The organism is Arthrobacter sp. QXT-31 (assembly GCF_001969265.1).
In the GTDB taxonomy this organism is placed as follows: Bacteria; Actinomycetota; Actinomycetes; order Actinomycetales; family Micrococcaceae; genus Arthrobacter.
The window spans coordinates 1,933,868-2,046,824 of sequence record NZ_CP019304.1; the positions used below are offsets into that span (position 1 = coordinate 1,933,868).

Below are 112,957 nucleotides of genomic sequence, written 5' to 3' on the forward strand. Positions count from 1 at the left end.
AGGTCCACGATCTCGATGATCTCGTCCTGCGTCAGCTGCGGGAACACCACTACGTCGTCAACACGGTTGAGGAACTCGGGGCGGAAGTGCTGCTTGAGCTCCTCCGTGACCCGGGCGCGCATCCGGTTGTAGCCGGTCTGGGTGTCCGTGCCCGACTGGAAACCGGTGGCAACACTCTTGGAGATGTCCCGGGTTCCGAGGTTCGTGGTCATGATGATCACGGTGTTCTTGAAGTCCACCACGCGGCCCTGGGAGTCGGTCAGGCGGCCGTCTTCCAGGATCTGCAGCAGCGAGTTGAAGAGGTCCGCGTGGGCCTTCTCCACTTCATCGAACAGGACCACGGAGAACGGACGGCGGCGGACCTTCTCGGTCAGCTGCCCGCCCTCTTCGTAGCCGACGTAGCCCGGAGGGGCACCGAAGAGACGCGACACCGTGTGCTTCTCCGAGTACTCGGACATGTCCAGGGTGATCAGGGCGTCCTCTTCACCGAACAGGAACTCGGCGAGGGCCTTGGCCAGCTCGGTCTTGCCGACGCCGGTGGGGCCGGCGAAGATGAACGAACCGCCCGGACGCTTGGGGTCCTTCAGGCCGGCACGCGTGCGGCGGATGGCCTGGGACAGCGCCTTGATGGCCTCGTCCTGGCCGACGACGCGCTTGTGCAGCTCGTCTTCCATCTTCAGCAGGCGCGAGGATTCCTCCTCGGTCAGCTTGAAGACCGGAATGCCCGTGGAGTTCGCGAGGACTTCTGCGATCAGGTCCTCGTCCACCTCGGAGATGTCGTCCATGCCGCCGGTCTTCCAGTGGCGTTCCTTCTCGGAGCGCTCGGTGATGAGCTTCTGCTCCTTGTCGCGCAGCGCGGCAGCACCCTCGAAGTCCTGCGCGTCAATCGCGGACTCCTTCTCCATCTTCAGCTCGGAGATGCGCTCGTCCATCTCCTTGAGCTCCGGCGGGGCGGTCATGCGGCGGATGCGCAGCCGGGCACCGGCTTCATCGATGAGGTCGATCGCCTTGTCCGGCAGGAACCGGTCCGAGATGTAGCGTTCGGACAGGTTCGCGGCCGAGGCGAGGGCGCCGTCGGTGATGGTGACGCGGTGGTGGGCCTCGTAACGGTCCCGCAGGCCTTTGAGGATCTCGATTGCGTGCGCAACCGACGGCTCCTTGACCTGGATCGGCTGGAAGCGGCGCTCGAGGGCGGCGTCCTTCTCGATGTGCTTGCGGTACTCGTCCAGGGTGGTGGCACCGATGGTCTGCAGCTCGCCGCGGGCCAGCATCGGCTTCAGGATCGAGGCCGCGTCGATGGCTCCTTCAGCGGCACCGGCACCCACCAGGGTGTGGATCTCGTCAATGAAGAGGATGATGTCGCCGCGGGTGCGGATTTCCTTGAGGACCTTCTTCAGGCGCTCTTCGAAGTCACCGCGGTACCGGGAGCCGGCCACGAGGGAACCAAGGTCCAGCGTGTACAGCTGCTTGTCCTTGATGGTCTCGGGGACGTCGCCGCGCACGAACGCCTGGGCAAGGCCTTCAACGACGGCGGTCTTGCCGACGCCGGGCTCGCCGATCAGCACGGGGTTGTTCTTGGTGCGGCGGGAAAGGACCTGCATGACGCGTTCCATTTCCTGCTCGCGTCCGATGACAGGGTCCAGCTTGTTCTCGCGGGCAGCCTGCGTCAGGTTCCGGCCGAACTGGTCCAGCACGACGGAGCCGGCGGGGGTACCTTCTGCCTGGCTCTGGCCGACGCCGGCACCGGTGGTCTCTTTGCCCTGGTAGCCGGAGAGCAGCTGAATGACCTGCTGGCGGACCCGGTTGAGGTCGGCACCGAGCTTCACCAGCACCTGCGCGGCCACACCCTCACCCTCGCGGATGAGTCCCAGCAGGATGTGCTCCGTGCCGATGTAGTTGTGGCCAAGCTGCAGGGCTTCGCGCAGCGAAAGCTCCAGCACCTTCTTTGCACGCGGCGTGAAGGGGATGTGGCCGGAGGGAGCCTGCTGGCCCTGGCCGATAATCTCCTGCACCTGCTCGCGGACGCCGTCGAGCGAAATGCTCAAGGACTCAAGAGCTTTGGCGGCAACGCCCTCACCTTCGTGGATCAGACCCAAGAGGATGTGTTCGGTACCAATGTAATTGTGGTTCAGCATGCGTGCCTCTTCTTGGGCAAGCACAACTACGCGACGGGCACGGTCCGTAAATCGCTCAAACATTTCGCCACACTCCCTAGCTACGACGTACTTTGATGCTACGTGGGGGAAGCACGACTTGGGGAGCTTGTTCGCCACAGGGGAAACCGGGGCCCTTGCACAGTTCCACGGAGCTGCCGTATCGGCCTCGCCACTGCGACACCCGGACGGGCCCAGCAAGCTCCGCCCGTCTTTATATTGCTTCCGGGCAGATTGCTCCCGGGCTCCCGTGTCCGAAATCACCCTGCAGCGATTGTCCAGGTTTCATGGTGCCGCCTGTTTTGGAAATCAGCCGGATTCCCGGGGTCCGATTCCCTGCGGGACAGGATGCCCCATTCACCAGTCCGACAGAGGCGCTTGGCCACAAATCGGCGAGGCTCCCGACAAAATGCGCCGGGCGCTGTCCGGCGAAAGAGACTGGCTAAAGAGACCGGCTAAAGATCCGGTTAAAGCGCAGCGCCCCCGCAAATCCGGGGGCGCAACACATATGCTCAGAACTTTTTGTGCCCTAACTGGTTGTCAGGGCGCCGGGCTAGGAATTGGCCTTTTGGTAGGCTTCCTGGATTTCCGCCTGAATGCGGCCGCGCGCGTTTACGGTGTAACCGTGGTCCCGCGCCCACTGGCGTATCTGGGCAGAGTCCTGGCTGCGTCCACCCTGTGCTTTGACACGGGCAGGACGGCCGCCTGATGTTTTGCGGCCGGCTGAAACAAAGCGTTCCAGTGATGACCGCAGTTCTGAAGCATTGGCAGCGGACAGGTCAATTTCATAACCGACGCCATCCAGGCCGAAGCGAACGGTTTCGTCCGCGGATCCCCCATCCAGATCGTCCACGAGGACGATATTAACTTTCTGTGCCATCAAAAATCTCTCTTTTGGAAAGGACGTGTAATCAGAAAAGCAGGATGTTTCCACCTAAAGTATCTCCCCCAATAAGGCAACGCGTCAAAACGCGCAATGGTTCCTTGGGGATAACCGGGGGCTTTAAAAAGTCACCTGCTATTTGTCTGATTCGGCCGGAGGCTCGGGGGAATCGTCTCCGGCTGCCCTCTGCGCATCAGCCTCAGCCTGGGCATCGGCTTCCGCCTGCGCGCGGGCTTCGGCCTGGCGTTCTGCCTTGTCCGCGTTAAAGATCGACTTCATGGCAAACCAAAAGAGCAGGCCAACCACCACCGAGGGAAGCAGTACGGCGATGTAGTCCATGATCAGTGGCCTTCGGGCTTGAGCAGCGGGAAGAGAATGGTTTCGCGGATGCCTGCGCCGGTAAAGAGCATGACCAGGCGGTCGATGCCCAGGCCGATGCCGCCCATGGGAGGTGCACCGTATTCCAGGGCGCGGAGGAAGTCCTCATCCAGCTGCATGGCCTCGGCATCGCCGGCGGCGGCGTGCATGGACTGCTCGGTGAGGCGTTCGCGCTGGATGACCGGGTCAATGAGCTCGGAGAAGGCCGTGCCGCGCTCCATGCCGCCGATGATCAGGTCCCAGGCCTCGATCAGGCGGCCGTCCTCGCGGTGCGGGCGGGCCAGCGGCTGGGCAGACGGCGGGTAGTCGTAGACAAAAGTGGGGTTCAGCAGGGTGGGCTCGACGATTTCGCCGAACAGCTCCACGGCCAGCTTCTCTGCATCCCATTTCGGATCGACCTTGACCTCGTGCTTCTCGGCCACGGCGCGCAGTTCCTCGAGCGGGGTGTCGGGGGTGATCTCCTGGCCCACCGCTTCGGAAAGTCCCGGGTAAACAGCCACCCAGGCCCAGTCGCCGTCGAGGTTGATCTCTCCGGCTTCAGTCTGCAGTACCCGTCCCGCGCCCACAGCATCCGCGGCGTCCAGGATGATCTCCTTGATGCGCTCGGCCATGACGAACTGGTCCGCCCAGGCCTCGTAGCACTCAAGCGTGGTGAATTCGGGGCTGTGGGTGGAGTCCACGCCCTCGTTGCGGAACACCCTGCCCATGTCGTAGACGCGGTCGATGCCGCCGACCACTGCGCGCTTGAGGTACAGCTCGGTGGCGATGCGCAGGGTCATCTTCTGGTCGAACGCGTTCATGTGTGTTTCGAACGGACGCGCCAGCGCGCCGCCGTGGACCAGCTGCAGGATGGGCGTTTCCACCTCAACGTAGCTGTGGCGGAAGAGGGTCTCGCGGATGGAGCGGGTGATGGCGGCGCGGGTGTACACCATCTCGCGGGCCTCATCGCGGACCATCAGGTCCACGTAACGCTGGCGCACGCGGGTTTCCTCGTTGAGCTCGGCGTGCAGCACCGGCAGCGGGCGCAGTGCCTTGGACGCCATGGACCAGGAGTCGGCCATGACGGAGAGTTCACCGCGGCGGGACGAGATGACTTCGCCCTGGATGAAGACGTGGTCGCCCAGGTCAACCAGGGCCTTCCAGTCGGCGAGGGCCTCCTCGCCCACGTTCGCCAGGCTGAGCATGGCCTGCAGCCGTGTGCCCTTGCCGTCCGTGCCGCCTTCCTGCAGCGTGGCGAAGCACAGCTTGCCGGTGTTGCGGACAAACACGACACGCCCGGTGACGCCCACGACGTCGCCGGTGGTCTCGTCGGCCTGCAGGTGCGCGTACTTTTCACGGATCTCGCTGAGTGAGTGCGTGCGCTCAACACCCACCGGGTACGCTTCCTGCCCGCGTTCGATCAGCTTGGCGCGCTTGTCCATGCGGATGCGCATCTGTTCGCTGGCGTCGAGCGGTTCCGGGGCGTTCTTCGGGGCGGGGGTGTTTTGGGAAGTCACAGTCACCAAGTTTACCGGGACTTCCCGCCTCGGCGTTCGGCACCCCGGCGCCCTGGAGTTTTCGTCCGGTTCTCCGCCAGGGGCGGGGCATAGACTCAGGTGGTGGAGACTTGGACAGTTGAGACGGACGACGACGGCGGCCGGCTTGAGGTGCACTCCTTCCGGCCCGCCACACTCACCACAGTCAACGGCGGTACCGCCGACGGCACCACAGCCCAGGGCGACCCGCCCCCGGCGGCGGCTCCCGGCGTCGTACTTATCCACGGAACGCTGGTGACCGACCAGCTGTACCGCCCGTTCGCCCGCAACCTGAGCTTCCTCCTGAGCCGGCCCGTCCACTGCTACAACCGGCGCGGCCGCGGCCGTTCCGCGGAGCAGCCGGACGACTATTCCGTGCAGACCGAGATCCGGGACCTGGCCGCCGTGATGAAGGAGACGGGGTCCGAGGACGTGGTGGCGCACAGCTACGGCGGCTTCGTGGCGCTCCAGGCGGCACGCGAGATGCCGCTGCGCCGGCTGGTCACGTACGACGCCGCGGTGTCCCTCTCCGGCAACCTGCACCACCGCTGGCGGCCGGAACTGGAGCAGGCCGTGACGGACGGGCAGCTCAACCATGCCTGGGCACACCTGGTCCAGGGCCTGGCGACGGCCGGCCCGCTCTCCTACCTGCCCCTCGGCGCCCTGCGGATGCTGAGCATCATGTCCGCCCGGACCAACGTCGGCTCCGAAATGCGGGAACTGCTGCCAACGGCCGTGAAGGAGATGCGGGCGGTGCTCGATGCCGATGCCGAGCTCGCGGATTTCGTGGAACTGGCCACCCCCACGCTGATGCTCAGTGGCGGCTGGAGCCCGGGATATTTTTCCGATACCGGCAGGCAGCTGGCCTCGGCGGTGCCGGCGATCGATTTCGCCGTGGTTCCGGGACAGCTGCACGAAGGGCCGATCCGGCCGGGGAAGCGCCTGGCCATCCGGATCGCCCGCTTTCTGAACGGGACGGACGGGACCATCACTCCGTGGAGCCGGAAGCGCCGGCGCCGCTAGGTCAACACGTCTGGTGGCAGGTGCAGTCCGGCTGTCAGCACACGCCGGCCTCCGATAGGCTCGGAACATGACTCGCGAGATCATCAGCACCCCCGACGGCGGCAAGCTTGAGCTGTTCAGCACGGGCGAAGCGCTGGCCTCGGCCGGATCCGGCGTCGTGGTCGTCATCTCTTCCATGGTCACGGCTTCCGATTACACGAGGTTCGCGCAGCGGCTCAGTGCCGAACTCGGCCGGCCGGTCCACACCTTCAACCGCCGAGGACGGGGCGCCTCCTCGGAACAGCAGGGCGACTACACCCTGGACGTCGACATCCGCGACCTCGACACCGTCATGAAGCACACGGACAGCACGGATGTGTTCGGGCACAGCTTCGGCGGGGCCGTGGCCCTTCACGCTGCGCGGACGCTGCCTGTGGAACGGCTTGCGGTCTACGATCCTGCAGTGTCCGTGAACCACAGCGTCACAGCCGACTGGACCGTCGAGTACGAGCGTGCCACGGCTGCCGGAGACGATGACCGCGCCCTCGCCGTCCTGCAGCGCGGGCTCGAGGCCGCGGGCCCGTTCTCGTCCCGCATGCCCCTGTCCATGCTGACCCTGGCCAACCGGCTCACGGCAGGTACGTCCATGGGCAAGCAGCAGCGGGAAATGATGCGCACCGGCGTCCGTGAAATCAAGGCCATCGTCGCGGCGGACATGCCGGCCGAGCCGTTCCTCCAGCTGCCGCTGGAAACCCTGATCATCGTCGGCGAGAAGAGCCCGGCCTACTTCGGCGTGGCCTGCGGGCAGATCCACGACGTCCTCTCCGGCTCCAGCTACACCATCCTGCCGGGCTTCGGGCACGACGGCGTCATCCGCGCCCCGGACAAGCTCATCACCGAACTCAGCGAGTTCTTCGCCGGCTGACCCAGCAGCGCGAACGTACAGTTAAGGCCCCTTTTCCGCCGGGAATTGGGGCCTTAACTGTACGTTCGCGCCAGTGGTTGGAGCGGCTCAGGGGTTGGGATCGCCTAGTGGGCCGCGGGCGCTCCTTCGGCGCCAGCCGTCTTGCGCATCATCGTGGAAAGAACGACGGCGGCAACGGCGATGACGGTTGCCGTCAGGAACGCTGCGCTCATGCCCGCGACGAGGCCGGAGCCCGCGGAAACAAAGGCGAAGATGGACACCAGCAGCGCCGTGCCCGCCGCGCCGGCCACCTGCTGCAGCGTGCTCATGATGGCTGAGCCGTGGGAGTACAGGTGCGGCGGCAGCGGGTTCAGCCCGGTGGTGAACGCGGGCGTGAAGAGCAGTGCCAGCCCGAAACTGAGCCCCACGTGCAGGGTGACGATCCACCAGACCGGAGTGCCGGCGACGAGCATCGCGAACTGCCACAGCGTCAGGACCATGAGCGATGAACCGGTGACAGTGAGCGGCAGCGGCCCCACCTTGTCGAACAGGCGGCCGATCACCGGGCCGAGCAGGCCCATGGCAAGGCCGCCAGGCAGCAGGGCCAGACCGGTCTCGAGGGACTGCAGGCCGCGGATTTCCTGCAGGTACAGCGGCAGCAGGATGACGGCGCCGAACAAAGCCACCATGGACACGACCATCAGCAGCACGGAAACCGTGAACATCCGGAGGTTGAACGCCCGCAGGTCCAGCAGCGGGGCCCCGGACTTCTGCAGCCGGAGCTGGCGGAACGTGAAGGCGGCCAGGCCGGCGACGCCGACAACCAGCGCAACCACGGCAAGGGTGCTCGGGCCGCTGCCGCCGCCATGGCCGCCGCCGATCTGGCTCAGGCCATAGACGAAGCCGCCGAAGGCCGGAACCGTCAGCACCACGGAGAGGAAGTCGAGCCGGGTCTTCTCCGTCTCACCGACATTGGTGAGGAACCTGGCACCAATCGCCAGGGCCGCCAGCGCGATGGGCAGGACGAAGATGAACATGAAGCGCCAGGAGAAGTGCTGCAGGATGAACCCGGAGACGGTGGGGCCCATGGCCGGTGCCACCGAGATGGCGATGCTGACGTTGCCCATCACGGCGCCGCGGCGGGCCAGCGGGACCAACGTGAGGATGGTGGTCATCAGCAGCGGAAGCATGATGGCGGTGCCGCCGGCCTGGATGATCCGTGCCAGCAGGAGAATCTCGAAGCCGGGCGCCGCCGCGGCGAGCGCCGTACCGCCGGCAAACAGGCCCATCGCCAGGAGGAACACCGACCGCGTGGACAGCCGCTGGAGGATGAATCCGGTGGTCGGAATCACCACGGCCATGGTCAGCATGAACCCGGTCGCGAGCCACTGGACCGTGGGCGCATCCACACGCAGGTCCACCATCAGGCGCTGCAGGGCGACGTTCATGATGGTTTCGTTCAGGATCACCACGAACGTGGCCACCAGCAGTGTGACAATGACCGTCACGGACTCGCGGGACATTTTGTCCGACGGCGGTGCTGCCGCCGGGGACGGTGCTGCATTCGACGGCGGCCCTGCGGCCGCGGATGCAACGGGAGCTGCGGGCTCCGGGACGGGTTCGCCAGACGACGTGGATGTGACTTTGGTAGACATGGCGAGGCCCTCAGGGAGTTGGAAGTGGGTGGCTGCGGTCAGCGCCGCTGCAGACTCCAACAGTGTAGTGGCCCGGCACATTCCCGGCACGCTGCCCATTCCCCGTAAAGGGGATGAAGGTCACCCGGACTGTATGCCCCCTAAGAGCTCGCCCCTAGGAATTGAGCGGCACGTTGTCGATCAGCCGTACGGAGCCCACCTTCGCCGCGACCAGCGCCAGCCCTTCACCGCGGAAGGGTGTCTCGTGGCAGTTCTCGGCGAGCGGTTCCAGCGTGACCGGATCCACGACGTCGAGATAGTCCAGCCGGACCAGGGGCTGGGACTCGATCAGTGCCCTCGCCGAGCCCACGTCGAGAGGTTCGTTGGCGTTGGCCCGCTCCTCGATGATGCGCAGGGCGCGGGACAGGACAAGCGCAGCCTCCCGCTCCTCGGCCGAGAGGAAGCGGTTGCGGCTGGACAGTGCCAGCCCGTCGGCGTCCCGGGCGGTTGGCACGGCCACGATTTCGACCGGGAAGTTCAGGTCCGCCACCATCCGGCGCACCAGGGTCAGCTGCTGGGCGTCCTTCTGCCCAAAATAGGCACGGTACGCCGGCAGCCCGCCGCCGGAGCCGGGAATGAACGCGCTGCCGCCGGGAAGGCCGGTGCCGGGGATGCCCAGGTGCAGCAGCTTGGCCACCACGGTGAGCGCACCGTCGAAGTGCCCGGGACGGGATGCACCCTCCCATTTCTCCCCCAGCGGACCGGAGGTGATCCTGACCAGCGGCTGTCCGTCCGGGTACATCTCCTCGACCGACGGCGCAAAGACCAGGTCCACACCCTGCTCCTCGAGCAGCGCCGTGTCCGCCTCGAGGGTCCGCGGATACCGGTCCAGGTCCTGTGCCTCGCCGAACTGCAGCGGGTTCACAAAGATGGAGGCCACCACAACGTCATTCTGTTCGACGGCGGCCCGCGCCAGCCGCCCGTGGCCCGCGTGCAGTGCGCCCATGGTGGGCACAAGGCCCAGCGAGGAGCCGTTCTTCTGCGTCAGCAGCAGCCGGCTTTGTGCCCGAAGGGAATCCGCCGTGGTTACGAGTCGGATTGCCATGTCAGTGTCCTCCCTTGGCCCTGGGGCCGTTTCATGCGCGGCCGTTGTCCAGGCCGCCGTCCGTGCCATCAAGCGCGATACGAATATTCTCCGCCTGGTCCGGTTTCAGCAGACCGCGCTTCCCGGCGCGTGTTGCGGTCGCCCTGGCCATGGCGAGGTACGCCGCGAGGACGTCGCCGCCGGTTCCGCCGTCGTGTTCCCGCAGCGCGCTGGCGTGCGCTTCCACCGTACCGGCATCCCCGCGGGCGACCGGGCCGGTCAGGGCCGACTCGCCGGAGGCAAGCGCGTTCTCCAGGGTTGCCCGCAGCAGCGGGCCGAGCATGCGCTCCGGGGCCTCCACGCCCACCTCGGCCAGCAGCTGCGACGCCTGCGCCACGAGCGTGACCAGGTGGTTCGAACCGTGCGCCAGGGCGGCGTGGTAGATGGTGCGGTCGCCCTCGGCGATCACCACCGGCTCGGCCCCCATCTCGACGACGAGCGCCTGGGCGATGGGAAGCATGGCGGCGTCTGCGGTGACGCCGAACGTGCAGTCCAGCAGCCGGGTCAGGTCCAGGCTCATGCCGGTGAAGGTCATGGCCGGGTGCAGCGCGAGCGGCACGGCACCGGCCGCCCGGACCGAGTGCAGCACACCGACGCCGAACCGGCCCGATGTGTGCGCCACGAGCTGGCCGGGCTGCCAGGCGCCAAGCTTGGCGAGCCCCTCCACGAGTCCGGCGAGGGCATCATCAGGGACGGCCAGGAGGACCAGTTCCGAGCGTTCCACGATGTCCTGGATTTCCAGGACGGGAACGCCGGGGAGCAGGGTTTCGGCCCGTTCCCGGCTCGCGTCGGAGACGGCGGAAACCCCGACGACGGCGTGCTCGGCCGCGCGGAGCGCCGCACCGAGGACGGCGCCCACCTTCCCGGCGCCGATGATTCCGACGCCGAGGCGTCCTGGCTTAGCCACGTTGCTGGCCTTCCTGTTGGGGTGCTTGAGCAGGCTGTTCTTGGGTTTCGGTGGGCTGGCGGGGAGGTTCCCCCAGCCCCGGAGCCACCTGTGCCAGCCACTGCTCGCTGGTCTGCCGCCGGCGGGCCGCCCTGGCCCGGGCCGCCTGCGCGTCGAAGAGCGCCTGCGCCTCCCGGACGTCGGCCTGGATCACGCGTGGTGCCACCGGCCCTGCGGTGGTGTGCAGGACGAGGTCTGCCACCCCGAACCTGCGCGCGAGGGGTCCCTGCTGGAGCGCGATCGACTGCGTCCGCTGGTGGGGCACCACCACAAGCTGACGCCACCAGCGGCCCGACCTCATTAGCAGCGCGGTGTCCGTGGCGGTGAAGGCGTTCCGCCGCCAGCCCAGCGGCGCGAGCAGCCGCGCCCGGCGCGGCGTGGTGACGAACCCGGCGTCGGAATCCAGGCCGTTCACGCCCTGCCGGAAAACGCGCAGCGGATCGGCGGTGCCCGGGTCCGGCAGCACGAGCGCCAGCATGTTCAGGACGTCATCCCATGTGCCCACCGGAAGCAGCGTGGTGCGGGCACCGGCTTCGCCGTTGTTGGCCCCGGTTCCGTAGCCTGCGGCGTTGACCTGCATCCGGTACCAGCCGAAGAGGCGCCAGAGGGGCGGCTGCGCCACCTTCAGCGCCTGGATCCGGCCGGGCGGCAGGGTCTGGGCCTGGGTATCGAGCAGCCCGTACCGGAGCCGGATGCCGTCCGGGGAGATGGCCGCGGTGAAGTTGTAGCCCTTGTTGAACGAACTCCAGTACGCCGCGACGAGGCCTAGTACAGCCGGAATCAGGTACAGGAAGAAGGCCCGGTTCTCGGTGAGTGCGGACAGCAGCACCGATGCCGCGGCGCCCAGGACCACGAAGACACTCTGCTCGCTGAGCAGGAGCGAGCCGATCAGGCGCGGCGGCGGGACCTGCAGGACCTGCTGCTCGGGCGCCTCGGGGGCGGCTGCTTCCGGCTGGGCGGGATCGAGCCGGACGCCCGAGGCCCGGGCGAGGATGGTGGCACGCAGCTGCCGGGCATCATCGATGCGGAGGTAGGCCAGGCGGACGGCCGATTCACCGGCGTCGGCAACTTCGAACTTGAGTTCGGCGAGGCCGAAGATCCGGGCCAGCAGCGGCTGGACGATGTCGATGGCCTGGACCCGGTCCAGCCGTGCCTGCCGCTGCTGCTTGAACAGGAAGCCGGTGTTGACGCGGACGTAGCCTCCGGCCACCTGGTACCGGGTGTAGTACCAGGAGAGGATGAAACTCACTACCGCCAGCACCAGCATCAAGGCACCGCCGCCCAGGAGCAGCGGGGCGCGTCCGGCGATGCGGTCATCGATCAGCGGCTGGCCCTGGAGCATCCGTTCAAAGCTGTCACGCCCGAAGAAGTAGGCGATGGCTGCCAGCGCGACCCAGCCCCGCACGAACGGTGTGGCCGGGTGCACACGCAGCCACTCGCCGTCGGACTTTCCGGAAGCGAGGCCGCCGGCGCTCACAGCCCGGCCAGCCTGGCTTCGCCGCGCGCCGAGAGCTGTTCCCTGAGCCGGGCGCCTTCCTCCGCGGGAAGGCCGGGGATTTCGGCGTTGGTGCCGGCGGAGGCTGTGTACAGCTTCAGGGTGCACAGCCCCAGCCCGCGTTCCACCGGGCCGGCGCTGATGTCCACGTACTGCATGCGGCCGTAAGGCACCACCATGACGCGCTGGAAAAAGATGCCGCCGCGGATCAGCAGGTCGTCGTCGCGCTCGGCGTACCCGATGGCGCGCACCTGGCGGGGAATGAGAATCAGGCGCCACAGCGCGAGCAGCAGCATGAAGGCCGGCACGCCGATGGCCAGCCACAGCGGCGGCCACCGCCACCAGCCGAGCCGGACAAACACCAGCGGCAGGCTCAGCACGGCCACCATGACCAGGTTGCCCAGGGCCCACTCCACAAGCCGGACAGTGACGTACTTCGGGGACACACGCAGCCAGGTAATCCCGGGGGGATCAATCGCCGCGGTAGGCATACTCGCCTTCCCCTTTGGCCTTGCCCCGACCGTGGCCGGGCAGGCCTTCGCTGGCGTCCGTCTCGCCGTCCTCCGGCGGGATCTTGCAGAAACGCTCGACGACGAGCCCCACCACGATCATGACCAGGCCGCCGCCCGCCATTCCGAGGGCGAGCCAAGTGACATCGAGCCCGCTGCGGATGCTCCAGAACCGCAGCTGGTCCAGGAAGATCCCCGCGTGCCAGCCCAGCAGCATCGCGCCGGTGTAGGCACAGGCCTGGGCGAGGACCAGCGTCCACGCCGCCAGGATGGGGTTCAGCATTTTCTTCTTCTTGCCGTTCCGCCAGCGGAGCACGCGAATGCCCAGGACCAGGGTCAGGGCCACGATCACGCCCATGGTCACCAGCGCAGTCGCCGGCAGGACCGGTGTGGCCATGCCGTACCGGACCGTCAGTACGGCAGCGGACCAGCCTGCGACAGCCAGGGCAAGGCCCACGACTGCAAGCAGCAGCGGGCTCACGGGCTTCACGGCTGCTCCACCGCCCCGCCGTCCGGCACGCCGTCGAAGTCGCCGAAGCCGTCGAACGGCTTCAGGTCCGGATAATCGGCGGCCTTGGCGGCCAGTTCCCCCACGGGCTGCCCGTTCAGCGTGGCCGACGGGTCCATCTGGGCCCAGGGGTAGAGCACGAACGCGCGCTGCGCGGCGAACGGGTGGGGCAGGGTCAGCACCGGATCATCGCTCGTGAGGTCGCCGTAAACGACGACGTCGACGTCGAGCGTGCGAGGCCCCCAGTGGACCTCACGCACGCGGTGGTGCTTGTTTTCCACTGACTGGCAGTGCCTGAGAAGGTCCAGCGGAGCCAGGGATGTTTCGACGGAAATCACCATGTTGAGGAAGTCCGGCTGCCCGGCGGGTCCCCCGACGGCCTTGGTCTGGAATATCGGTGAGACGGCCAGGAGCCGCACCTCCGGGCGGTCGACAAGGTCCGCAACGGCCTCGGACAGTGTCTCGTTCCGGGCACCCAGGTTGCTGCCCAGCGCCAGTACGGCCCGCGTGTAGCCGGTCTGGGCCGGCGCCGGCTTACCCTGCACCGGCTTTTCATGCAGTGCGGGTGCCGGACTCATGTCCGCTCCCGGTAAACGGTGACGGCGACGTCGCCGAAGGGGACCTCGATGGGCGCCTTCGGCTTGTGCACGGTGATCTCCACGGCCTGGATCCTGAATTCCTTGAGCAGGCCATCGGCCATCCGCACCGCCAGGGCCTCGATCAGGTTCAGCGGCTCGCCGGTGATCCAGTCGGTGATCCGTCCGGCCACCTCACCGTAATGTGCGGTGTCGCGGACGTCGTCCGATTCTGCGACTTGGCTGAAATCCAAGTGCAGCACGGCGTCCACCACAAACGGCTGGCCCTCGCGGCGCTCAAAATCGAACACCCCGTGGTAGCCGGTGGCGGTGACACCGGTCAGCGAGATCCTGTCCATGGCTGTTCTGTTTGGCCTTTCCTGGTCAGCGGCCGGGGTCCGGGGCGGCCATGCGGGCGGCCACCTTGACGGCGTCAAGGCTGGGTCCGACGTCGTGCACCCGCACGGCCCAGGCGCCGCGGGCGGCGCTGATGGCGGTGATGGCGGCGGTGGCGGCGTCGCGCTCCTCCGGGAGCGCCGCCTTGCCGGCGACGGTCAGGAGGGTCCCCAGGAAGCGCTTGCGGGACGCGCCCACGAGCACCCTGTGGCCCATGGCTTCGAGCCGGTCCAGGTTGCGCAGCAGTTCCCAGTTCTGCACGTCCGTCTTCGAGAACCCGATGCCCGGATCAATGATGATCTGCCCGGGCAGGACCCCGGCCGCATACAGCTTGTCGCGGACGCCGTTCAGTTCGGAGACGACGTCGTCCGCGACGTCGTCGTACTCCGTCAGGGAGGTCATGGTCTTGGCGTCGCCGCGGCGGTGGGTCAGGACATACGGCACCTTCGCCTTCGCCACGAGCTCGGCCATGCCGGGTTCGATGCTGAGGCCGGAGATGTCGTTGATGATTGCCGCGCCGGCGTTCAGCGCGGCCTCGGCGGTGGAGACGTGGGTGGTGTCGATGCTGACCAGCGCGCCGGCCTTCACGAGGGCTTCGATGACGGGCACCACCCGCCGCCGCTCTTCCTCGGGGCTGACTTCCTCGGCGCCGGGGCGGGTGGATTCACCGCCGACGTCGATGATGTCAGCCCCTGCGTAGAACATGCGGAGCCCGGCGGCAATGGCGGTGTCCGCCGTCGCATGCTTGCCGCCGTCGCTGAACGAATCCGGGGTGACGTTGAGGATGCCCATGACAAGCGTGCGGTCCGTGGGCAGGTCTTCGAACTTGGCTGCCGGCCGCGGCTTGCGCAGGATGGGCAGCGGTGAGGTTGCGGGGCCGGTTCCAGGTGCTGCAGCTAGGGAATCCATAGTCTGTTTTTTACCTTCCGAGTATGAGGCTCATGGCTTCGGCACGGGTGGCCGGGTCATGAAGTTGCCCGCGGACCGCGCTTGTGACGGTCTTGGCTCCGGGCTTGCGGATGCCGCGCATGGACATGCACATGTGTTCGCATTCCACCACCGCAATGGCTCCGCGCGGCTTGAGGTGTGTGACCAGCGCTTCGACGATCTGCGTGGTGAGCCGCTCCTGCACCTGCGGGCGGCGTGCGTAGATGTCCACCAGGCGCGCCAGCTTGCTCAGCCCCGTCACCCTGCCGTCGTGCGAGGGGATGTACCCCACATGCGCGACGCCGTGGAACGGCACCAGGTGGTGCTCGCAGGTGGAGTAGAACGGGATGTCCTTCACCAGCACGAGTTCCTCGTGGTCGAGGTCGAAGGTGGTGCCGAGCACGCTGCCCGGATCCTGGTGCAGGCCGGCAAACACCTCGGCATAAGCCTTGGCCACGCGCTTGGGCGTGTCCTGCAGTCCGCCGCGGTCCGGATCTTCCCCGATGGCCAGCAGGATTTCCCGCACGGCCGCTTCAATCCGGGGCTTGTCCACCTTGTGGTGGCGGTCTGATCCGCCCACCGCCGAATGGCCGGCGGTGGCGGTGAAGTCGTCGTCGTCGAAGTGAGTCACACCAATGAGCTTAGCCGTGGTGGCCGTCTGGGCCGGATTCCGTTACTCCGCCCTGGAAGGTGGCATCCTCCGGAACACCCTGCGGGTGCGGCGGGATCGCATCCAGCGGTTCCTCGAGGCGGGCTTCCTTGGCTTCTTCCTGGGCCTCGCGTTCGGCGCGCTCCTGCGGGGTTTCCACCGGACCGGCCATGGACACCGGGCGGGTCTCCTTGGACAGCCAGACTTCGCGGAAGTCGCGCTTGCGGATGTCACGGAAGACGTCGGCGATTTCAGCCTGGTTCAGGGTTTCGCGCTCCAGCAGTTCCAGGGCCAGCCGGTCCAGGACGTCCCGGTTTTCCGTGAGGATGGCGTAGGCCTCGTCGTGGGCCTGGTCGATCAGGCGGCGGACCTCCTCATCAACGATGTAGGCGATCTGGTCGGAGTAGTTCCGTTCGTGGCTGGCGTCGCGGCCCAGGAACGGCTCGCCGCCGCCCTGGCCGAGGCGCACAGCGCCGACGCGCTCGCTCATGCCGTACTGGGTGACCATCTGCCGGGCCGTGGACGTGGCCTTCTCGATGTCGTTCGAGGCGCCGGTGGACGGATCGTGGAAGACGATTTCCTCGGCCACGCGGCCGCCCATGGCGTAGGCCATCTGGTCGAGCAGCTCGTTGCGGGTGACGGAGTACTTGTCGTTCTCCGGGACCACCATGGTGTAGCCCAGGGCGCGCCCACGGGGCAGGATGGTGATCTTGGTGACCGGCGCGGAGTTCCGCAGCGCCGCGGCAACGAGGGCGTGGCCGCCTTCGTGGTACGCGGTGATCTTGCGCTCGTGCTCCTTCATGACGCGGCTGCGCTTCTGCGGGCCCGCCATGACGCGGTCGATGGCCTCGTCCAGTGCGCGGTCGTCGATCAGGTTGGCGTTGGAGCGGGCGGTGAGCAGTGCGGCCTCGTTGAGGACGTTGGCCAGGTCGGCGCCGGTGTAGCCGGGGGTCTTCTTGGCCACGGCCTTGAGGTCCACGTTCGATGCCATCGGCTTGCCCTTCGCGTGGACCTGGAGGATCTGGTCACGCCCGATCAGGTCCGGGGCCTCCACGGAAACCTGGCGGTCGAAGCGGCCGGGACGCAGCAGGGCCGGGTCCAGCACATCGGGCCGGTTGGTGGCCGCGATCAGGATGACGTTGGTCTTGACGTCGAAGCCGTCCATTTCAACCAGGAGCTGGTTGAGGGTCTGCTCGCGTTCGTCGTTGCCGCCGCCCACGCCGGCACCGCGGTGGCGGCCGACGGCGTCGATCTCGTCGACGAAGATGATGGCGGGCGAGTTGGACTTGGCCTGCTCGAAGAGATCACGGACGCGGGAAGCACCCACACCGACGAACATCTCAACGAAGTCCGAGCCGGAGATGGAGAAGAACGGCACGCCGGCCTCGCCTGCGACGGCGCGGGCCAGGAGGGTCTTGCCGGTGCCCGGAGGGCCGTAGAGCAGCACGCCCTTGGGGATCTTGGCGCCCACGGCCTGGAACTTGGCGGGCTCCTGCAGGAACTCCTTGATTTCCTGCAGTTCCTCGACGGCTTCGTCCGCGCCGGCCACGTCCGCAAACGTCACCTGCGGCATGTCCTTGCTGACCATCTTGGCCTTGGACTTGCCGAACTGCATGACCTTGGAGCCGCCGCCCTGCATGCGGGAGAGCAGGAACCAGAACAGGACGCCGAGCAGCAGCACGGGCACCAGCAGCGAGAAGAGCCCCGAGAGCCAGTTGCTCTCCACCGGCTGGTCCGTGTAGCCCTTGGAGGGGTTGGCAGCCGTCACTGCTTTAACGACGTCAGGGCCGCGGTCATTGACGAAGAAGAACTGGACGTTCTTGCCCTTGTCCTGGCCGTCGATGACGAGGTTGTCCTTGAGTACCAGGTCGACGCGGTTTTCGCCGTCGAAGATCTTGGCCTGTTCCACCTTGCCTGACTGGGCGAGGAGCTCGAGGCCCGGCTGCGTGTCGATGCGCGTCGAGCCGCCCGGAGCCAACGTTGCAAAGGCCAGCAGGAGCATGCCGACCACAACAATGATCCAAATGCCCGGGCCCTTGAAGAAACTCTTAGCTTTCATCTGTTCGGGGGCTGGCCCCGTCCCTCCTGGTAGTGCTGCACGGCGCGAGGACTGCGCGCGTGTGGTGCTGCGTCGCTTCTAGCTATACACCGTCCGGAGTAATTCACGCACGGTGTAATACAAAAGTTCCCTCAGGGCGTAGTGGCTGGTGGGGCCGGGTTCGAAGCAGCGCGCGCCGCCGTCGAACCCTGATTATCAGGGCCCGACGGCGGCGCGGTCAGCGAAAGTGGAGCAAAAGTGCCCGGCGGTGTCTAAATCCGCAGGCGTTTACTCGTAGACGTGCGGGGCCAGGGTGCCCACGAAGTCCAGGTTGCGGTACTTTTCGGCGTAGTCCAGGCCGTAGCCCACCACGAACTCGTTGGGGATGTCGAAGCCGACGTACTTGACGTCGATCTCCACCTTGGCCGCCGTCGGCTTGCGGAAAGCGGTGCAGACCTCCACCGAAGCCGTGCCGCGGGATTCCAGGTTGGTCTTCAGCCAGGAGAGGGTGAGGCCGGAGTCGATGATGTCCTCGACGATGAGCACGTCCTTGCCCATCAGGTCCGTGTCGAGGTCCTTGAGGATGCGGACCACGCCGGAGGACTGCGTGCCGGAGCCGTAGGAGGACACAGCCATCCAGTCCATGGAGACGTGGCTGTGCAGTGCCCGCGCGAGGTCGGCCATGACCATGACGGCGCCCTTCAGCACACCGACGATGAGCAGGTCGCGCCCTTCGTAGTCCTTGTCGATCTGGGCCGCGAGCTCGGTGATGCGCTGCTGGATCTGTTCCTTGGTGTAGAGAACGTGCTTGAGGTCTGCCTGGACGTCGGATGAATCCACCAATTGCTCCTGTGTAGATGCGGGTGCGACTATTTGCGGGACGGTTTGTTAAGCCGGAATACAAGCTTCCCACAGCGGGCGGCATCGCGGGGAACGCCTGCCGCCCCGTCCTGCCCCTGGGCGCGTTCCTGTTCCTGCAGCTCAGCGAGCGAGAGGCGGTAGACGCTGACCCCGCCGGGCAGTTCCACCGGACCGGCCGAGCCCTTCCGCCGCAGCAGTGCTTCCGCCGCCAACAGGCGCTGGTAGCTGGGCTGTTGGCCGCCGACGCCGGCAGCTGCCTTCGCGATCACCCGGAACCTGATGGCCGGGTCCAGGTCCGTCAGGGCCGCCTCCGGGAGGCTGGTGTCCGGTCCGTCGTGCTCAACGAGCGACTCGTAGGCACTGCTGGCCACGTCCTCCAGGTAGTCGGCGTCCAGCTGCAGGATGGCGGCCGTGCGTGCAAGGGATTCTGCCACGCCCGGGCCGAGTTTCTCCTCCAGCACCGGCATGACCTCCACCCTGGTCCGCGAACGGGCGAAGGCAGGGTCGGCGTTGGTGGGGTCATGCCAGGGAACAAGTTCTTCAGCCCGGCAAATCTCCAGGGTTTCCGCCCTGCGAAGGCCGAGGAAGGGCCGGAGCAGCAGCCCCCGTGCCGGCCGCATGCCGGCGAGGGATCGCGTGCCCGAGCCGCGGGCCAGGCCCAGCATCACCTGCTCCGCCTGGTCATCGAGTGTGTGCCCGAGGAGGATGGCGCCGGCGCCCCACTCCCGCGCCGCCGCCTCGAGTGCGGTGTGGCGGGCGTCGCGGGCTGCAGCCTCCGGCCCGAAACCGGTGGAGGCAACCTCCACCGTGCGGATCTGCACCGGATCCAGGCCCAGTTCCCGAAGCGTCCCCGCTGTCCTGGCCGCCACATCGGCCGAACCGGCCTGCAGCTGGTGGTCCACCACCACGGCGCCGACGGCCACCGGACGGCCGTCCACGTGGCCGCGCCGGGCAAAATACGCGGCAACAGCTGCCAGGGCGAGCGAATCCGCACCGCCGCTGCAGGCCACCAGGACCCGTGGGGGGTAGCCCGCATCAGCAAGGGCCTCCTGCAGCATTTTCCGCGCGGTGCCGAGCACCGGCGCCAGCCGGCCCGGCCGTCGCCGTCCGCTGCGGACAGGGCCGCCGGGCACAGGCCCGCCTGCAGTGTTGTGGTGGTGCTGCACGGAAACCTAGAAGCCCATCCTGTCGAGCCAGATCCTGGCGTTGTGGATTTCCTCTTCCGTGGGCAGGTTCGCCGGGGCTTCCCAAACGCGGTTGAAGCCTTCCATGCCGGCGACGTCCACCACTGCGCGGACGAACTTGGCGCCGTCGCTGTACTGCTTCATCTTGGCGTCGAGGCCCAGCAGGCTGCGGATGAATTTCTCGATGACGCCCCGGTCCTTGCCGCGGGCGTTGAAGCGCTGCCGGATGGTCTTCACGGAGGGGACGATGCTGGCGTCCACGGCATCCATCACCACGTTGGCGTGGCCTTCGAGCAGGCTCATGACAGCGGTGAGGTGTGACAGGGACGCCTTTTCCTCGGGGTCCTGCAGGAGGTCCAGGATGGCGCCGCGGCCCGGAGTCGAACCGGAGACGGCCCGGTCCTTCAGCGAGCGCGCGGCTGCCGAGGCGCGTTCCATCAGGGAGTCGACGTTGCCCAGCAGGTGCCCGCTGAGGTTGTCGATTTCGTTCAGCATGTGGTGCCGGAGCCAGGGTGCAGCGGCGAACTGCACCCGGTGCGTCTGCTCGTGCAGGCACACCCAGAGCCGGAAATCCGTGGGGGTCACATTGAGCTCTCGCTCGACGGAGATGATGTTGGGCGCGACGAGCAGCAGGCGGCCGCCCGACGGCGCCTGGGAACCTTCCGCCAGGGCGGCGAACGGATCGTACTGGCCCAGGACCTTGCTGGAGAGGAAAGCCAGCACGGCGCCGAGCTGGCTGCCGGTGACAGCGCCGCTCACAGCGGCGGCTCCGGGGCTGACGGTTCCGCGGCGGTTCTCCAGCATTTTTTCGATGGCGGGCTTCAGCATCACCGCGAAGCTCTGCGTGTTGGCCTTCGCCCAGGAGGCGCGGTCCACGACGAGGACGGACGAGTCACGCAGATCGCGTGCGGCTTCCAGCCCGGTGATCTGGTGGACGTGCGGAACGGAGGCATCCGCCAGCTCGCGCAGTTGGGAGACGGCGTCCCCGATCTCGGCTGCTGTCAGCGACGGACCCGGCGGAGCCAGCCGGGCAGCAGCGGACGCGGCAAGGTCCCAGTTGATGAGGGCCTGGGCAGGGGCGGATGACTGGCTTGCAGTGGACTCCATACGGTCCATCAGAACATATGCGCCCTGCAGTGCGCCTTAAGTTCGCTGACCGGCGAACTAACTGCAGCCGCAGCCGGCCAGCGCCGTGGCCGCCGTGTCGAGCGCGCGTTTGTTGCCTGCGGCTCCCGGCGTCAGGCCGTTGCCGATGAAGGAGAACACCAGGAGCCTGCCGTCGGCGTCCACCACATAACCGCTGAGGGCGATGACGGTGTTCAGGGTTCCCGTTTTGGCCCGCACCAGTCCTGCGCCCTCGGCCGTGGATTCGTCGATGTACCTGTCCCCGAGCGTGCCCGTCAGCCCGGCCACCGGGAACCCGGCCAGCGCGGCCCTGAGCCGCGGGTCCGTGCCGTTGGTGATGGCGCGCACCACCTCCGCGAACTGCCGGGCGGACACCTGGTTTCCCAGCGCCAGGCCCGAAACGTCCGCCGCGACCATCCCCTCGGTGGGGATGCCCAGGCGCGCGAGCTCGTTGAGAACGGCGGCCATCGCGGAGTCGTTGGTTGCCGGCTGGCCGGCCGCCACGGCGGTCATGCGGCCCAGGGTTTCGGCGAGGTAGTTGTCCGACGTCTGGAGCATGAGGTCCACCTGCTGGCTCACCGTCGCGGACTGCACCTCGGCCAGGACCTTGGCGTCCGCCGTCGCCTTTCCGTCAAGGCGTACGACGGCGGGTGCCACCGTGACGCCTGCGGCGGCGCCGGCCGCTTTGAGGCCGGCAGCGAACGCCTCGCCCGCGGCCATCGCAGAGTCCTGGGGCCGGGGCGCCGCGGTGTCTGCCGGATTGAACCGGGCCGAGTTCAGGGCCAGCGGAAACAGCGGTGCCATCTCTCCGGCCGCAACATCGTCCGGGCTCCAAGCCGGGTTGAGTGCGGGGCCGGTGAAAAGGGAATCATCCACCAGCACCTGGACCTGGCCCTTGAAGCCGTCCTTCCGCAGTGAATCCACGGTCTGTTTGGCCAGCGTGGCGAGCCCGGCGTGGCCCAGGACCTGGGCCTCGGCGGATTCGCCCGCGCCGAGGAGGACGTCGCCGCCGCCGACCAGCACGACCGACCTCGGTGCAGTCCCCCGAGGCGTTGCAGCGCCAGGCGTCGCTGCAGCAGCCGGCCCGGCAACAGCCATGGTGCTGAACCGTTCCTCGGGGCCGATCCCCCGCAGCGCAGCCACCGCGGTGAGGAGTTTCATGTTGGAGGCCGGGATCCTGTTGGCGGTGCCGTTCCTGTCATACAGGACCTTTCCGGTGGCGGCGTCCTGGACCACGGCAGTGAAGGTCCCGCCGCCGTCGGTCTTGAGGACGGGGTCCAGCCGGGCCACCACCTCTGCGGGAACCGGTACGGGCGCGGCGGTGCTGAGCGGGTCGATGCCCTGCGGGACGGACAGGCGGTCCGGGACAAGCTGCCAGGCGGGGGTCTGGGCCGGCTGGGCCGCGGACTGGGCCGGCCCGGTGAGCGCCGGCGCAATGAGCATCCCGGCGGGAAGGGCCAGCGCCAGGAGGAGGACCGTGAGCAGGAGGGTGAGCCAGCTCCGGATCATTGCAGAAAGACTGCCCGTGGAGATCCTGCCTTTGGAAAGCGTGCCTTTGGAAAGCCTGCCGCGGCCCCTCGCCGTGCCCCTGGTGCCGCTCATACTGCTGGTCCTCAAGTCCTGAAATTACCCCATTAGTTCCTGAAACCTGGGCCTCTCGCTATATCCTCAATAGTAGTCGGCGGCACCGACACTCCATTTTTGGCTAATCATCGCGGGTGCCGCGAACACCAAGCAATCGTCGAGGAGCATTCCATGAAGCATGACGTGACCATCGAGATCCCCAAGGGATCGCGCGTCAAGTACGAAGTCGACCACGAGACCGGCCGCGTCCGCCTGGACCGTGTCCTCTTCACCTCCATGCAGTACCCCACCCACTACGGCTTCTTCGAGAACACCCTCGGCGAAGACGGCGACCCGCTGGACGCACTGGTGCTCCTGCAGGACTTCGACCTCCTGCCGGGCGTCATCGTCGAAGCCCGCCCGATCGGCGTCTTCAACATGACCGACGACGGCGGCGGAGACGCCAAGGTCCTCTGCGTTCCGGCCGACCCGCGGTTCGACCACATCCAGGAAGTCAGCGACGTCAACGAGTTCCTGATCAAGGAGATCGAGCACTTCTTCACCCGCTACAAGGATCTGGAGCCCGGCAAGTGGGTCAAGGCCGAAGGCTGGGCCGACCGCGCCGCCGCCGAAGCCGAGCTTGAGGCTTCCATCAAGCGTTACGTGCCCGCAGCGCACTAACCCATAAGCAAGGGGCCCACGCCCTAACGACGGCGGCAGGCGCGGTTCTCTGGGAACCGCATCTGCCGCCGTCGTTCTTTAGAGTGAGATCCGTAACGTGCCGTCGTCTGCCAGCTTGCCTCGCTGCTACCACCGGGTAGTCTGATGACCAATGTTCACGCTGACTATCAATCAAACAGACAGCCGGCGCGACGGCGACCGGGTCCCGGAGCTCCTCAAGGACCTGCGGCATATCCCGGCGCGGCTGGACTTTGACCGTTCCGTCGAGGACGAGGTGCAGGGCATCGTGGATTGCCCGCACCAGGCGGTGGATGCCGCCCTGATCGCGCTCCGCTGCGGAAGCTGGTACGTGGGGATCGGTGTGGGCCCGGTGAATGAGCCACTGCCGAACCAGATCAAGGACGCCAGCGGGCACGGCCTGGTCTACGCCCGCCGCGCCGTGGACCGCCTCCGCAACAGCAAAGAACGCATCCCTGTGGCCGTCGAGGGTCCCCTGGCGGAGGTGGCGGCCGAGTCCGAATCCGTGCTCCGCCTGCTGGGCCACATTGTCCGGGACAGGAGCGAGGCCGAGTGGCGCGTGCTTGACCTGATGACCCCGGGGGTGCGCGGCCAGCAGAAGACCGTGGCGGCCGAGCTCGGCATTACCTCCCAGGCTGTCAGCAAAGCTGTGGCGAGGTCGCAGTGGAACGAGGAGCACGCAGCCCGGCCGGCGGCGGCCAGGCTCCTCTCGCTGATCCTCGACGTGCGGTGATTCCCGACGTCCTTTGATTCCAGGGGTGCGGTAGCGCCGCGCCTTACAGGAGTCCGCGCAGTACGTGGGCGGCGCCGTCGTCGTAAACCGACTTGGTGACCTCGTCCGCGACGGCCACCACTTCCTCCGGCGCCTGTCCCATGGCCACCCCGCGGCCCGCCCAGGCGAGCATTTCGATGTCGTTGCGGCCGTCGCCGATGGCAACCGTAGCGGCAGGATCAATGCCGAGGCGGCTGCGAAGCGTCTCCAGAGCGCTGGCCTTGGTGACGCCGGCAGCAGCGATGTCCAGCCACGCAGTCCAGCCCACTGAGTAAGTCACACCGGCAAGGCCGATGTGCTCGATGGCTTCGTTGAACTCCTCCGGCGTGTTCTCCGCGCTGAAGACCACGACGCGGACGGCAGTGGCCTCGAGCATGGTCTGGAAGTCCACGCCGATGGCCTCGACACCGAAGCTTGCATCCTGGAAACGCTCGGTGGAGAGGAAGTTGCCGTCCTCATCCTCCAGCGCATACTTCGCTGCCGGCAGGCGCTTGCGGAGGGCACGGAGCGCCGGGCCGGGATCGAAGGTGGCCTTGTGGATGATGTCGTAGCCGTCAGGCAGCTGGGGATCCAGCCGCAGTGTCACACCGCCGTTGCAGCAGACGGCGTAGCCACGGTCCAGGCCGATCTGTTCAATGATGGGAAGCATGGCGTTGAGGGAACGCCCGGTGGCGATCATCACCTCGTGCCCGGCCGCGACCACGGCCTGCGCTGCTTCACGGACGGCGGGAGACATGTGGCCGTCGTGGTCGACGAGCGTGCCGTCCACGTCCAGGGCGATCATGAGTTTCTGTTGTGCTTCTCGCTGGTCTTCGATGCCAGCGGCTGATGATTCAGTCAGTGTAGTCATGCTTCCTAGTAGAGCAGATGACCCTGACACCAGCTAGGACGCAGAGCACAGCAGCGCATGAACAGCCGGTAAATACCCACAGGTTGTCCCCGGTGTGGGTATTTACCGGCCATGCGGAATGGGTTTAGAGAACCGGGAGGACCTGGAGCCCGCCGAGGTATTTCTGCAGGGCTGCGGGCACGTTGACCGAGCCGTCGGCGTTCTGGTGGTGCTCCAGGAGGGCCACGATCCAGCGCGTGGTTGCCAGCGTGCCATTGAGGGTGGCCACGGTTCGGGTGCCCTTAGGGCTGCCGTCCTCGGTAAACACCCGCTCACGGATGTTGAGCCGGCGTGCCTGGAAGGTGGTGCAGTTGGACGTGGAGGTCAGCTCGCGGTATGCACCCTGCGTGGGAACCCAGGCTTCGCAGTCGAACTTGCGGGCGGCGGACATGCCGAGGTCACCCGCGGCGGTGTCGATCACGCGGTACGGGAGCTCGCACTTGGCCAGCATCTGCTCTTCCCAGGCCAGCAGGCGCTCATGTTCGGCTGCGGCGTCTTCCACCGTGGTGTAGATAAACATCTCCACCTTGTTGAACTGGTGGACCCGGATGATCCCGCGGGTGTCCTTGCCGTGCGAACCGGCCTCGCGGCGGTAGCAGGAGCTCTGGCCGGCGTAGCGGATGGGGCCGGCGGAAAGGTCCATGATCTCATCGGCGTGGTACCCGGCCAGCGGCACCTCCGAGGTGCCCACAAGGTAAAGATCGTCTTCGGCGAGACGGTAGATCTCGGCGTCGTGCTTCACATCGAAGCCTGTGCCCTGCATGGTCTCGGGCCGGACCAGCGTGGGGGTGATCATGGGGATGAAGCCAGCCTCGATGGCCTGGTCCATGGCCATCTGGAGCAAGGCCATTTCCAGCCGGGCACCCACGCCGCGGAGGAAGTAGAAGCGCGCACCGGAGACCTTGGCGCCGCGCTCCATGTCAATTGCGCCGATCAGCTCGCCGATCTCGAGGTGGTCCCGGGGCTCGAAGTCCGGGAATTCGCGCGGCGCGCCCACCGTCTTGAGCACGACGTAGTCATCCTCGCCGCCTGCCGGGACGCCCTCTTCAATGAGGTTGGGAATGGTGCGCAGCAGTTCTTCCTGCTTGGCCTGGGCGGCATCGGCCTCAGCCGAGGCAGCCTTCACCGCACCCGCCAGTTCGCGGACCTCCGCGAGCAGCGCCTGCTTTTCCTCACCCTTGGCCTGCGCCACCTTCTTGCCGAACGCGTTCTGTTCGGCGCGGAGGTTTTCGAAGCTGATCAGTGCCGTGCGGCGCGCGGCGTCGGCGTCGATGATCGCGTCCACCAGGGTTTCATCCACACCGCGGGCGCGCTGGCTGGCGCGGAACTTGTCCGGGTTTTCGCTGAGGTCTTTTACGTCGATCACCAGACAAGGGTATCTAATCTGCGGGACACTCCGGGCGGGATAGTGTTGGAGCACCATGAGCGACCTGCTTCTTTACGTCCTGATCGCTGTAGCACTGGCTTTCGCCGTCTCCAGCTGGTGGGGCGTGCGCAAGCTGAAGGCCCTGCACATCCGCAGCGCCGTGCGGGAAGAGGCCCACGAACACGGGCTGGAAAAGCAGCGCGTCGCGGTCATCCTCAACCCCATCAAAGCCAAGGCCGATGAAGCGCGCGCCACCATCCAGCGTGCCTGCCTGGCCGCCGGCTGGGAGGAGCCCCGGTTCTTCGAAACGACGCCGGAGGATCCGGGCCATTCGCAGGTCCGGGCGGCGCTGGAGTATGGAGCCGACGTCGTTCTGGTGGGCGGCGGCGACGGCACAGTGCGCGTGGCGGCCGAGGCCCTGGCCCACACTGGGGTGGCGATGGGACTGATCCCCCTGGGCACCGGCAACCTGCTGGCCCGCAACGTGGACCTGGACGTCTACGATCTGTACGGCAACATCCAGACCGCGCTCTTTGGCCGCCAGCGCTTCATCGATACAGCCCGGATGGAGATCGAGAACTCGCTGACCGGCCATTCCTCAAGCCACTCGTTCCTGGTCATCGCAGGCATCGGCATGGACGCCGAGGTGGTGGGTGACACGAACGACGACCTCAAGCGCGCCGTCGGCTGGCTCGCCTACACGGAGGCGGGAGTCCGCCACCTTCCCGGGCGCAGGAAAAAAGTCGCTATCTCCCTTGATGACCAGCCGGACCAGTCCAGGAAGATCCGTAGTGTCCTGTTTGCCAACTGCGGCCTGGTTCCGGGCGGCATCGACTTCATCCCGCAGGCCATGATCGACGACGGGATGCTGGACGTGGTGGTCATGAGCCCCCGCAGCGCCGTTGGCTGGCTGGCGATGTACGCCAAGATCGTCTTCAAGCACAAGCGGCACCTTCCCGTCATGAGCGTGTACCGCTCGGGCAAGGTGGTCATCAAGTGCCCCGAACCCATGCCTACGCAACTCGACGGCGACACGTCGGGGGCCGCCACAAAGGTGACGGTGCAGGTGGAGCCCAGATCGCTGCTGGTCCGGGTCAGGGAGGAAACTGCGCGGGCCTAGGCTGTCTTCGCGGAGCCGGCGTGTTTGGCTGACTCGGCTGCGGCTTTGGCGGCTGCCCGGGCTTCGGACTGTTCGCGGATCATGGCCTGTTCCTCTTCGAAGCGCAGGCGGTCAGCGCGGTCGGCCTCGTCCCCGTCCCAGTCCTGGTTCTCCGCTGTTGGCTTGGGATTGACGATCATTCCCTGACCGTCATTGCTGTTTTTGTCCGACATGACCCGCTCCTTTCGTTGGGGCCATCCCTTTGTTGATCAGGCAAGCATACGCACCGCAACAGGGGCAGGGAAGTGCCCCGAGGGGCATTTATCTACGCTGACGGCGAAGCTTGGATCGGGGTTCCCGAGTCCACAGATTCTCCGGCGAGTATCCCGTCGACCCATGCATGCGCTGCCTGGAATGCCTCATCGGACGTGTGGGCCGGCACCACGGGAGCCTGCGCATCTGCACGGCGGTAGGACCCCAGGAAGCGAGTGGCCGGGCTGATGCGGTGCAGGCCGGCGAGGGCGTCGGCGACCCGCGCATCGCCCACATGGCCGTCTGCATCGATGCTGAAGAAGTAGTGCCCCAGGTACTGCCCTGTGGGCCGGGATTCGATGCGGCTCAGGTTGACGCCGCGCGTGGCGAACTGGTCCAGGATTTCCATTAGGGCGCCCGGCCGGTCCTCGGGCAGCGGCACCACCACGGTTGTCTTGTCGGCGCCGGTTCGGGCAGGCAGGGCTCCCGGGCGGCTGACCAGGATGAAACGGGTCACGGCGCCGGGGTTGTCGCCGATGTTCTCGGCCAGCACGTGGAGTCCGGGCTGCTCGACGGCGACTATCGGCGCGCAGATGGCGGCGTCGTAGTGGGCGTCATCCTCCAGCAGGCCCATCGCGGCGGCAGCCGTCGAGGATCCGGGAATGTATTCTGCTCCGGGAATATGAGCATCCACCCACAGGCGGCACTGCGCCCAGGCATGCCCGTGGGTGGAGATCCGGCGGATCCCGGACAGCTCAACGCCCGGCCGCGCCACCAGCACGAAGCTGATGGGCACCAGGGCCTCGCGGATGATCCGCAGTTCCTGTCCGGTGGCGATGGCGTCCAGGGTCGCCGTTACCCCGCCTTCCACGGAATTCTCAATGGGCACCATGGCAGCGTCCACCGACCCGTCCCGGACCCTGTCCAGCGCCGCGTTGACGTTGGAGGACGGGATGCGCACGGCTTCCGCCGCATCCGGCACCTGCATCAGCGCCGCCTCCGTGAAGGTGCCCTCGGGGCCGAGGAAGGTGTAGGTGCGGCGGGCGGCGGGCATGGATATTCCTTACGGGTACGGAGTGCGGGCTCAGGCAGCCGGACGGCCTGAAAGAGGCGGAGCTGCCTAATGAACGGAGCCGCCTAACGAACGGGACGGCTCAGAGAACTACGGGTTTGAGGCCGTTGTCGGATACCAGCGGTTTGCCGGATTCCAGCCACTGGTCCATGCCGCCGGCCACGTTTACTGCCGAATAGCCCTGGCCCACCAGCCACTGCGCCGCACGGAAGGAGCGGCCGCCGGTCCGGCAGATGACATACAGGTCCTCGTCCGGGTCGAGGTCGTCCAGGCGTCCCGGCAACTGGTCCAGCGGGATGTGCACGGCGCCCTCGGCGTGGCCCGCCGCCCATTCGTAGTCCTCCCGTACGTCCAGGATGGTGGCGTCCGCGGGGACGTCCTTCACGGTGACGGTGTCGAAGTCGCTCATGGGAGTCCTCTCCTTGCTGCAAGCTCTCTGATCTCAAGCTCTCAACTCCAGCGTATCGCCAGCGCAGCGCCCCGCACCCTCCGGCCGGCACAGGTTACGCTGGTCCGAAGCCCGCGAACCGCTCGAAATGGAGCACAGCAAAGGAGCACAGTGTCCGCCCCACCGAGCCTGGCTGACATCCACCGCCTGCCGGCCGTCCAGCTGCAGGCAGCGCTGCGTTCCGGAGAACTCTCCGCCCGTGAGGTCACGGCCCATTTCCTGGCGCGGATCGAGGAATCAAACCCGAGGCTGGGCGCCTTCATCACCGTTACCGGGCCGCGGGCCATGGCCGAGGCAGCGGCGGCCGATGCCCTGTTCGCACGGCCTCACCGCGGCCGGCCCCTGCCGCCGCTGCACGGGATGCCCGTCGCTTTCAAGGACCTCACCGATGTTGCCGGCGTGGTCACCACGCACGGCAGCGCAGCGCTGGAACGGCGTCCAGCGCCAACTGATGGCGCCCTCGCTGCGGCTCTCCGGAACGCGGGGGCCATCTCCCTCGGCAAAACGCAGGTTCCCGAATTCGGGCTGACGGCGTACAGCGAAAACCGCATTGCACCGCCGTCGCGCAATCCGCACGCCCTGAGCAGGAGCTCCGGCGGTTCGTCCGGCGGCAGCGCCGCTGCCGTCGCTGCAGGTCTGGTGCCGTTCGCACCCGGGACCGACGGCGGCGGGTCGATCCGGATTCCGGCGGCGGCATGCGGCCTGCTGGGACTGAAGCCCGGCAGGGGAATAGTCCCGGCGGGTGAGAGCAGCGGGGATCCCGCCGGCCTGGTGGTGGCCGGACCGCTGGCGCGCTCCGCGGCCGACGCCGCTCTGCTGCTGGACGTCCTGGCGCCCAACGGCACGGGAAATCCGGACGGCGTGGGCTACCTGGCCACCGTCGACCGGGCGCCTTCCCCGCTGCGAATCGGCGTCAGCCTGGACAGCCCTTGGGCTGGAATCTTCCCGTTCACCCCCGATCCCGAAGCAATGGACGCGCTGGACACCGGCATCCGGCTGCTCACGAGTGCGGGGCACGATGTGGTGGAGGCCGGGATCCGGTACGACAACCGTTACCCCGACGCGTTCACCACCGCCTGGACGGCAGGAGTGGGAGCGGCCCGGATCGCACCGCACCGGGAAGCCCTGCTGACGCCGCTGACACGCACCTTCCGGCGGCGGGCACAACAGCGCAGCGCCGCGAAACTCAACGAATGCCTCGCATTCCTGCGGCAGTTCGAACGTGACACGCTGGCGCAGTATTCAGCCTGGGACCTGATCCTGACGCCGGCCCTGGCCCAGACGCCGCGCCCGGTGGGCTGGTTTACGGGGTCGGGCCATGGGGACGGCCGGTGGCCGGCGTCGGAATGGGCAGGCGATGCCGACGGCGACTACCGCAGGCAGTGCGAATTCGCACCGTGGTCATCGATGGTCAACGTATGCGGCCTGCCGGCGGTCAGCATTCCCGTGCACTGGACCGGGGGCAGACCGGGAACAGGGCTGCCGATGGGCATCCAGCTGATTGGCCGGCCCGGTTCCGAGTCGCTGCTTCTGCAGGTGGCGGCCCAGCTGGGGTTTTAGTCGGGGGTGCAGCCAGTCAGACCGTGCTGGACGTGCTGGCGACACTCGCCAGGATGGTGAGCCCCACGATCGCGAGAACGGTCAGGGCCAGTCCGATATACCCCATCACCAGGCCGGCGATGGCGAAGCCACGGCCCGACGGTTCGCGCCGCAGCGCCAGGTGCCCCAGGATCACGGCGGCCAGCTGCGGCAGGACGAGGACCCCGAAGCCCAGGTACACGGCGATGCCGCAGCACAGGCTGGCGATGCTCAGGCCCTTGGGCTGGGGTGTAGCTCCGTAATAGGACGGCTGGCCGTAGGGGCTGGAATACTGCTGGCCGTATTGCTGGCCGTACTGGTAGCCGTACTGCTGGCCATAGGGACTGGCCTGCTGCGCAGGGTTGTACAGTGGCGGGGCCGGCATGTCCGGGCCCTGGGTGTTGTACGGCGGTTTCTGGCGGGTGTCCGGCGCCGGCTCGTCACCGGATCCGGGGCGCTGCTCGGTCATGGAAATCCCCTCATGTGGTCCTCAACAGAACCTTACCGCCGCCACCGGACAATGCTCCTCCTCATTTGGGGGCTCCTGCTCACTTGGGGAGCAGCTCCCACAACAGCCACAGGGGCGGCGCCAGCAATGCCGCAGAAACGAGCCCGGCGACGAGTGACCTCCCCACCACGTGCGTTACCGTGCCCGGACGGCGGTCCTGGCCGTACAGGTAGTGCGGTGGAGCGGGACGTCTCTTGGCCGGGCGCCGGAGGCGGCCATCAGTACCGGGGTGGCCTGTGGGGCCGGCTGCGCCCAGGCGCGCTGTGCCCGCTCCGCCGCCATTTCCGCCCGCGGCGCCGCGCAAGCCGGGATTCCGGGCCAGGCCCGTGTCCGGTACCTGCGGACGGGTAAGAAGTTGCCCGAGCTGGGCGTAGAGCTTCAAGACCGACGGCGCATCAAGCACGTCGGGCAGGTCGGTCACGGCCGCAGTGACGCAGTCGATCCCCCGCACCTCGATGCCTGAACCGGTGGTGCCCTGCAGTTCCGGCTGGGCAGTCAGGCAGATCAGTGACCGGACCAGCCTCCGCCGCTGTGCCGGCAGGACCGCGGCAACCGCGGCCGCCTGCGCCAGCGCCGCCTCCACCGCCGGGAACCGGTCATGACCGTTCTGCCGCAGCGCGCCATCCACGACGTCCACGCGGCCGGACCAGTTTTTGGCGTTGACCACCACTACCCCGCCGGGGCCCACCAGGACATGTTCCAGCCGGGCGAGCGGGCGGCCCGGCCAGTGGACATCATGCAGGAGGAACCAGCCGTAGGCGCCCAACCGGGCAAGCCGTTCGGCCACGAGGTGGTTCACCTGCTCCATGTGAACAGGGCCAGCATGAACAGGGCCGCTTCCAATCGGGTCTGCGCCGCCGGGGCAGCCACCGCCATGGGCACCCGATTCATTAGAGCCGAGGTCGCGCTTCAGCCGCGCGATCCGTTCGGAGGCGAGCCTCGTCCGTTCGAATGCTGCATCTCCAGCCCCCATTGTTCACCTCTGCCTTGCTTGCTCGTATAACACTTGCTCTCGTCCAACAAATGACCGGGCCAATTCACCCAAGCCAAAATCAGCCATCGCCAAATCAGCCGGGCGTAAACGTCCCGCCCTGAAAGACCGGACAAATTTACCGGTCCAAAGGGGCCGAATTTCCCGCCACCGGGTGGCTGGCGTCCTGCCGTTTGAACGTAACAGCCGCCTCAGGGGCGGGTATATAAGTACTTTTCCGGCACTACTCAGTTTTTTGTTCCGGATAAATGCAAGTAGTCCGCAAAAATCGGTGACATTCTGCGTCACAGGGGCCGGATTCCGGACACTTAATGTTGCCCTTCGCCGACGTCTGGCATGCTGGTGCCATGGCTAGCCGAGCGGGCACAGTTGCCCAACCCCAAGACCTTGTCGACCTGACCGCACTGCTCGACGCGTACTACGACGTCAAGCCTGACCTGGGGGATCCCGGGCAGCGCGTGGCGTTCGGAACCTCCGGGCACCGCGGATCAAGCCTGAAGGCGTCCTTCAATGAGGGGCACATCCTGGCGATCACGCAGGCGATCGTGGAATACCGTGCAGGACAGGGCATCACCGGCCCGCTGTTCCTGGCCAAGGACACCCACGGTCTGAGTGAACCGGCGCAGAACTCCGCCCTTGAGGTGCTGGCTGCGAACGGCGTGAATGTCCTCATCGATGCGCGGCACGGCTACACCCCCACCCCGGCACTGAGCCACGCCATCCTCACCTACAACCGCAACGCCCCGTCCGGCGCCCCGCAGGCTGACGGCATCGTTGTTACTCCGAGCCACAACCCGCCGGCGGACGGCGGTTTCAAGTACAACCCTCCGCACGGCGGACCGGCCGACACCGACGCGACGGGCTGGATCGCCAACCGTGCCAACGAACTGCTGGAGAACGGGCTCCGCGGCGTGAAGCGGATTCCGCTGGCCCAGGCGCTTGAGGCCGAAACCACCGGAAAGTTCGATTTCCTGAGCAGCTATGTGGACGACCTGCCCTCCGTCCTGAACCTCGACGCCATCCGCGATGCCGGGGTCCGGATCGGAGCCGACCCCATGGGCGGTGCGTCCGTGGACTACTGGGGCGAGATCGGCGAACGCCACCAGCTCAACCTCACAGTGGTCAACCCCACGGTGGACCCGCAGTGGGCATTCATGACCCTGGACTGGGACGAGAAGATCCGGATGGACTGCTCTTCCCCGTCGGCCATGGCCTCGCTGATCAACAGGATGGCTGTTGGTGCGGATGGGTCCACTCCCTTCGACGTCGCCACCGGTAACGACGCGGACGCCGACCGGCACGGCATTGTCACACCCGATGGCGGCCTGATGAACCCCAACCACTACCTCGCGGTGGCCATCGACTACCTGTACCGCAACCGCAGCGGCTGGAACCCGAACTCCGTCGTGGGCAAGACCCTCGTGTCCTCCTCGATCATCGACCGCGTGGCGGACGGCCTGGGCCGCAAGCTCGTGGAGGTGCCCGTGGGCTTCAAGTGGTTCGTCCCGGGCCTGCTCTCCGGCGAAGGCGCGTTCGGCGGCGAGGAATCGGCCGGTGCCTCGTTCAACAAGCGGGACGGCAGCGTCTGGACCACGGACAAGGACGGCATCCTGCTGGCTCTGCTGGCCTCGGAGATCACGGCCGTCACCGGCAAGTCGCCGTCGCAGCTCTACAAGGGCCTGACCGACCAGTTCGGTGCTCCGGTTTACGCACGCATTGACGCCGCCGCCACCCGGGACCAGAAGGCCGCCCTCGGCAAGCTGTCCCCGGAGGACGTCACCGCCACTGAGCTGGCCGGCGAGACGATCACGGCCAAGCTGACCAAGGCACCGGGCAACGGCGCCTCCATCGGTGGCCTGAAGGTGGTCACCGAGAACGCGTGGTTCGCGGCCCGCCCCTCCGGCACCGAGGATGTCTACAAGATCTACGCGGAGTCCTTCAAGGGCGCCGACCACCTCAAGCAGGTCCAGGCCGAAGCCAAGGCCCTGGTGGACGGGGTCATTTCCTAGGCCTGTCAGGGAACCCGCCAGCAACCGGAAAGCGCCGGATGGCATCAGCCATCCGGCGCTTTCTTCATCTGCCGTCCAGGCGCGTACTTCATGCGCATCCTGCGGAATATGGACCGGCGCAACAGGTCCAAACAGGACTAATATTGGAAGTGGCCCGGATGCATGCCTTGCAGTTCTGAACTGCAGAAATACTGTCCAGAATGCCTCCGGAATGTCCCCCATATTGCCGGAGGCATTCCGTGTCCGGGCCGGGTATCCAGGCCGGGGAAACTAGACCGTGCGGACCACGTCGTCGTAGGCGAACTTGGGCTTCGCCTCACCCCAGGCCTCGGGGCCGGGCTGGCCGATGTTCACCACCAGGAAGCTCTTCTGGTCGCCTGCCGGGAAGAATTCGGCGTCGATGGCGGAGAAGTCAGCGCCGGTCATCGGGCCTGCGGCGAAGCCGAGCGAGCGCACGGCCAGGATGAAGTAGCCGGCCTGCAGGTGGGCGTTGTTGTTGCCCGTGGACGTGGCCAGGTCAGGGGAGGCGTCGTACATGGCCTTGGGGGCGTTGTAGCCGGGGAGGAAGTTGTCCCACTGCTCCTGCCATGCGGTGTCGTAGCTGAGGATCGCGACCAGGGGCGCGGAGGCCGTCTTGGCCCGGTTGCCCGAGGACAGCGTGGCCACGAGCTTGGCGCGGGCCTCCTCCGAGCGCACATAGGTGACGCGCAGCGGCTGGGAGTTGAAGGCGGTGGGGCCGAACTTGGTCAGTTCATAGATGGCGCGGGCCTGCTGCTCGCTGACCTCGCCGGTGAAGGCGTTGGCGGTGCGGGCTTCGGCAAAGATGGCGTCAACGGCGGCGGAATCAATCACTGCTTCTTCATGGGCGATGGTCATTCGCGCCCCTTTCGCTAGGCCGGCACCGGGTATGCGGCGCCGGGCAATCGTGTTTGCTTTCGTTGGGTTCAACCGGATCCCGGGACGTGCTCTTCCCGGAACAGCCGGATTGCCGACGTGACGTTTAACACATGCCGGCGTTCTTCCCCTTTCACGAAAGGCTGCCGGCGGCGGGCCCTCTCGCGCCCGCGTCCGGCGGGGTATTCTTGCTCGTGAAGATCCAGCCCGGCGAGCGGGCACACTCCCCCTCCGAAAGGCCCCGCCAATGAGCATGCTCGGAATCAAATGGAAGCTGCACGGCAACGGCAAGGCCGTACGCCCGGGCGAGGTGGTTGCTCCCGGCGAACGGCTCACATGGCCGCTGACCATCGGCGTGGGGATGCAGCACGTTGTGGCCATGTTCGGCGCCACCTTCCTGGTGCCGATCATCACCGGAATGCCGCCGGCCACCACCCTCTTCTTCTCCGGCATCGGCACGCTGCTGTTCCTCGTGATCACCCAGGGCCGCGTTCCCAGCTACCTTGGCTCGAGCTTTGCGTTCATCGCGCCCATCATGGCGTCCCAGCAGCAGTTCGGCATCCCGGGGGCGCTGGGCGGAGTCGTGCTCGCCGGCGCCGGGCTCGCCGTGATCGGCGCGATCGTGCAGAAGTTCGGGGCCGACTGGATCAACCGGCTGATGCCGCCCATTGTCACCGGCGCCATCGTGGCCCTGATCGGGCTCAACCTTGCACCGGCCGCCAAGAACAACTTCGACGCCGCCCCCGTAACGGCGTTGGTCACGCTGGTCACCATCATCGTGGTGAGCGTCCTCTTCCGCGGGATCCTCGGCCGGCTCAGTATCCTGGTCGGCGTCGTGGTGGGTTACCTCGTGGCCATGGTCCGGGGCGAGGTGAACTACGCCAAGATGGACGCCGCCGCCTGGGTGGGGCTCCCCCACTTCCAGACCCCCGAATTCCACCTCGGCGTGGTTGGCCTGTTCGTCCCCGTGGTGCTGGTCCTCGTGGCAGAGAACATCGGTCACGTGAAGTCTGTTTCCGCCATGACGGGCCAGAACCTGGATGGGGTCTCTGGCCGCGCCCTGATGGCCGATGGCGCCGCCACGGTGCTGGCCGGTTTCGGCGGCGGTTCGGGCACCACCACGTATGCGGAAAACATCGGCGTCATGGCGGCCACCAAGGTCTACTCCACGGCCGCCTACTGGGTGGCCGGCACTTTCGCCATCCTGCTGAGCTTCTCGCCGAAGTTCGGCGAGCTGATCGCCACCGTGCCGCCGGGTGTGCTGGGCGGCGCCGCCACCATGCTGTACGGCATGATCGGCATCCTCGGCGTCAAGATCTGGGTCCAGAACAAGGTCAACTTTTCGAACCCCGTCAACCTGACCACGGCCGCGGTCTCCCTGATCATCGGCATCGCTGACTACACCTGGACGGTCGGGGACCTGAAGTTCACGGGCATCGCCCTCGGGTCAGCCGCTGCCCTGGTGATCTACCACGGCATGAAGGCCATCGCTAAGGCGCGGGGCACCGCCGCCGAGCCCGAGACGGAGCAGCAGGGCCTGCCACCCGCCGCCAAGGCCGCCTTGAACGCCGCAGCGAAGAGGCACCCCAAGAAGCGCTAGCTGCTTCCCGGGGTGCCTCCGAGGCGTCCCGCTGCGTTTATCCGGCGTCGAACGTTTCGTCCTCGTCGTTGGGTGACTTCTCCTTCGGCAGGTCGTTCCCGCTGCCGTCCGGAATGCCCGCAGCCTCCTGGCCCGGCTCCGAGGAGAACTGCCCGGCGCTGGATTCGTCGGCGTTGCCCGCGTCGATTTCGGCGTCCGCCGACGGCACGGCGGTATCCCCGTCCTCGGCGCCCGCTCCGGGCGAAGCGTCGGGGTCACGCGGCAGCGGCGATTCACCGGGGACCGGGTCAAAGCCCGCCACGGAGCTCTCACCCTCGGCGTGCAGTTGGTCGTCGGTTCCGCCAAAACGTCCGGCCCCGGGTTCACCCGAGCTGTCCTGGTCCTCCTCGGCGAAGTGGCTGAGGTTCGGGGTGCCGGTCTGGAAGGTCTCACCCTCGGGGCTGTTCTGGTTCAGGCCCGCGGCGTCGAAGTCCTCTTCCTCGCGGGGCTGGGCAAACTGCTGGCCGCCTGCTTCCTGTTCCGCGGTGGGGGTGCCGTAGCCTCCTACTTCCTCTTCAGGGGCTGCATGCTGGTTGTCCTGGCTCATCTGTTCCTCCTGTTTGGTGGGGAATTGCTTGGCTGGGAATTACTGGGCACTGCGGAAAACTCAAAGGCCCTTGCCGCCGGTGACGGGAACCACCGCGCCGGAGATGTACGAGCCGGCATTGGATGCCAGCAGGACGTAGGCGGGTGCGAGCTCGGCGGGCTGGCCGGCGCGCTGCAGCGGCGTGTCCTGGCCGAACTTGGGCAGCTTGTCCGGCCATTCGGTGGCGGGGATGAGCGGCGTCCAGATCGGCCCGGGCGCCACCGCGTTGACGCGGATCCCCTCGGGCCCGAGTTCCTGGGCGAGGGCTTTGGTAAAGGCCACCTGGGCCGCCTTGGTCATGGCGTAGTCAATGAGCCCGGGGGACGGATTGAAGGCCTGGATGGAGGCCGTGGTGATGATCGAGGCACCCGCTTTCAGGTGCGGCACCGCTGCCCGAGCGGTCCACAGCAGCGAGTACAGGTTGGTCTTGAAGACCCGGTCGAACTCCTCCGTGGGCAGCGACTCAAGGCTGTCCCGGTTCTTCTGGTACGCGGCGTTCAGAACCACCACATCGAGCCGGCCAAACTCGGCAACGGCATCCTGCACGATGGCCGTGCTGAAGTCCTCGTTCCTGCCGTCACCGGCGAGGAGCAGTGCCCGGCGGCCGGCCTTGCGGATCCATTCGGCGGTGTCCTGCGCGTCGGCTTCCTCCTCGGGAAGGTAGGAAATGGCGACGTCGGCCCCCTCCCGTGCGAAGGCGATCGCCACTGCCTTGCCGATGCCGGAGTCGCCGCCCGTGATGAGGGCGGCTTTGCCTTCCAGCGCGCCGCTTCCCTCGTAGCTCAGTTCACCATGGTCCGGTTGCGGATCCATGGGCGAGGTCAGGCCGGGCTGCTTCTGTTCCTGCTTGGGGAAGGGTCCCGAATGGTACGTCCCCCGGGGATCGCCGGGCTGGTGAGGCTGCTTCGCTTGGTCGCTCATCGTCCACCTACTCACATCGGTCGGGCAGTACGGTCGGGCTGCTGTCTGCGCGTCATCCATGCCCGCAGTTCTTCGAACCTAACGCAGATTTGAGGGGCAAGTCCACCACTTGGTAAAAAACTAATCAGCAAACTTAGTATTTGTTGAATTAGGGCCAACTTGAGCCTAGGTTTGGAGCACAGTGCCCGCCGAAGGGCCAGACAAAGGAGGGCTAATGAGCGATCCGGACTCCACGGCTGGCAGCGGCAGGAACGAGACACGAGAGGAACAGTTGGACCGCAACTGGATGGAACTGATCCAGGAACTGCGGGTCCTGCAGACCGGCGTCCAGATCCTCGCAGGCTTCCTGCTGACACTCCCGTTCCAGCAGCGGTTTGAGACCCTCGATGACTACCAGGAGACGCTCTACCTCGTTAATGTGGCCCTCGCTGCACTTACGACGGCGTTCATCCTCCTGCCGGTCAGCGTCCACCGCAGGCTGTTCCGCAAGCGCCTCAAGGAAACCCTCGTGACCAGCGCGGACAACATCGCCAAAATCGCCCTGGGCGGAGTGGCGGCACTCAGCGTCGGGACGGCGTCCCTGGTGTTCGATGTAACGGCAGGACGCACGGTGGGGCTGGTGGCCGGCGGCATACTCCTCGCCGTGCTGGCCATCCTCCTGGCCTATGTCCCCGTTTACCTGCACCGGAAGGCCGAGCATCAGGGAGACTGAGCGGTCAGGCCCCTTCGAGCACCTGGCGCGTGGCCCACGTGAGGTATTTGCCGGCGTCGGAGATGGCTTCCTGCGTACTGGGCGCGACGTCCAGCAGCTGCGCCGCGGCCACCACGCCGTGTTCGGCCAGTTCCTCCGGCGTGACCAGGATCCGCCCCGCCACCGCGACGACGGGAATGCCGCGTTCCCGGGCCGCCTCGGCTAGCGCGATCGGCGCCTTTCCGGTGAGCGACTGGGAATCCATGGACCCTTCGCCGGTGATCACCAGGTCGGCGTCGGCGAGCCGCTCCGCCAGCCCGGTCAGCCCGGCCACCAGCGCGAAGCCGCCTTCCAGCGTGGCTTGGGTGAAGGCAAGGAACGACGCCGGGAAGCCGCCGGCCGCGCCGGCGCCCGGGACGTTGACGTCCCGGCCCGTCAGCTCCCGGAGGAGGGAAGCCCAGTTGCGCAGGCCGGCGTCGAGCTTCTCGACCGCGTCGTCGTCGGCGCCCTTCTGGCGGCCAAAGACGTGGGCGGCACCGGTGGTGCCGTAGAGCGGGCTCTGCACGTCGCAGGCGATCCGGAACTTGACGGCCGAGAGCCGCGGATCCAGTTCGGAAATGTCGAGGGAAACGACGTCGGCCAGTGAGCCGCCGCCCAGCGGCACCACGTTCCCGGCAGCGTCAAGCGGCTTGAGGCCCAGCGCGCGCAGGGCGCCGCTGCCGGCGTCGGTCATGGCCGAACCGCCGACACCCAGCACGATCTCCGTCGCGCCTGCATCAAGCGCGGCCGCGATAAGCTGCCCGCAGCCGTAGCTGTGCGCCCGCAGGGAGTTCTCCGGCGTGGGCTCCATGTGGGCCAGGCCCGAAGCCTGAGCGGTCTCGATGACGGCGGTGCTGCCGGCGTCGTCCTTCCGGAACGCCCAGGCGGCACCTATCGGGGCAAGGATGGGACCAACCACGGCGTTGATCCGCTCCTCGTAGCCTGCTGCAACGGCCGCCTCAAGGGTGCCCTCACCGCCGTCGGCCACCGGAAACTGGGTGGTGACGGCGTCGGGATAGACCCGGAGTGCACCCTCGGCGATGGCGGCGGCGGCTTCGACGGCGGTGAGTGATCCCTTGAACTTGTCAGGGGCGATGAGGATACGCATGCCCCTATCCTGCCATCAGGAGCCCGCAAGGCCTTTGCCGGGCGCGTAATGCGAGTCACACAAGCAGCGGGTCACCTGCCCTGCACCTCCTGGCGCGCATACGTCTCCAGCAGGGCTGCCGCCCCTTCCCCGGATCCGCCTTCTTCGGACAGTGCTGAACGCAGGTCCTCCAGCTTTTCCGCCCCCGCCGGGAACGGCGGCAGGAGCGGCACGTCCGGATCGGTGAGGACCTCGATCACGGCAGGGCGTTCCGCGGCGAGCGCCCTGTCCCAGGCGCCGGCCAGCTGCTCCGGGGAATCCACGCGGATGCCGGTCAACCCCAGTAGCTCAGCGTATCCGGCATACGGGAAGTCCGGGATTTCCTGGCTGGCGGGGAACCTCGGCTCGGACTCGTTTTCCCGCTGCTCCCACGTGACCTCCGCGAGATCGCGGTTGTTGAACACGCACACCACGAAGCGCGGATCCGCCCACTGCCGCCAGCGGTGTGCCACGGTGACCAGCTCGGCAATACCCGCCATCTGCATGGCACCGTCACCGGCCAGGGCCACGACGGGCCGGTCCGGTGAGGCGAGCTTGGCCGCGAGCCCGTACGGGACGGAACAGCCCATGCTGGCGAGCGTCCCCGAAAGGTGCGCCGGAACTCCGGGCGGAAGGACCAGCTGGCGGGCATACCAGTAAACGCAGCTTCCGACGTCGACACTCACCTGCGCGTTGCCCGGAAGCCGGCCGCTGAGCTCCCGGACCACCAGCTCCGGGTTCACAGGGCTGGCCGGAACACGGGAGCGCTCCTCGGACAGGGAGCGCCAGCTGCGGACCTGTTCCTCCCCCTCCGCCCGCCACTGCTTGCGGGCTTCGGTCCACGGCTGTCCGGCCGGCTGCGCGTCGGCGTCCTTGAGCAGGTCCGCCAGCCGGCCAAGGGTTTGGGCGGCGTCACCCACCAGACCCACTTCAATGGGGTACCGGTTGCCGACTTTGCGCCCGTCGATGTCCACCTGGACGGCGCGCGCAGCGCCGGGTTTCGGGTAGAACTCGGTCCAGGGGTCGTTGGAGCCGATGATCAGGAGGGTGTCGCAGTTCCCCATCAGGTGGGCACTGGCGGTGGACCCGAGGTGCCCCATGGTGCCCGCCGCGAACGGCAGCGTCTCATCCATGTACGGCTTCCCCAGGAGGCTGGTGGTGATGCCTGCGTCCAGCTGCTCCGCCAGGGCCAGCACCTCGGCCTGGGCGTTCTTCGCACCCTGCCCCACCAGGAACGCCACCTTGCTGCCGGCCCGCAGCACCTCTGCTGCCCTGCCCAGGTCGTCCTCATGGGGCAGCACCCGGGCCGGCTGCCATTCCGGGGCGGTGACCACGATGCCGTGCTTCTGTTCGAGCTCCGGGGCCGGGGCGCTCTGGATGTCATGCGGCACGATCACCACGCACGGAGTCCGGGTTTCGAGGGCCGTGCGGAACGCACGGTCCAGCACCATGGGCAGCTGCTCGGGCGTGCTGACCATCTGGGCGAACTGCGCCGCCACATCCTTGAAGAGTGTGAGCAGGTCGATTTCCTGCATGTAGGCCGACCCCAGCACAGTGCGGCTCTGCTGGCCGATGATGGCCACCACCGGGACGCTGTCCAGCTTGGCGTCGTAGAGCCCGTTGAGGAGATGGACGGCGCCGGGGCCCTGGGTGGACGTCACCACGCCCACCTGGCCCGTGTACTTGGCGTGGCCCACTGCCATGAAGGCCGCCGTCTCCTCGTGCCGGGCCTGTACGAACTCGACGCCGGTAGACTCCACGCCGGCGCTACTAAACCCGGTGCCGCTACTGCCCTCGGTGCCGTTACCGCCCTCGGCGCTGCGGCGGAGCGCTCCCATAAAGCCGTTGATGCCGTCCCCGCTGTAGCCGAAGACCCTGTTGACGCCCCAGGCCTTGAGGCGCTCCACCATTACATCGGCAACCAGCCGGTCAGCCATTACACACTCCTCCTGATCGTCGTCCTGTCCTGGCAGTCGTCCTGCTTATTCGTCGTGCCCCTGGTCCCCGCTCATCTGGTCTTCGGCGGGCGGCGTCTCCCCAGGCGGCACTCCCCCGCCTGGTTCAAGGCCGGTGACGTTGCCGTTCAAGGGGTCAGGGTTGGGTGTGGCGGCTGAATCCCCACGCTCACCCTTGCCGGCTTCGCCTGTCTTGGCGGCGTCCCGGTCCGGGTTAGCGGGGTCATTTTCGGGATGGTAAGTGCTCATGGTCGCGGGTCCTCCTTGGCTCTGGCCGCCGGTCTTGGCGGCGGACTTCACTGACGGACTCATGCTGCCGGAGTGGGTAACTCTGGACCAGTCCGGCAACACTGGACTAATTGTAAGCATGCTGATAATTCTGGAACAGTCAGATGCCGCAGAGTCCGGCCCGGCCGGAACGTATCGAAGGAGCAAACTGATGGGAATCGGCGACAGCATTGGCAAAGCAGCTGAAAACGCGATGGAGGACCTGGCACGGACGTCCGAGCCGACCGACGACGCCCATGTGCCCGAACCTGGCTCAAAGGACGACGACATCCAGGTCCATTCCTCCATCAGCGAAGGTTCCAACGCCAGGGACGGCGATGCCGGCCCGCGGGCGGGCGTCCACACGACCTACACACCGCAGGGCCCGGGCACCGAGGCGAGCGGCGGCCAAGGCACATCCGGCGCTTATGGCACGGAAGAATCAGCAGGCACGGATGAGTCAGCAGGAACCGCGGCATCCGGTGGCATAGGCGCGGCGGGCACGGACGCGCCGGACGCAGCCCGCGGGGTCCCCGGGCCGGCGGGGCTTCCCGATCCGGACCCGGAGGAGCTGCGCGCCGATCCTTCCGAGGGGGACCAGGACCCCGGCACCGGACTGGGCCGGGGCTAACCCCACTGCCCGGCTAACCCCACTGTCCGCGCGCCTGCAGGACTTCCTTCAGCAGGTCGGCGCGGTCTGAGACGATCCCGTCCACGCCGAGGTCGAGCAGCCGGTGCATCTCGGCGGGGTCGTTGATCGTCCAGACATGCACATAGAGTCCCAGCTCGTGCGCGCGGCGCACATACTCCGGTGTGACGACGGGAATGGCCCGGTAGCGCACCGGCACCTGCAGGGCATCGACATCACGCAGCGCCCGGCGCAGCACGGCCCGCACCGGGGACCTGACTCCGCGGACCGAGAGCAGCGGCCCCAGCACCAGGAAGAGGGCATTAACCAGGGTCCCGGCCGATGAGGCGGTCCGGCGGCTGAGCCGCTTCAGGACTGCACGGCGCCGGAGGTCGGAGAAACTCGCGATCAGCACGCGGTCGTGGACCTGGTGGCGCTCGATCGCGGCCACGACGCTGGGCACGGAGTGCCAGTCCTTGACATCAAGGTTGAACCGCGTGCCCGGAAACGCCGCCACGAGTTCGTCGAAGGTGGGCACGGGCTCAGCCCCGCCGATCCGCACCCGGCGGACCTCGTCCGCGGTGAGGTCGTGGATCCTGCCGCGGCCGTCGGTAATCCGGTCCAGGGTGCGGTCGTGGAACAGGAGCAACTCACCGTCGGACGTGGTGTGGACGTCCGTCTCAAGGTGGCAAAAGCCAAGTTCGACGGCGGAGCTGAACGCCGCCAGCGAGTTTTCCAGGCCCTCCAGCGAGAATCCGCGGTGCGCCATGGCCACTGGGCTGCCTGACGCGGCAGAAGAGCCGGAAGGATAGCCGGCGGAGAAGTAAGGCAGGGGTCCGGTCATTCCCGAAGCTTAACGGAGCACCCTAGGCCGGCAGGATCTCCACGCCGTCGCTGCAGTGCAGCAGCGTGCGGCCGCGGCCGCCGTCGAGATCCACCCACACCACGGTACGGTCCGCCGTCAGGGCTGAAACACGGCCGCCGGTTTCAAAGCCGGGCGACAGCCGGACGGTGACGCGGTCGCCCTCGCTCAGCGCCGACCAGTGAGCGGACGGCTCCGCCGGCCGCAATGGAGCCTCGACGGCATTTTTGGTCTTTCTCCTGGCCACGATGTCCCCTATCGGTCACTCATCCAACACGCCACACCCTAAGGTGCGCACATGAACGCAAGTTGACCGCCAGCCGGGAGTTCGGTGGCAGGCCGGCGACAGCCGGCTTACGGCAACTGGAGGCCCAGCGCGGCGAGCCTTTCCTCCAGAATCTGGGCCACGCCGTCGTCGTCAAAGTGCGGCGCCTGCTGGCCGGCAGCCCGGATCGCCTCCGGGTGGCCGCTGGCCATGGCATAGCCCTGACCGGCCCAGCGGAGCATCTCAATGTCGTTGGGCATGTCGCCGAACGCCACCACGTCCGAGGCGTCGATCCCCAGCGAGGCGGCATACCCGGCCAGGGTGACGGCCTTGTTGATCCCGGGCACGGCGAGTTCCAGCATGGCGACGGTCGGCGCTGAGTGGGTTACCGAGGCGAGGTTCCCGACGGCGGGGCTTACCTGTGCGAGGAACTCGTCGGCCGTGCCCTCCCGGACTATCGCCAGGAACTTCACGACGGCGTCTTCCGCAGTGAGCGTCGAGGCCAGCGGGGCAGGGGTGAATTCGGACAGCAGCTCGCTTGAGCCGTTTTCGATAAAGCCGGGCTCGAGGTGGAAGCCGGTGAGGGTCTCGGCTGCGAAGAGGGCGGTGGGGCGGAGGTTCTTGATGATGCGGCGGATTTCGAAGATGTCATCGATGGCCATGGTCTGGGCCGAGACAACCTTGTCCTCTTCCAGGTCCCACACTACGGCGCCGTTGGAACAGATCACGGTGCCCGTGTGCCCCAGCTGCTCCTCGAGCGGGTGGAGCCAGCGCGGCGGGCGGCCGGTGACGAAGACGAGTTCGACGCCGGCGTTCCGGCAGGCGTGGAAGGCCCGGACGGTGCGGTCACTGATTCTTCCGTCGTGCCCAAGGATCGTTCCGTCTATGTCACTCGCTACCAACCGCATGGTGCCAGTTTACGTGGGCTCAGGAGACGGGGAGGCTCACCGTCACGGTAGTGCCCTTGCCCGGCGCACTGCTCAGGCTGATGGAACCGCCATGGCCCTCGGCGATGGTCTTGCTGATCGGCAGGCCAAGGCCGGCGCCGGGGATGGCCGTTTCACGCGAGCGCGCAGCCCGGAAGAACTTGGTGAATGCCTGCTCCTGCTCCTGATCGTCCATCCCGATCCCGGTGTCTGCTATGGAACAGACGACGTGACTGTCCGCCCGGCGGGCAATCGCCGTGACCTTTCCCCCGTGCGGCGAGAACTTGATCGCATTGGAAACCAGGTTGCCGAACAGCTGCCGGATCCGGCCGGGATCGACGCGGGCGGTCAGGGGCTGTTCGACGTCGAGGACGAGTTCCACGCCGCTGCCGGCTGCCTTGGCGGAGGAGGAGGCCACGACGCCGGCCAGCAGGCCGGCCACGTCGGCCTCCTGCAGCGCCAGCTCGATCCGCTCGGAAGCAATCGCAATCAGGTCGTTCACAAGCCCCAGCAGGTTGTGGGCGTTCCGCTGCACGATCTTCAGTTCCTCCTCGATGTCCTCATGGCCGGGCTCGTCGAGGACCAGTTCGAGGTAGCCAAGGATGGACGTCAGCGGGGTGCGCAGCTCGTGGGAGACGGTGGCCACGAAATTGTCCTTGGCCGACAGGGCATGGATCAGCGCCGTGACTTCGGCGAACGTGATCACCGCGCCGCGGCGGTCACCGCTGCCGGAGCCCATGGTGCGGGCCGTGACGGAGTAAGCGCGCATGCCCCGACCCTGACTAGCCCCGCCCTGACCGGCCCCGCCTTCAGCAGCCCAGCTTTCACCGGCCCAGTACAGTTCGTCCGTGAACGTCTCGCCGGCCGCCGCGCGCGCTGCGGGGAAGCGTTCGGGCGGCACCGGAGTGGTGCGGTCCGCTTCGAAGAGCCACGGCCGGCTGCCCGGCGGGGCCGGGCGCGAGAGTGCGGAATCAGTCTGCAGGGCCTTGTTGGTCAGCACGTCCTGTCCGTCCTGGTCCACGACCTGGACGGCCACATTCACTGTAGAGAGCACGGCATCCAGCAGCCGCTGCCGGCGGACGCTCTCGGCGGCTGTGTCCGCGAGGGCTTCGTCTTTCCTGACCAGGGTCTGCCTCTGCCGGTAGAGCGTGCCCGCCACCACGTGAGCCGTGACGGCGATGGCGGCCATGACAAGGGGCATGAAAATCGTGCGGATCATCGATGCCTGCGTGGGCGGGGTGCCAAAAACGGCGGGGGGAAGAATCGCGCTGAGGATCGTCGCGGCCACCGCGAGGACCACGCCCATCCGGTCGCGGTCAACGGACAGCCAAATCACGGGAAAGACCAGCAGCAGGCTCAGGACGTTGAAGTTGGAACCTCCGGCCTCCCTCGTGAAGCCGATGGCCACGCAGTCGAGCACCGGAATCACGGCGCACGCCTTTGCCGGAAGCCTGCCCCAGGGAACGGCGACGCTCAGTGTAAGAAGCGCGGTGTGTGCCAGCAGGGCGAGCCGGAAGCGGGGATCAGCCAGTGTCTCCGGGTAAAAAACCCAGGCGGCCACAACCACCAGCAGCACCGTCACTGAAAGGGGCAACTGCCTGACAACGACGCCGCCGCGCCCGCCAAGCCCGCCAAAGAATGCGTCCACCCTGTCGGCCAATGGTGTACCGGAACCGGTGTCTGGCCAAACGCCCGGCCGGTCCCGCGGCACACTTACACGACCCATCAGTCTCTCCCCCGGAGCAGCATGAAGTACGTGCCTCCGGCTGCTTGAAGGTCAGTGGTCATAGCCTAGCGGGCACAGCGGAAACCGGCGGGGGGTAGATCAATTTTTTACGCTGCGGTCCTAATGGCGGGGCGGCGCAGTGGACTCCCGCACCACCAGCTGGGTGGCAAGCTCCACCCGGTTGGAGTCCAGCTCTTCGCCCCGCGCCTGGCTCAGGACCGCCCGCAGCGCCGCCCTTCCCATTTCATGCAGCGGCTGCGAGACCGAGGTCAGGGAGGGTACGGCATCCTCTGCCAGCGTGGTTCCGTCGAAACCCACAAGGCTGAGGTCTTCCGGGATGCGGATGCCGTGGTGGCGGGCCTCCCGAAGGACTCCGACAGCAACGCTGTCGCTGCCGGCAAAGATCGCCGTCGGCTGTTTTGGCAGGGCAATCAGGCGCTGAAGCCCCTCGATGCCGTGATGGGTGCGGAATTTTCCGTGAATGATGTATTCCGGATTCACCGTCGCGCCCCCGGCCGCCAGGGCGGACATGTAGCCATGCAGGCGCGCCTGGTTGCACTCGGCTGTCTCGTGCCCGCCCAAGTAAGCAATGTCCCTGTGCCCGAGCTTGATCAGGTGCTCCGCGGCGGCCTTGCCGCCTGCCCAGTTCGTCGCTCCGACACTGACCACGTCCGGTGGCGGCGGGTTAAGCGGATCCACCACGGCCACCGGGATGTTCCGCCGCCTGAGGGCTGTCAGCTGGGCTTCACTGAAGTCAGAGGTCACCAGGATCAGCCCGATCCTGCCGTGCGCAACCATCCGCTCCGCCCGTTTTTCGGGACTGAGGCCAGGAATTGCCCCGCTGCTGGCGGTGCTCATAAGAACCTCCACTCCAACAGACGCCGCATACTCGAGGATTCCGTTGAGGACAGCGGTCGAGTAAGCAGGCGTGAAGGCATCAAAGGAGACCTCGACGATTGAAGGCTCAGGCGTGACAATGCGGCGCTGCAACGGTGACTGGTAACCGGCGTCGACCAGTGCCGCCAGCACTTTGGCCCGGGTTTCTTCCGCCACATCTTCGCGGCCGTTGACCACCTTGGAGACGGTAGGCGTCGAGACGCCCGTCAACCTCGCAATAGCTGCCAGCGTGGTCTTCTTCGGGGGTGTCGAGAGGGACACTGCCATTCCGCCTTTCGAAAATGTTTCGCCGCAAGAAGTCTCGCCCAGTCCGCCGAGAACGTCAACTGCTGCCTGAATTCAGCGCCAGCTCGGCCCCTATGAAAGCCTTGACCGTGACGCCGATCACTAGTACGTTTACACCGTATCGAACGCTTATCGAAAAGTTTCGAGAAGCACGCTTTCAAATTCGTTCCCGTCTCGCAGCGGAGACGGGGTTTCAAGCCTGGGAGCCAACGACGCCCCCGAAGGATGAACGGAAGACTGATGAAATTTCGCAAACTGCACGCCGCAGGGACAGCCCTCACTGCCGGCGCCCTCGCCCTTTCCCTGGCAGCCTGCGGCTCCAGCGGCCCGTCCAGCAGCTCCGCCAATGCGGATTCTGCTTCCATGTGGGGCCTGACAGGCGGGAACCAGGTGCCGCTCAAGAATTCTGTCGACGCGTGGAACAGCGCCCACAGTGACCAGAGCATCAAGGTCGAGTTCTTTGCGAATGACGCATACAAGACCAAGGTCCGCACGGCAGTTGGTGCCGGGCAGGGACCAACCTTCATCTACGGCTGGGGCGGCGGCGTGCTGAAGTCCTACGTCGATGCCGGACAGGTTGAGGATTTGACCGGATTCCTGGAGAAGAATCCGGAGGTGAAGGACCGGTACCTGCCGGCCGTGCTGAAGAACGGCGAGATCGACGGCAAGGCTTACGCCATCCCCAACAACAACGCCCAGCCGGTGATCCTCTATTACAACAAGGAAGTATTCGACAAGGTGGGCGCACAGCCGCCAAAGACCTGGGACGAGCTGATGGCACTGGTGCCGAAGTTCAAGGCCGCGGGCATTGCCCCGTTTTCGCTGGCCGGCCAGTCCAAGTGGCCGAACCTCATGTGGCTTGAGTACCTGGTTGAGCGCATCGGCGGCCCCGAAGTGTTCGCAAACATCGCTGCGAACAAGCCCAACGCCTGGTCCGACCCGGCCGTTGCGGAGTCCCTGACCAAGATCCAGGAACTGGTTGACGCCGGAGGGTTCGTCAACGGCTTCTCCTCGATCGCCGCCGACAGCAGCGCCGACCAGGCCCTGCTGTACACCGGCAAAGCTGCCATGATCCTCCAGGGCGGCTGGATCTACCAGGGCATGAAGAAGGACGCCGGGAACTTTGTAAGCAGCGGCAAGCTCGGCTTCACCTCGTTCCCGTCCGTATCCGGCGGCAAGGGCGACCCCGCGAACGTTGTGGGCAACCCGTCCAACTTCTGGTCAGTGTCCTCCAAGGCCACCGAATCCCAGAAGGAAGCCGCACTGAACTACATCAAGGACGGCATGTTCACTGAAAAGAACACCCAGGACCTGATCGACTCCGGCGCTGTGCCGGTGATCAAGGGCATCGAGTCCAAGCTCGAGGCATCCCCGGACAAGGACTTCCTGACCTTCGCCTATGGCCTGGCCAAGGACGCACCCACGTTCACTATGTCTTGGGACCAGGCCCTGAGCCCCGACCAGGGTGACGCCATGCTCTCCAACCTGGACCAGATCTTCCTGAAGAAGATCACCCCCCAGCAGTTCGTGGACACCATGAACGCGACGGTGGCGAAGTAGCCGTGGCTTTGACTACAAGCTCCTCCCGGCGGACCCTGAGCAGGCGGCCCCTGCGCAAGGGTCCGTCCGGGTGGCTCGCCGTGCCGGCCCTCGTTTTCTTCCTGGCCTTCGCAGTAATCCCGCTGGGCGGGGTGCTCTTTCTCAGCTTCACGAGCTGGGACGGCCTGGGCGAAATCAGGCTGGATGGCCTTGGCAGCTGGACTTCCGTCCTTACCGATCCGGTGACCGGCAACGCATTGGTGGTCACCGCAAAGATCATCGTCTTCTCGTTCATTGTCCAGGCACCCATCAGCCTGCTGCTGGGCGTGTTCACCTCCGGTGCACAGAAGTACCGTGCTGCCCTTGCGGTGCTGTACTTCGTGCCGCTGCTGCTCTCGTCCGCAGCCGTCGCCATCGCATTCAAGGCCCTCCTGGACCCCAACTTCGGAATGGGACCCGGGCTGGGCATTCCCGCCCTGGCACAGGACTGGCTCGGCAATTCGGATCTGGTCCTGTTCGTGGTGGTCTTCGTGATCGCCTGGCAGTTCGTCCCCTTCCACACCCTCATCTACCAGGGCGGCGTCCGCCAGATCCCCACCTCGCTGTATGAGGCGGCACAGATCGACGGGGCAGGCCGGATCAAGCAGTTCTTCCACGTCACGCTGCCCCAGCTGAAGTACACCATGATCACCTCATCCACGCTCATGGTGGTGGGCTCCCTGGCCTACTTCGACCTGGTCTTCGTCCTGACAGCCGGTGGCCCCGGCTATTCCACCCGGCTGCTTCCACTGCACATGTATCTCACCGGATTCAAGGCCAACGACATGGGCGCGGCCAGCGCCCTGGGAGTCATCCTGGTGGTGATCGGCCTGGTCCTGGCCCTCCTCCTGCAGCGGCTCGGCGGACGCAGCCGCAGCGCAAGCCAACTTGAAGGAGCCTGACATGGCCTCAACCACCCAGCTCGCGGCTCCTCCTGCAGCCCCTGCCTCCCGGCGGCAGCCCGTGCCGCGCGGTACCAAGGGCGCGGGCAGCCGTCCCAATTTCCTCGGCTCGCTCGGCGGGTGGATCTGGCTTGCCGTGATCATCCTGCCCGTCTACTACGTCATCATCACCAGCCTGAAGGACCAGGCTGGATTCTTCTCCACCAACCCGATGATGCCGCCGACAGAGCCAACGCTGGACAACTACAAGCTGGTCCTGGAGAAGGACTTTGCCATGTATTTCGCCAACAGCCTGATTGTCACCATCGGCAGTGTGATTCCCGCCCTGCTGGTGTCCTTCATGGCGGCATACGCCATCGTGCGTGGCAGCGGCTGGTTCGTGAATTCCACTAACAAGCTCTTCCTGCTGGGCCTGGCTATCCCCCTGCACGCCACGATCATCCCCATCTACTGGATGATCACCCGCGCCCATATGTACGACACCCTCCTGGCGCTGATCCTGCCTTCCATCGCCTTTGCCATACCGATCTCTGTTCTGATCCTGTCCAACTTCATGCGGGACGTGCCGAATGAGCTGTTCGAGTCCATGCGGCTGGATGGATGCAGCGACTGGACCATGATGTGGCGGCTGGCACTGCCCCTCATGCGCCCCGCGGTGGTAACGGTCGGAATCTACAACGCCCTGCACGTGTGGAACGGCTTCCTGTTCCCGCTCATCCTGACGCAGAGCCCTTCCACCCGGGTGCTCCCGCTGTCCCTGTGGACGTTCCAGGACGAATTCACATCCAACATCCCCGCTGTGCTGGCCTCCGTGGTCCTGGCCACGCTGCCATTGCTGGTGCTCTACGTCATGGCCCGCCGCCAGCTGCTCAGCGGCCTGACCGCCGGTTTCAGCAAGTGAGCCTCTGCCCAGGGTTACAGCAACTGGGCCAGAGGAAGAAAGGAACAAACCAATGAGTGACCGTAGGCCCCTGCGCGTCGGGATGGTGGGATACGCCTTCATGGGCGCCGCCCACTCACATGCCTGGCGGACAGCCCCCCGGTTCTTCGACCTGCCCCTGCAGCCGCAGCTCACCGCCGTCGCCGGCCGGAATGCCGACGGCGTGAGGGCGGCCGCCGACAAGCTCGGCTGGGAGTCGGTCGAGACGGACTGGCGGCGCCTGATCGAACGCGACGACATCGACCTGATCGATATCTGTACGCCTGGTAACACCCATACTGAGATCGCTATCGCCGCCCTGGAGGCCGGCAAGCATGTCCTGTGCGAAAAGCCGCTGGCCAACTCGGTCGAGGAGGCGGAGCGGATGACCGTTGTGGCCGAAGCGGCCGCCAAGCGCGGCGTGTTTGCGATGTGCGGCTTCAGCTACCGCCGGACGCCTGCCCTGGCCTTGGCCAAGCGGATGGTGGACGGGGGCCGGCTGGGGACCATCCGGCATGTGCGCGCGCAGTACCTGCAGGACTGGCTATCCGACGAGAACGCCCCCATGACCTGGCGGCTGGACCGGAGCAAGTCCGGGTCCGGATCGCTGGGAGACATCGGCGCCCACAGCATCGACGCAGCCCAGTGGATCACCGGACAGAAAATCAGCGGCGTTTCCGCACTGCTGGAAACATTCGTCCGCGAGCGTCCCCTGGCCGGGGACCTGGTGGGGTTGGGCGGGCACGGCGACGTCGGCCGGGATGCCCCGCGCGGGGCCGTCACCGTTGATGATGCGGCCATTTTCAGCGCCCGTTTTGAAGCCAACAGGTCCGACGGCGGTGCGGCCGGCGCGGGCGCCGTCGGCGTTTTCGAGGCAACGCGCTACGCACTGGGACGGAAGAACGCGATGCGTCTGGAACTGAACGGCACCAAGGCGTCCCTTGCCTTCGACTTCGAGGACATGAATGCCCTGTCCTTTTACGATGCCGCCGAATCCCCCGACGCCGGTTTCCGCCGGATCTTCGTCACCGAGCCGGAACACCCTTATGTGGGCAACTGGTGGCCCACCGGCCATGGCCTTGGATACGAGCACGGCTTCACCCACCAGGTGGTGGACCTGGTCACCGCGATAGCGCAGGGCACGCAGCCGGAGCCGTCCTTCGCGGACGCCCTGCAGGTCCAGCGCGTACTGGCCGCGGTGGAGGCGAGCGCCGCCAACTCCAGCCAATGGCAGAAAGTCTGAGAAGCATGAGCGCAGAAGGAACCCGGATGACACGACCCATTACGCTCTTCACCGGCCAGTGGGCGGACCTGCCGTTCGAGGAGGTGGCCCGGCTCGCGGGCGAGTGGGGCTTTGACGGCCTGGAGATCGCCTGCTGGGGCGATCACTTCGATCCGCGCCGCGCCGCAGAGGACGATTCCTACCTCCAGGGCCGGCTGGAGATCCTGGAGAAAAACAACCTGAAGGTCTTCGCCATCGCCAACCACCTCACCGGCCAGGCCGTGTGCGACGATCCCATCGACGAGCGCCACCGGGGCATCCTGCCCCCCGAAATCTGGGGCGACGGCGATCCCGAGGGCGTCCGTGCCCGGGCAGCAAGATCGATGATGGATACCGCCCGCGCGGCTGCCAGGCTGGGCGTCAAGACCGTGACCGGCTTTACCGGCTCGTCGATCTGGAAGGCCGTGGCCATGTTCCCGCCCGCTCCGGAGTCAATGATCGACGGCGGATACAGGGACTTCGCTGACCGGTGGAACCCGATCCTGGACGTTTTTGACGAGGTCGGGGTCCGCTTCGCCCTCGAAGTGCACCCCTCCGAAATCGCGTACGACTACTGGACCACCAAGCGGACCCTGGAAGCCATCGGCCACCGGCCGGCCTTCGGCCTGAACTTCGACCCGTCCCACTTCATCTGGCAGGACCTTGATCCGGTCATGTTCCTGCAGGACTTCGCTGAGCACATCCTGCACGTGCATGTGAAGGAATCGGTGCGCCAGCTGGACGGGCGCAACGGCAGGCTCGGCTCGCACCTGGCGTGGGCCGATCCGCGCCGCGGCTGGGACTTTGTCACCGCAGGGCACGGCGACGTGCAGTGGAACAGGATCTTCCGCACGCTGAACGCGATCGGCTACACCGGACCCACCAGCATCGAATGGGAAGACGCCGGGATGGACCGGCTGACCGGTGCCCCGCAGGCGCTCGAACTGGTCAAGGGCCTTGCGGCGATTGCCCCGCCGGTCGCGGCTTTCGATGCCGCCTTCGCCACCCGCTGAACCCCACTTCAACCAGCCATCGGCTGCAAGCAAAAGGAACTCCGTTATGACAGAACCTAAATCCGCCCTGGTGGTGCGGGGCGGCTGGGACGGCCACCAGCCCTTTGAAGCCACCGAACTTTTCATTCCGTACCTCAAGGACAACGGGTACGAAGTCATGGTCGAGGAATCGCCAAAGGTCTATGCAGACGCCGGCTACATGGCAGGCGTCGATCTGATCATGCAGTGCATGACCATGACCACCATCGAAAAGGAGGAGTTCGCCGGACTGCGTGCCGCCGTCGAAAACGGCACCGGCCTGGCCGGCTGGCACGGCGGGATCGCCGACTCCTACCGGAACAACTCGGACTACCTGCACCTGATCGGCGGCCAGTTCGCCTGCCACCCGGGCAAGCACCCTGATGAGTGCACTGGTGAGCAGTCGGACAACTATGTCCCCTACACGGTCAATATGCTCCCCGAAGCCGCCAACCACCCGATCACCGAAGGCATCGGCGACTTCGACCTCGTCACGGAGCAGTACTGGGTCCTGGCCGACGACTACATCGACGTCCTCGCCACCACCACCCAGAAGGTCCGCGAGTGGGACCCGTGGCACCGCGAAGTCACGTCCCCGGCCATCTGGACGCGCCAGTGGGGCAAGGGCCGGATTTTCGTGGCCACCCCCGGCCACCGCGTCGACATCCTCCAGGACACGAACGTCCGCACCATCATTGAAAGGGGCCTGCTGTGGGCAAGCCGGTAGAAGCTGCTGAACCGTTGAAAGTGGGCATCATTGGCTGCGGAGCCATCATTGCCCAATATCTGACGAACTTCCGCCGGCTGGACCAGATCGAACTGGTGGCTGTGGCGGACCTGGACCCCGTGCGCGCCCAGGCCGTGGCGGACGACTACGACGGCGTCCGTGCGGTTTCCGTCGACGAGCTTCTGGCGGCGGACGACGTCGATCTCGTCCTGAACCTGACCATTCCGGCCGCCCATGCGGACGTTGCACTGAAGGCTATTGCTGCCGGGAAGAGCGTCTACGGGGAAAAGCCGCTCGCGGCGACCACTGCCGAGGCGCAGCAGGTCCTGGCGGCGGCACGGGAGGCGGGGGTCGTCGTCGGCTGCGCCCCGGACACGGTGCTCGGCACCGGGATCCAGACGGCCCGCAAGGCGATCGACGACGGCCTGATCGGCGCGCCGATCAGCGCAACGGCCACCATGGTGACACCCGGCCACGAGCGCTGGCACCCGAATCCGGACTTTTACTACCAGCCCGGCGGCGGCCCCCTGCTGGACATGGGCCCGTACTACGTCAGCGCGCTGGTCACATTGCTCGGCCCGGTGGTTTCGGTGATCGGCGCCGCGAGCCATACCCGGAACGAGCGCACCATCGGCTCCGGGCCGCGCGTCGGCGAGACGGTGCCGGTGAATATTGATTCCCACGTCACCGGGGTGCTGGTGCACGCGTCCGGCGCCCTGTCGACGCTGTTCATGAGCTTCGACGCCGTGAAGTCCAAGTCGCCGAACCTCGAAATCCACGGTGAATGCGGTTCGCTGGTGGTGCCGGATCCGAACCATTTCGACGGCGACGTCCAGCTCTTCGCGTTGGGCGCCGAGGACTGGCAGACCCTTCCCGTCTCGGCCGGCTACGTGGATTCCGGCCGGGGCTTCGGGATCGCCGACCTCGCCGCCACTCCCCCGGGTTCCGAGCCGCGCGCCGGGGGGCAACTTGCTTACCACGCCCTCGAGGTAATGGAGTCCGTGCTCGCCTCGGCAAACAGCGGCTCCGCGGTGCAGATCCAGAGCACGGCGGCCCGTCCGGAGGCCGTGGAACTGACGACCCTGGCAGCCCAGATCGCGGAGGTCAGCTCGTAGGGCTGGCCCTGGTTACGCCCGATTCCCAGGCGGCGGCGGTGTTACCGCCGCCGCCGTGCTCGTTGCATGGTGGCTTACTCGTCGTGGGGCGGGCCCTGGCCACTTCGTTGACCGTTTTCGGGCAGGCAGGCGGCGGGCCGGTTCGTTCCCGGTAGCAGCGGTGCAGTTGAGCGGTAAGTGTGGCCGGTTGGAGTGGTGATTTCGTAGGTGTGGCGGGGTCCTGGTCTGCGTTGGGCTTTCCAGCCGGGGAGTTCTTTGGTGTGGTTGCAGGCTTCGCAGAGTCCGGCGCCGTTTTCGAGGCTTGTTGGGCCGTCGTCGTGCCAGGGGACGATGTGGTCGTGGTGGCTGATGGGTGCGTCGCAGTAAGGGGTGCGGCAGGTGACGTCCCTTACCTGGATGAAGCGGCGCAGCGGTGGCGGGAAGAGCCGCCGCTTCGAGTCCATGGCGACCAGGTCGCCGGTGTCAGGGGCTGTGTAGAGCCGACGGAGCCAGACCTTGAGTTCCTGCACTGCGTCCTTGTGGCCGGCTGTGTGTGCATCGCCCGTGGTTGACCGGCCGCGCCTCTTGTGTCCCTTGTCCGGGTTGAGGAGTTCGCGTGCCCATGCTGCGGGGACGGTGCCGTAGCCGGTGAGGCGCGCGGGTTCGCTGTCGCCTTGGAGGAGGGTGCGGTCGGTCATGACGAGGTTGATGTCGATGCCGCTGATCCCGCCGGGGGTGCCGGTGACGGATTCGACGAGGGTGTCGGCCATGGCCTGGTTTTTGGAGCGGGGGTCTCCGGCGGAGCGGAGGGCATCGGCGTGGGCACTGAGCGCTTTGTAGGCGGCGACGCCCTCGTGGGCGGGCAACAGGGCTGTGAGGTAGGTCATGCAGTCCGGGGCCGGGCGCAGGCTCACGCCCCGCTCGGTGGCGGCGTGGCTGGCCCGCTGGGTGACCGAGCGCGGATCCCGTCGGATCGCAGCGGCTTTGACCGCGGCGATGACGCCGCGGGTCCCGACCCCGTCGAAGGTCCCGGTATCGGCGGCGAGTTCCTCGTCGACCGCGGCCCGGTCTTCGACGGTCAGGACGGCCGTTTCCTTCACCACATGCATGCCCTTTTCTTCGCTCAGCCGGCCGGTATCCAGAGCGGTGAGGGTGTGGGGCATTTCAATGACAAGGGCTTTGGCCATGCCGAGCAGCCGGCCGCCGCGGTGCGGGGACTCACCCCGGGCCAGGGCGATCTGCTCAGCCACACCCAGGCCCGTTTCCTTGTGTCGCTTCCTGCCCAGATCCTCAGCCGACAGGTTGCCGGGACTGCTCTGCGCCGGGCTGCTCGCGGCGTCGAGTTTGGCTTGTTCCTGGCGCTGTCTCGCTTCGAACTCGACGGCCAGCCTGGCCTGCTGCCCGGTGGCCCAGCGTTTGAATTTCTCCAGAACCGCGGTCTGGTCGATCAACCCGGGACCGTCGGCTGTCAGGTCGGGCTTCAAGAAACCCTGTGCCCCCGCCAGCCTGCCGTCGAGACTCAGCCTCTGTGCAGGAGCTATATGGGCGTCGAAGGCGTCCGCGAACACGTAGTCCCTAGAACGAAGCTCGAGAAACGGGTTATCAAGAAGCTCGGGAAACGGGTCCTCCGGGAAAACGCCGTCCGGATACTCCCCACCGGGGAAAGGGTCCTCCGGAACCACCTCGTCGAGGTAATCGTCATACACGAACCCGCCAGCCGCGAATTCATCATCGAAAACTGCGTATGGGAAAAGGGCGTCCGGAACCGGGGCAGCATGCGGGGCGTTGCCGTTCGGCGTCCCTGCCTTCACTGCTGAATTCCCGGGAACCTCCATGAACACAGTCTGCCGAGGGGCACTGACATTAAAGGGCCGTTTCGAGCCCAGACGGAGACGGATCTGAAAAACTTTTTTGGCTCCGTCCTGGGACGAATCCTATGGGCCGGATCAGGGCGCTCCCAGATGTGAAAACGCCCTGATCGGCTACCCAGTTGGTCGCGCCGGGACGGCTCAACCAGCGGCTTGGGCCACCTTGCGCTGTTCCGCCCTGTACTGCTCCGCGATGGCGGGCCGGAAGTCCGGCTCGGGAGTGCTGTCCAGCGCTACCTCCCACTGCGGCCTCTCCCCGGAGAGCGCCCACGCGGCCTGGACGGCGGCTCCCCGGGCCACGTACTCGCCGGGGCTGGGAATCAGGACGGGCAGGTCGAAGACCTGGGCCGCGATCCGCTGGACGGCAGGGTTCTGCACGGCGCCACCGATCAGGAGCAGCCGCTCGGCCGGATGACCGAGCGCACGGAGCGCGTCCAGTCCCCCTGCCAGCCCGCACAGCATTCCTTCGACGGCGGCCCGCGCGAAGTTGCTGCGCGTGGTCGACGCGATGCTGAGCCCGGAGAAGCTCGCCGTGGCATGTGGCAGGTTGGGCGTCCGCTCCCCCTCGAAGTAAGGAACCAGCACCACGCCGCCCGCCCCGGGTTCCGCCTCCAGCGCCAGCCGGGACAGCTCGTCGAAGTCCACTCCGAGCAGCCCGGCAATGGACGTCAGCACGCGCGCCGCGTTGAGGGTCACGGTAATGGGAAGGAACAGCCCGCTCGCGTCCGCGAAACCCGCCACGGTGCCGCTCGGGTCGCCGATCGGAGTGTCGGAGACGGCGAACACTGTCCCGCTGGTGCCCACCGATACGACGACGTCCCCAGGCCGGGCGCCCAGGCCCAATGCCGCTGCAGCGTTGTCCCCCGCTCCGGCGCCCACTTGGACAGCCTGCCCCGGCAGGATGGACTCCCCCGCGATGGACGGGTGGACGGAACCGGGTGAAGCGCCGGGTTCCAGCACACGCGGCAGGATCACCTCACCGCCGGCGTTACCGGCTCCGTCCGAAGCCTCAACAGCCTCCCGGCCAAAAGCCAGGCGGAACAGCTCCAGGTCGTATTCGCCGGTGGCGGGGTTCCAGTAGCCCGTGCCGCTGACATCGGAGCGGTCCGTGGTGAGCTGCTCCAGCTCAGGCCCGAGAGGGCTGGTGTCCGCGGGGCCGTAGCCCCGCAGCCGCCACGTCAGCCAGTCATGCGGAAGCACGACGGCGGCCACCCGGCTGGCGATGTCCGGCTCGTTGTCGCGGACCCACCGGATTTTGGTGACAGTGAAAGAGGCCACCGGAACCAGGCCAGTCCGCTTGGCGTAATCCGAAGCGCCCACCTCTTCGGTGAGTGCTGCGGCGGCTTGTGCCGAGCGGGTGTCGTTCCAGAGCAGCGCGGGCCGCAGCACGTTGCCGTCCGCGTCCAGCAGCACCATGCCGTGCTGCTGGCCTCCCACGGAAACCGCACTGACCCCGGAGAGCCCGCCGGCGTCGTCGAACGCTGCGGACAGCGCCCGCCACCAGTGGTCCGGGTGGACTTCGGTACCTTCGGGATGGCCGGCACGGCCCTCCCGGACCAGGGCACCGGTAGCCGCATCGAGAACCACCACCTTGCAGCTTTGGGTCGAGGAGTCGACCCCGGCAACCAACGACACAGGAAAAGCCGTTGACATCGGAACAGCCGCCACGGGATCAGCGCGCGCCGAGCAGGTGTTCGATGAACAGCTGCTGGAGCTTTACAAAACCGAAGCCCTTGCCGCCAAAGTAGGCATCGGCGTCGAAATCCTCGTAGGAGGAGCGGTCCGCGAGAAGCTGCTCGTAGCCTTCGCCCGGGTTGAGGGTGGGAACGTTGATCTCGGAAACCCGCGACGCCTCCAGGGCAGCCTGCACCTCGGGGTCGGCGCGGAAGGCCTTGGCCCGCTCCTTGAGCAGCAGGTAGGTCTGCATGTTGGCTGCTGCAGAATCCCAGACACCATTGATGTCCTCGGTGCGGCTCGGCTTGTAGTCGAAGTGGCGGGGGCCATCGTAGGCAGGCCCGCCCTGGGGACCGCCGTTCTCCAGCAGGTCCACGAGGGAGAAGGCGTTCTGCAGATCACCGTGGCCGAAGACGAGGTCCTGGTCGAACTTGATGCTGCGCTGGCCGTTGAGGTCGATGTGAAAGAGCTTGCCCTGGTATAGGGCCTGGGCGATGCCGTGGGTGAAGTTCAGCCCGGCCATCTGCTCGTGCCCGGTCTCCGGGTTGATACCGACCAACTCCGGCCGCTCCAGCGTCTCGATGAACGCCAGGGCGTGGCCCAGGGTGGGCAGCAGGATGTCGCCGCGTGGCTCGTTGGGCTTGGGTTCGATGGCGAAGCGGATGTTGTAGCCCTTGTCCGTCACGTAGTCGCCCAGCAGGTTCACGGCCTCGCGGTAGCGCTCGAGGGCGCCGCGGATGTCCTTGGCGGCATCGTACTCACTGCCTTCACGCCCGCCCCACATCACGAAGGTTTCCGCGCCGAGTTCTGCTGCCAGGTCGATGTTCTCCAGGACCTTGCGCAGGGCGAACCGGCGTACGCCGCGGTCATTGCTGGTGAAGCCGCCGTCCTTGAAGACCGGGTGGCTGAACAGGTTGGTGGTGATCATGGGCACCACCATGCCGGTGGCCTTCAGCGCGCCGGTCAGCCGGTCGATCTCCCGCTGCCGGTCAGCGGCGGAGCAGCCGAACGGGAAAAGGTCGTTGTCGTGGAAGGTGATGCCGTAAGCGCCCAGGTCACTGAGGCGGTTGATGGCCTCCACCGTGTCCAGCGGCGGCCGGGTGGCGGACCCGAACTGGTCCTGCGCCTCCCAGCCGATGGTCCAAAGGCCGAAGGAAAACTTGTCTTCACGCGTGGGCTGAATCGCCATTGAGTGCTCCCGGTTGGTGTGGAGGGGAAATGTTCCACAAACAAACATATTCGAATCCGCGTGGCTGTCAAGGTTTTTTCCGGGACTTCATGGACGCTCGGGGGAGCAAAACACGCTATCTTCTGACACCCGATCGGTGTTATGTTCTCGGAAACACCAAAAAACGAAGGGCTGGCCATGGTTAGCGAAGCAGGAACCAAGCTGCACACCGAGCAGTACAACTGGGCCGGCAATCTCAGGTATGCCGCCGCCGAGCTCCGGGAGCCGGCAACCGTTGCCGATCTCCAGGACCTGGTTGCCGCTGCACCAAAGCTCCGCGCCCTCGGTTCCCGGCACTCTTTCAACCGCATTGCAGACACCCCGGGCGTCCTGGTGTCGCTGGAGCACCTCGCACCCGCTATCGACGTTGACCCGGCCTCCATGACAGTAACCGTGAGCGGCGGCACCAGGTACGGAACCCTCGCCGCGGAGCTGCAGCGGCAGGGCTACGCCCTGCACAACCTCGCTTCCCTCCCCCACATCTCGGTGGCGGGCGCCGTCGCCACCGCAACCCACGGATCAGGTGACCGCAACGGGAACCTGGCCACCGCCGTCGCCGGGCTTGAAATTGTCACGGCCGACGGCGGGATACTCACCGCCCGCCGCGGCGACGCCGGCTTTGACGGCATGGTGGTGAACCTGGGCGCCCTGGGCGTGGTCAGCAGCCTGACGCTGGACATCGAACCCACGTTCGCCGTGTCCCAGACGGTGTTCGAGGACCTGGACTGGGACCGGGTGCTGGAAAATTTCGACGACGTGACCTCCTCGGCGTACAGCGTCAGCCTCTTCACCGACTGGAGCGGGGACAGGATTGCCCAGGCGTGGCTGAAGTCCCGGGCGGCGGCGGACCCGGAAGCGGAGCCGAAGCAGACGGCATTCTTTGGGGGCAGCCCTGCCACCGAACCCAGGCACCCGATCGCCGGCGTCCCCGGAACAACCTGCACGCAGCAGTTTGGCGTACCCGGCCCGTGGTCCGACCGGCTGGCCCACTTCCGGATGGAATTCACCCCCAGCAAGGGCGATGAACTCCAGAGCGAGTACCTGGTCCCCCGTGAACATGCCGTAGACGCCATCCAGGCAATGCGCCGGCTGTCCCATCTGGTGACGCCGCTGCTGCTGGTTTCGGAAGTCCGCACCATGGCGGCGGACAGCCTCTGGCTGAGCCCGAACTATCACACCGACGGCATTGGCCTGCACCTCACCTGGCGGCAGGACCAGCCCGCCGTCGAGGCCGTACTTCCCGTGATCGAGGCCGAACTGGCGCCGTTCGGCGCCCGCCCCCACTGGGGCAAACTGTTCGACGGCGACGCCGCCAGCCTCGCGCCCCTGTACCCGCGCTTTGCCGACTTTAAGGCCCTCGCAGAGCGGCTCGATCCTGAGGGGAAGTTCCGCAACAGCTTCCTGGACCGGGCAGTTTTCGGCAGCTGATAGTGTTCCGATGATGCCTTCCCCTCGCCAACGGGCTGCCCCGACCGCCGCGCCCAGCGAGCTCGACCCCTCCCGCCGGAACAACCTGGCCCTGATCACGTCCCTGGTCCACCATCACCGCGTCCTCAGCAGGGCGCAGCTGACGCGAAGGACCGGTCTGAACAGGTCCACCGTGGGAACGCTGATCGGCCAGCTGGCCACCCTCGGCCTGGTGTACGAGACGGCGCCAACGGGTGAAGCCCAGGTGGGCCGGCCGAGCCCCGAGGTGCGCCCCAGCCCGTCCATTGCGGCCCTGGCCGTCTACCCGGAGATCGACGCCGTTACCATCGGACTGGTCAACCTCGGCGGCATCGTCCAGAAAAAAATCCGGTTCGCCACCGAACGGATCCCCAGCGCCCGGGAAGCGGTCAACATCGCCGCAGCCGTGATCGAGGGGATGCGCACAGAGCTGGACCACTCGTACCGGATCACGGGCATCGGCATAGCGGTGCCCGGCCTCGTGAACGCCGACGACGGGACGGTCCGCCATGCGCCGCACCTTGGCTGGCGGGACGAGCCCGTGGCGCGGATGCTGGCCGAGGCCACCGGCTACGCGTGCCAGGCCGCGAACGACGCCTCGCTCGCCGCCGAAGCTGAACTGATCTTTGGAGCAGGCGCCGGACGGGACAACCTCGTGTACCTGAACGGCGGGCCCAGCGGCATCGGCGGCGGGATCATTTCCGGCGGCAGGCTCCTGAGCGGCACCTCCGGTTACGCCGGGGAACTGGGCCATACCTTCGTCCGCACCGACGGCGCCGAGTGCCACTGCGGCGCCACCGGCTGCCTGGAAACCGAGGTCTCCCAGGGGCGGCTCTTCGAACTGCTGGACCTTCCCGGCGGCGACACGTCCCAGCTGGAACAGGCACTCCATGCATCAAGCAGCCCCGCCGTGACAGAAGAGATAATCCGCCAGCTGGGCTACCTGGCCATCACGCTGCGGAATACCGTCAACACCTTCAATCCGGAGGTGATCATCCTGGACGGCTTCCTGGGCGTGCTCTACGAACTGGCACCGTCCAGGCTCGATGAGCTGCTGCAATCGCAGGCTCTGGACGGTCCCGCCGGCCAGGCCAAGGTCCATCCTGCGGCGCTCGGCTCCAACCTGATGATGATCGGTGCGGCGGAACTCGGGTTCGCCCGGTTCCTCGCTGACCCCGCCGGGCTGGCTTCCGCCGCGGGATAGAGGCGGCGGAATTTGGTCCGGCGACAGCGCGTGGGACTTTCGTTGATAAAGTCAATGATTGTTTTTCACCACTAGTGGAGCTGGCAGGGCTATGCAGGAGATTAAAGTCGGTGCGTCGCGGCTGGGGGCCGCCAGGATCGGCAACGACGTCGGGCTGCTGCTGGCCAAACTGCACACGGCGGGCTCTCCGCTGAACAACCGGGCCCTCGGGGATTTCGGGTTGCGGGAACGCTCCTTCTGGGTACTGACGCTCGCCTGCAGCGGCCAGGAGCCGACCCAGCGGGAATTGGCCATGTTCCTGGGCCTCGACCCCAGCCAGGTGGTCAGCCTCGTGGACGACCTGGAGCGCCGGGGACTCGTGGAACGCTCTACCGGCAAGCAGGACAGGCGTGCCAGGATCATCGTCTCAACCGCGGAGGGCCGCCGCATCCACGCCAAGGCCCGGGCGGCGCTGGAAGCCTGCGAGCATGAACAGCTCACAGCGCTTTCGGAGTACGAAGCCGGACAGTTGAAAATGCTGCTGCGCAAGGCCCTGTGGGGCGGAGCGGACTGAGTCCCGCCCCGGGGATTCAACACAAAGAGGCCAGGTCCCGTCCGCTTGAGCGAACAGGACCTGGCCTCTTTCGCAACCTTTGCCGGTCAGTTTTCCAGGAGGGAAACGTCGCGGACGGCGCCCTTGTCCGCGGACAGGGCCATGGCTGCATAGGCGCGCAGTGCTGCCGAGACCTGGCGGTCCCGGTCCTTGGGCTTGTAACCGCCGTTGACCAACAGCTTTTCGCGGCGTTCGGCGAGGATCTCATCGGAGACCTCCAGCTGCATGGAGCGCTGGCTAATGTCGATGCTGATGATGTCGCCGTCCTCCACCAGGGCGATGGTGCCGCCGGAGGCGGCCTCCGGGGAGATGTGCCCGATTGACAGGCCGGAGGTGCCGCCGGAGAAGCGGCCGTCCGTGATGAGGGCGCACTTCTTGCCGAGGCCGCGGCCCTTGAGGAACGACGTCGGGTAGAGCATCTCCTGCATGCCCGGACCGCCCCTGGGGCCCTCGTAGCGGATGACCACCACGTCGCCTTCCTTGACGGTCTTGTTCAGGATCTTTTCCACGGCTTCGTCCTGGGACTCGCACACAACGGCCGGGCCCGAGAAGGTCCAGATGGACTCGTCCACGCCGGCGGTCTTCACCACAGCGCCGTCCACGGCCACGTTGCCGCGGAGCACGGCCAGCCCGCCGTCCTTGGAGTAGGCGTGCTCCACGGAGCGGATGCAGCCGCCCTCGGCGTCGGTGTCCAGGGAAGTCCACTCGTTCGACTGGGAGAACGCCGTGGAGGAGCGGACACCGCCGGGAGCGGCGCGCCACAGGGCCTTGGCTTCCTCGGTGGCCTTGCCGCCGCGGATGTCCCAGTCATCCAGCCAGCCGTCCAGGTCGGCGGAGTGCACGGAGTGGACATCCTTGTGCAGGAGGCCGCCGCGGTTCAGCTCGCCCAGCAGTGCGGGGATGCCGCCGGCGCGGTGCACGTCCTCCATGTAGTAGGTCTTGTCCTTGGCGACGTTCGGGGCCACCTTGGCCAGGCAGGGCACCTGGCGGGACTTGGCGTCCATCTCGGCCAGGCCGTAGTCCACGCCCGCCTCCTGGGCCGCGGCCAGCAGGTGCAGGATGGTGTTGGTGGAGCCGCCCATGGAAATGTCCAGGGCCATGGCGTTGTCGAAGGCCTTGGCGGTGGCGATGGAGCGGGGCAGCACGGAGTCGTCGTCGCCGTCGTAATAGCGCTTCACCAGGTCGACGACGGTGGCACCGGCCTTCTCGTACAGCGCCTTGCGCGCGGTGTGAGTGGCGAGCACGGAGCCGTTGCCCGGCAGGGAGAGTCCGATGGCCTCGGTGAGGCAGTTCATGGAGTTGGCGGTGAACATGCCGGAGCAGGAACCGCAGGTGGGGCAGGCGTTCTCCTCGATGAGGTTGATGTCAGCGTCGGAGATGGACTCGTCCACGGCGTCGGCGATCGCGTTCACCAGGTCAAGGGAACGCACGGAGCCGTCAGTCAAGGTCACCCGGCCGGCCTCCATGGGGCCGCCGGAGACGAACACGACGGGGATGTTCAGGCGCAGCGCGGCCATGAGCATGCCGGGGGTGATCTTGTCGCAGTTGGAGATGCAGACCAGGGCGTCGGCGCAGTGGGCGTTGACCATGTACTCCACGGAGTCGGCGATCAGGTCACGGGACGGCAGCGAGTAGAGCATGCCGGAGTGGCCCATGGCGATGCCATCGTCGACGGCGATGGTGTTGAACTCGCGCGGCACGGCGCCGGCAGCGAGGATCGCGTCGGAGACGATCCGGCCCACGGGGGCGAGGTGGGTGTGGCCGGGAACGAATTCGGTGAAGGAGTTAGCCACGGCGATGATGGGCTTGCCGATGTCTGAGTTGGCGACGCCGGAAGCGCGCAGCAGGGCGCGGGCTCCGGCCATGTTGCGGCCGTGGGTGACTGTTTTAGAGCGTAGTGCAGGCATGCCTACCATCCTGCATGGCCCTCCCGGCGACTGGAAGACGGTCCTGATACTAGTAGTGGGAGTACCAGAGTAATAGTATTTGGGGGTGCAGGGTACTGGAGCGCAGGGTTCGGAGAGACGCAAGGAACTGGGACTCTTCCTCAGAGCCCGGCGTGACCAGGCAGTGCGGGCCGAGTACGGCCTGCCGCCGATAGCCCGCAAGCGCGAACGCGGCCTGCGCCGGGAAGAGATCGCGTTCCTTTCCGGGGTGAGCGTCACCTGGTACACGTGGCTGGAGCAGGGCAGGGACATCAGTCCGTCCCGGCAGGTGCTGGAGTCCGTCTGCCGCTCCCTGCACCTTTCGGACACCGGCCTCGCGTATGTCCTGTCGCTCGGGGGCTACGCAACAGCGGCGCCGTCCAGCCCTGCTGCCGCCACGGCGCCGGCCCATGTTCAGCGGCTGATGGATGCGCTGGATCCCAATCCGGCGTTCGCGCTCTTTCCCGACTGGGGGGTTGCGGGGTGGAACACGGCCTATGCCGCGCTCTATCCAAATATCGCCAAGGTTCCTGCGCCGGACCGCAATCTTCTGTGGCTGGTCTTCACGGACCCCTATGTCCGCGACCTGCTTCCCGACTGGGACGTCACGAGCAAGCGCTTCCTGGCAGAATTCCGGGCCGAAACCGGACAGCGCCTGGGTGATCCCGACATCAAGTACCAGGTGGAACGGCTCCAGGAGGCCAGCCCCGAATTCCGGGCAGCATGGGACCGGTACGACATCCTGGGCTTTGAATCCCGTGAGCGGCTGTTCCACCATCCGGCGGTGGGAGTCCTCCAGCTGGAGCATCACCAGCTTTCCCCCTCCGACCGGCCCGATCTCCACATTGTGGTGTACACCCCGGCTCCGGGAAGCGAGGCCAGCAACCAGATGCAGCGCCTCATGTCAGGCCCAGGGTAGCCAACAACACGCTGATTTGCCTTGCCGCGCGGGCAACTTGGGAGAATAATACTTAGCAATGCTAATTAGCTGAGCTAACCACATCCTGAGGAGGCGTCAGATGCCACCATCCCAAGCGGCAGACGCAGAAGCTCCCGCTTCCATCAGTCCGGATACCCTGGCGATCGACCTGCGGACCGCGGTCATGAGGACCTCCCGTCGACTGCGGGTCGAGGCCACGGGCGATGTCATCACCCCGGGCCAGTACACCGTCCTGGCCCAGCTCGACAGCCACGGCCCACACACGCCACGGGAGCTGGCTGACCGGGAGCACGTGCAGGCACCGTCGATGACGCGGATCGTGAACGCCCTCGCGGAACTGGGCTTTGTGTCGCGGTCAGCCCACCCGCAGGACGGCCGGCAGATCCAGGTCAGCATCACCCCCGCCGGGGAGGCTGCGCTGGAAGAAGCACGCGACCAGCGGACGGCCTGGCTGGCCCAGCGCGTCGACACCTTAAGCCCGGAGGACCGGCTTACCCTGAGCCGCGCGGCGCACATCCTCCAGGAGATGATTTCCCGATGAGTGCCACCTTCCGGGCGCTGCGGAACCCCAACTACCGGCTGTGGGCAGGCGGCGCCCTGGTCTCCAACATCGGCACCTGGATGCAGCGGGTGGCGCAGGACTGGCTGGTCCTGACAGTCCTCACGGATCATTCCGGCACCGCCGTCGGCATCACCACGGCCCTGCAGTTCCTTCCGATGCTGCTGCTCGGGCCGTACGCCGGCGTTCTGGCGGACCGGCACTCCAAGCGTGCGATCCTGTTGTGGACGCAGACGGCGATGGGCCTGTGCGGGCTGGTCGTCGGGCTCCTGGTGGTGACCGGTTCTGCGCAGCTGTGGCAGGTCTACGCTGCCGCCTTGTTCCTCGGGATCGCCAGCGCCATTGACGGGCCGGCCCGACAGGCCTTCGTCTCCGAACTTGTTGGACAGGACGACATCGCCAACGCCGTGTCCCTCAACTCCGCGTCCTTCAACACCGCCAGGCTTACCGGCCCTGCACTCGCAGGAATCCTGATCGCGTGGGCCGGCACCGGCCCCGTGTTCCTGCTCAACGCAGCCAGTTTCATCGCCGTGATCATCTCGCTGGCCCGCATCCGCAGATCAGAGTTGGCACCGGCCACACCGGCAGTCCGCGGCAAGCATCAGGTTGCGGAGGGCCTTGGCTACGTGCGCAGGCGCCCGGACCTGGTGCTCATCCTGGTCCTGGTGGCCATCCTCGGCGCCTTCGGCATGAACTTCCCCATCATCAACGCGCTGATGTCCACGGCGGAATTCGGCATGGGGCCGGGCGAATTCGGACTACTGGGCTCCATTATGGCCGTCGGAACCCTGTCCGGTGCGCTGCTTGCCGCCCGCAGGGCGCGGCCCCGCCTGCGCTACCTGCTGGGTGGTGCGCTGGGACTGGGCTTTTTCACACTGATCGCCAGCGTCTCGCCGTCGTTCTGGCTGTACGCCGCCGTCCTGGTCCCGGTGGGACTGGCCTCCCTGACCTTCCTGAACAGCTGCAACACAAGCATCCAGCTGTCAGTGGAGCCACAGTTCCGGGGACGGGTGCTTGCCCTCTACTTGGCAACGCTGCAGGGCGGCACCGCGCTGGGGGCCCCGCTCATGGGCTGGCTTGGCACCGCTTTCGGCGCCCGCTGGTCGGTGGCTGCCGGCGGCGCGGTGGTGCTGCTGGCCGGCTTGCTCGCAGTCGCCGTCGTGCTCCGGAACAGCCCCCTGTCCTGGCAGCAGCAGCTGTCCGCTTCCTTCCGGAGAAAGCGCGCGCCGCGCGGGCCCGGCGAGCCGGTCAGCCCTTCGCCGTGAGGGCGTACTCCAGAATGAAGTCGTTTTCCACTGAATCGCCCAGGGTGAATGACTTGGTCCCGACCTTGGTAAAGCCGGACTTCTCATAGAAGCGGATGGCCTTGGCGTTCTGGCTGTTAACGCCCAGCCAGACGCTGGCCGCTCCCTGGTCAGCAGCCCAGTCCAATGAGGCCTGCATGAGCATGGAGGCTGCGCCCCGTCCGTGATGGTCCGGGTGAACGTAGCACTTGCTCAGCTCTACGGACCGCTTTGCGGCCAGGGCGCGGAGCACGTCCGGGTCCGTTGCCTGCCGGTCGACGAGCAGGGTGTACCCGTCAAGCCGGCTGCCTTCCTCGAGCACCAGGATGGCGATCCTGCTGTCCGCGAGGTATTCCGCAAATTTCTCCTCGCTGAGCGTCCGCTTAAGGTGGAGCGCGATGTCTTCCGGCGAGGAGCCGGGCGGGCAGGCGAGCGGGAAAGTGAGCGCCGCCAGTTCAGCCAGGGCGGCAGCGTCGCTGGCCATGGCCTTGCGGATCATTGAAACTCCAAAGTGCTCGAACGGGCAGAAAACCAACGGAACGATTCTACGCCCGGCTCGGCTGGAGCCGCTTCCGCTGAGCCGTTCAGCTACCAGGTCAGCGGCCTTCGGTCACCTTGGGCTCGACCGCCCAGGCGAGGCGGTGCAAGAAACTGGCGGTCCGGCCCCTGAACCTGTTCCACGCTGCGGAGCGCGACTTCGCTTCCTCAACGACAGTCGGGGCCCCGGGCAGGGCGCTGGTGGCCAGGCTGTCAGAGCGGGACAGAAAGAGGGCCATCATGCCGGCGCTTTGCATATTTACTCCAGAGCGATGTCAAAAGGTTTGTTCTTGGGGGGAAGTCGAAGGGGTCCGGCGGAAGGCTTACGACGCCGTCTGTTCAGCGCGTCTGTTGCGTCGCCTTGGGGCCGTGCCCGGCTTTGCCGGACATTCGATCCCTTCCATTATTCCTGAGCGGTCAACCGGTTGACGAATCGAGACGTAGGTCACTAGGAACTTCGGCGGACCAGTGGGCGCCAAGTAGAGCCGGCGATAGAGCCGGCAGGCCAAGGGTTGCTGCGTCGGGTTGCAGGAATCAGCGGTGACCACCGCGTCCACGGAGGGCCCGTCGCCGGCCCTGCCACCGCCACCCCAAAGGATAGTCAGGACCGTCAGAAAACGGCGTTACCCCCGCCCCCTCGTTTCGAAATGATGAATAGCAACAGAAAGGTCCACATCGTTTGAATTGAGAGGGAAGATCATGACCCGGGAAGAAGCTTACGCAAGGTGCCCCCAAGACTCCTATGTCGAGTTCTATGGCGGCCGGTGGCTGGTTGTTCCGTTCGAGCCGGTTGAGCAGCCGCAGTTTTTCGTTTGCGCTCCGGGAAGTCTCCGGAGTTTTTAGCCCCGCCAATATTGCGCAGGGAAATTGACTGCGCAAAGTAATTACCAGGCAATATGTGCCAAATGGGATTATTTACTTCGCTGCCACAGTCCTTCAATTCCAGGTTAATGGCTGCTGCGGACGGTTGCGGGGGAGCAGACAAAGAAGGCCGGCTGTTCCACCTGCGCGAACGGCACTACGAGCCAGCGGCCGCCATAGAACTCGACATACGAGTCCGAGGTGCATCGTGCGAAGGCTTCCTCGCGTGTCATTGTCTTCCTCCATCAAGCCTTGGGGTACCGGGACGGCCACTGGAGTCAGAACAGCCCTGCGTGGAGTTCCGCTGAACCGGTGACCGTCACCTGCATTTCTTTCCTGTAGTAAAAGTACGCCAGCCAATTCCTTTAGGGGAGGGCTTTTCGCAAACTTCCATGAGAAATTCAGCGGCCCTTTTTGCCATTGCAATTAACATGCCTGAAACATGGAGTTAACATGCTGGAAACATGACTGCTGGTTTGCTAGGCGGGCTGGCGGGGAGTCAGGACGAAGAGACTCGCCAGCACCATGGCTATGCCAAGCCAGCCGAGAAGAGGCAGCCGTTCCCCCACGACGACGACGGCCAGTACGGCGGCGACAACAGTTTCCATAAGCGAAAGGCCGGTTGCGGTACTCGCGCGCACGCGCGCCAGTCCCCAACCGAAGAGGACGTAACCGGCAAACATGGGGACAAGCGCCATGTAGGCGCCCACGGAGAAGTTGCCCCACGACTCCAGGAGCGGCTGGCCGGTCATTGCGAGCACCGGCATCAGGAGCAGGCCGCCCAGGCCGAACACCGCACCCATGGCTGCCCGGGACGGCACTCCCCCGCTGATCAGGCGGTGGGCAGCCCACGAATACAGCGCGTAGGTGGTGCCGGCAACCAGCCCCAGCACAATTCCCGCCGGCACGGCCCAGGCTTCGGCAAGGACACCCGGCCGTTCTGCCGCCTCGCCGGCAAAGCACAGCAGTCCGGCCCCTGCCACCCCGATCAGCGCGCCGAGCATCCAGCGGCGGGTCAGCTCCTTCCGGTCTGCCACCCGCTCAATTACCGCCGACGCCAAAGGGGCCGAACCGATCGAGATGACTGTTCCAAGCGCGACGCCGGAAAGGTGCATGGAGCTGTAGAACGCAAGCGGGTACACCGCCACCGCCGCGGCCCCGAGGGAGACAAGGAGCCTTCGGTCCCGGAGTCTGGCCCAGTGGCCCGCGATTGGCCGGGCTGCGTACAGCGCCTGCAGCAGCCCGCCCACGCCCATCGCCACCGCACCGATCGCCAGTGGACTCACCGACGGCGCGAACGTGGCAACAGTTCCCGTGGTGCCCCAAAGGGTGGAGGCTCCGACGACGAAAACGGCGCCCAGGAGCGCGCCGTTCACCCGGCCAAGCGCCGCCCTCACAGCGCCTCCAGCATTCGGACGGCGATCAGCCGGGCCTCGCGCAGGCAACGGTCTTCGCCTTCAAGGCCGGCCCTGGCCATTGACCCCTCGAGCAGGAACGCCAGGTGCCGGGCCACCCTGCCGGCCTCAGCATCCTGCCGCGGCAGCAGCTCCGCCACATGCCGGCGCAGGAGGCCCTCGACCTCCTCCTTGTGTTGCCGCACGGCCTGCCTTCCGGGAGCGCCGGCAGGCAGTTCGGCGGCAGCATTGAGCAGGCCGCAGCCCCTGAATCCGTGCTCATACGCAAAGTTGGCGTGGTCGATGTAGGCGTCGAACACGGCGAGGACCCGGTCCTGCGGCGTCCCAGCCGCAGCAACCCGTTCACGGTACAGGGCGAGCCATTCCTCATGCCGGGCGGCCAGATAGGCCGCCACCAGGTCCGCCTTGGAGGCGAAGTTGTTGTAGAGGCTTTTCTTGGCCACGCCGGCGGCAGCCGTAATGGAGTCGATGCCGGTGGCCGCGACGCCGTCGGAGTAGAAGAGGCGGGCCGCAGCCTCAAGGAGCGATGCACGGGCAGGCCGCTTGGATGTTGATCGGTCTTCAGGTGAGGCCACGGCTATTCCTCCGGCAGTTTGGCAGTAGGTAGACCAGTCTACCTACCGACTAAGTCTACCGAAGGCTGCAGCCGTGCCCGGTACGCGGTCCCCTGTTGACGACCGGCCAGTGTCCGGTGAAACGCTGGAGGGTGGCCCGGATGCAGGAGTTGCAGAACACAGCCAACAGGCGGGGCAGGTTGGAGAGAAGGAGAGTTGAATGAGCGAGAAATTGCGTTGGGGCATTCTGGGCAGCGCCCGCATTGTCCGCAAGACAATTCCGGCGTTGCAGGAAACAAAAAACGGTGAGGTTGTAGGCATTGCTTCGCGAACCGAGGAGAAGGCCCGGGAGTACGCCGGCAAGCACGGCATCCCGCAGGCTTTTGGCTCCTATGAGGCACTGCTCGCCTCCCCGGACATCGACGCCGTCTACATTCCGCTGCCGAACACACTGCACCTTGAGTGGATCCTGAAATCTCTGGACGCAGGCAAGCACGTCCTCTGCGAAAAACCTCTGGCGATGAGCGCCGCCGAGGTCGAGCAGATAGCCCGCAAGGCCGAGCAGACCGGCCTCAAGGTCCTGGAAGGCTTCATGTACCGCTTTCACCCCCGTTTCGAGAAGCTCCAGGAGCTGCTCGCTGCCGGCGCGGTGGGAAAACTGACATTTGTCCACGTCGCCCACTCCTTCGACGCGGGCGACGGGGACAACATCCGGTGGTACAGCAGTCTTGGCGGCGGGGCACTTTTCGATACGGGGTGCTACTGCGTCAACGTAAGCCGGATGGTCACGGGCCAGGAGCCGGCCGAGTCCGCCGCCTTCGGCAACTACCGCGACGCCAATGACGGAGGCCAGATCGACACCAGCATTGCGGGCATGCTGCGCTTTCCCGGCGGCGCAACCGTGCTTTTTGATACCGGAGTAAACCTTGAGCGCCGCAACTTTCTGGAGCTGACGGGCACTGAGGGCCGCCTCTACCTCGACAATCCTTTTGGGCTCCTGGAGGAGGATTCAGTCCTGGAGGAGCACCATTTCGGCCAGAACACCGTATTTCACCAGGTCAAGGGCGAAAACCACTTCGTACGGATGGGCGAACACTTCGCCGACAGCGTCCTCAACGGCACTCCGCTCCGCTACGGTCTCGCGGACGCGGCGAACAATGCACGGGTGCTGGAAGAGCTCGACAGGGCGGCGCGGAAACAGGCTGGCACCTAAAGCTACGGCGGACCGCCCCGGTAGCTCTTAAAGCCCCCAGGGCATCTCGTTGGCCAGGACCAGGTGGGAGTCGACCCACACGGTACCCGCATCCAGCCGGGAGGCGACGTCGTGGCCGAGCTGCGGGTTGAGGGTCCAGGCCGACGCTGCCAGGCCGTACGGCACCTCGTTGGCCCGGGCCATGGCTTCTTCTTCGTCGCCGGACCTCCTGGATCCTATGACGATGGCGCTCGGTCTCGGCGTGGCGCTCCTCTCGACCGCTGCCCAGGAGCCGCACACGACTTACCGCTGAGCACTGTTGTCAGTTTCCGCCGGACCGCCCCTGGTAGTGCTACGGCGGGAGATGAGTACGGGCCCGTGGGCGTGGTGCAGGACGGCATGCGCGGTCGATCCTATGGTGCCCCTGATGAGTCCCTGACCTTTGGTTCCCACCACTGTTATTCCGGCGCCTTTGGAGGCGTTGAGGATCGCACGCGGGATTGAAGTGTCTGTGAGTACCCTTCCTTCGACGGCGATGGCTGGCGCGAGGGCGCGTGCAGCCTCGATGGCGGTGTTGACGACTTCGTATGCTGCAGCTTCGGCGTCCACTGGATCACGGAGTTGCCGGTACCCGGCTGGCGTGTGCCTGACGTGGATGATGGTGAGGCTGCTCTGGCTTGTGCTGGCCATGGTGCAGGCGTCTTCAAGAGCTGCGGAAGAACCGGTCCCGTTCACAGCCACAACGACTGGTCCTTTGGGGTGATCGTCGGAACGGATCACGGCCACGGGACAGGCTGCTGTGGCAGCCATCTCCAAGGAGACGGAGCCGATCAGCAATCCCATGAACCCGCCGATGCCGCGGCTGCCCACAACGAGCAGGTCTTTACCTGCGGAGATTTTCACCAGATGTTCGGCGGGCCATCCGTAAACAAGTTTGGTTTCTATGTCCAGCTCAGGTTCACCGTGGCGGGCATGAGAAAGTCCCTCTTCAAGCGTTATTTGGGCGGAACGCTCCAGTCCGCTGTCGGCCACTCCGGGCACCGGGCCGAGCTTGTCCGTTAGCAGCGGCCACAGTGAGCAATGGACCAGAAGGAGCTGGCAATGACGCGCCGACGCTTGCCGTGCCGCCCATCGGACTGCTTGGGCCGCTTCGACTGAGCCGTCATACCCGACGACGACGGTTCTGGAATCATTCACGGCGCGTCTCCTTGTTGGCCGGTTGTACGGGGGCAGCCGCCGCTGCAGGCATGAGCGCGGCGGGAAGTTCGGTTCCGTGGGCGATCAGGACCGGGCATTTCGCTTGCTGGGCGGCCAGCGTACTGACCGAACCCATGAGCAGCTCCTTCATGTGGCCGTGATCGCTGCTGCCAAGGATCAGCAGCTGCGCGGTCAGGGACTCATCCATGAGGACTTTGGCGGGGGCGCCACGGCGGATCACCTGGTTCACTGGCGCTGGTGCGGTGGTTCCATATGCCCGTTCCACCGCAAGGGAGCAGGTGCGTTCCGCCGCACGGTCGGGGTTGGGCGCGGCAGGCGCCATCAGGGGGAACGGGACATCGAAGTCCCACGCGATCACAGCCCTGATCTCTGCGTTCATCAACGGTGCGATCACGCCCGCCCAGCGCAGGGCGAGGATTGAAGCCTTACTGCCGTCCACTCCGACGACAATACTGGGCATTGGTTCTGCATTCATGACCCGTCCTTCAGTTGCCGGGTCGGGGCTCCCTTGCCGGCCACCACCGCTTGGAATCATCGACGACGAAACTGCGGCCCGTGACCTCTGTGGGCGAAATACGGAACACGTAGTCCTTCTGGCCCGGCTCCCAGGGCGAGAGTGCCTGCTCCGCCGTCGCCTGACCCGGATCGTTCTCCCCGACGGGTTCCGGCCGGCCCTTCACCACCACACTCCAGGCGATGGTGCCGTAGGAATTGAGCCCATCTGCCTCAAGGACAACCACATTGCCCTCGAGCAGCGCATTCATCTTGGTTCCGGCCCCCGTCCGGAAAATCAGCGTGCCATCCTCCGGCAAATAATTGACAGGAAAAATCTCCGGCCCTGCGCCGCCGGTAAAGGCCAAGCGGCCGACCGATGAGGACCGCAGGTGCCTCCAGCACTCATGGACACTCAAAACCTCTGACCTCGGGGATTCCTCCACGTTGCTCATGGGCAGAGCATACCTAGCCCGCAGGGTGCTGCAGTAGAGGAACGGAAATAAGGTTGTCAGCTGTTATTCGGAACTGTCCGCGGTATCAGCCTCGGGCGACAACGGCAGCCCCATGAATTCATAAAGCTCCCGCCATGCGTTATCCAAACGCATCTCGGCCAGGACGATTTCTTCTTTGCCGGCATCATCACCGCGCTGCCGCAATTCATAGAGATCGTTGTACAACTCGTCAACTTGGTTCAAGCGCCTCTTGAATTCCATGTCAGCCATCGCAAAAGACTAATCCAACAGCAGTGAATGGGACAGGGTTCACATCCAAACCCTTATCTTGACGGGCCGACAGAGGTATTGAACGCTTGTTCAACCTCCACTACTGTCCTCCGTATGTGCTTGATCAAGTCCTGCACTGAACAAGTCATGCACCGAACAAGGAGGTTCACATTGAAGAGATCCACGAGCATTGCCTGCACGAGTATCGCCATCGTGTCCATGCTGGCCGCGCCCGGCTGCGCCGCCACCGACCAGGCCGGCGCGGCGCCGGCGGAGAGCCCTAACCCCGGGAACTGCGCGGTACAGGAGCACGCCATGGGTTTGCGCTGGCAGCAGCAAAGCGCGGAGGCACAGGCACTGCAGTCCCAGACCTACCGGATCGCAGGCGAGAACCTTGAGGAGAAGATCAAGCAAGCCAAATCCGAAAACCTCGCGATTATCACCGATCTGGACGAGACCGCAATCGACAACACCGAACTGCTGGCCCGCGATGTGGCCGCCTGCCACGACTACAGCACCTGGGACACCTGGGACCAGTGGGAGCTGAAGGGGTCACCGTCCGCGATCCCGGGCGCCGTCGAGTTCTTCCAAAAGGCCGATGAGCTGGGCGTCTCGATCTACTACCTCTCCGACCGGACCGAGGAGAACCTCGATGCCACCATCGCCTCGCTGAAGCGCCTGGACTTCCCCCAAGTATCGAAGGACCAGGTGATTCTGTTGGGCCCGTCGAAGGAGGAGCGGCGCACCAAGATTCAAGAGAAACACAAGGTCGTCATGCAACTGGGCGACACGCTGCATGACTTCGCCGGGCACTACGCTAAAGCCGATCTAGGCCAGCAGCGGCAGCTCGTCGAAAAAGACTCTGGGCACTTCGGCGATGACTGGTTCATCCTCCCCAACCCCACCTACGGCTCCTGGGAGGATGCCGAGCTCGACGAGTGGGACGCTGAGCTGGAAGTTAATCCCTGATCGGAGCGCGGGTACCAGCGCCAGAGCGTGGTACCCGCGCTGCCGGATATCCGCACAAAGACCACCGAACTGTCACCAATCTGTGTCTTGCTTCACAGCATCGGCAACGATAATATTGTCCATAATTGTTAGCGCTAACAGAAATGTTGGGGCAAGCCGGACTTAGAACTCCGGCGATGACAGCCTCCGGTGCCGCTCCTGTGGAACGGCCTCGGTACGCCGGACACAAATGGCCGGCCTCGGCGGAAAGTACATACGCTTTCCGCTCAAGCACCGATTCGTGGCCCTCCCGGGCCGCGGAAGGAGAATAAACGTGAGAATCAAAAAGCTCCTGGGCGCCGTCGCCGTCGTCCTGGCCGTTACGGTGGGGGCCACCGGCTGCGGAAGCCGTCCCGGCGCCGCGTCCAGCACCAGCAGCGCCGACGCTGCCGGCGCCCTGGTGGGGATCTCCATGCCGACGCAGACGTCGGAACGGTGGATCGCCGACGGCAAGAACGTCTCGGAGTCCCTGGCCAAGCTCGGCTACAAGACGGACCTGCAGTACGCCAATGACGACATCCCCACGCAGGTTTCCCAGATCGAGAACATGCTGACCAAGGGGGCGAAGTCCCTGATCATCGCCGCGATCGACGGCACCACGCTGACCGATGTCCTGGCCAAAGCCAAGGAGCAGAACGTCAAGGTCATCGCCTATGACCGGCTGATCAACGGCACCCCGAACGTGGATTTCTACACCACCTTCGACAACTATGAGGTGGGCGTCCAGCAGGCCACGTCCCTGCTGACCGGCCTCGGCCTGGTGGATGCGTCCGGCAAGAAGGTCGAGGGCAAGGGCCCGTTCAACGTGGAGCTCTTTGCCGGCAGCCCGGACGACAACAACGCGAATTTCTTCTGGACCGGCGCCATGGACACCCTGAAGCCGTACCTGGATGCCGGCACCCTGAAGGTCCCCAGCGGCCAGACCAAGTTTGAGCAGGCAGCCATCCTCCGCTGGCAGGCCGCCACCGCCCAGAAGCGGATGGAGGACATCCTCACCGCCGCCTACGGTTCGGGCAAAAAGCTCGACGGCGTGCTGTCACCCTATGACGGCCTCTCCATCGGCATCATCTCGGCGCTGACCAGCACCGGCGGCTACTCCAAGGGCGCGCTGCCGGTGGTCACCGGCCAGGATGCGGAAAAGGGCTCGGTGAAGTCCATCGTCGCGGGCGAGCAGTACTCCACGATCTTCAAGGACACCCGCAAGCTCGGCGAGCAGGCCGTGAAGATGGTGGACGCTGTCCTGAAGGGCCAGGAGCCAGAGACCAATGACACCGAAACCTACAACAACAAGGTCAAGGTGGTTCCCGCCTTCCTGCTGAAGTCCGTAATCGTCACCAAAGACAACTACAAGCAGGAACTGATCGACTCCGGTTACTACACCGACGCCGACATCAAGTAATCCGGCAGCACGACGGCGGGGCGCCTGCACGCGGGCGCCCCGCCCCCTTAAAACCGCCCCAATAAGACAGATCAGAACAGATCAGCGGGAATTGACCAATGAACGTACCCATTCTTCAGATGCGCGGGATCACCAAGACCTTCCCCGGCGTCAAAGCCCTCCAGGATGTCACCCTGGATGTGAACCGCGGTGAGGTCCACGCGATCTGCGGCGAAAACGGGGCAGGCAAGTCCACCCTGATGAAGGTGCTCTCCGGCGTCTACGCCCACAACACCTTCGAGGGGGACATCCTCTTCGAGAACGAGCCGTGCGACTTCGCGTCCATCAGCGACAGCGAAAAGCGCGGCATCGTAATCATCCACCAGGAGCTGGCCCTGAGCCCGTACCTGTCCATCGCAGAGAACATCTTCCTGGGCAACGAAATGGCTTCCCGCGGCTGGGTTGACTGGCGCAAAACCAACCTGGAGGCAGCCAAGCTGCTGGCCAGGGTGGGTCTGGATGAAAACCCCGTCACGCCCATCCAGCACATCAGCGTCGGCAAGCAGCAGCTCGTCGAAATCGCCAAGGCCCTGTCCAAGGAAGTGAAACTGCTGATCCTGGACGAACCCACCGCGGCCCTGAACGATGAGGACTCAGACCACCTGCTGGACCTGATCCTGCACCTTAAGGGCCAGGGCGTCACCAGCATCATCATCAGCCATAAACTCAACGAAATCCGCAAGGTGGCGGACGCCGTCACCATCATCCGCGATGGAAGGTCCATCGAGACCCTGCGCGTGGACCAGGGCCAGATCACCCAGGAACGCATCATCCGCGGCATGGTGGGCCGCGACCTGGACAGCCTCTACCCCGAGCGTGAACCGCAGATCGGCGAGGAAGTCCTGCGCATCGAGGACTGGACGGTCCAGCACCCGCAGGACCACACCCGCACCGTGGTCCACAATGCCAGCCTCAACGTCCGCAAGGGCGAAGTGGTGGGGCTCGCCGGACTCATGGGAGCCGGCCGCACCGAACTGGCTATGAGCGTCTTCGGCCGCACCTACGGCCGGGCGGTCTCCGGAAAGGTGTTCAAGTACGGCAAGGAAATCAACACCTCCACCGTTCCCGAGGCCATCCGCAATGGCATCGCCTACGCCACCGAGGACCGCAAGCACTACGGCCTGAACCTCATCGAGGACATCAAGCGGAACATCTCCATGGCTGCCCTGCCCAAGCTCGCCAAGCGCGGCTGGGTGGACAAGAACAAGGAAACCACGGTGGCCAACAGCTACCGGAAGAGCATGAACATCAAGGCCCCCTCCGTCGCGGCCATCACCGGTAAACTCTCCGGCGGCAACCAGCAGAAGGTGGTCCTGAGCAAATGGATGTTCTCGGACCCCGACGTGCTGATTCTGGACGAGCCCACCCGCGGCATCGACGTCGGCGCCAAGTTCGAGATCTATACGATCATCGCCGAGCTCGCCGCGCAGGGAAAGGCCGTCATCGTGATCTCCTCAGAGCTGCCCGAACTCCTGGGCATCTGCGACCGGATCTACACCCTGTCCGCCGGCCACGTCACCGGTGAAGTCCCCATCGCCGAGGCCTCCCAGGAGACCCTCATGCACTACATGACCCAAGAGAAGGAATAACGAACCATGTCCGCCTTACGCGAATCCCTCGGCTTCCTTGCAAGCCGCCTCCGCCAGGTCGGCATCTTCGTCGCCCTGATCCTGATCGTCCTGCTGTTCCAGGTCCTCACCGACGGAATCCTGCTGCAGCCACAGAACGTCACCAACCTCGTCGTCCAGAACAGCTATATCCTCATCCTGGCCATCGGCATGGTCATGGTCATCATCGCCGGCCACATTGACCTCTCCGTCGGCTCCATTGCCGGGTTCATCGGCGCCGTCGCCGGCGTGATGATCGTGCACTGGGGCTGGGCCTGGTGGGCGGCCATCCCGGCCTGCCTCCTGGTCGGGGCGCTCGTCGGCGCGTGGCAGGGGTACTGGATCGCGTACGTCGGCATCCCCGCGTTCATCGTCACCCTGGCGGGCATGCTCATCTTCCGCGGCCTGACCCTGATCACTCTCAAGAACCAGCAGATCACCCCGTTCCCGGACGAGCTCCGCGCCCTGGGCGGCGGTTTCCTGCCCGACATCTCCGGCGGTACGTCGGTGCTTGAATGGCTCACCGTGATCCTCGGCGTCGGCGGCACCGCAGCCCTGCTGTTCCAGGCCATCAAGGAACGCCGCATCCGCCGGAAGTTCAACCTCGAGAACGAACCCATGGCCTGGTTCGCCACCAAGACCGCCTTCATCGCCCTGCTGATGCTCGTCATCACGTTCCTCCTGGCCAGCTACCGCGGCACCCCGATCGTGCTGATCGTCCTCGCCGGCCTGGTCATCGCCTACTCCGCGCTGATGAACAACAGCATCTTCGGCCGCCACACCTACGCCATCGGCGGCAACCTGCACGCCGCCGAGCTCTCCGGCATCAAGACCAAGGCCGTGACCTTCAGGCTCTTCGTGAACATGGGCGTCCTCGCCGCGCTGGCCGGCCTGATCTTCACGGCCCGGCTGAACTCCGCCCAGCCCGCGGGCGGCACCGGCTTCGAACTGGACTCTATCGCCGCCGCGTTCATCGGCGGAGCAGCGGTCCAGGGCGGCATCGGCACCGTGGCCGGGGCGATGATCGGCGGCCTCATCATGGGCGTCCTCAACAACGGCATGTCCATCCTGGGCCTCGGCACCGACTACCAGCAGCTGATCAAGGGCCTGGTGCTCCTGCTCGCCGTCGGCTTCGACATCTTCAACAAGAACCGCGCCGGCGGCGGATCCTCCATCGCCAAGCGCTTCAAACTGAAGACCACACCGCCCGCCGCCGAGGAGACCAGGGCAGCGGCCGAAACGCCGGCACCGGTGGGCGCCAGCGCCCGGGAATCGAGCAACGCCTAGGCGGCAGCACAGTTAAAGTACGACGACGGTCCCGCACCTTTGCGAAAAGGTGCGGGACCGTCGTCGTACTGGCTGCGAAGAACTACCGGGGCGCCAGCCAGATCTACCTGGGCGCCGCCGTCGAGCCCCGCACCACGAGCCTTGGGTTGAGGACCGATGCCGCGCCCGAGGGGCCGTTTTCCAGATCGGACAGGAGCATGCTGATGCAGCGGGCGCCGAGCTCAGTGAAGCCCTGGTTCACGGTGGTCAGGGGCGGGACGAAATATCCGGCCTCCGGCTGGTCGTCGAAGCCCACCACGCTGATGTCCTCCGGGACGCGCAGCCCGGCCTCCCTGAAAGCGCGCAGCGCGCCCAGGGCCATCTGGTCATTAGCCGCAAAGACGGCCGTCATGTTCGGGACGGCGGACAGTTCCAGCCCGGCACGGTAGCCGCTCCCGGCGCTCCAGTCCCCCGGAATCAGCACGCCTTCCGGCAGGCCGGCCTGCTCAAGGGCACGGCGCCAGCCCTCGGTCCGGGCCGCGGCGTCCATCCAGTCCTGCGGACCTGAGATGTGGGCGATTGCGATGTGGCCAAGGTTCACGAGGTGCTGCACGGCGAGGGCTGCGCCGGCACGCTGGTTCACGGCCGCGACCGTCAGGCGTTCATCCGCCCCGAAGCCCACGGCCACCAGCGGGACGGACACGGTGATGGCGCGCAGCGAGGCAAGCATGGTTTCGTGCGGAACGATCACCACGATCCCGTCCACGGACTGCAGCAGGAAGTGCTCGAGGGCAGCGCGGATGGCGGCAGGTGTCACCTCGCTGAGGCTGGCCATGCTGACGGCATAGCCCTCGTTCCGGGCAGCGTGCTGGACGCCAAGAAGCGTGTTGGCGGGGCCGTAGTGTGCGGTGCCGGCGGCCAGGACCCCGATGGCCTGGGAGCGCCGGGTGACCAGGCTGCGGGCCGCGGTGTTGCGGCGGTAGCCCAGCTCGGCGATGGCACGTTCCACGCGCTTACGGGTCCGGGCGCTGACATTTGGGTGCATATTCAGCACCCGCGACACCGTCTGATGGGACACGCCAGCGAGGCGCGCCACGTCCTCCATGACGGGAGGACGTGGCGCGGGGCTGGCTGTCAATGTGTTGGATTGGCTGTCACGTGGCGAAAATTCTCCAGGATGCCGAGTGCATGGCTCCCGGCTCCAGCCGGATGAGGTCCACGCCGCTGTTGAAGGCGTCCGGCGGGCAGGTCATCGGCTCCACGGCCAAGCCCAGCCGGTTCGGGAACGGGGGCTGTTTGTCCGCCGTGTGGATCTGCAGCCATTGGCAGGTCCGGTCCCAGGCCATTCCGACGCCGGTGCCGCCGGGATCCCGGACCAGCACGCGGGCCTGCCCGCCGCCGTCGAACGCTATGTCCGTGAAGGCGTGGTCGATCTCCGTGCCGCCGATGGCGCGCGGCGCCCGGAAATCAAATTCGTGGCCGTCGACGCTGCGCATTTCCTTCGGCAGCAGGCGGTCCGGGGTGACCTCAAGGAACGTTCCGGCCGGGATTTCGAGGACCCACTCATTGAGAGGAGACGGGCCCGCCACGAGGTACGGGTGCGGGCAGACCCCGTACGGCGCCGCGGTACCGCCGAGATTCTCCGCCGTGACTGCGCTGTGCAGGCCGTCCTCCGCCAGCCGGTATTCGACGGCGACGCGCAGCTCGTGCGGGTAGCCCGCCGTCGGCTCCGGGGAGCAGGACAGCGTCACGGAGGATTCATCAAGCGACTCGAGCGTCCAGTCCAGCGGAAACACCAGGCCGTGCAATGCACAGCCGCGGTCGGTCTCGTTGACGGGAACCTCGTACTCGGCGCCGTCGAACGTGTACCGGCCGTCGGCGATCCGGTTGGGCCAGGGCGCAGCGACGATGCCCCGATAGTCAGGGATGGGGCCGCCCTCCGGGAACGGCACGATGAGGTCCCGTTCCCGGTGGCGCAGCTCCCGCAGGGCACCCGCGTGCGCCGCGATGGTGGCGGTGTACTCCCCCGCCCGGATTTTGTATTCAGTCACAGCCCTATTCTGGGTCACAGCCTGCCGGCCAGCCGGTAGTAGGCGGCATTCCAGGCGAGTTCCTTCTTGAACTGCTTGATGGTGGTTCCTTCGTCGATGGTGAGCAGTTCGGTCTGGGCGATCTCGGCGAAGTCCTCGAACACATCCACGCCGACCTGGGTGGAGAGGACGGTGTGGTGCGCGGCGCCGGCGGTCAGCCAGGCGGCGGCGGAGGTGGCGAAGTCAGGCTTCGGCTCCCAGAGGGCGCGGGCCACCGGAAGGTTGGGCAGCGGCTCGTCGAGGTCGACGACGTCCACGGCGTTCGCCACGAGGCGGAACCGGTCGCGCATGTCGGACAGCGCGACGACCACGCCGGGACCGGCGTCGGTGTCGAACACCATGCGGACCGGGTCCTCCTTGCCGCCGATGCCCAGCGGGTGGATCTCGACCCGCGGCTTCTTCGCGGTCAGCGAGGGGCAGACCTCCAGCATGTGTGCGCCCAGGATCTTCTCCTGGCCCGGCGCGAGGTGGTAGGTGTAGTCCTCCATGAGCGAGGCGCCGCCGGGCAGTCCGGCCCCCATCACCTTGGCGGCGCGGATCAGGATGGCCGTCTTCCAGTCGCCCTCGGCGCCGAAGCCGTAGCCGTCGGCCATGAGCCGCTGCACGGCCATGCCCGGCAGCTGCCGCAGCTCGCCGAGGTCCTCGAAGGAAGTGGTGAAGGCGGCGGATCCATTGGCTTCGAGGAAGCTGCGCAGGCCCAGTTCGATCCGGGCGCTGTAGCGGAGGGAGTCGTGGCGGGCTCCGCCCGCTTTGAGTTCCGGTGCCACGTCGTAGAGCCGCTCGTACTCGGCCACCAAGGTGTCGACGTCGGACTCTTCTGCGCTGTGGACGGCGTCGGCGAGTTCGTTGACGGACCAGGTGTTGACCGAGACGCCGAAGCGGAGCTCGGCCTCGGTCTTGTCGCCTTCGGTGACGGCGACGTTGCGCATGTTGTCGCCGAAGCGGGTCAGCTTCAGGTTCCGGACGGCGGCCCAGCCGGCGGCGGCGCGCTGCCAGACGCCCACCTGGCGGGCCACCTCCGGGTTGGAGACGTGGCCCACCACCGTCTTGCGCGGTACGCCCAGCCGCGACTGGATGTAACCGAACTCGCGGTCGCCGTGCGCGGCCTGGTTCAGGTTCATGAAGTCGAAGTCGATGTCCGCCCAGGGCAGGTCCACGTTGGCCTGGGTGTGCAGGTGCAGGAGCGGTTTACGGAGCAGGTCCAGGCCCTGGATCCACATCTTGGCCGGGGAGAAGGTGTGCATCCACGCCGTCACACCGATCACCGAGTCGTCCGAGTTGGCCTCCAGCGCGGTGCGGCGGATCGCGTCGGAGTCCGTCAGCACGGGCTTCCAGACCAGCCTGACCGGGACCTCGGAAGACTCGTTAAGGGCCGCCGCGATCTCCTGGGACTGGGCGGCCACCTGCTTCAGGACGTCCTCGCCGTAGAGGTGCTGGCTGCCGGTGAGGAACCAGACCTCGTAGTGCTCGAGGGAAGTGCTGTTGGCGTTGGACATGGTGTCTCCTTGGAAAGGCTTAGGTGTAAGGGTCCGGACCTAGCGTCCGTAAACGTTCTGGTAGCGGTCGTAGAGCGACTCGATCTTGGCCGGGTCGATGGCCAGCGGTTCGCCGAGCTGGCGGGAGACGTGGACCGTGCGGGCCACTTCCTCGCACATCACGGCGGCCTTGACCGCGGAACGGGCGTCCTTGCCGATGGTGAACGGCCCGTGGTTCTGCATCAGCACGGCGGGCGAGTTGGAGCCCCGCAGGGTCTCCACGATGCCGCGGCCGATCGAGTCGTCGCCGATCAGCGCGAACGGGCCCACCGGGATGGGGCCGCCGAACTCGTCGCCCATCATCGTCAGCACGCACGGGATCTCCTCGCCCCGGGCGGCCCAGGCCGTGGCGTAGGTGGAGTGGGTGTGGACCACGCCGCCGACGTCGGGCATGTTCCGGTACACGTAGGCGTGCGCAGCGGTGTCCGACGACGGCGTGAGGTCCGGGTTCTCCCACTGGGCCGGAACGCCGCTGGCGTCCGCGCTCAGGCTGCTGACCGGTGTCCCGTAGAGGTCCGTGACCACCATCGCCTCGGGAGTCAGGGCATCGTAGGAGACGCCCGAGGGCTTGATGACCATGAGGTCATAGCCGGGGATCCGGCCGGACACGTTCCCGGCAGTCCACACCACGAGGTCGTAGCGGGTCAGCTCGGCATGCAGGTCGCAGACCTCGCGGCGGACACGGGCAATGGATTCCAGCAGAGCGCTCATGCCGAAACCTCCTCGGCAGTCAGGGGTTCAACATGCAGGGATTCGGCGGGCAGTGACTGGGTACTGCTGCGCTGGATGGCCTTGAGCCGGTGCATGACCTCGTTGGTTCCCCTGCCGAAGTAGTCGTGCAGGGTGCGGTATTCGCGGAACAGCGCATCGTAGGCTGCCACGTTTTCGGGGATGGGTGTGTAGACGGCGCCGGGTGCGGCGCCCATCGCCTCGGAGGCGGCCCTGACATCGGCGTACTTTCCGGCGGCGACGGCGGCGTGGATGGCTGATCCAAGGGCTGGACCCTGTGCGGAGCCGATGGTGGAAAGCTGCAGGCCGGTCACATCCGAGTAGATCTGCATGAGGAGCCGGTTCTTCAGCAGGCCGCCGGCCACGATGAACTCCTTCACCGGCACGCCGGAGTCCCGGAAGGCCTCGACGATGGTGCGGGTGCCGAAGGCCGTGGCTTCGAGGAGCGCCCGGTAGATGTCCTCCGGCCGGGTGGCCAGCGTCTGGCCGACCACGATGCCGGAAAGCTCGTGGTCCACCAGCACGGAGCGGTTTCCCGAATGCCAGTCGAGCGCGATGAGGCCGTGCTGGCCGATCGCCTGCCCGGATGCCAGCTCCGTCAGGTATTCGTGGATGCCCTTCCCCGCCTCGGCAGCGGCCTGGTGGTATTCCGGCGGAACGCCGTACTTGGTGAACCAGCCGAAGATGTCTCCCACGCCGGACTGGCCGGCCTCATAGCCCCAGAGCCCCGCCATGATCCCGCCGTCCACCACGCCGCACATGCCCGGCACTTCACGGAGCTCGGCCCCGTTCATGACGTGGCAGGTGGAGGTGCCCATGATGGCCACGAGCTGGCCGGGTTCCACCGCCTTGGCCGCGGGGGCGGTGACGTGCGCGTCCACGTTGCCGACGGCGACAGCGATTCCCTCCGGCAGCCCTGTCCAGGCCGCGGCCTCGGGGGTCAGGTAGCCGGCGGCGTCGCCGAGGCGGCCGATGGCGTGGTCGAGCTTAGCGCTAACAAAATCCTTGAACTGCGGGTTCAGCGCGGCGAGGAAATCATCGGACGGGTAGCGCCCGTCCTGGTAGATGCCCTTGTATCCGGCGGTGCAGGCGTTGCGGACGTAGTTGCCGCAGAGCTGCCAGACGATCCAGTCGGCGGCTTCCACCCAGTGGTCCATTTCGGCGTAGGCCCCGGGGTCCTCCTCCAGCAGCTGCAGCCCCTTAGCGAACTCCCACTCAGAGGAGATCAGCCCGCCGTACCGCGGCAGCCAGGATTCGCCCAGCTCAGCGGCCAGCGCGTTGATGCGATCGGCCTGGCCCTGCGCGGCGTGGTGGCGCCACAGCTTCACATACGCGTGGGGGCGGTTCGCGAAACCCGGCACCTCGTTCAGCGGGGTCCCGTCCGCCTTGACGGGCACCATGGTGCAAGCCGTGAAGTCCGTCGCGATTCCGACGACGGCGGCAGGGTCGATTCCGGCGTCAGCGATGGCCGCGGGAACAGCGTGCCGGAGCACGTCACGGTAGTCGTTGGGCACCTGGAGCGCCCACTCCCCTGGAAGCCGGGCGGCTGTTCCGCCCGCTGCGCCGGCCACGTCCGCCGGAAGTGCCTCCGTGATGACCGCGTGGGGGTAGTCGAACACGCCGCTGCCAAGTTCCCTGCCGTCCCGGACCCGCACAACCACGGCCCGGCCGGACAGGGTGCCGTAGTCCACCCCGATGACATAGTTTTCGCTGCCGTCTGCTGTGACGTCCATGAATCCTCCAGATCAACCGCCCGCCTGATGCATCGGGCTGAAACTATTGTGAGCGCTAACAACTTTGCCCGTCAAGTGCTGGCGGTCACTGATTTGGGGACGTGCGCGGTCAGGCGGGTGCGGACGTGCTGCGCCGCACCACGAGCTCGGGCTCCACCACGGTGGTGCTCACCGTGTCACCGTTCGCGATGGCGTTCAGCATCAGGTCCATGCAGCGCCTGCCCAGCTCCTCGAAGTCCTGGCGCACGGTGGTAAGCGGCGGGGTGAAGTAGCCCGACTCCGGCTGGTCATCGAAGCCCACCACGGAGACGTCCTCGGGAACCCTGACGCCGGCCTCGTTGAAGGCCCGGAGCAGGCCCAGGGACATCTGGTCGTTGCCCACGAACAGTGCGGTGGCGGCCCGCTCGGCGGCAAGCTTCCGGCCGATCTCATAGCCGCTGCCCGCGCTCCAGTCCCCCTCGACCACCAGGCTGTCGTCCAGTCCCGCCGAGCGCAGCGCAGCACTCCAGCCCTCGGCGCGCGCCACCGCATCGATCCAGTCCTGCGGGCCGGCTATGTGCCCGATCCGCCGGTGCCCCTGTTCGATCAGGTGCCCGACGGCGAGCTCGGCTCCCCGCTTCTGGTCCACCATGGCACCGCTTACCGCCTCACTGCCCAGGGAACCCACAGCCACCACGGGAACGCCCGGGTTCAGCTCGGCCAGGGCCAGGAGTGTCTCCGAATGCGGCACGATCACCACGATGCCATCCACGGACTGGTCGAGGAAGTGCCGGATGGCGTCGAAGATCGCTTCCCGGTTCACCGAGCGGAGGGCTGCGATGCTGACGAAGTAGCCGGCGTCGCGCGCGGCCTGCTCAACCCCCAGCAGCGTGTTGGCGGGACCGTACTGCGACAGCTCGCTGCCGAGCACTCCGATGGTCTGCGACTTGCGGGTGACCAGGCTCCGGGCTGCGGTGTTGCGGCGGTAGCCCAGCTCGGCAATGGCGGCCTCCACGCGCTCGCGCGTGGCCTTGCTGACATTGGGGTGGTTGTTGATCACCCGGGAGACGGTCTGGTGCGAGACTCCCGCGCGTTCCGCCACATCCTCAAGCCGGGGCATCCGGCCGCTGCTTTTTGCCATGGGGTAATTGTGCGTGACCCGCAGCCATCTGCACGAATGGACCCGGCGCCAACCGACGCGGCCGGACGTAAACTGATGGGAGCAAAGGAGCGCTGGCGATGGACGGCAAAGTTCATCATTCGGGGGGCGGATCATCCGCACGGCACATGCTGACGGGCCTGCTGCTTCTGCTCGCTCTTTTCGCCGGCTATCTGACAGGGGCAGCCCCGGCACGCGCTGTATCGCTCAACGGCCACGATATCTCCTGGCCCCAATGCCCGACGGCGGTGGGCGGCTTTGGCCTGCCGCTGCCGCCGGCGTCGTCCCAGTTCGTGATTATCGGACTGACGAAGGGGTTGCCCTTCACCGAGAACCCGTGCCTGGCCAGCCAGGTTGCATGGGCGGCCAACAACCGCAAGCCGGCGCAGGCGTACACCATGGCCGCCTTCCCTACCGCCGCGCAGCTCACCACCTACCGGGCCCAAGGGCCGTGGTCCGCAGCCACCCGGGCGGGGCAGCTGTCCAATGTCGGCTATGCGGAAGCCAAGTTCGCCGCGGCGAGCCTGGCGCGGGTCGGGTTCGCACCGCGCGTGGTGTGGATCGACGTCGAGCCCCGCCCCGCCCAGCCGTGGCCAACCGCGAGCGCGGCCCAGCAGCGCGAAAACCGGTACATCATCGAGGGCCTGATGCGCGGGCTGCGCGATTCCGGCTACTCGTACGGCCTGTACTCGTTCGCTTCGGGCTGGGCCAGCATCACCGGTTCCTGGCGGCTCTCCGGCGTCCCGGTATGGGCCACCGCCGGCCGGCTGGATTTCCCCGGCGAAGCCCAGAACCTTTGCCGCACGGCCAGCTTCTCCGGTGGCCGCGTGTACATTTCCCAGTGGTACGACGACGTCCGCGACTACGACCTGACCTGCGACCCCTACGCCTTCACTCCCCTGCCCGTTCCGGCATCCACCCTGTCCCGCTCGACGGCCGACTTCAACGGCGACTGGAACACCGACATCCTGGCCCGCGTAACGGCGACCGCCGAGCTGCGGCTGTACCCGGGGAACGGCCGCGGAGGCAGGCTGCCAGGCGTGCGCATCGGCACCGGCTGGAACGGGTTCAGCGCCCTTGAAACGCCCGGCGACTTCAACGGCGACGGCCCCCAGGACGTCTTCGCCCGGGAGTCCGCCACCGGCCAGCTGTGGATGTACCGCGGCAACGGCACCGGCGGGTTCCTCCCCCGGATCCGGATCGGCACCGGCTGGAACAGCTTCAGCGCAATCATCGGCCCCGGTGATTTCAGCGGCGACCAGCGCGTGGACATCCTCGCCCGCGAGTCTGCCACCGGCGTCCTCTGGCTCTACCGCGGCAACGGCACCGGCGGGTTCCTGCCGCGGGTCCGCGTCGGTTCCGGCTGGAACGCCTTCAACGCCCTGGTGGGACCGGCCGACATGAACGGCGACGGGGCCGCCGATGTGCTGGCGCGGGAGGCGGCCACCGGCGTCCTGTGGCTTTACCGCGGCAGCGGCACGGGCGGGTGGCTCCCCCGCATCCGGGTGGGCGCGGGCTGGAACGCGATGACCGCCGTCGTAAGCTCCGGTGACTTCAACGGCGACCGCAACCCGGACCTGCTGGCACGGGACACCGCCGGTGTCCTGTGGCTTTACCCCGGGCTCGGGACGGGGCAGTTCGCCTCCCGGGTGCGCATCAGTGCCGGCTGGAACGGGCTCGCCCCGCTCTTCTAGCCCGGTTTCGCCCCTTGCCACCATCTCAATGAGGGGGCGTGCGCCTAAAACACCCAACGTTTTTCCAAGCCACCGCCCCCACTGTAGTTGCGCGGGGCAACAACAAGAGCAGACCGCCCCGAAGGAGGCGAAGACCCATGCCAGAACAATCGGGAAGCAGGAACAACGTGTCCCGCCGCACCCTGTTGCGGCTCGGCGCGGCCGGAGGTGCCGGCGCGGCCGTCGTCGCCGCCGAGGGCTGGGCCGGTCCGCTGCTCGCGCAGAAGGGACTCCTTTCGCCCGACGGCGCGTTCGCCGCCTCGTCCACCGCCCTGGGCGACCTGCTGTTCTACATCGAGGCATTCCCCACGAGCCCGCTGATCCTGTCGCCGTTCAAGGACCAGTTGCCCGTCCCCAGGGCCCTGGCCCCGGTGCCGGCCGTAGGTGACGGCATCACCAAGGGCTACACCGAGTGGAATGATCCTCCGGGCCCGGGGCAGGGACAGCAGAGTTCCTTCAAGAATGAGCAGCACCAGATCTGGCCTTCCAAGCTGAACTACCCGGACCCGCTTGTCTACAAAATCGACCTGCTCCTGCGGCAGCATGCGTTCACCACCTCGCAGGTCCTGCCGATCGACGCGAACGGCAGGCCCACGATCTCGTTCGACGAGAAGCGCAAGACGTACCCGGCCGGCACCAGGCGCACGCTGCCGCTCAGCACGATCTACGGGTTCAACGGCACCTTTCCCGGCCCGATGATCAACGCCGAGTACGGCAAGCCCGTCCTGGTGCGGTTGGAGAACCGCCTCGACGAGAACCCGCTGAACCTGGACCGCCAGGACTTCGGCTCGCCGGACTGGTCCTTCCTGACCCACCTGCATAACGGCCACACCGCACCGGAAAGCGACGGCAACCCGCACTACTCCATGGTGAACGGCCCCAAGTACGAGGGGTACCTGCCAAAGACCTTCTGCGACAACCTGTACCTGAACTGGCCCGCCGGGAACGATGACCGTGAAAAGCAAAGCTTCTTCTGGTTCCACGACCACCGGATGGACCACACCGGCTCGAACGTCTACAAGGGCATGGTGGGCCTGTACCCGATCTACGATCCCAAGAACGGCCTGGACATGGGCAACGAGCGCCAGGGCCTGCGGCTGCCAGGGGTCCGGAAGGACAACCCGGACGGGTCCTTCGACGTGGACTACGACATCCCGCTGGCGATCTTCGACTGCCGGCTCGACGACGGCGTCACCATGCACCAGGACATCCACGACGTGCAGAAGGAGTTCCCGGACGCCAAGAATCCGGCCAAGCACCCGGAGTGGTGGGGCAAGACCTTCTACAAGCACTTTCCCAACCACGGGTTCGTGGGCGACATCTTCACGGTGAACGGCACGGCCTTCCCGGTGCTGGAGGTGAAGCGGCGCAAGTACCGCTTCCGGTTCCTGGACGCCTCAGTGGCGCGCATCTACGAGTTCAAGCTGATGAGCTCCACGAAGGGCCCCAGGACGTCGGCGTCACTGGGCTACAAGGGTGATGAGCTCGAGGGGCAGTACCGCATCCCGGACGCGCAGCAGTGCATGCAGTTCACCCAGATCGCGTCCGACGGCGGGTTGCTGCCGTTCCCGATCGAGCGCGATTCCTTTGAGCTGTGGCCCGCCAAGAGACGCGAAGTGGTGGTCGACTTCAGCCGTTACCAGGACGGCACCCCCACCACTAAAGGTGACGTCATCTACCTCACCAACGTGATGAAGATGCCCAACGGGCGGATGTGGTCCAACTCGTCCCGCTTCTCTCCGGACCCGAACTACAAGGTGCCGGTCCTGAAGATCGTGATCGGCGACGACGCCCCCGACAACAGCCAGATCCCGGTGAAGATGCGCGACCTGCCGCCGCTGCCGGGCAACTGGCAGACCCTGCTGGACAACCGGCTGATCTTCGAGGTTGAGCGCGGCTCGGGCGGCGGCGAAACGGAATGGCTCATCAACGGCAAGCCCTTCGTGCCGGACACGGTGGCGACAAGTTTGAAGAACCGGGCCGGCCGCTCCCCTCTGGCGCAGCAGCGGAAGGGCAGTTTCAACCTCTGGGAGATCCGCAACGGCGGCGGCGGCTGGGTCCATCCCTTCCACCTGCACATGGAGGAGCACCGCACCGTCATGCGGAACGGCCGGGACGTGACCAGGGGCGGCGACAAGGCCCATCCGGACGATGTCTCCCGTGAGGACCTGGTGGCCCTGGATCCCGGCGAGTCGGTGATCATCTACCGCGGCTTCCGGGACTTCGTGGGCCCGTATGTGGCCCACTGCCACAACCTTGCCCACGAGGACCACGCCATGATGTTCGGCTGGGAGATCACGCCATGACGGCGGTCCCGTGGCGAACGGTCATCCCGCTGGCGGCGATGATGGCCTACGCCGACGGGTTCTGGATCGTCTCACTCAGGGGCGCCGTGGGGGCCATCGAACGCACCCAGGAGCCCTTTGTGAGCTGGCTCCGGGAGTCAACCGCGCTGCTCCCGGTGTTTGTCCTGGCGGTCATCGCGGCCCTGACGCTGGCGCTGCGCTGGTTCGGGCCGGTGTTGTCGGGCAGGAAGGCCTTCTGCACGGCTGCGTTGCTGGTTGCCGCGGCCGGCACCCTGGCCGGAACGCTCACGCTGGCTGCAAGTGAAGCCTGGGACTACGCCCTGCAGCACGAGCTGATGGGCACCATGCACCATGCGGGCTCCGGACAGTCTGTGGAACAGCTAAACCAGGCGTCGCTGGGACTGCAGCTGGCCGCTCTGGGCTATGGCGCCGGCCTGCTCCTGGCCACCAACCTCGTGGTCACCGGCTGGACGGTGGCGATCCTGGGCGGGCGGCTGGACGTCAGCCGCCCGCCGAAGGCGGCCCCTCACCGCACCCGCCTTGCGCGGATCGCAGGCATGGACCTCAGGCAGACGCTGGCGGCGGTGGCACTGTTTGGCTGTGCTGCCATCCACCTCGCGGTCATCCCGGGCCACCTCGACCACTGGGTGGTCGCCAGTGCTTTCTTCCTCGCCCTGGCGCTGGCGGAGGTAGTGGGCGGCGTCCTGCTCCTCGGCCGGCCCGGCCGGAACGTCCTGGTTGCTGTCGCCGCCGCCTGCGTGGTTCCGCTCGCGCTGTGGCTGTGGTCCCGGACCTCGGGGCTGCCGGTCGGGCCCAACCCCGGCACGGCGGAACCCGTGGGCCTGGCTGACGTGGCCGCGGGACTCCTGGAACTTGGCACCCTGGTGATCGCCGTCGTCCTGTTTCGCAGCAGGCACCGGGGAACAGCCGGGACGGAGAGGCGGACAGCGGCGTCGGCCCACGTCCGTGCACTCGCAGTGGTGGGCGCCGTCGCCATCGGATCCCTGGGCGTAGCCGGTGCCGTTCCCGGGTGGCTTGGCGACGTTGGCACCCCGGGGAACACCACGCACGGCATCCCCCATTAGGGCTATTTCACTGCACAGCTGACACGGCGACGGCGGTCCTTTTCCGGGGGGTCGCCGTCGCCGTTGTGGCGAGAAATTCTGGTAACAGGCAATTTACATTCCTGAAACCTAAGGCTGTTTCCGGAGTCCTATGTTGTGGAGACTAACGGCATTCGTCAGGTCTCAGCAAAATGCCACCCACCGATTTTTTGAGTGGAGTTCGAAATGAACGCTGGAGATGTTGCCTGGATCCTCGCAAGTTCTGCACTGGTGTGCATGATGATTCCCGCCCTGGCCCTCTTCTATGGAGGCATGGTGGGTTCGCGCCGGATCCTGAACATGATGATGATGTGCTTCGGCGGGGCCAGCCTGGTGGCCGTGCTGTGGGCACTGTTCGGTTACTCGCTGGCCTTTGGCAATTCCGTGAACGGACTGGGCCTGATCGGGGACATCACGCAGTACGCGGGCCTGGAGCCAATGCTGAAGGACAATCCCGACGCCGCCCTGCCGGCGGCGCTGTTTACGGCCTTCCAGCTGTTTTTCGCGTGCGTCACCACCGCGCTGGTGGCCGGGGCGGCCGCCGGCCGGATGAAGTTTGGTGCCTGGATGGTGTTCGCAGGGGTGTGGGCCACACTGGTGTACTTCCCCATCGCCCACTGGGTCTTCGCGTTTAGCTCCGCGGACGGCTCGGTGGCGGGCGGCTGGATCGCCAGCGGTATTAAGGCCATCGACTTCGCCGGCGGAACCGCCGTGCACATGAACGCGGGCGCCGCCGCCCTCGCCCTCGCGCTGGTGCTCGGCCGCAGCTCCGGCTGGCCGAAGATGGAGCATACCAAGCCGCACAGCCGGCCCCTGGTGCTGGTGGGCGCCGGCCTGCTCTGGGTCGGCTGGTTCGGGTTCAACGCCGGATCCGCACTGACCGCGGGCCACTCGGCGTCGGTGGTGTTCCTCAACACGGCCGTGGCTGCAGCCGCCGGCCTGCTCGCCTGGGCACTCGTGGAACGGATCCGGCACGGCGCCACCACCAGCATGGGTGCGGCCTCAGGCCTCGTCTCCGCCCTCGTGGCCATCACCCCCGCCTGCGGCGCGGTCAGCCCGCTTGGCGCCGTGGCCATCGGCGCCATCGCCGGCGCTGTCTGCTCGCTGGCTATCGAGTGGAAGTTCCGCCTGGGCTTCGACGACTCACTCGACGTGGTGGGCGTGCACCTGGTGGGCGGCATCATCGGCACGCTCCTGATCGGCATCTTCGCCACCAGCAGCGCCCCGAACGGGGTCAGCGGCCTGCTGTACGGCGGCGGGCTGCAGCAGTTGGGCATCCAGTCACTCGCGACCGTTGCCGTGCTGGCCTACTCCTTCGGCCTGACCTGGGTGATCGCCAAGGTGGTTGACATGGCCATGGGCCTGCGCATCCACGAAGCCGACGAACTCCGCGGCATCGACATCGCGGCCCACTCCGAATTGGCCTACCTCACAGATGAGGACCCCGTAAACCTCGGTTCCTCACCCCGGACCTGAACCAGATCCTTCACGACCACCAGATCCTTCGTGAACGCCAGCGGCCCGATGGTCTCGGGGGCGGCGGCAAGGTCGAACTGCGCCGTGTACCCGGTGTTCAGGTACAGGTGCTTGGCCTCCGGCTGGCGCGGGCCCGTGGTGAGGTAGACGCTGCCGTACCCGCGCTCCGCTGCCAGCCGCTCCAGCTCCGCCAGCACCCGCCGGGCCAGGCCCCGCCGCCGGTGCGCCGAGTGCGTCCAGATCCGCTTGAACTCGGCGGTATCCGCGTCATACCGGCGGAAGGCCCCGCCGGCCACGGACTCGCCGTCCTCCTGGATGATCAGCAGGGCGCCGTGCGGCGCCTCGAATTCCTCGGCCGGGTACCTGTTCAGTTCCTCCGCTGCCCCGTCCCGGCCGAACAGGTCCCCGTAGCGGGAGTCGTATTCGACGGCGAGCTCATCCAGGAGCGGACGGACCCGCGGATCGTGCATGGGCACTTCGAGGACGGTGAGCGGAGAGCATGACACTGCTGTGAGGATCCTTCGGGCCAGGGCGTCGTTCTCCCGGAACGGCGCGGCGTTGGTGTTGGGCCGGGCGAACGCGCCCGCTCCCCAGCCGGAGGTGCCGGGGCCGATGCCGAACAGGCGGCTCCGCGGTTCTCCCCCACGGCCCACGATCCGGTGGCCCGAGGTGATCAGGAGCCTGCCGGTGGAGTGCGGGCCGTCGGACGTGAGCAGGTGCTGCTCGGCCCCCAGGCCGGTGCCGTGCAGCGAGCGCAGCAGCGGATTCGCGGAGCGCGCCACAGCGGGACCGGGAAGCCGGGCCTCGATGAAGGCCCTGGCCCGCACGCTCACCGGTGACTGCGCCGACCTCGCCACGAACTCGCCGGTGGCATCGTCTGCGGCAACCGCCAGTCCCGGTCCCAGGAACTGCAGCAGCCCGGCGCGGTGGAGGGCCAGCATTTCACGGAGGCGGCGGGGCGGCGGACCGGAATCCACGAAGCTGAAGAACCCGTGCCACCAACCGTGCACTTCCTCCTGCGAACGGGCGTTCAGCCGTTCGGGCGGGACGATCCTGCCCAACTCCATGTACACCTTCAGCAGGGCCATGAACAGCGCCAGCGTTTCGGGATGGTCGGGCCCTGTCCGCAGTTCGAGGTCATGCTCGATGTAGCCGGCCACCGCTGCCTGGACCTCATCGTGGCCGGCAAAGAGCTGCCCGCCGAACGGCTTGTCCAGCCGTTCCAGGTCCAGGTGCAGCGCCGGGTCCGGAACCGCCGCGGCAACCAGCTCCTGGCGGGCACTGCTGTACCAGTCCAGCGCGGCGAACCGCGCGGCAAAATCGTCCCAGCCCAGCGCCACCCGCTCCGGGCTGCCGGTGAACAATTCCCGGTAGTAGCCGTAGCCGGCGTCCTTTGCGATCAGGGGCCAGAGGTGGCTGCGGAAGTCCAGTTCGGCATGCTCCGCCAGTAGCGCGCCCACGGCGTCGGCCGTAAAGAACCTGGGCGCCGCCACCGGTTCGCCGCGCAGGGCCACGGAGATCTTGGAGTGGAACGGCACGCCCCGGCGCGACCCGGCCCACAGCCGGGGTTCGGCTCCGGACGGAAGGTAGCGCAGCCCGCCGTCGGACGTCTCCTCGAAACGGCCGCCGCGGCCTTCGGTGAGCAGCACCAGCAAATCCACAAACGCCAGCCCCATGCCGGCGATGATGACGTTCTGGCCGGCGGCGATCGGGGAATAGTCGACGTCGGTGGTGTAGCTGGGTGCCGCATGGAACCCGCCGTGTGTGGCCGCGAACGCGGACCAGGCGGCCGAGCGGGCATCCGGCTCGGCGTCGGTGTGCCCCAGCGCCGTGATCACGACGTCGGCGTGCAGGGCGGCGCCGCCGGCCAGCCGCACGCTGTACCCCCCGCCGTCGGAAATTCCAGCGTTGTCTGGTTCTGCGCTGATGGGTTCGACGTTGACGGCGGTGTCGCGGTGGACGGTGACACGGACGTCGCTGCCCAGGGCGCGGACAGCACGCCGGAAGAACCACTCCAGGTACTTGCTCTGCAGTTGCCGGGTAGGGAAGGTGGCGCCCGTCAGCGAGTGCAGCTGTTCCCTCAGGTGCGGCGGCAGGGCCGGCACGTCGGTGATGGATCCGTCCAGGATGCCGGCAGCCCAGGCCGCGAGCCCCGGGCCGTCGATGGCCGGCCCCTCGCAGACCACGGAGGAGTCGGTGAACATGGTGACGTCGGCCGCCGTGGAATTCAGCATCAGGCCGGGGTTCTGGTCGTAGCGCCAGATCCTGCCGGAACCCGGCTCGTGCGGCTCCACGATATGGATGTGCAGGGGACCTGCCGCCAATTCCGGCCTGTTGGCCGCGAGCCGTTCGAGGATGCCGGCCGTGCGCGGACCGCCGCCGATGAAGACCACGGATGGGTGCTGCGCTGGCATCGGAAACTCCTGGTTGTAAGGGGCCGGGAGCCCTCAATCTAGGGTCTGGAGAAACCCCCGGTCGAGGGCCCTGTCACGGCCGTTCACCCCGCGTCATTGGGCGTAAATGAGAGCAAGAAATCGTCTTGTGACGCCCCGCTAAGCGGCGTGAACGAATGCAACGGAGCGCTTTGCCGGACCTTCCGGGCCGACCTAGATTTGCAGCCAACTACCCCCGAAGACCACCCGGAAGAAGCGAGATGGCGCATGAGTTCAGCAGCAACCAGGACGTCCCAGTCCTCCACGGAGACACCGGCCGCACCTGAGCCGCCGGCCGTCTCCGAAACCCCGGCTGCCGTCGCTTCGGGCTCTGCGGGAGAACCGCCTGCCCCCGAAACCCGCGCCGTCGTGGACTATGCCGACTACCGCCTGGTCCCCGCCCGCCGCCCATGGCGCTGGGTGGGCACCGCGGTGGTGGCACTCGGCGTGGCCGCCGTGGTGTGGTCGCTGGCCACGAACCCGCGCTGGGAGTGGGGCGTGGTGGCCCAGTGGTTTACCGCCCAGTCCGTGGTAAACGGCCTGGTGGAAACCCTCAAGCTCACTGCCATCTCCGGCGCGCTGGGCTTTATTCTCGGCTTCATCCTCGCCCTCATGCGGCTGTCCGCATCGCCGCTGCTGGTCTCCGTGTCCTGGACGTTCTCGTGGATCTTCCGGTCCACGCCGCTCCTGGTCCAGATGCTCCTCTGGTACAACCTGGGCTACCTCTACGAGAAGATCAGCCTGGGCATCCCGTTCACGGACATCCGCTTCTTCGAGGTGCAGACCACCACCCTGATCAGCCAGTTCGCGGCGGCCGTGCTTGGCCTGACGCTGAACCAGGCTGCGTACTCGGCGGAGATCATCCGCGGCGGCATCCTGTCCGTGGACCAGGGCCAGCTCGAGGCTGCCGCGGCCCTCGGCATTCCCGCCTGGCGCCGCTCCACCCGGATTGTGCTGCCCCAGGCCATGCGCGCCATCCTGCCCACGGCCTTCAACGAGATCATCGGCTTGGTCAAGGGCACGTCAATCGTCTACGTCCTGGCTTACTCGGAGCTCTTCTACACGGTCCAGGTCATCTACAACCGCACGCAGCAGGTCCTGCCGCTGCTGCTGGTGGCCACGCTCTGGTACGTGGTGATCACCTCCGTGCTCAGCGTCTTCCAGTACTACATCGAACGCCACTACTCCAAGGGAGCCGTGCGCACCCTGCCCCTCACGCCGCTGCAGAAGGCCCGAAAGTTCTTCGCCACCCACGCACCGGTCAACACCGCCGGAAGGAAATGATCCCGATGAGCACAACTCTTGAGGCCCCCGCGGCCACCCGCGGACTGGTGGAGATCACCAAGGTCAGGAAGTCCTTCGGCGCCACCGAGGTGCTGAAGGGCATTTCCCTCACGGTGGAGCCGGGCGGCGTGGCCGTCATCGTGGGACCTTCCGGTTCCGGGAAGTCCACCCTGCTGCGGACCATCAACCACCTCGAAAAGGTCGATGCCGGCTTCATCGCCATCGACGGCCAGCTGGTGGGCTACCGGGTCAAGGGCAACAAACTGCACGAGCTACCCGAGAAGGAGATCCTGAAGCAGCGCACCGAGATCGGCATGGTGTTCCAGAACTTCAACCTGTTCCCGCACCTCACGGCACTGGAGAACGTTGCCGAGGCGCCCGTCGTCGCACCGCGTCCCGGAAAAGCCGGCCGCTCACAGGCGGAGGCCCGCGAGCGCGGCCTCGAACTCCTGGACCGCGTGGGCCTGCGGGACCGTGCCGGCGCGTATCCGCGCCAGCTCTCTGGCGGCCAGCAGCAGCGCGTCGCCATTGCCCGCGCACTGGCCCTGGACCCGAAAATCCTGCTCTTCGACGAGCCCACCTCGGCCCTCGACCCCGAACTGGTCAACGAGGTCCTGGACGTGATCCGCGAGCTGGCAAAGTCCGGCACCACCCTGGTCATCGTCACGCACGAGATGGGCTTTGCCCGCGACGTGGCGGACACCGTGGTGTTCATGGACCAGGGCCAGATCGTCGAACAGGGCAAACCCCAGGAAATTTTCACCAACCCGCAGGAAGAACGCACCCGGAGTTTCTTCTCCAAGGTGATCGAGCCCGCCTTCAACATCTAAGGAACTCCCATGGCACTCTTCTCTTCACGTCCGCTGCCCGCCGTCGTCCTTCTCGGCACTCTGCTGGGCACCGCGGCACTGTCCGCCTGCTCCGATCCCGGCGCCGCCGCCTCCGGCGGTTCCGCGGCAGGTGCGGCGACGACGGCGGCCCGCAACGGCGTCGTCTACAACACCTCCCCCGACCAACAGCGGATCCGCGCCGAAAAGGACGCGGCACTGGCGGCCAAGGTGCCTGCACTGATCGGCAACGACGGCAAGCTCACGGTGGCCACCACGGCCGGCTCCATCCCGCTGTCCTTCCACGCCACGGACGACAAGACGCCCATTGGCTCCGAGATTGACCTTGCGCAGCTGGTGGCCGACAAGCTGGGACTGGAGCTGGACATCCAGGTCACCTCGTGGGAGAACTGGCCCCTGAAAACCCAGTCCGGCGACTTCGAGGCCGTGTTCTCCAACGTGGGCATCAACAAGGAACGGGTGAAGCTGTTCGACTTCGCCACCTACCGCGCCGCCTACATGGGCTTCGAAGCGAAGAAGTCCTCGTCCCACAACATCCAGGGCGCGGACGACATCTCCGGCCTGAAGGTCTCCGTGGGCTCCGGCACCAACCAGGAGAAGATCCTGCTGGCGTGGAACAAGGAGCTCGAGGCCAAGGGCAAGGAACCCGCCAGCCTGCAGTACTACTCCTCCGACGCCGACACCATCCTGGCCCTGTCGTCCGGCCGGACGGACCTGAATATCGCGCCCTACCCCTCCACGGTCTACCGGGAAAACACGCGCGACGACCTCAAGGTGGTGGGCAAGGTCAACGCCGGCTGGCCGTCCGAGACCGTGGTGGCCGCCACCACGCTCAAGGGCAACGGCCTGGCACCGGCGGTCACCGAGGCGCTGAACTCCGTCATCAAGGACGGCTCCTACGCCAAAGTGCTGGACCGCTGGGGGCTGTCCGAGGAAGCCCTGCCGGAGTCCAAGACCGTAACCGAGGCCAACTTTGCGGGCACCCAGGGGACTTCCAAGTGAAGTTCCAGGTCCTCGACATCATTCCGCACCTGAAGAATCCGGTCACCGGGGAAATCGTTTCCACCGCCGACCGGCTGAACCAGGTGGTGCAGACTGCACAGCGCGCCGAGGAGCTCGGGTATGACAGCTTCTCCGTGGGCGAGCGCCATGCCGGCGAGTTCATCTCGTCCTCCCCCACCACGGTGCTCGCCGCCATCGCGGCGGTCACGTCCCGGATCCGGCTGCAGACCGGCGTCACTGTCCTGTCCGTCCTGGATCCGGTGCGCGTCGCGGAGGATTACGCCACGATTGACCAGCTCAGCCGCGGCCGGCTGGAACTGGTGATCGGCAAGGGCAACGAGGTGCTGCAGTACCCGCTCTTCGGCCTGGACCTGGCGGACCAGTGGGACCTGCTGGAGGAGAAGTACGCCCTGCTGCGCCGGCTCTGGCGCGAGGAGGACGTGACCTGGTCCGGCCGATTCCGTCCCGCGCTCACCGACCCGACCACCACTACTCCCCGCCCCTTCGGGGGGTCCCCCCGGATTTGGCACGGGTCTGCTACAACCAGGACCTCGGCGGCGCTGGCTGCACGCTGGGGCGATCCGCTGTTCACCGCCAACGCCATCCAGCCGCGGGAAAACTACAAGGTGCTCATCGACCACTACGTGGAGGAGTATGAGCGCCACGGCCACGACCCGCGGCACCGCTACCTGGGCTCGGGCAGCGGAGCCGGCGGCGTGTTTATCGCCGACACCACGCAGGAGGCCAAGCGCCAGTACGGCCCGGTATACGAGGGCCTCACGGCTGCGCGCAACGTGCCGGGGAACAACTCGCCGTTCCGGGACATCGACCAGGCGGTGGCGGAGGGCCCGGCCCTGGTCGGCAGCCCGGAACAAGTGATCGACAAGATCCTCAGCTACCACGAGCTGTACGGGCACGACCTGCAGTCCGTCTCGCTGCCCACCACGCTGCCCTTCGAACAGCAGCTGGAGATCCTGGAGCGGTTCGCGCTCGAGGTGATCCCGGCCGTCCGCGAATCAGCCCCCACCACCCTCTGGGAATCCGCGGATCCCTTCGGCGGCCGGCCCGGTTTCGCGGGAGCCACCGAACCGGACGCAGCCGCCGCCGTCAGCACTGACCACGACAACCACAGGAGCCATGATGCCCACGTCTACGCACACTGAATCGGATTCCAGCACAGCAGTCTTCGCCGCCGAATGGGAACAGTGGCACGCCGCCCATGAGCGCCGCCGCGCCGATCCCCACGGCTTCCTCGCCGTCACCCACCTGCACTGGCTCGGAGCCGAACCCTCCCGGCTCGAAGGCGTTCCCGGCATCTGGAGCGTGAAGGACGACGCCGTCACGGTGGTTCTGGAGGCGGGCGAAAGCCTGCTGCGGGCCGGCAAGGAACTGAACAGCGGCGCGCCGAACGCTGAGGGCGGGATCGCCGTCGTCTTCGATCCGATCGCCGAACGTGAGGGAATCAACCTCACGGCGGGTCCCGCCGTCGTCGAACTCGCCAAGCGCGGCGGTGAGTACATCGTGCGGCCCCGGCACCCGGAGAACCCGCTGCTCAACGAGTACCGCGGCACGCCGGCCTACGCGCCGGACGCACGCTTCGCCGTCGAGGGTACGTACGTGCAGTTCGAGGAGCCCCGGCCCACCACCGTGGGGGCCGCCGTCGAGGGCATCGTGCACGTGTACGAAGCGCCCGGCGAGATCCGTTTCGAACTGGATGGCCAGGACCTCACGCTTACGGCCTTCAACGGCCACGGGCCGGGCACGCTGTCCGTGCTGTTCACCGACGCCACGTCCGGCAAGACCACCTACGGGGCGAACCGTTCGCTCACGGTGGGTGCACCCGACGCGGACGGCCGCGTGATCCTGGATTTCAACCGCGCGGTGAACCTGCCGTGCGCCTACACCGACCTCGCCACCTGCCCGCTGCCGCCGTCCGAAAACCGCCTTGAGGTGGCCATCGAAGCAGGCGAACAGATCCCCCACGAAAGGCAGGCCGGCCAGTGAACACGACTTCTACCAACGCACCCCGGCAGGGCTTCCTCGCCCTGGAACTCGACGGCGACGGCGCCCACCCCGCCGCCTGGCGCAAGGCCCGGCACACTCCCGCCGAACTCCTCGACGGGACCCGGGTCCGCGCCACGGTACTGGCCGCCGAGTCGGCCGGGTTCCACGTGGCGACATTCGCTGACGGATCACTGCCGGCCGCCTCTTCCGACGCCGGTGGCCGCGACATCCCCGGGCGGCTGAACGCCCTGCAGCGGGCCGCCTTCGCCGGGCCCGTCACCGGCTCCATCGTGCTGGTCCCCGAGGTGGACACCGTCTACACGGAGCCGTTCCACATCTCGACGCAGCTGGCCAGCCTGGACTACGTCTCCGGCGGCCGGGCGGGCTGGCTGGTGGCGGCATCGGACAAGGTTGCGGATGCTGCCGCTGTTGGACGGTCCCATGTTTCCGGCGAGGGGCTGGGCCGGGAGGCTGCCGACTCCGTCGAGGTCAGCCGCCGGCTCTGGGACTCCTGGGAGGACGACGCCGTGATCCGGGACGTCGCCACCGGGCGGTACATCGACGTCGACCAGCTGCACTATGTTGACTTCGAAAGCACCGTTGACTTCGAGAGTGCGGCCGGCGCCGGCTACTCGGTCAAGGGCCCGTCCATCATTCCCCGGCCACTGCAGGGCCAGCTGCCGGTCCTGGTGCCGGCCGGCCTGCTGAATGCGGACCAGCTGTCAGCCGGGGCAGCTGATGCCCTCCTTGTTTCCGCGCCCACCCCAGAGCTGCTGGCCGGGGAGGCTGCCGAGGCCCGTGCCGCCGCTCCCGGGGCAGCCATCATCGCGGAGCTCGACGTCGTCCTCGACTCCCGCGGGCAGAGCGCCGCCGGGCGGCTCGCCGAGCTGGATGCGTACACCCCGTGGCAGAGCAGCCGTGCACGGTTCGTCGGCAGCGCAGCGGAACTCACCGGGCTGCTGGCATCCGTTCTGGAGACTGCCGACGGCGTGCGTCTGCACCCTGCGGTGCTGGACGTGGACCTGGAGGAGCTGGCCCAGCTGGTGCTTCCCGCCCTCCGCCGCCGGGGCCTGCTGGCAACCCCGCAGCCCGGCTCCACGTTCCGCGACCTGTTGGGCCTGCAGCGCCCTGCCAGCCGGTATGCCGCTGCCACCATATCCGCTAGCTCCGCGGCCGATCACTAGGGAGAAACCCATGACAGACACACACATCGGCAACGGCTTCGTGCCCTCCGGCCAGCTGCAGCTGGGCGTTTTCTTCCAGGGCGTTAATTCAGGCACCGTCTGGAAGTCGGCCGAATCGGGATCACAGACGGACTTCGAATCCTTCCGCCGCATCGCCCAGACCGCGGAGCGGGGCCTGTTCGCCGCGTTCTTCCTCGGCGAGGGACTGCGGCTGCGGGAGCACCTCGGCCGCCCGCACGCCCTGGACGTCGCCGGCCGGCCGGACGCACAGACCATGCTGGCCGCACTGGCTTCCGTGACCAGCAGCATCGGGCTGGTGGCCACGCAGAACACCACCTACAACGACCCCGCGGATCTCGCCCACCGGCTCGCCTCGCTGGATCTGCTCTCCGGCGGCCGTGCGGCGTGGAATGTGGTCACCACGGACAACGCCTGGACCGGCGCGAACTTCCGCCGCGGCGGCTACCTGGACCACGCCGACCGGTACGTCCACGCCGAAGCGTTCGTCACCACGGCCAAGCGGATCTGGGACTCCTGGGCGGACGGCGCCATCGCTTCGAGCCCTGCCGCTGCCGCCTGGGCCGCGCCGGGTTCGGCCCGGCCCGTGCACCACGAGGGCAAGCACTACACGGTGGACTACGTTCCCCGGCTGCCGCGCAGCGCCCAGTACCGTCCGGTGCTGTTCCAGGCCGGCGACTCGCCAGAAGGCCGCGACTTCGCGGCCCGGCAGGCCGACGTCATCTTCTCTGCGCACCCGAAGCTCGACGACGCCCTGGGCTTCCGCCGCGACATCGTCCAGCGCACGGTCAATGCCGGCCGCGGTGCAAACGACGTCAAGATCATGCCCGCGAGCGAGTTCATCCTTGCGGCCACGCCGGAGGAGGCACTCGAGAAGAAGAACTGGGTGCGGAGCCTGCAGATCGGGCCCGAACAGGCCGTCGCCTACCTCGAACAGTTCTGGGGCCGCGAGCTGCAGGAATTCGATCCGGACGGCCCGCTGCCGGAGATCGATCCCGTGGTGGAGGAGACCTCCGAGACCCGCGGCAGCGGTTTCCACGGCGCCAAGGCGAAGCAACTGGCGGACCAGTGGCGGGCTGAAGCCAAGGACAAGGGCCTCAGCATCCGGCAGTTCGTCTCCGCACGGACCAGCCGCGGGGACTCCAGCTTCACGGGATCCTATACAGAGGTGGCGGACCGCCTGGCGGAGTATGCCCGCACAGGTGCGGTGGACGGCTTCAACATCTCGCCATGGCTGATCCCCACCGGCCTGGACGACATCGTCAACCACCTCGTCCCGGAGCTGCAGGAGCGCGGCGTCTACCCCACCGGGTACGCCGGGTCTACGCTGCGCGAGAACCTCGGGCTGGCGACGCCGGTCCGGCAGCCGGACTCCGTCGGCGTGGAAGTCTAGGCACATGGGCAGCGTCTCCGGCGGCGAGGACCGCAGCACCCCCGAGCGGAACACCCGCGGGCCCTATGCGCTCGGCCACGACGACGACGCCGCCGACACCATCCGGCTCCAGCTGACCGTCCGGGAACTGCTCCTGTAACAACCCCATCGATTGCTCCATAGGTGCCCTTTTCGAACCTCATAACGGCACCTGTGGAGCAGTCGATTGAGGTTTAAACTCAGGGGGACCCGGCTTCGTCAGGTGGCCACGAGTGACAGGAAATCCTCAATCCATGTCTGCACTCGGCCGTCGTCCAGGTGCAGTCCGTGCCTGCCGCCGTCGACCTTTATCAGCTGCGCGCCCGGAATCCGTTCCGCCATCGCGACGGCGTTCGCAGCAGGCGCCAGGGCATCCTCGCTGCCGTGGATGATCAGGGTCGGGGCCTGGATTTGCGCAAGAACATCCCACGCATCATGCAGCCGGCTTGCCCTGAAGTGCCTGCTTTTGACCGCAGCGGAGGCCTGCACCCGAAAGAACGCGGCTACAACCCCGGGATTTCGCTCCACAAAGGCGGGGCTGAAGAACAGCGGCACCATGCGTGCCGGGTCACCGCTGGTGAGTGCGGCAGTGGCGGCAGCGCTCCGGCCTGGTCCCCTGGCGTCGCCGGCACTTGTTGCGGCCAGGACGAGCGACGCCACCCGGGAGGGGAAGTCCACTGCCATCCACTGCGCAGCGCGGCCACCCATCGAGTGCCCATAGACGTGGGCCCTGTGGACGCCGACCGCATCCAGAACGGCAACCGCGTCCGCCGCAAAGGCACGCGTGGTGTAGTTTTCCGCGCTGCCTTCCGAGCTGGCGCCGATTCCACGGTGGTCGAAACGGATGACCCGGAACGAACGGGCCAGACCAGGCACCACCGGGTCCCAGCCGGCCATTCCCGTCGCCTGCCCCGCCACAAGCAGCAGCGGTTCGCCGCGGCCTTCCTCCGTCCAGGCAAGCTCCGCCCCGTCGGGGGTCACGGCCTTTTTCAACGGGGTCACCTGTTCAATGTACCCGCAGGGCGTTGGCCCGAGGATAGGGCAGTGAACGATTGGACCGCCAAAGCGCGAACGTACACTTGTGGCCCCATTTCGCCGCGGAAATGGGGCCACAAGTGTACGTTCGCGCTGTTGGAGTGCTTGGTTCAGGAGGCGTTGGCGCCTGCCGGAGTGCTCCAGTCCGTCGCGGGCTGGGCTTCGACGTTGTTGAAGGTGTAGAGGTGGATGCCCGCGAGTGCAGGTTCCGTGGCGGCCAGTTCCGAGACCAGGGACGTGGATGAGTAGCTGCCGGCGTTCAGGAGCCGGCGCGCGAGCGGTCCCTTGCGGTTCAGGAACTTCAGCGACGGACCAACCCCGATCTTCGTGGCCAGCGAGATCAGCTTGGCCTTGGGGACGGCCCCGGCCACTCCCGCCCAGATGGGAAGGCCGACACCCTCGCGGCGGAGCAGTTCGGCGTACCAGCCGATCCGGGTGGCCGAGAAGCACATCTGGGTGACCACGCTCGAGGCCAGATGCTGCTTCTCCAAGAGTGCATCGAGCATGTCCAGCTCGTTGCGCTTCGGATGGCCTTCCGGATATCCGGCCACGCCGATGGCCATGCTTCCGCCGGTCAGTTCGGCAATGTCCTCCATGAGCCGGAGGCTGTTGCCATAGGGACCGGCGGCTTCCACGGCATCGCCACCGATCGCGAAAACCTCGGTGATGCCCGCGGCCTCGCACTCGCGTAGCAGGCCCGCCAGCTGGGTCCGGCTGCTGAGGCCCCGAGCGGCCAGGTGGGGAATCACGTTGTAGCCGAGCCCGCCCAGCTGCACGGCGGCCCGCACGGTGGCCTCCGGCCCGTGGTGCGGCAAACAGGTCACCGTCAGCGTGGATCCGGCAGGAACGTGCGCCTGGACGTCGCGGATGATGCCGTCCGTGGGAATGATCTCCAGACGCACCGGCAAGTGGTTGAATCGCACGTTTGTCACCGCAGGATGACCGTCCGGTTCCCGGACAGGATGATTCTTCCTTCGGCGTGCCAACGCACAGCGTTCGTCAGGGCCTTGCACTCCGCGTCCTTGCCCACGGACGCCAGGTCCGCGGGGGTGTAGGTGTGGTCGACCTCGATCACCTGCTGCGCGATAATCGGGCCCTCATCAAGCTCTGAATTGACGTAGTGCGCCGTGGCGCCGACCGTCTTCACCCCGCGCTCATGCGCCTGGTGGTAGGGCTTTGCGCCCTTGAAGCTGGGCAGGAACGAGTGGTGGATGTTGATGGCCCTGCCGGCGAGCCGGGCGGTGGCCGAGTCACTGAGGACCTGCATGTAGCGGGCCAGGACCACCAGTTCGACGTCGAGCGCCTCCACGAGTTCCAGCAGGGCGCCTTCCGCTTCGGGCTTGGTGGCCGCTGTCACGGGGATGTGATGGAACGGGATTCCGTGCCAGGCCGCGAGCCCCGCCAGGTCCGGGTGGTTGGACACCACCGCTGCAATCTCCACAGGAAGTTCGCCGCTGCGGGCGCGGGCCAGCAGGTCGTTGAGGCAGTGGTCGTACTTGGACACCATCACCAGGATGCGCTGCTTGCGGTCGTGCCGCTCCAGGCGCCAGTCCATGCCCCATTCCCCGGCCAGCGGCGCGAAGCTTTCGCGGAGCTGTTCGACGGCGGTGGTGTCGCCGGCGGCAGTGTCACCCGGGGCGGCGGTTGAGGCGAAGTGCACCCGCATGTAGAAGTGCCCCGCGCTCCGGTCACCAAACTGCTTGAGGTCCACGATGTAGCACTCCTGCTTGAGGAGGAAATCCGCAACCGACTGGACGATCCCGAGCGAATCCGGGCAGGAGAAGGTGAGCACAAACTCCCCGGTTCCGGGCCCGCGGGACTGGGCCGCCGCCGTCGGGCCCGCCGCCGTCCGCTTTTCCTCGGTGCCGATCATCCCTGGACGCTCTCTTTCTCCTGCTGCCGGCTGTCCGCAACCTCGCGGACGGCGTTTTCCTCGGCGCGCAGCTCGTCCTGGAAGGCCTCGTAGCGGGCAATGTGGGCAGGCCGGCGGCGCAGCACCAGCCAGGCAGCACCGAGGAGGACGAACCAGACCGGTGTGACCAGCAGGGCGGCCAGCGTGTCGGGTTGAGTGGTGAGGGTCCACAGCACAAAGCCGAAGAACGCGAAGACCGCCCACACCATGGGAATGCCGCCAGGCATCTTGAACTTGGAGGCGGTGTGCAGATGCGGGCGCCGGCGGCGGAAGGCGATGTAGCTGGCGAGGATGATCGACCAGACGAAGACGAAGCAGACGGCAGAGACGGTGGTAACCATGTCGAACGCCTTGCCCACGTCCTGCCCGGCGTACATGAGCACCACGCCGGAGAGCAGCAGCACGCAGGACAGGAACAGGGCGTTGTTGGGTACCTTCCGGCGGGACAGGCTGCTGAAGACGGCTGGCGCATCCCCTTCCTCGGCCAGGCCGTAGACCATGCGCGAGGTGGAGTAGATGCCGGAGTTGGCCGACGACATCGCCGAGGACAGGACCACGAGGTTGACCACCGTGGCAGCCGCCCCGAGACCGGCCAGCGAGAACATGGCGATGAACGGGCTGTGGCCGGCGGCGAACTGGGTCCAGGGCGTGACGGACATCAGGATAATGAGGGCGCCCACGTAGAAGAGCAGCACGCGCACCGGAATGGAGTTGATCGCCTTGGGCAGGTTCCTCTCCGGGTTCTTGGCCTCGGCGGCGGTGGTGCCCACCAGTTCGATGCCCACGAACGCGAACACGGCGATCTGGAAGCCGGCCACGAAGCCCATGAATTCATTGGGGAAGAAGCCGCCGTGGCTCCACAGGTTGGTGAAGCTGGCCTGCCCGGAGTCGCTCTGGAAACCGGTGAAGATCATGAACATGCCCACGATGATCAGGGCAGCGATGGCGATGATTTTGATGAGGGCGAACCAGAATTCGGTTTCGCCGAAGGCCTTGACGGTGGTGAGGTTCAGCAGCAGCAGGATGGCCACGGTGGCCAGGCCGGGGATCCAGAGCGGCAGTCCCGGCCAGAGTTCACGGGAGTATCCGGCGATCGCGATGACGTCCGCAATTCCTGTGATCACCCAGCAGAACCAGTAGGTCCAGCCGGTGAAAAAGCCCGCCCAGGGGCCCAGCAGGTCGGCGGCGAAATCGCTGAAGGACTTGTAGTTGAGGTTGCTCAGCAGCAGTTCGCCCATGGCCCGCATGACGAAGAACAGCATGAAGCCGATGATCATGTACACGAAGATCACCGACGGCCCGGCCGCGGAAATGGTTTTGCCCGAACCCATGAACAGGCCGGTGCCGATGGCGCCGCCAATGGCAATCAGCTGGATATGGCGGTTGCTCAGCTGCCGCTCAAGGCGCGGAGCTTCCCCGGCCGGGGATGCAGGAGGGTGAATCGTCATAAGGAACTCCATTGTTCAAGTGGCGCCAATGGCCACACTGACAGGGTTCCTCCCCGCTCTGTACTGGACCTGAGAGATTCCGCGGACATGGTTGACCGCTTTGCACCTTCGGTGAGCCCGGGCACGCCAGGCTGCTTTTCAGAGTTGCCTCGCCGCGGCGGTACGTGGGCCTGAGAGTTTCCTGGGGAGGGTTTGCTCCTACGGCGCCCGCTGATGTACCGGCAGGGCTCTCCCGCCGCAGATCGTAAGCGTTTTCAATTATGAAAGCGAGGGCCGCGGTCCTGCCCTGGAAGCCCGGTCCGTGCCGGTCAGCCCAGTCCCGCTAGCCACCGGGTTCAGTGTGGTCTCGGTCACGAAGAATTGTCAAACCCCGGCTCCCCGAGGCCTTCACGATCCTCGCCGCGGAGGCTTGGCCCGACCGCGTTTTGGCATTCGCCGCCCAGTGCTGTACTGTGTGAGCCGAATCACCCACATCTTCATAGCCTTTCGAACCGTGGCGGGAGAGTCCTCCCAGTCATGCACCGGGCAGGCGCCGTAGGAGCAAATCCTCCCCAGGAATCTCTCAGGCCCCAGTACCGCCGCGGCGAGGCAACTCTGGAAAGCAGCCAAGCATTGTTTGGCTCACCGACGGTGCAAGCGGACACCCGTGTCCGCGGAATCTCTCAGGTCCAATACAGAGCGGGGAGGAACCCAAATCCATGCCGTGCCACCCCTGGCCGGCCAGACCTGGAGTTCCTCATGACGATTCAATCGCTTCCGTCAACGTTCGCTGACCGGCATATCGGCGCCCGCCGCCAGGCCGACATCGACACCATGCTCAAGCACGTCGGCTATGACACGGTCGACGGCCTGGTTGACGCCGCCGTTCCGGCCTCCATCCGCCAGGAAAACGCGCTGCGCCTCACGGCGGCCCTCAGCGAAGTTGAGGTCCTGGCCGAGCTTCGCCGGCTTGCGGCCAAGAACAAGACCGCCGTGCAGATGATCGGCCAGGGCTACTACGACACCGTGACGCCGCCCGTGATCCGCCGCAACATCCTCGAGGCCTCCGCCTGGTACACCGCGTACACGCCGTACCAGCCGGAGATCTCCCAGGGCCGGCTCGAGGCGCTGCTGAACTTCCAGACCATGGTCCAGGACCTGACCGGGCTGCCCATCGCCAACGCTTCCCTGCTGGACGAAGCCACGGCCGTGGCCGAGGCCGTGCTGCTGATGCGCCGCGCCAACAAGAAGAACGAGGGCAAGACCGTCCTGGACGCGGACTGCCTCCCCCAGACCATCGCGATCGTGAAGGGCCGCGCCGAAGCGCTTGGCTTCGAGGTGGAGGTCGCCGACCTCGCCCAGGGACTGCCCGACGGCGACATCAACGGCGTCGTGCTCCAGCAGCCCGGCGTTTCGGGCCGGGTGTTCGACCACTCCGGCGTGATCGCGGCCGCCAAGGAGCGCGGCGCGCTGGTGACCGTGGCCGCCGACCTGCTGGCCCTGACCCTCATCACGCCTCCCGGCGAGCAGGGGGCCGACATCGCCGTCGGCACCGCCCAGCGCTTCGGTGTCCCGCTGTTCTTCGGGGGCCCGCACGCTGCCTACATCGCCGTCCGCACCGGCATGGAGCGCACCCTTCCCGGCCGCATCGTCGGCGTTTCCAAGGACAACGCCGGAGCTCCCGCGTACCGGCTTGCCCTGCAGACCCGCGAGCAGCACATCCGCCGCGAGAAGGCCACCTCCAACATCTGCACCGCGCAGGCACTGCTGGCCATCGTGTCGTCCTTCTACGCCGTCTACCACGGCCCCGACGGACTGAAGGCGATCGCCGAGACCGTCCACCGCAACGCCCGCGTCCTGGCTACGGCACTGAAGACTGCCGGCCGCGAACTGGACAGCGAGACCTTCTTCGACACCCTCACCGTCCGCGTTCCGGGCAAGGCCGCCAAGGTCATCACCGCCGCGGAGGCCCGCGGCATCAACCTCCGCTACATTGACGCGGACACCGTGGGCGTCTCCATCGATGAGACGACGACGGCGGAAACACTGTCCGCTGTTGCCGTCGCCTTCGGCGCGGGTCCGGTTGGGGACGCGGCGGGCTTTGCACTGCCTGAGGCCGTGCTGCGCACCTCGGACTTCCTGCAGCACCCCGTGTTCAACACGCACCGCTCCGAAACCCAGCTGTTGCGCTACATCCGGAAGCTTTCCGACCGCGACCTTGCCCTGGACCGGACCATGATCCCGCTGGGTTCGTGCACCATGAAGCTGAACGCAACGGCCGAGATGGAAGCCATCTCCTGGCCGGAATTCGCCTCGATCCACCCGTTCGCCCCGGACTCCCAGACCGCGGGCTGGCGCGAACTGATCGACGGGCTGGAAGCCGACCTCGCCGAGATTACCGGCTACGACCAGGTGTCCATCCAGCCCAACGCCGGGTCGCAGGGCGAGCTCGCCGGCCTGCTGGCGATCCGCGGGTACCACCGCTCCCGCGGCGACCACCAGCGCAACGTCTGCCTCATCCCCGCCTCCGCGCACGGCACCAACGCGGCCTCGGCCGTGCTGGCCGGCATGAAGGTGGTCGTCGTGGCCACCGCCACCGACGGCACGATCAACCACACGGACCTGTACACCAAGATCGAGCAGTACCGGGACGTTCTCTCGGCGATCATGATCACCTACCCCTCCACCCACGGGGTGTACGACGGCGACGTCCGCGAAGTATGCGACGCCGTCCACGCCGCCGGCGGCCAGGTCTACGTCGACGGTGCCAACCTCAACGCGCTTGTGGGCCTGGCGCAGCCGGGCAAGTTCGGCGGGGATGTCTCGCATCTGAACCTGCACAAGACCTTCTGCATCCCGCACGGCGGCGGCGGACCCGGCGTCGGACCCGTCGCGGCCAAGGCCCACCTCGCCCCGTTCATGCCGGGCGACGCCACCAAGGCTTCTTCCGAGGGTGCCGTGGACGGACACGGCGTTGCGATCAGCGCATCGCGGTTCGGTTCGGCGGGCGTACTGCCCATCTCCTGGGCATACGTGAAGCTCATGGGCGGCCAGGGCCTGACCGAAGCCACCAAGTCGGCCCTCCTCGCGGCGAACTATGTCGCTTCGCGGCTGGATGAGTTCTTCCCGGTCCTTTACACCGGCGACAGCGGGCTGGTGGCGCACGAGTGCATCCTGGACCTGCGCGGCCTCACCGCGAAGACGGGCGTCACCGCCGAGGACGTGGCCAAGCGCCTGATCGACTTCGGTTTCCACGCGCCCACGCTGGCGTTCCCCGTGGCCGGCACCCTGATGGTGGAGCCCACCGAGTCCGAGGACCTGGCCGAGATTGACCGGTTCATCGAGGCGATGATCACCATCCACGCCGAGATCGACCAGGTCGCGAACGGTGACTTCACCCTGGAGAACTCCCCGCTGCGCAACGCACCCCACACGGCAGCCGCCGTCGTCAGTTCCGACTGGAACCGTTCCTACCCGCGCGAGCAGGCCGCCTTCCCCGTGCCCTCGCTCCGGCAGGACAAGTACTTCCCGCCGGTGGGCCGCATCGACGGCGCGGCCGGTGACCGCAACCTCGTCTGCTCCTGCCCTCCCCTTTCCGAGTTTGAAAACTAAGGACCTCCCATGACCGAGAACTACACCGCCCTCTACGACCAGCACAAGAAAGCCGGCGCATCCTTCACCGACTTCGGCGGCTGGCAGATGCCGCTGAAGTACGAATCGGAACTTGCCGAGCACCATGCAGTCCGCAATGCCGCCGGCCTGTTCGACCTCTCCCACATGGGCGAAGTCTGGGTCACAGGCCCGGACGCCGCGGCCTTCCTGGACTATGCCCTCGCCGGCAAGCTGTCCGCCATCACGGTGGGCAAGGCCAAATACTCGCTGATCTGCGACGCCGACGGCGGGATCATCGACGACCTGATCTCTTACCGCCGAGCTGAGGACAAGTACCTCGTGGTGCCCAATGCGGGCAACGCAGCCAAAGTGGCCGCCGCCCTCGCCGAGCGCGCAGCGAACTTCGACGTCACCGTCGAGGACGCCTCCTCGGAGACTTCGCTGATCGCGGTCCAGGGTCCCAACGCGGAGGCGATCCTGCTGCAGCTCGTCCCGGCCGAACAGCACTCCCTGGTAACTGACCTGAAGTACTACGCGGCCGTTGAGGTCGGGATTGCCGTCGGCGGCGCCGTCCAGGATCTCCTGCTGGCCCGCACCGGCTACACCGGCGAGGACGGCTTCGA

104 protein-coding genes, 1 pseudogene and 2 riboswitches (2 of these 107 cut by a window edge) are annotated in these 112,957 nt (G+C 66.7%); of the genes and pseudogenes, 42 read left to right on the top strand and 63 right to left on the bottom strand.

Going from position 1 to position 112,957, the window contains the following annotated elements:
• The 4 genes from BWQ92_RS08760 to lysS all read right to left on the bottom strand — a co-directional run.
• A protein-coding gene (locus BWQ92_RS08760; protein ID WP_076799172.1) for an ATP-dependent Clp protease ATP-binding subunit crosses the window boundary here: on the bottom strand, positions 1-2,198 show its 5' portion. The gene continues 295 nt to the left of window position 1, outside the view; the window shows 2,198 of its 2,493 coding nt (coding positions 1-2,198); it begins with the start codon at positions 2,196-2,198; the stop codon falls past the left edge of the window.
• 508 nt (positions 2,199-2,706) lie between these two features.
• Positions 2,707-3,033 carry a histone-like nucleoid-structuring protein Lsr2 gene (locus BWQ92_RS08765; protein ID WP_076799173.1) on the bottom strand — a complete coding sequence of 109 codons (327 nt, stop codon included), beginning with the start codon at positions 3,031-3,033 and terminating at the stop codon, positions 2,707-2,709.
• A gap of 138 nt (positions 3,034-3,171) precedes the next feature.
• On the bottom strand, positions 3,172-3,375 hold the full coding sequence (locus tag BWQ92_RS08770) for a hypothetical protein (protein ID WP_076799174.1): 204 nt from the start codon (positions 3,373-3,375) through the stop codon (positions 3,172-3,174).
• 2 nt (positions 3,376-3,377) lie between these two features.
• A complete protein-coding gene (gene lysS, locus BWQ92_RS08775; protein WP_172804266.1) occupies positions 3,378-4,910 on the bottom strand; it encodes a lysine--tRNA ligase in 1,533 nt (510 codons plus the stop codon).
• A 102-nt stretch (positions 4,911-5,012) separates the two neighbouring features.
• On the opposite strand from lysS, the gene BWQ92_RS08780 reads away from it, so the two are divergent.
• Positions 5,013-5,951 (top strand): alpha/beta fold hydrolase, encoded by a 939-nt coding sequence (locus BWQ92_RS08780; protein ID WP_076803609.1) that lies wholly within the window; start codon positions 5,013-5,015, stop codon positions 5,949-5,951.
• A 67-nt stretch (positions 5,952-6,018) separates the two neighbouring features.
• On the top strand, positions 6,019-6,855 hold the full coding sequence (locus tag BWQ92_RS08785; protein WP_076799176.1) for an alpha/beta fold hydrolase: 837 nt from the start codon (positions 6,019-6,021) through the stop codon (positions 6,853-6,855).
• 104 nt (positions 6,856-6,959) lie between these two features.
• Here the strand turns inward: BWQ92_RS08785 and BWQ92_RS08790 are convergent, their stop codons facing one another.
• The 15 genes from BWQ92_RS08790 to dacB form a co-directional block, all read right to left on the bottom strand.
• A complete protein-coding gene (locus BWQ92_RS08790) occupies positions 6,960-8,489 on the bottom strand; it encodes a DHA2 family efflux MFS transporter permease subunit (RefSeq protein ID WP_076803610.1) in 1,530 nt (509 codons plus the stop codon).
• Between the two features lie 154 nt (positions 8,490-8,643).
• A complete protein-coding gene (locus BWQ92_RS08795; RefSeq protein ID WP_076799177.1) occupies positions 8,644-9,573 on the bottom strand; it encodes a 4-phosphopantoate--beta-alanine ligase in 930 nt (309 codons plus the stop codon).
• Positions 9,574-9,604: 31 nt separating this feature from the next.
• Positions 9,605-10,519 carry a Rossmann-like and DUF2520 domain-containing protein gene (locus BWQ92_RS08800; RefSeq protein WP_076799178.1) on the bottom strand — a complete coding sequence of 305 codons (915 nt, stop codon included), beginning with the start codon at positions 10,517-10,519 and terminating at the stop codon, positions 9,605-9,607.
• Entirely contained in the window at positions 10,512-12,035 is a 1,524-nt protein-coding gene (locus BWQ92_RS08805; protein ID WP_076799179.1) for a PH domain-containing protein, read from the bottom strand. The genes BWQ92_RS08800 and BWQ92_RS08805 overlap by 8 nt, the downstream gene beginning before the upstream one ends.
• Complete coding sequence (locus BWQ92_RS08810) at positions 12,032-12,544, bottom strand: PH domain-containing protein (protein WP_076799180.1); 513 nt, start codon at positions 12,542-12,544, stop codon at positions 12,032-12,034. Before BWQ92_RS08810 ends, BWQ92_RS08805 begins: the two co-directional genes overlap by 4 nt.
• The gene (locus BWQ92_RS08815; RefSeq protein WP_076799181.1) at positions 12,525-13,052 is read right to left on the bottom strand and encodes a DUF3180 domain-containing protein; all 528 of its coding nucleotides are present in this window, start codon (positions 13,050-13,052) and stop codon (positions 12,525-12,527) included. The genes BWQ92_RS08810 and BWQ92_RS08815 overlap by 20 nt, the downstream gene beginning before the upstream one ends.
• On the bottom strand, positions 13,049-13,648 hold the full coding sequence (gene folK / locus BWQ92_RS08820) for a 2-amino-4-hydroxy-6-hydroxymethyldihydropteridine diphosphokinase (RefSeq protein WP_076799182.1): 600 nt from the start codon (positions 13,646-13,648) through the stop codon (positions 13,049-13,051). Before folK ends, BWQ92_RS08815 begins: the two co-directional genes overlap by 4 nt.
• Positions 13,645-14,004 carry a dihydroneopterin aldolase gene (gene folB / locus BWQ92_RS08825; protein ID WP_076799183.1) on the bottom strand — a complete coding sequence of 120 codons (360 nt, stop codon included), beginning with the start codon at positions 14,002-14,004 and terminating at the stop codon, positions 13,645-13,647. The genes folK and folB overlap by 4 nt, the downstream gene beginning before the upstream one ends.
• Before the next feature lie 25 nt (positions 14,005-14,029).
• Positions 14,030-14,950, bottom strand: coding sequence for a dihydropteroate synthase (gene folP / locus BWQ92_RS08830; RefSeq protein ID WP_076799184.1), 921 nt, complete (start codon positions 14,948-14,950; stop codon positions 14,030-14,032).
• Between the two features lie 10 nt (positions 14,951-14,960).
• Positions 14,961-15,599 carry a GTP cyclohydrolase I FolE gene (gene folE, locus BWQ92_RS08835; protein ID WP_076799185.1) on the bottom strand — a complete coding sequence of 213 codons (639 nt, stop codon included), beginning with the start codon at positions 15,597-15,599 and terminating at the stop codon, positions 14,961-14,963.
• Positions 15,600-15,609: 10 nt separating this feature from the next.
• A complete protein-coding gene (gene ftsH / locus BWQ92_RS08840) occupies positions 15,610-17,676 on the bottom strand; it encodes an ATP-dependent zinc metalloprotease FtsH (protein ID WP_076799186.1) in 2,067 nt (688 codons plus the stop codon).
• A 267-nt stretch (positions 17,677-17,943) separates the two neighbouring features.
• The gene (gene hpt, locus BWQ92_RS08845; RefSeq protein WP_076799187.1) at positions 17,944-18,495 is read right to left on the bottom strand and encodes a hypoxanthine phosphoribosyltransferase; all 552 of its coding nucleotides are present in this window, start codon (positions 18,493-18,495) and stop codon (positions 17,944-17,946) included.
• A 29-nt stretch (positions 18,496-18,524) separates the two neighbouring features.
• Positions 18,525-19,574, bottom strand: a complete 1,050-nt coding sequence (gene tilS, locus BWQ92_RS08850) for a tRNA lysidine(34) synthetase TilS (RefSeq protein WP_172804352.1) — start codon at positions 19,572-19,574, stop codon at positions 18,525-18,527.
• Positions 19,575-19,688: 114 nt separating this feature from the next.
• The gene (locus tag BWQ92_RS08855) at positions 19,689-20,807 is read right to left on the bottom strand and encodes a zinc-dependent metalloprotease (protein WP_076799188.1); all 1,119 of its coding nucleotides are present in this window, start codon (positions 20,805-20,807) and stop codon (positions 19,689-19,691) included.
• Between the two features lie 57 nt (positions 20,808-20,864).
• Positions 20,865-22,427, bottom strand: a complete 1,563-nt coding sequence (gene dacB, locus BWQ92_RS08860) for a D-alanyl-D-alanine carboxypeptidase/D-alanyl-D-alanine endopeptidase (protein WP_076799189.1) — start codon at positions 22,425-22,427, stop codon at positions 20,865-20,867.
• Positions 22,428-22,580: 153 nt separating this feature from the next.
• Between dacB and BWQ92_RS08865 the strand changes: the two genes are divergently transcribed.
• The gene (locus BWQ92_RS08865) at positions 22,581-23,069 is read left to right on the top strand and encodes an inorganic diphosphatase (protein WP_076799190.1); all 489 of its coding nucleotides are present in this window, start codon (positions 22,581-22,583) and stop codon (positions 23,067-23,069) included.
• Between the two features lie 151 nt (positions 23,070-23,220).
• Positions 23,221-23,820: a hypothetical protein gene (locus tag BWQ92_RS08870; protein WP_076799191.1), complete on the top strand. Its 600-nt coding sequence runs from the start codon at positions 23,221-23,223 to the stop codon at positions 23,818-23,820.
• Positions 23,821-23,863: 43 nt separating this feature from the next.
• Here the strand turns inward: BWQ92_RS08870 and BWQ92_RS08875 are convergent, their stop codons facing one another.
• Positions 23,864-24,709, bottom strand: a complete 846-nt coding sequence (locus BWQ92_RS08875) for an HAD family hydrolase (protein ID WP_076799192.1) — start codon at positions 24,707-24,709, stop codon at positions 23,864-23,866.
• A 124-nt stretch (positions 24,710-24,833) separates the two neighbouring features.
• The gene (gene serS, locus BWQ92_RS08880) at positions 24,834-26,114 is read right to left on the bottom strand and encodes a serine--tRNA ligase (protein WP_076799193.1); all 1,281 of its coding nucleotides are present in this window, start codon (positions 26,112-26,114) and stop codon (positions 24,834-24,836) included.
• Positions 26,115-26,169: 55 nt separating this feature from the next.
• Between serS and BWQ92_RS08885 the strand changes: the two genes are divergently transcribed.
• Positions 26,170-27,234 carry a diacylglycerol/lipid kinase family protein gene (locus BWQ92_RS08885; RefSeq protein WP_076799194.1) on the top strand — a complete coding sequence of 355 codons (1,065 nt, stop codon included), beginning with the start codon at positions 26,170-26,172 and terminating at the stop codon, positions 27,232-27,234.
• On the opposite strand, the gene BWQ92_RS08890 is transcribed toward BWQ92_RS08885, so the two are convergent.
• The 3 genes from BWQ92_RS08890 to BWQ92_RS08900 form a co-directional block, all read right to left on the bottom strand.
• A complete protein-coding gene (locus BWQ92_RS08890) occupies positions 27,231-27,446 on the bottom strand; it encodes a hypothetical protein (protein WP_076799195.1) in 216 nt (71 codons plus the stop codon). The two genes, BWQ92_RS08885 and BWQ92_RS08890, sit on opposite strands and share 4 nt — an antisense overlap.
• Positions 27,447-27,538: 92 nt before the next feature.
• Positions 27,539-28,519 carry a prephenate dehydratase gene (gene pheA / locus BWQ92_RS08895; protein ID WP_076799196.1) on the bottom strand — a complete coding sequence of 327 codons (981 nt, stop codon included), beginning with the start codon at positions 28,517-28,519 and terminating at the stop codon, positions 27,539-27,541.
• A gap of 100 nt (positions 28,520-28,619) precedes the next feature.
• Positions 28,620-28,946, bottom strand: coding sequence for a rhodanese-like domain-containing protein (locus BWQ92_RS08900; RefSeq protein ID WP_076799197.1), 327 nt, complete (start codon positions 28,944-28,946; stop codon positions 28,620-28,622).
• A gap of 168 nt (positions 28,947-29,114) precedes the next feature.
• On the opposite strand from BWQ92_RS08900, the gene BWQ92_RS08905 reads away from it, so the two are divergent.
• A complete protein-coding gene (locus tag BWQ92_RS08905) occupies positions 29,115-30,545 on the top strand; it encodes an amidase (protein ID WP_076803612.1) in 1,431 nt (476 codons plus the stop codon).
• Positions 30,546-30,561: 16 nt separating this feature from the next.
• Here the strand turns inward: BWQ92_RS08905 and BWQ92_RS08910 are convergent, their stop codons facing one another.
• Together BWQ92_RS08910 and BWQ92_RS08915 are read right to left on the bottom strand one after the other, a co-directional pair.
• Positions 30,562-31,032, bottom strand: coding sequence for a DUF4190 domain-containing protein (locus BWQ92_RS08910; protein ID WP_076799198.1), 471 nt, complete (start codon positions 31,030-31,032; stop codon positions 30,562-30,564).
• Positions 31,033-31,111: 79 nt separating this feature from the next.
• On the bottom strand, positions 31,112-32,044 hold the full coding sequence (locus tag BWQ92_RS08915; RefSeq protein WP_076799199.1) for an NERD domain-containing protein: 933 nt from the start codon (positions 32,042-32,044) through the stop codon (positions 31,112-31,114).
• 365 nt (positions 32,045-32,409) lie between these two features.
• Here BWQ92_RS08915 and pgm point away from each other — a divergent pair, with 365 nt between their 5' ends.
• Positions 32,410-34,071 (top strand): phosphoglucomutase (alpha-D-glucose-1,6-bisphosphate-dependent), encoded by a 1,662-nt coding sequence (gene pgm, locus BWQ92_RS08920; RefSeq protein WP_076803613.1) that lies wholly within the window; start codon positions 32,410-32,412, stop codon positions 34,069-34,071.
• Positions 34,072-34,341: 270 nt separating this feature from the next.
• On the opposite strand, the gene BWQ92_RS08925 is transcribed toward pgm, so the two are convergent.
• Positions 34,342-34,947, bottom strand: coding sequence for a malonic semialdehyde reductase (locus BWQ92_RS08925; protein ID WP_076799200.1), 606 nt, complete (start codon positions 34,945-34,947; stop codon positions 34,342-34,344).
• 265 nt (positions 34,948-35,212) lie between these two features.
• On the opposite strand from BWQ92_RS08925, the gene BWQ92_RS08930 reads away from it, so the two are divergent.
• Positions 35,213-36,565, top strand: a complete 1,353-nt coding sequence (locus BWQ92_RS08930; RefSeq protein WP_076799201.1) for a uracil-xanthine permease family protein — start codon at positions 35,213-35,215, stop codon at positions 36,563-36,565.
• Positions 36,566-36,602: 37 nt separating this feature from the next.
• Here the strand turns inward: BWQ92_RS08930 and BWQ92_RS08935 are convergent, their stop codons facing one another.
• Entirely contained in the window at positions 36,603-37,151 is a 549-nt protein-coding gene (locus BWQ92_RS08935; protein WP_076799202.1) for a hypothetical protein, read from the bottom strand.
• Between the two features lie 60 nt (positions 37,152-37,211).
• On the bottom strand, positions 37,212-38,111 hold the full coding sequence (locus BWQ92_RS08940; protein ID WP_076799203.1) for an SDR family oxidoreductase: 900 nt from the start codon (positions 38,109-38,111) through the stop codon (positions 37,212-37,214).
• Between the two features lie 214 nt (positions 38,112-38,325).
• On the opposite strand from BWQ92_RS08940, the gene BWQ92_RS08945 reads away from it, so the two are divergent.
• Complete coding sequence (locus BWQ92_RS08945; RefSeq protein WP_076799204.1) at positions 38,326-38,823, top strand: DUF6328 family protein; 498 nt, start codon at positions 38,326-38,328, stop codon at positions 38,821-38,823.
• 4 nt (positions 38,824-38,827) lie between these two features.
• On the opposite strand, the gene BWQ92_RS08950 is transcribed toward BWQ92_RS08945, so the two are convergent.
• The 3 genes from BWQ92_RS08950 to BWQ92_RS08960 all read right to left on the bottom strand — a co-directional run bounded on the left by BWQ92_RS08950 (position 38,828) and on the right by BWQ92_RS08960 (position 42,171).
• Complete coding sequence (locus BWQ92_RS08950; RefSeq protein WP_076799205.1) at positions 38,828-39,949, bottom strand: glycerate kinase; 1,122 nt, start codon at positions 39,947-39,949, stop codon at positions 38,828-38,830.
• A gap of 71 nt (positions 39,950-40,020) precedes the next feature.
• A complete protein-coding gene (locus BWQ92_RS08955) occupies positions 40,021-41,904 on the bottom strand; it encodes a thiamine pyrophosphate-requiring protein (RefSeq protein ID WP_076799206.1) in 1,884 nt (627 codons plus the stop codon).
• A gap of 45 nt (positions 41,905-41,949) precedes the next feature.
• Complete coding sequence (locus BWQ92_RS08960) at positions 41,950-42,171, bottom strand: DUF6480 family protein (protein ID WP_076803614.1); 222 nt, start codon at positions 42,169-42,171, stop codon at positions 41,950-41,952.
• A gap of 190 nt (positions 42,172-42,361) precedes the next feature.
• Here BWQ92_RS08960 and BWQ92_RS24230 point away from each other — a divergent pair, with 190 nt between their 5' ends.
• Complete coding sequence (locus BWQ92_RS24230; RefSeq protein WP_076799207.1) at positions 42,362-42,820, top strand: hypothetical protein; 459 nt, start codon at positions 42,362-42,364, stop codon at positions 42,818-42,820.
• Between the two features lie 13 nt (positions 42,821-42,833).
• On the opposite strand, the gene BWQ92_RS08970 is transcribed toward BWQ92_RS24230, so the two are convergent.
• The 5 genes from BWQ92_RS08970 to BWQ92_RS08990 all read right to left on the bottom strand — a co-directional run bounded on the left by BWQ92_RS08970 (position 42,834) and on the right by BWQ92_RS08990 (position 47,760).
• Positions 42,834-43,661, bottom strand: a complete 828-nt coding sequence (locus tag BWQ92_RS08970; protein WP_076799208.1) for a glycerophosphodiester phosphodiesterase — start codon at positions 43,659-43,661, stop codon at positions 42,834-42,836.
• Positions 43,662-43,683: 22 nt separating this feature from the next.
• Entirely contained in the window at positions 43,684-43,926 is a 243-nt protein-coding gene (locus tag BWQ92_RS08975; RefSeq protein WP_076799209.1) for a hypothetical protein, read from the bottom strand.
• Between the two features lie 107 nt (positions 43,927-44,033).
• Complete coding sequence (locus tag BWQ92_RS08980; RefSeq protein ID WP_076799210.1) at positions 44,034-44,852, bottom strand: Cof-type HAD-IIB family hydrolase; 819 nt, start codon at positions 44,850-44,852, stop codon at positions 44,034-44,036.
• A 19-nt stretch (positions 44,853-44,871) separates the two neighbouring features.
• Positions 44,872-46,518 (bottom strand): sensor histidine kinase, encoded by a 1,647-nt coding sequence (locus BWQ92_RS08985; protein WP_236783154.1) that lies wholly within the window; start codon positions 46,516-46,518, stop codon positions 44,872-44,874.
• Between the two features lie 198 nt (positions 46,519-46,716).
• Positions 46,717-47,760, bottom strand: a complete 1,044-nt coding sequence (locus BWQ92_RS08990) for a LacI family DNA-binding transcriptional regulator (RefSeq protein WP_076799212.1) — start codon at positions 47,758-47,760, stop codon at positions 46,717-46,719.
• 258 nt (positions 47,761-48,018) lie between these two features.
• Between BWQ92_RS08990 and BWQ92_RS08995 the strand changes: the two genes are divergently transcribed.
• Genes BWQ92_RS08995 through BWQ92_RS09025 form a run of 7 tightly spaced genes read left to right on the top strand, consistent with a single transcriptional unit; the run spans position 48,019 to position 55,311 of the window.
• The gene (locus BWQ92_RS08995) at positions 48,019-49,338 is read left to right on the top strand and encodes an extracellular solute-binding protein (RefSeq protein ID WP_076799213.1); all 1,320 of its coding nucleotides are present in this window, start codon (positions 48,019-48,021) and stop codon (positions 49,336-49,338) included.
• Positions 49,339-49,340: 2 nt separating this feature from the next.
• Positions 49,341-50,258, top strand: coding sequence for a carbohydrate ABC transporter permease (locus tag BWQ92_RS09000; protein WP_083706255.1), 918 nt, complete (start codon positions 49,341-49,343; stop codon positions 50,256-50,258).
• A 1-nt stretch (position 50,259) separates the two neighbouring features.
• The gene (locus BWQ92_RS09005; protein ID WP_076799214.1) at positions 50,260-51,159 is read left to right on the top strand and encodes a carbohydrate ABC transporter permease; all 900 of its coding nucleotides are present in this window, start codon (positions 50,260-50,262) and stop codon (positions 51,157-51,159) included.
• Between the two features lie 52 nt (positions 51,160-51,211).
• Positions 51,212-52,420, top strand: coding sequence for a Gfo/Idh/MocA family protein (locus BWQ92_RS09010; protein ID WP_076799215.1), 1,209 nt, complete (start codon positions 51,212-51,214; stop codon positions 52,418-52,420).
• A 26-nt stretch (positions 52,421-52,446) separates the two neighbouring features.
• Positions 52,447-53,451, top strand: a complete 1,005-nt coding sequence (locus tag BWQ92_RS09015) for a sugar phosphate isomerase/epimerase family protein (RefSeq protein ID WP_076799216.1) — start codon at positions 52,447-52,449, stop codon at positions 53,449-53,451.
• A 46-nt stretch (positions 53,452-53,497) separates the two neighbouring features.
• Positions 53,498-54,196 (top strand): ThuA domain-containing protein, encoded by a 699-nt coding sequence (locus BWQ92_RS09020; protein ID WP_076799217.1) that lies wholly within the window; start codon positions 53,498-53,500, stop codon positions 54,194-54,196.
• The gene (locus BWQ92_RS09025; RefSeq protein ID WP_076799218.1) at positions 54,181-55,311 is read left to right on the top strand and encodes a Gfo/Idh/MocA family protein; all 1,131 of its coding nucleotides are present in this window, start codon (positions 54,181-54,183) and stop codon (positions 55,309-55,311) included. The genes BWQ92_RS09020 and BWQ92_RS09025 overlap by 16 nt, the downstream gene beginning before the upstream one ends.
• 74 nt (positions 55,312-55,385) lie before the next feature.
• Here BWQ92_RS09025 and BWQ92_RS09030 read toward each other — a convergent pair whose 3' ends face one another.
• From BWQ92_RS09030 to xylA, 3 genes are all read right to left on the bottom strand, one after another.
• The gene (locus BWQ92_RS09030; RefSeq protein WP_076803616.1) at positions 55,386-57,125 is read right to left on the bottom strand and encodes an HNH endonuclease; all 1,740 of its coding nucleotides are present in this window, start codon (positions 57,123-57,125) and stop codon (positions 55,386-55,388) included.
• A gap of 174 nt (positions 57,126-57,299) precedes the next feature.
• Positions 57,300-58,811: a xylulokinase gene (xylB, locus tag BWQ92_RS09035; protein ID WP_076799219.1), complete on the bottom strand. Its 1,512-nt coding sequence runs from the start codon at positions 58,809-58,811 to the stop codon at positions 57,300-57,302.
• Between the two features lie 19 nt (positions 58,812-58,830).
• Positions 58,831-60,021, bottom strand: a complete 1,191-nt coding sequence (xylA, locus tag BWQ92_RS09040; RefSeq protein ID WP_076799220.1) for a xylose isomerase — start codon at positions 60,019-60,021, stop codon at positions 58,831-58,833.
• A 177-nt stretch (positions 60,022-60,198) separates the two neighbouring features.
• On the opposite strand from xylA, the gene BWQ92_RS09045 reads away from it, so the two are divergent.
• The 3 genes from BWQ92_RS09045 to BWQ92_RS09055 all read left to right on the top strand — a co-directional run bounded on the left by BWQ92_RS09045 (position 60,199) and on the right by BWQ92_RS09055 (position 63,263).
• Positions 60,199-61,488: an FAD-binding protein gene (locus BWQ92_RS09045; RefSeq protein WP_076803617.1), complete on the top strand. Its 1,290-nt coding sequence runs from the start codon at positions 60,199-60,201 to the stop codon at positions 61,486-61,488.
• 10 nt (positions 61,489-61,498) lie between these two features.
• A complete protein-coding gene (locus BWQ92_RS09050) occupies positions 61,499-62,710 on the top strand; it encodes an ROK family protein (RefSeq protein WP_076799221.1) in 1,212 nt (403 codons plus the stop codon).
• 91 nt (positions 62,711-62,801) lie between these two features.
• Positions 62,802-63,263 carry a MarR family winged helix-turn-helix transcriptional regulator gene (locus BWQ92_RS09055; protein ID WP_076799222.1) on the top strand — a complete coding sequence of 154 codons (462 nt, stop codon included), beginning with the start codon at positions 62,802-62,804 and terminating at the stop codon, positions 63,261-63,263.
• An 86-nt stretch (positions 63,264-63,349) separates the two neighbouring features.
• On the opposite strand, the gene ilvD is transcribed toward BWQ92_RS09055, so the two are convergent.
• On the bottom strand, positions 63,350-65,209 hold the full coding sequence (ilvD, locus tag BWQ92_RS09060; protein ID WP_076799223.1) for a dihydroxy-acid dehydratase: 1,860 nt from the start codon (positions 65,207-65,209) through the stop codon (positions 63,350-63,352).
• An 85-nt stretch (positions 65,210-65,294) separates the two neighbouring features.
• Between ilvD and BWQ92_RS09065 the strand changes: the two genes are divergently transcribed.
• The 3 genes from BWQ92_RS09065 to BWQ92_RS09075 all read left to right on the top strand — a co-directional run bounded on the left by BWQ92_RS09065 (position 65,295) and on the right by BWQ92_RS09075 (position 67,991).
• Entirely contained in the window at positions 65,295-66,146 is an 852-nt protein-coding gene (locus tag BWQ92_RS09065; protein WP_076799224.1) for a helix-turn-helix transcriptional regulator, read from the top strand.
• 100 nt (positions 66,147-66,246) lie between these two features.
• Complete coding sequence (locus tag BWQ92_RS09070; RefSeq protein WP_076799225.1) at positions 66,247-66,708, top strand: MarR family winged helix-turn-helix transcriptional regulator; 462 nt, start codon at positions 66,247-66,249, stop codon at positions 66,706-66,708.
• The gene (locus BWQ92_RS09075) at positions 66,705-67,991 is read left to right on the top strand and encodes an MFS transporter (protein WP_076799226.1); all 1,287 of its coding nucleotides are present in this window, start codon (positions 66,705-66,707) and stop codon (positions 67,989-67,991) included. The genes BWQ92_RS09070 and BWQ92_RS09075 overlap by 4 nt, the downstream gene beginning before the upstream one ends.
• Here the strand turns inward: BWQ92_RS09075 and BWQ92_RS09080 are convergent.
• The 5 genes from BWQ92_RS09080 to BWQ92_RS09095 form a co-directional block, all read right to left on the bottom strand.
• The gene (locus tag BWQ92_RS09080; protein WP_076799227.1) at positions 67,975-68,508 is read right to left on the bottom strand and encodes a GNAT family N-acetyltransferase; all 534 of its coding nucleotides are present in this window, start codon (positions 68,506-68,508) and stop codon (positions 67,975-67,977) included. The two genes, BWQ92_RS09075 and BWQ92_RS09080, sit on opposite strands and share 17 nt — an antisense overlap.
• 97 nt (positions 68,509-68,605) lie before the next feature.
• Entirely contained in the window at positions 68,606-68,788 is a 183-nt protein-coding gene (locus BWQ92_RS09085) for a hypothetical protein (RefSeq protein WP_236783155.1), read from the bottom strand.
• A gap of 705 nt (positions 68,789-69,493) precedes the next feature.
• Positions 69,494-69,640: a hypothetical protein gene (locus BWQ92_RS23500; RefSeq protein ID WP_157365123.1), complete on the bottom strand. Its 147-nt coding sequence runs from the start codon at positions 69,638-69,640 to the stop codon at positions 69,494-69,496.
• 246 nt (positions 69,641-69,886) lie between these two features.
• The gene (locus tag BWQ92_RS09090) at positions 69,887-70,804 is read right to left on the bottom strand and encodes a DMT family transporter (protein ID WP_076799229.1); all 918 of its coding nucleotides are present in this window, start codon (positions 70,802-70,804) and stop codon (positions 69,887-69,889) included.
• On the bottom strand, positions 70,801-71,397 hold the full coding sequence (locus BWQ92_RS09095; RefSeq protein ID WP_076799230.1) for a TetR/AcrR family transcriptional regulator: 597 nt from the start codon (positions 71,395-71,397) through the stop codon (positions 70,801-70,803). The genes BWQ92_RS09090 and BWQ92_RS09095 overlap by 4 nt, the downstream gene beginning before the upstream one ends.
• 199 nt (positions 71,398-71,596) lie before the next feature.
• Here BWQ92_RS09095 and BWQ92_RS09100 point away from each other — a divergent pair, with 199 nt between their 5' ends.
• Complete coding sequence (locus BWQ92_RS09100; protein ID WP_076799231.1) at positions 71,597-72,589, top strand: Gfo/Idh/MocA family protein; 993 nt, start codon at positions 71,597-71,599, stop codon at positions 72,587-72,589.
• Between the two features lie 27 nt (positions 72,590-72,616).
• Here the strand turns inward: BWQ92_RS09100 and BWQ92_RS24475 are convergent, their stop codons facing one another.
• The 5 genes from BWQ92_RS24475 to BWQ92_RS09125 form a co-directional block, all read right to left on the bottom strand.
• On the bottom strand, positions 72,617-72,868 hold the full coding sequence (locus BWQ92_RS24475) for an aldehyde dehydrogenase family protein (protein WP_257787665.1): 252 nt from the start codon (positions 72,866-72,868) through the stop codon (positions 72,617-72,619).
• A 3-nt stretch (positions 72,869-72,871) separates the two neighbouring features.
• Positions 72,872-73,765, bottom strand: a complete 894-nt coding sequence (locus BWQ92_RS09110) for a universal stress protein (protein ID WP_076799232.1) — start codon at positions 73,763-73,765, stop codon at positions 72,872-72,874.
• Positions 73,758-74,261: a universal stress protein gene (locus tag BWQ92_RS09115; protein ID WP_172804267.1), complete on the bottom strand. Its 504-nt coding sequence runs from the start codon at positions 74,259-74,261 to the stop codon at positions 73,758-73,760. The genes BWQ92_RS09110 and BWQ92_RS09115 overlap by 8 nt, the downstream gene beginning before the upstream one ends.
• Positions 74,262-74,271: 10 nt before the next feature.
• Positions 74,272-74,733: a pyridoxamine 5'-phosphate oxidase family protein gene (locus BWQ92_RS09120; RefSeq protein WP_076799234.1), complete on the bottom strand. Its 462-nt coding sequence runs from the start codon at positions 74,731-74,733 to the stop codon at positions 74,272-74,274.
• Positions 74,734-74,796: 63 nt separating this feature from the next.
• Positions 74,797-75,003 carry a hypothetical protein gene (locus BWQ92_RS09125; protein ID WP_076799235.1) on the bottom strand — a complete coding sequence of 69 codons (207 nt, stop codon included), beginning with the start codon at positions 75,001-75,003 and terminating at the stop codon, positions 74,797-74,799.
• A 171-nt stretch (positions 75,004-75,174) separates the two neighbouring features.
• Here BWQ92_RS09125 and BWQ92_RS09130 point away from each other — a divergent pair, with 171 nt between their 5' ends.
• The 4 genes from BWQ92_RS09130 to mmsB all read left to right on the top strand — a co-directional run bounded on the left by BWQ92_RS09130 (position 75,175) and on the right by mmsB (position 80,343).
• Positions 75,175-75,972, top strand: a complete 798-nt coding sequence (locus BWQ92_RS09130; protein WP_216639977.1) for a 5'-nucleotidase, lipoprotein e(P4) family — start codon at positions 75,175-75,177, stop codon at positions 75,970-75,972.
• A gap of 313 nt (positions 75,973-76,285) precedes the next feature.
• Positions 76,286-77,410 carry a multiple monosaccharide ABC transporter substrate-binding protein gene (chvE, locus tag BWQ92_RS09135; RefSeq protein WP_172804268.1) on the top strand — a complete coding sequence of 375 codons (1,125 nt, stop codon included), beginning with the start codon at positions 76,286-76,288 and terminating at the stop codon, positions 77,408-77,410.
• A 98-nt stretch (positions 77,411-77,508) separates the two neighbouring features.
• On the top strand, positions 77,509-79,038 hold the full coding sequence (gene mmsA / locus BWQ92_RS09140; RefSeq protein ID WP_076799237.1) for a multiple monosaccharide ABC transporter ATP-binding protein: 1,530 nt from the start codon (positions 77,509-77,511) through the stop codon (positions 79,036-79,038).
• Between the two features lie 6 nt (positions 79,039-79,044).
• Positions 79,045-80,343 (top strand): multiple monosaccharide ABC transporter permease, encoded by a 1,299-nt coding sequence (gene mmsB / locus BWQ92_RS09145; protein ID WP_076799238.1) that lies wholly within the window; start codon positions 79,045-79,047, stop codon positions 80,341-80,343.
• Positions 80,344-80,446: 103 nt separating this feature from the next.
• Here mmsB and BWQ92_RS09150 read toward each other — a convergent pair whose 3' ends face one another.
• The 6 genes from BWQ92_RS09150 to BWQ92_RS09175 all read right to left on the bottom strand — a co-directional run bounded on the left by BWQ92_RS09150 (position 80,447) and on the right by BWQ92_RS09175 (position 87,529).
• Positions 80,447-81,427, bottom strand: a complete 981-nt coding sequence (locus tag BWQ92_RS09150; RefSeq protein ID WP_076799239.1) for a LacI family DNA-binding transcriptional regulator — start codon at positions 81,425-81,427, stop codon at positions 80,447-80,449.
• Positions 81,428-81,476: 49 nt separating this feature from the next.
• Positions 81,477-82,373, bottom strand: coding sequence for an aldose 1-epimerase family protein (locus BWQ92_RS09155; protein ID WP_076799240.1), 897 nt, complete (start codon positions 82,371-82,373; stop codon positions 81,477-81,479).
• 14 nt (positions 82,374-82,387) lie between these two features.
• A complete protein-coding gene (araA, locus tag BWQ92_RS09160) occupies positions 82,388-83,908 on the bottom strand; it encodes an L-arabinose isomerase (RefSeq protein WP_076799241.1) in 1,521 nt (506 codons plus the stop codon).
• Positions 83,909-83,947: 39 nt separating this feature from the next.
• The gene (locus BWQ92_RS09165) at positions 83,948-84,658 is read right to left on the bottom strand and encodes an L-ribulose-5-phosphate 4-epimerase (RefSeq protein ID WP_076799242.1); all 711 of its coding nucleotides are present in this window, start codon (positions 84,656-84,658) and stop codon (positions 83,948-83,950) included.
• Entirely contained in the window at positions 84,655-86,409 is a 1,755-nt protein-coding gene (gene araB, locus BWQ92_RS09170; protein WP_076799243.1) for a ribulokinase, read from the bottom strand. Before araB ends, BWQ92_RS09165 begins: the two co-directional genes overlap by 4 nt.
• Positions 86,410-86,518: 109 nt before the next feature.
• Positions 86,519-87,529, bottom strand: a complete 1,011-nt coding sequence (locus BWQ92_RS09175; protein ID WP_076799244.1) for a LacI family DNA-binding transcriptional regulator — start codon at positions 87,527-87,529, stop codon at positions 86,519-86,521.
• Between the two features lie 98 nt (positions 87,530-87,627).
• On the opposite strand from BWQ92_RS09175, the gene BWQ92_RS09180 reads away from it, so the two are divergent.
• The 4 genes from BWQ92_RS09180 to BWQ92_RS09195 all read left to right on the top strand — a co-directional run bounded on the left by BWQ92_RS09180 (position 87,628) and on the right by BWQ92_RS09195 (position 94,165).
• Entirely contained in the window at positions 87,628-89,241 is a 1,614-nt protein-coding gene (locus BWQ92_RS09180) for an FG-GAP-like repeat-containing protein (RefSeq protein WP_076799245.1), read from the top strand.
• Positions 89,242-89,378: 137 nt separating this feature from the next.
• Positions 89,379-91,586, top strand: a complete 2,208-nt coding sequence (locus BWQ92_RS09185; protein WP_076799246.1) for a multicopper oxidase family protein — start codon at positions 89,379-89,381, stop codon at positions 91,584-91,586.
• Positions 91,583-92,671 carry a hypothetical protein gene (locus tag BWQ92_RS09190; RefSeq protein ID WP_076799247.1) on the top strand — a complete coding sequence of 363 codons (1,089 nt, stop codon included), beginning with the start codon at positions 91,583-91,585 and terminating at the stop codon, positions 92,669-92,671. Before BWQ92_RS09185 ends, BWQ92_RS09190 begins: the two co-directional genes overlap by 4 nt.
• Positions 92,672-92,875: 204 nt before the next feature.
• Positions 92,876-94,165 (top strand): ammonium transporter, encoded by a 1,290-nt coding sequence (locus BWQ92_RS09195; RefSeq protein ID WP_076799248.1) that lies wholly within the window; start codon positions 92,876-92,878, stop codon positions 94,163-94,165.
• Here the strand turns inward: BWQ92_RS09195 and BWQ92_RS24235 are convergent.
• Entirely contained in the window at positions 94,114-94,635 is a 522-nt protein-coding gene (locus tag BWQ92_RS24235; RefSeq protein ID WP_236783204.1) for a GNAT family N-acetyltransferase, read from the bottom strand. The genes BWQ92_RS09195 and BWQ92_RS24235 overlap by 52 nt on opposite strands.
• Positions 94,636-94,665: 30 nt before the next feature.
• Positions 94,666-96,579, bottom strand: a pseudogene (locus tag BWQ92_RS09200) (FAD/NAD(P)-binding protein); the annotation flags it as partial.
• A gap of 246 nt (positions 96,580-96,825) precedes the next feature.
• Here BWQ92_RS09200 and BWQ92_RS09205 point away from each other — a divergent pair.
• Genes BWQ92_RS09205 through BWQ92_RS24480 form a run of 8 tightly spaced genes read left to right on the top strand, consistent with a single transcriptional unit; the run spans position 96,826 to position 104,469 of the window.
• A complete protein-coding gene (locus tag BWQ92_RS09205; protein WP_172804269.1) occupies positions 96,826-97,881 on the top strand; it encodes an amino acid ABC transporter permease in 1,056 nt (351 codons plus the stop codon).
• Positions 97,882-97,886: 5 nt separating this feature from the next.
• Complete coding sequence (locus tag BWQ92_RS09210) at positions 97,887-98,711, top strand: amino acid ABC transporter ATP-binding protein (protein ID WP_076799250.1); 825 nt, start codon at positions 97,887-97,889, stop codon at positions 98,709-98,711.
• Positions 98,712-98,720: 9 nt separating this feature from the next.
• On the top strand, positions 98,721-99,731 hold the full coding sequence (locus BWQ92_RS09215) for an ABC transporter substrate-binding protein (protein WP_157365124.1): 1,011 nt from the start codon (positions 98,721-98,723) through the stop codon (positions 99,729-99,731).
• Positions 99,728-100,894: an LLM class flavin-dependent oxidoreductase gene (locus BWQ92_RS09220; RefSeq protein WP_076799251.1), complete on the top strand. Its 1,167-nt coding sequence runs from the start codon at positions 99,728-99,730 to the stop codon at positions 100,892-100,894. The genes BWQ92_RS09215 and BWQ92_RS09220 overlap by 4 nt, the downstream gene beginning before the upstream one ends.
• The gene (locus BWQ92_RS09225) at positions 100,872-101,735 is read left to right on the top strand and encodes a DUF1684 domain-containing protein (protein ID WP_076799252.1); all 864 of its coding nucleotides are present in this window, start codon (positions 100,872-100,874) and stop codon (positions 101,733-101,735) included. The genes BWQ92_RS09220 and BWQ92_RS09225 overlap by 23 nt, the downstream gene beginning before the upstream one ends.
• On the top strand, positions 101,732-102,919 hold the full coding sequence (locus BWQ92_RS09230; RefSeq protein WP_076799253.1) for an LLM class flavin-dependent oxidoreductase: 1,188 nt from the start codon (positions 101,732-101,734) through the stop codon (positions 102,917-102,919). The genes BWQ92_RS09225 and BWQ92_RS09230 overlap by 4 nt, the downstream gene beginning before the upstream one ends.
• Positions 102,920-102,929: 10 nt before the next feature.
• Positions 102,930-104,330 carry an NtaA/DmoA family FMN-dependent monooxygenase gene (locus BWQ92_RS09235; protein ID WP_076799254.1) on the top strand — a complete coding sequence of 467 codons (1,401 nt, stop codon included), beginning with the start codon at positions 102,930-102,932 and terminating at the stop codon, positions 104,328-104,330.
• Between the two features lie 4 nt (positions 104,331-104,334).
• Positions 104,335-104,469 carry a hypothetical protein gene (locus tag BWQ92_RS24480; protein ID WP_257787666.1) on the top strand — a complete coding sequence of 45 codons (135 nt, stop codon included), beginning with the start codon at positions 104,335-104,337 and terminating at the stop codon, positions 104,467-104,469.
• Positions 104,470-104,567: 98 nt separating this feature from the next.
• On the opposite strand, the gene BWQ92_RS09240 is transcribed toward BWQ92_RS24480, so the two are convergent.
• The 4 genes from BWQ92_RS09240 to cycA all read right to left on the bottom strand — a co-directional run bounded on the left by BWQ92_RS09240 (position 104,568) and on the right by cycA (position 108,743).
• Positions 104,568-105,350 (bottom strand): alpha/beta fold hydrolase, encoded by a 783-nt coding sequence (locus tag BWQ92_RS09240; protein ID WP_236783156.1) that lies wholly within the window; start codon positions 105,348-105,350, stop codon positions 104,568-104,570.
• Positions 105,351-105,493: 143 nt separating this feature from the next.
• Positions 105,494-106,306, bottom strand: coding sequence for a methylenetetrahydrofolate reductase (locus tag BWQ92_RS09245; RefSeq protein ID WP_076803621.1), 813 nt, complete (start codon positions 106,304-106,306; stop codon positions 105,494-105,496).
• A 5-nt stretch (positions 106,307-106,311) separates the two neighbouring features.
• On the bottom strand, positions 106,312-107,256 hold the full coding sequence (purU, locus tag BWQ92_RS09250; RefSeq protein ID WP_076799256.1) for a formyltetrahydrofolate deformylase: 945 nt from the start codon (positions 107,254-107,256) through the stop codon (positions 106,312-106,314).
• A complete protein-coding gene (cycA, locus tag BWQ92_RS09255) occupies positions 107,253-108,743 on the bottom strand; it encodes a D-serine/D-alanine/glycine transporter (RefSeq protein ID WP_076799257.1) in 1,491 nt (496 codons plus the stop codon). Before cycA ends, purU begins: the two co-directional genes overlap by 4 nt.
• A gap of 148 nt (positions 108,744-108,891) precedes the next feature.
• A riboswitch (glycine riboswitch) is annotated at positions 108,892-108,988 on the bottom strand.
• A 242-nt stretch (positions 108,989-109,230) separates the two neighbouring features.
• Positions 109,231-109,331: riboswitch (glycine riboswitch) on the top strand.
• Positions 109,332-109,481: 150 nt separating this feature from the next.
• Here cycA and gcvP point away from each other — a divergent pair.
• Both gcvP and gcvT read left to right on the top strand, forming a co-directional pair.
• The gene (gcvP, locus tag BWQ92_RS09260) at positions 109,482-112,334 is read left to right on the top strand and encodes an aminomethyl-transferring glycine dehydrogenase (protein ID WP_076799258.1); all 2,853 of its coding nucleotides are present in this window, start codon (positions 109,482-109,484) and stop codon (positions 112,332-112,334) included.
• 9 nt (positions 112,335-112,343) lie between these two features.
• Positions 112,344-112,957, top strand: the 5' portion of a protein-coding gene (gcvT, locus tag BWQ92_RS09265) for a glycine cleavage system aminomethyltransferase GcvT (protein ID WP_076799259.1). The gene runs 520 nt beyond the window's last position; the window shows 614 of its 1,134 coding nt (coding positions 1-614); the start codon lies at positions 112,344-112,346; its stop codon lies off the right edge, out of view.

Bases quoted from the DNA above. Each gene is read 5' to 3' on its own strand.
- folK (WP_076799182.1), bottom strand. From the start codon at position 13,648: ATGAGTCCGGCACCCGCACTGCATGAAAAGCCGGTGCAGGGTAAGCCG.
- pgm (WP_076803613.1), top strand. From the start codon at position 32,410: ATGGCTAGCCGAGCGGGCACAGTTGCCCAACCCCAAGACCTTGTCGAC.
- BWQ92_RS08785 (WP_076799176.1), top strand. From the start codon at position 6,019: ATGACTCGCGAGATCATCAGCACCCCCGACGGCGGCAAGCTTGAGCTG.
- BWQ92_RS09175 (WP_076799244.1), bottom strand. From the start codon at position 87,529: ATGGCAAAAAGCAGCGGCCGGATGCCCCGGCTTGAGGATGTGGCGGAA.
- xylB (WP_076799219.1), bottom strand. From the start codon at position 58,811: ATGTCAACGGCTTTTCCTGTGTCGTTGGTTGCCGGGGTCGACTCCTCG.
- BWQ92_RS08940 (WP_076799203.1), bottom strand. From the start codon at position 38,111: ATGAGCGACCAAGCGAAGCAGCCTCACCAGCCCGGCGATCCCCGGGGG.
- BWQ92_RS24235 (WP_236783204.1), bottom strand. From the start codon at position 94,635: ATGCACGATCCGCGGGTCCGTCCGCTCCTGGATGAGCTCGCCGTCGAA.
- BWQ92_RS08930 (WP_076799201.1), top strand. From the start codon at position 35,213: ATGAGCATGCTCGGAATCAAATGGAAGCTGCACGGCAACGGCAAGGCC.
- BWQ92_RS08795 (WP_076799177.1), bottom strand. From the start codon at position 9,573: ATGGCAATCCGACTCGTAACCACGGCGGATTCCCTTCGGGCACAAAGC.
- BWQ92_RS09055 (WP_076799222.1), top strand. From the start codon at position 62,802: ATGCAGGAGATTAAAGTCGGTGCGTCGCGGCTGGGGGCCGCCAGGATC.
- BWQ92_RS08770 (WP_076799174.1), bottom strand. From the start codon at position 3,375: ATGGACTACATCGCCGTACTGCTTCCCTCGGTGGTGGTTGGCCTGCTC.
- BWQ92_RS09180 (WP_076799245.1), top strand. From the start codon at position 87,628: ATGGACGGCAAAGTTCATCATTCGGGGGGCGGATCATCCGCACGGCAC.
- BWQ92_RS08925 (WP_076799200.1), bottom strand. From the start codon at position 34,947: ATGACCATCGCCCATGAAGAAGCAGTGATTGATTCCGCCGCCGTTGAC.
- BWQ92_RS08935 (WP_076799202.1), bottom strand. From the start codon at position 37,151: ATGAGCCAGGACAACCAGCATGCAGCCCCTGAAGAGGAAGTAGGAGGC.
- BWQ92_RS09210 (WP_076799250.1), top strand. From the start codon at position 97,887: ATGAGCACAACTCTTGAGGCCCCCGCGGCCACCCGCGGACTGGTGGAG.
- BWQ92_RS08990 (WP_076799212.1), bottom strand. From the start codon at position 47,760: ATGGCAGTGTCCCTCTCGACACCCCCGAAGAAGACCACGCTGGCAGCT.
- BWQ92_RS09205 (WP_172804269.1), top strand. From the start codon at position 96,826: ATGAGTTCAGCAGCAACCAGGACGTCCCAGTCCTCCACGGAGACACCG.
- BWQ92_RS08870 (WP_076799191.1), top strand. From the start codon at position 23,221: ATGTTCACGCTGACTATCAATCAAACAGACAGCCGGCGCGACGGCGAC.
- BWQ92_RS09225 (WP_076799252.1), top strand. From the start codon at position 100,872: ATGCCCACGTCTACGCACACTGAATCGGATTCCAGCACAGCAGTCTTC.
- BWQ92_RS08865 (WP_076799190.1), top strand. From the start codon at position 22,581: ATGAAGCATGACGTGACCATCGAGATCCCCAAGGGATCGCGCGTCAAG.
- mmsB (WP_076799238.1), top strand. From the start codon at position 79,045: ATGTCCGCCTTACGCGAATCCCTCGGCTTCCTTGCAAGCCGCCTCCGC.
- BWQ92_RS09120 (WP_076799234.1), bottom strand. From the start codon at position 74,733: ATGAGCAACGTGGAGGAATCCCCGAGGTCAGAGGTTTTGAGTGTCCAT.
- araB (WP_076799243.1), bottom strand. From the start codon at position 86,409: ATGGACGTCACAGCAGACGGCAGCGAAAACTATGTCATCGGGGTGGAC.
- BWQ92_RS24480 (WP_257787666.1), top strand. From the start codon at position 104,335: ATGGGCAGCGTCTCCGGCGGCGAGGACCGCAGCACCCCCGAGCGGAAC.
- BWQ92_RS09190 (WP_076799247.1), top strand. From the start codon at position 91,583: ATGACGGCGGTCCCGTGGCGAACGGTCATCCCGCTGGCGGCGATGATG.
- BWQ92_RS09195 (WP_076799248.1), top strand. From the start codon at position 92,876: ATGAACGCTGGAGATGTTGCCTGGATCCTCGCAAGTTCTGCACTGGTG.
- BWQ92_RS08960 (WP_076803614.1), bottom strand. From the start codon at position 42,171: ATGAGCACTTACCATCCCGAAAATGACCCCGCTAACCCGGACCGGGAC.
- BWQ92_RS09185 (WP_076799246.1), top strand. From the start codon at position 89,379: ATGCCAGAACAATCGGGAAGCAGGAACAACGTGTCCCGCCGCACCCTG.
- folB (WP_076799183.1), bottom strand. From the start codon at position 14,004: ATGGACAGGATCTCGCTGACCGGTGTCACCGCCACCGGCTACCACGGG.
- BWQ92_RS09010 (WP_076799215.1), top strand. From the start codon at position 51,212: ATGAGTGACCGTAGGCCCCTGCGCGTCGGGATGGTGGGATACGCCTTC.
- BWQ92_RS09075 (WP_076799226.1), top strand. From the start codon at position 66,705: ATGAGTGCCACCTTCCGGGCGCTGCGGAACCCCAACTACCGGCTGTGG.
- BWQ92_RS09125 (WP_076799235.1), bottom strand. From the start codon at position 75,003: ATGGCTGACATGGAATTCAAGAGGCGCTTGAACCAAGTTGACGAGTTG.
- BWQ92_RS08900 (WP_076799197.1), bottom strand. From the start codon at position 28,946: ATGAGCGACTTCGACACCGTCACCGTGAAGGACGTCCCCGCGGACGCC.
- BWQ92_RS09050 (WP_076799221.1), top strand. From the start codon at position 61,499: ATGATGCCTTCCCCTCGCCAACGGGCTGCCCCGACCGCCGCGCCCAGC.
- BWQ92_RS09015 (WP_076799216.1), top strand. From the start codon at position 52,447: ATGACACGACCCATTACGCTCTTCACCGGCCAGTGGGCGGACCTGCCG.
- BWQ92_RS09215 (WP_157365124.1), top strand. From the start codon at position 98,721: ATGGCACTCTTCTCTTCACGTCCGCTGCCCGCCGTCGTCCTTCTCGGC.
- BWQ92_RS08970 (WP_076799208.1), bottom strand. From the start codon at position 43,661: ATGACCGGACCCCTGCCTTACTTCTCCGCCGGCTATCCTTCCGGCTCT.
- gcvP (WP_076799258.1), top strand. From the start codon at position 109,482: ATGACGATTCAATCGCTTCCGTCAACGTTCGCTGACCGGCATATCGGC.
- BWQ92_RS09045 (WP_076803617.1), top strand. From the start codon at position 60,199: ATGGTTAGCGAAGCAGGAACCAAGCTGCACACCGAGCAGTACAACTGG.
- BWQ92_RS09235 (WP_076799254.1), top strand. From the start codon at position 102,930: ATGACAGACACACACATCGGCAACGGCTTCGTGCCCTCCGGCCAGCTG.
- ilvD (WP_076799223.1), bottom strand. From the start codon at position 65,209: ATGCCTGCACTACGCTCTAAAACAGTCACCCACGGCCGCAACATGGCC.
- BWQ92_RS08855 (WP_076799188.1), bottom strand. From the start codon at position 20,807: ATGGAGTCCACTGCAAGCCAGTCATCCGCCCCTGCCCAGGCCCTCATC.
- purU (WP_076799256.1), bottom strand. From the start codon at position 107,256: ATGATCGGCACCGAGGAAAAGCGGACGGCGGCGGGCCCGACGGCGGCG.
- BWQ92_RS09080 (WP_076799227.1), bottom strand. From the start codon at position 68,508: ATGATCCGCAAGGCCATGGCCAGCGACGCTGCCGCCCTGGCTGAACTG.
- BWQ92_RS24230 (WP_076799207.1), top strand. From the start codon at position 42,362: ATGGGAATCGGCGACAGCATTGGCAAAGCAGCTGAAAACGCGATGGAG.
- BWQ92_RS08945 (WP_076799204.1), top strand. From the start codon at position 38,326: ATGAGCGATCCGGACTCCACGGCTGGCAGCGGCAGGAACGAGACACGA.
- BWQ92_RS08950 (WP_076799205.1), bottom strand. From the start codon at position 39,949: ATGCGTATCCTCATCGCCCCTGACAAGTTCAAGGGATCACTCACCGCC.
- cycA (WP_076799257.1), bottom strand. From the start codon at position 108,743: ATGACGATTCACCCTCCTGCATCCCCGGCCGGGGAAGCTCCGCGCCTT.
- BWQ92_RS08885 (WP_076799194.1), top strand. From the start codon at position 26,170: ATGAGCGACCTGCTTCTTTACGTCCTGATCGCTGTAGCACTGGCTTTC.
- BWQ92_RS09165 (WP_076799242.1), bottom strand. From the start codon at position 84,658: ATGAGCGCTCTGCTGGAATCCATTGCCCGTGTCCGCCGCGAGGTCTGC.
- BWQ92_RS08915 (WP_076799199.1), bottom strand. From the start codon at position 32,044: ATGGGGGCTGGAGATGCAGCATTCGAACGGACGAGGCTCGCCTCCGAA.
- BWQ92_RS08995 (WP_076799213.1), top strand. From the start codon at position 48,019: ATGAAATTTCGCAAACTGCACGCCGCAGGGACAGCCCTCACTGCCGGC.
- BWQ92_RS09020 (WP_076799217.1), top strand. From the start codon at position 53,498: ATGACAGAACCTAAATCCGCCCTGGTGGTGCGGGGCGGCTGGGACGGC.
- BWQ92_RS08875 (WP_076799192.1), bottom strand. From the start codon at position 24,709: ATGACTACACTGACTGAATCATCAGCCGCTGGCATCGAAGACCAGCGA.
- BWQ92_RS08910 (WP_076799198.1), bottom strand. From the start codon at position 31,032: ATGACCGAGCAGCGCCCCGGATCCGGTGACGAGCCGGCGCCGGACACC.
- BWQ92_RS08765 (WP_076799173.1), bottom strand. From the start codon at position 3,033: ATGGCACAGAAAGTTAATATCGTCCTCGTGGACGATCTGGATGGGGGA.
- BWQ92_RS08810 (WP_076799180.1), bottom strand. From the start codon at position 12,544: ATGCCTACCGCGGCGATTGATCCCCCCGGGATTACCTGGCTGCGTGTG.
- mmsA (WP_076799237.1), top strand. From the start codon at position 77,509: ATGAACGTACCCATTCTTCAGATGCGCGGGATCACCAAGACCTTCCCC.
- dacB (WP_076799189.1), bottom strand. From the start codon at position 22,427: ATGAGCGGCACCAGGGGCACGGCGAGGGGCCGCGGCAGGCTTTCCAAA.
- araA (WP_076799241.1), bottom strand. From the start codon at position 83,908: ATGTCCAACGCCAACAGCACTTCCCTCGAGCACTACGAGGTCTGGTTC.
- BWQ92_RS23500 (WP_157365123.1), bottom strand. From the start codon at position 69,640: ATGACACGCGAGGAAGCCTTCGCACGATGCACCTCGGACTCGTATGTC.
- BWQ92_RS08955 (WP_076799206.1), bottom strand. From the start codon at position 41,904: ATGGCTGACCGGCTGGTTGCCGATGTAATGGTGGAGCGCCTCAAGGCC.
- BWQ92_RS09085 (WP_236783155.1), bottom strand. From the start codon at position 68,788: ATGATGGCCCTCTTTCTGTCCCGCTCTGACAGCCTGGCCACCAGCGCC.
- BWQ92_RS08790 (WP_076803610.1), bottom strand. From the start codon at position 8,489: ATGTCTACCAAAGTCACATCCACGTCGTCTGGCGAACCCGTCCCGGAG.
- BWQ92_RS08980 (WP_076799210.1), bottom strand. From the start codon at position 44,852: ATGCGGTTGGTAGCGAGTGACATAGACGGAACGATCCTTGGGCACGAC.
- BWQ92_RS09100 (WP_076799231.1), top strand. From the start codon at position 71,597: ATGAGCGAGAAATTGCGTTGGGGCATTCTGGGCAGCGCCCGCATTGTC.
- BWQ92_RS08890 (WP_076799195.1), bottom strand. From the start codon at position 27,446: ATGTCGGACAAAAACAGCAATGACGGTCAGGGAATGATCGTCAATCCC.
- BWQ92_RS09005 (WP_076799214.1), top strand. From the start codon at position 50,260: ATGGCCTCAACCACCCAGCTCGCGGCTCCTCCTGCAGCCCCTGCCTCC.
- BWQ92_RS09030 (WP_076803616.1), bottom strand. From the start codon at position 57,125: ATGGAGGTTCCCGGGAATTCAGCAGTGAAGGCAGGGACGCCGAACGGC.
- xylA (WP_076799220.1), bottom strand. From the start codon at position 60,021: ATGGCGATTCAGCCCACGCGTGAAGACAAGTTTTCCTTCGGCCTTTGG.
- ftsH (WP_076799186.1), bottom strand. From the start codon at position 17,676: ATGAAAGCTAAGAGTTTCTTCAAGGGCCCGGGCATTTGGATCATTGTT.
- pheA (WP_076799196.1), bottom strand. From the start codon at position 28,519: ATGCCCGCCGCCCGCCGCACCTACACCTTCCTCGGCCCCGAGGGCACC.
- folP (WP_076799184.1), bottom strand. From the start codon at position 14,950: ATGGATTCCCTAGCTGCAGCACCTGGAACCGGCCCCGCAACCTCACCG.
- BWQ92_RS09070 (WP_076799225.1), top strand. From the start codon at position 66,247: ATGCCACCATCCCAAGCGGCAGACGCAGAAGCTCCCGCTTCCATCAGT.
- BWQ92_RS09150 (WP_076799239.1), bottom strand. From the start codon at position 81,427: ATGGAGGACGTGGCGCGCCTCGCTGGCGTGTCCCATCAGACGGTGTCG.
- tilS (WP_172804352.1), bottom strand. From the start codon at position 19,574: ATGCTGCAGGAGGCCCTTGCTGATGCGGGCTACCCCCCACGGGTCCTG.
- BWQ92_RS09115 (WP_172804267.1), bottom strand. From the start codon at position 74,261: ATGAATGCAGAACCAATGCCCAGTATTGTCGTCGGAGTGGACGGCAGT.